Consider the following 115343-nt stretch of genomic DNA (forward strand, 5'->3'; position numbering starts at 1 on the left):
ATTACCGAGTGGGGATTTTTTCAGCAAAGCGAATTAAAAGACGCCGTTATGCCGGATTTTTCGCCGCTAATTGAGCGAAATCCTGAGCGAAACGGGAAACCTGCTGCCAGTCTGTGTATTCAATCTCTTTGGTACTATCTGTTTCCCCACCCGTTATACGCATAATGAGTTGAATCATTACCCGATCAAACCAGCTGTAGCGTGGGTAGCGTAGGGCGCCAGCAAACACGCAGCACAAATCTGGCTGCCAGGGAGAATTCAGCAGGAACTTACGCGTATAGGCATTGGTTTGTATTGTGCGCTTTTCTGGCTTACGCGCAGTGAGGTTCACGGAGAAGAATGCGCTGGGTCGCTGCTGTAGAGAAGTCAGATGCTTACGGATAAATTGATTTACCGCCGGATGAAAGCGCCCATATCGAATCGATGCACCAATCGCAACCCGATCGTATTGGCTCAGATCGATATCATTCGCATTGAGTACGTTAACAACATCACACTCCAGGGTTCCCTTCAGCGTATTTGCAATATAGGAGGCAATCGCTCTTGTTTGCCCATCCCGACTCGAAAACACGATCAAAGCTTTCATTGTTCTTTATCCTTATGGAGACTATTCCCGCCAGAAGGTTGGCGTAAACAGCACTAAAAGCGTGAAGACTTCCAAACGACCGAACAGCATTGTCAGTATCAGAATCCATTTCGCCGTATCATTCATCGAGGTAAAATTCTCAGCGACAACGCCCAGCCCCGGCCCCAGGTTATTCAATGTGGCCGCGACCGCCGCAAACGCGGAGAAATCATCGACGCCTGTCGCAATGACGGCCAGCATGCTGACAATAAAAACCAGCGCATATGCGGAAAAGAATCCCCACACGGCTTCAAGGATGCGTTCAGGCAACGCACGATGACCCAGCTTAATCGTATAAACCGCATTCGGATGCACTAAACGCTTAAGCTCACGCGATCCCTGCAGGAAAAGCAGCAGGATACGAATCACTTTCAAACCGCCCCCAGTTGAGCCCGCACACCCGCCAATGAATGCAGAGCACAGAAGCAAAACTGGCAGGAAAAGTGGCCACGATGCAATGCTATCCGTGGTAAACCCTGCCGTTGTCGCCATAGAGACAACCTGGAAGAACGCCTGATTGATCGTCTGCATCCCGCTGTCATAAACGTGGTGGAACCACAGGACAATCGTACACACGGCCACCAGCGACAGCTGAACAAAGATGAACATGCGGAATTCTGGGTCACGCCAGTATACCTTCAGGCTGCGACCGCTCAGCAGGGCAAAGTGCAAGCCAAAGTTACAGCCAGAAATCAGCAGGAATATCGCGATGATGGTGTTGATCGTTGGACTATTGAAGTAGCCGATACTGGCATCGTGGGTAGAGAACCCACCGACAGATACCGTAGAGAAGCTGTGGCCAATCGCATCGAATACTGGCATTCCAGCCAGCCAAAGCGCGACAGCACAGGCAATCGTAAGTAAGAGATAAATCAGCCACAGCGTTTTTGCCGTATCGGCAATACGCGGGCGCATTTTGTTTTCCTTCAACGGCCCCGGCATCTCCGCGCGATAAAGCTGCATCCCACCAACACCAAGAATCGGCAGGATGGCAACGGCGAGTACGATGATCCCCATCCCGCCAAACCATTGCAGCATTTGTCGATAAAACAGGATGGCTTTAGGCAGTGAATCCAGCCCGACCAGCGTAGTAGCACCCGTTGTCGTTAGGCCAGAGAACGATTCGAAAAAAGCATCCGTTACGCCCAGATTAGGATGTTCCGCAAACAGGAAAGGCAGCGCACCGACGCTTCCCAGCACCGTCCAGAAGAGAACAACGATCAGGAACCCTTCACGAGATTTCAGTTCATGCTTCTGTTTGCGGTTTGGTAACCACAGCATGATGCCAATCGCCAGCGCGACAATAAATGTCTGCGTAAACGCTCGGCCTGCGCCATCGCGGTAAATTAATGCCACCAGTCCGGGAATAACCATTGTCCCGGAAAACAGGATAACCAACTGGCCGACAATACGGGTTATGGCGCGCAAGTGCATCGCAGGGAATTCCTTAATGATTCATAAAAAGCGCTGGGATTATTATGGAATCGGCAATAAATGCAACGCGCCGCGGCTTAAATCACGCAATTTCATTGCCGCCTCCTCGGTTCCCCTAACGGGGATAGAGAAGCGCAATACGACTTCCACGCCATACTCACTATGCAGGACTTTTCCACCAAGCTGGAAAATCAGGGATTCCACCAGGGGCAACAGTGCATAGTCACATTGTAAGCCATACTCTTGTTGCAATACTTTCTCTTGCAGCGATAGCAGCTTCAACGCTTGCTGAACGCCACCGCCATACGCCTTCACTAACCCACCCGTGCCCAGCGGGATTCCGCCATAGTAGCGTACGACCACGGCCGTAATCTCACCGACACCGCTTCCCATCAGTTGCGACAGCATCGGCTTACCCGCCGTGCCGGAAGGCTCACCATCGTCAGAAAAACCAAGCTGCTGGGAATCGTCAGGCGCACCCGCAACAAACGCCCAACAGTGGTGACCCGCCGAAGCATGCTCTTCCCTGACATGCTGGATAAATGCTTTCGCCGCGTCGATTCCTGGCGTTGCCGCCAGGATCGTCGTAAAGCGACTTTTCTTGATTTCCTCGCTGAAGCTCACTGGCGCAGCAGGAATGAGATACGCTTGCATCAGGCCAGATTCAGGTCGCGCGTCATGTTCTCCACGCGCCCTTCATGAATGACAATATTATCCTCGATACGGATACCACCAAACGGTTTCAACGCATCGATTTTTTGCCAGTCAAAGTGCTGACTCAATTCTCCCTCACGCCACGGAGCAAGCAAGGATTCGATGAAATAGATGCCCGGTTCGATCGTCATGACCATGCCGGGTTCAAGCACGCGAGTACAACGCAGATAAGGATGCTGCGACGGTGCCGCCAGATGTGTGCCGCGATCGTCTTGCATAAATCCGGCGACATCATGCACCTGCAAGCCCAGCGGATGACCAAGACCGTGCGGCAGGAAAGGCGATGTCATCCCCTGCTCCACCATGGCCTCTTCGCTGATGTCCCGCACCAGCTGATGTGATTCCAGCAGCTTCGCAATCCGCTGATGCATCTGAAGATGGTAATCGGTATAACGCACTCCCGCCTGAACGGTATCAATCAATGAAAGCATTTCCTGATTGAGATCTTTAATCAGCGAGGCAAACGCGCCATCGCTCTGTGCGGAATAGGTACGGGTAAGATCGGCGGCATAGCCGTTATATTCCGCACCCGCATCAATCAGGAAGCTGCGAACATCGGAAGGCACCTGATGATCGAGCTGGGTATAGTGCAACACCGCGGCGTGCTCATTTAGCGCAATGATATTACCGTAAGGAACATCGATATCCCGATGACCGGTGGCCGTCAGATACGCCAGATTAATATCAAATTCGCTCATCCCGGACAGGAACGCTTCATGCGCCGCCCGATGACCAATAACGGCAGTCTTCTGCGCTTCACGCATGCAGGCCAGCTCGTAATCGGTTTTATAAGCCCGATGGTAATGCAGATAATCCAGCACGCCCTGAGGGTTAATATTGTCTGCCCGAATCCCCAAATCCTGCGCACGCTGCGGGGCATAGCCGATATAGGCAACACGCTCACGCTGCGAGGGAAGCAGTTGCCCAATATCATCGGCATTCCGTAGCACGGTAATATCGATGTCTTCAGTCCAAAAACTCTCGGGGACGGGCGCAACGTTATGCCAGTAATCCACCGGCGAGTAGAACCACAGCTTCGGCGGATTAACGCCGTCAACCCATAGCCAACAGTTCGGCACCTGCGTGACGGGCACCCAGGCTTTAAATTGCGGGTTAACTTTAAAAGGATAGTCGTGATCGTCCAGAAAAACGGTCAACAGCTCACCAGAGTGAATCAGTAATGCGTCAAGCTGATGGCGCGCTAAAACCGTCTGAGCACGCGCTTGCAGCGTAGCCAGATGGTGATGATATAAAGAAGCCAGCTTTTCCATGAGTATCCTTGTACGTCACGACATGATCTCTCCATTTTAACACAGGCATTCCCCAAGGGCAGCGTCCGGTGCTTTGTGATCGATTCGGCAAAAAATTAATCTCTCGTTTGCAAAACGTTAACATTAAAACCACAATTCGATTATCTGGTCATACCAGATCACTCACACAAACAGCGGAGATAAACATGCTTTATCAAGGTGAATCCCTCTACCTTAACTGGCTTGAGGACGGCATTGCCGAGCTGGTATTTTCTGCCCCTGGCTCCGTAAACAAGCTAGATACCCGCACGGTTGCCAGCCTGGGTAAAGCGCTAGACGTTCTGGCGGAACAGCCGAACCTGAAGGGCTTACTGCTACGCTCTGATAAACCGGCATTTATTGTCGGTGCCGATATCACAGAATTCCTTTCTCTTTTTGCCGCACCAGCCGAAAAGCTGCATGAATGGCTTGTCTTCGCCAACCGTATTTTCAGCCGCCTTGAGGATTTGCCCGTTCCCACGCTGTCCGCGATTAATAGCTATGCGTTAGGCGGCGGGTGTGAATGTGTGCTGGCAACAGACTTTCGTTTAGCGACGACGGATGCACGCATCGGGTTGCCTGAGACCAAGCTGGGGATCATGCCGGGCTTTGGCGGCACGGTCAGGCTGCCACGCCTGCTGGGTGCGGACAGCGCGCTGGAGATTATCGCCGCAGGCAAAGACATCAGCGCAGCCGATGCCTTAAAAGTGGGGCTGGTGCAGGCCGTTGTCACCAATGACAAGCTGGTTCCCGCCGCCATCAAGATGTTGAAACAGGCGATTAACGGCTCACTGGACTGGCAGGCTTATCGACGTCCGAAACTTGAACCGCTGAAGCTCAGTAAGATCGAAGCCATGATGAGCTTTACCACCGCTAAAGCGATGGTGCTACAAACTGCGGGCAAGCACTATCCGGCACCGATGCTAGCGGTAAAAACCATCGAAGCCGCCGCACCCATGACACGCGATGACGCATTGCAGCTTGAGACGCAGCACTTCGTTCAACTGGCGCGTTCAAATGAAGCTCGCGCACTCGTTGGCATTTTCCTTAACGACCAATATGTTAAAGGCAAAGCGAAGAAGCTGATTGGCGATACGTCCGTACCGAAGCAGGCCGCCGTACTGGGGGCAGGCATTATGGGCGGCGGCATTGCCTATCAATCTGCGTTCAAAGGCGTGCCGATTCGGATGAAAGATATCAACGAGAAGCCGCTCGCGCTGGGGATGAATGAAGCAGCCAAGCTCCTGAATAAGCAGATGGAGCGCGGCAAGCTGGACGGAATGAAAATGGCGACGATTCTAGCTAGCATCCAGCCAACGCTGGATTACGCCGGATTCGAGCGCACCGACATCGTTGTTGAGGCCGTGGTTGAGAACCCGAAAATCAAAGCCAGTGTGTTGGCAGAAACCGAATCGCACGTGAGTGAGAATACGATTCTGGCCTCGAATACCTCAACGATCCCGATTGCTTCACTGGCTGCATCGCTAAAACGACCGCAAAATTTCTGCGGGATGCACTTCTTCAACCCGGTACACCGCATGCCGCTAGTCGAAATTATTCGCGGCCCTCAAACCAGCGACAGCACCATCGCCAGCGTGGTGGCTTACGCCAGCAAGATGGGTAAAACACCAATTGTCGTGAACGACTGCCCCGGATTCTTCGTGAATCGGGTGCTGTTCCCCTACTTTGCTGCGTTCAGCCTATTGCTCAGAAACGGTGCCGATTTCCGCGATATCGATAACGTCATGGAGAAAAAATTCGGCTGGCCGATGGGTCCGGCCTATCTGCTGGACGTTGTCGGTATTGATACCGCTCACCATGCTCAGGCCGTCATGGCAGAGGGCTTCCCACAGCGCATGGCGAAAGACTATCGCGATGCGATTGATGTGCTGTTTGAACACCAGCGTTTCGGGCAGAAGAATGGTCACGGCTTCTACCGTTATCAAACCGATAGCAAGGGGAAGCTGCGTAAAGAACAGGATGAGGCTGTAGATGCGATCCTTCAGGACATCAGCCAGCCGAAAAAAACGTTCAGCGCAGAAGAGATTATCGCTCGCATGATGATCCCGATGATTAATGAAGTCGCGCGCTGTCTGGAAGAAGGTATCGTCGCCAGCCCGGCCGAAGCGGACATGGCGCTGGTATACGGGCTAGGTTTCCCTCCCTTCCACGGCGGCGCCTGCCGCTATCTGGATACCTTGGGTAGCGAACGTTATGTCGAGATGGCGCAACAGCTGGCACACCTCGGCGCCATCTATCAGGTGCCTGACGGCTTGCAGCAAAAAGCCAAAAGCAATGAAGGCTATTACCCATCGGTCGCGCCACACGCGGACGTTTCTTACGGTCAACCGGCATGAGGACAGGAAATATGGAAAAGGTAGTGATTGTTGATGCCGTACGTACGCCGATGGGACGCTCCAAAGGTGGTGCTTTCCGCCAAGTGAGAGCCGAAGACCTGTCCGCACACCTGATGCGTAGCCTATTGAGCCGTAACGCGGCGCTGGACGCTCGTGAGATCGACGATATCTATTGGGGATGTGTGCAACAGACGCTGGAGCAAGGCTTCAACGTCGCCCGCAATGCCGCGTTGCTGGCAGAAATCCCGATGAATGTCCCTGCGACCACGGTTAATCGGCTGTGCGGTTCCTCCATGCAGGCGCTCCACGATGCCGCCCGAGCCATTATGGTGGGCGACGCAAATGTCTGCTTAATTGGCGGCGTCGAGCATATGGGGCATGTGCCGATGAATCATGGCGTCGATTTTCATCCGGGACTGAGTCGCACCACGGCTAAAGCTGCGGGTATGATGGGACTGACGGCTGAGATGCTGGCGCGTATGCACAATATTGGTCGTGAGATGCAGGATCAGTTCGCCGCGCGCTCACACCAACGCGCCCACAGCGCCACCCAGTCAGGGGCATTCCGTAATGAAATCGTCCCCACGGCGGGACATGACGCAGACGGCGTACTGCAACGCTTCGATTATGACGAGGTCATTCGCCCGGACACCACCGTCGATAGCCTTGCCGCACTCAAACCGGCATTCGATCCGGTTAACGGTACGGTGACAGCCGCGTCATCCTCGGCGCTGTCCGATGGCGCCGCAGCCATGTTGATCATGAGCGAATCCCGCGCGGCATCATTAGGCTTACCCGCACGGGCTCGCATTCGGGCGATGGCCGTGGTTGGCTGCGATCCTTCGATTATGGGTTACGGCCCCGTCCCAGCGACCAAGCTAGCATTGAAGCGGGCAGGATTGAGCCTCACCGATATCGGCCTCTTTGAACTGAATGAAGCATTCGCCGCCCAGACGCTGCCCTGTATTAAAGATCTGGGGCTGCTGGAACAGTTGGATGAAAAGGTCAATCTCAATGGCGGTGCGATTGCGCTGGGTCACCCGCTCGGCTGCTCGGGCGCACGCATCTCTACCACGTTGATTAATCTGATGGAAAGCCGCGACGTTCAATTTGGCGTGGCGACGATGTGCATCGGGCTGGGACAAGGCATTGCGACGGTATTTGAGCGCGCCTAAACACAGGAAAGTTCTGACAGAGCACGACTAGAAACCAAAAATCCCACGGTCGTGGGATTTTTATTTTACTGCTTATGTCTTACTGCTATCGACGGCTTTAAATAAACGAAAACGCATCGCTGAACATATGCGCTGTCAGCGCGCCGCGCTCGTTACAAAAACGCTCACGTGCAATTTTCGCCATTTCAAAGCGACCAGCAATATAGATATCCTGTTCTGCCAGTGAGCCGTAATCCTGCAATACCGCGCTCAGAACGGTCCCCGTTCTGCCATCCCACCCTGCTTCCGGCTGCTCGACTACCGGCACTACGCGCAGATTCGGGTGCTTGGCCGCAAAGCCTTCAAGCTCGGTTAAGTCATACAGATGCTGGGATTCACGTCCACCCCAGTAAATAGCGATATCGCGCTCGGGTTGCTGCGCCAGCGCGGTCAGCAGAATAGAACGCACATACGAAAATCCGGTTCCGCCCGCAATCAATACCAAAGGGCGCGTACTCTCTTCTCGCAGCCAGGCTTCGCCGTGCGGGATATCGACCGTCAGGGATTTTTCCTTATGAATGCGTTCCATCACGGCCATCGCGTAAAGATTCAGTTCGGACGCCCCAATGTGCAACTCAATAAAGTTTTTATCCATCGGGGTCGATGCCAGTGAAAAAGGACGCTTATCGCGATCGCCCATCACCACCATCAAATATTGGCCAGCCCGAAAGGAAAACGGCGCTTCAGGTAACAAACGAACGCGATAAACCGTATCGGTTATGGCTTCGACCGAAGTCACTTTACAGCTCAATGTTGTCATGCATTCCCTCTATAGGGTCATAAAAGCAAAACTGAGAACAGAGCAGCAGCCCTTAACGCCGAGGCTCTCTGTCACTAAAAATGGCCAGTTCGTCCCATATTTCATCAATGCGGGCACAAACCTGTGGATCTTTTTTGATGGGGCGACCCCACTCACGCTGCGTCTCGCCAGGCCATTTATTGGTGGCGTCCAGACCCATTTTGGAGCCAAGGCCAGAAATCGGCGAGGCAAAATCAAGGTAATCTATCGGCGTATTTTCTACTAATACCGTATCGCGCGCCGGATCCATACGCGTCGTGATCGCCCATATGACGTCGTTCCAGTCACGCGCATTAACGTCATCATCGCAGACAATGACAAATTTCGTATACATGAACTGGCGTAAAAAAGACCAAACGCCCATCATGACGCGTTTAGCATGGCCCGGGTACTGTTTCTTCATGGTAACGACCGCCAGACGGTAAGAGCAACCCTCCGGTGGCAAATAAAAATCAACAATCTCAGGAAACTGCTTTTGCAGGATCGGCACGAAAACTTCGTTCAACGCCACGCCCAAAACAGCAGGTTCGTCCGGTGGACGGCCAGTATAAGTCGAGTGATAAATGGCATTCTGGCGCTGAGTAATATGCGTGACGGTAAAGACCGGGAAATGATCGACTTCATTGTAATAGCCGGTATGGTCACCATAAGGCCCTTCCGCTGCCATTTCTCCCGGTTCAATATAGCCTTCCAGAACAATTTCCGCACTGGCGGGGACTTCCAAATCGTTCGACAGACACTTCACCACCTCGGTCTTGTGCCCACGCAGCAAACCCGCAAAGGCATACTCCGATAGCGTATCAGGGACAGGCGTCACCGCACCGAGGATCGTCGCAGGGTCAGCGCCCAATGCGACAGACACGGGAAAGCGCTGCCCAGGATTTTCCTGACACCACTCCTGAAAATCCAGCGCGCCGCCGCGATGAGATAGCCAGCGCATGATCAGTTTGTTTTTACCCAGCACCTGCTGGCGATAGATCCCCAGATTCTGCCGTTCTTTATGCGGCCCGCGCGTTACGGTGAGCCCCCAGGTAATCAGCGGTGCGGCATCTTCCGGCCAGCACTGCATCACCGGAATCCGGCGCAGGTCAACGTCATCCCCCTGCCAAATCTGTTCCTGACACGGCGCAGAAGACAGGCGTTTCGTCGGCATATTCAGTACCTGACGGAACTTCGGCATTTTATCTACCAGATCGCGGAACCCTTTAGGCGGCTCTGGCTCTTTCAGAAACGCCAACAGCTTGCCCACCTCACGCAATGCGCTGACGTCTTCCTGCCCCATTCCCAACGCAACACGTTTCGGCGTGCCAAATAAATTGCACAGCACCGGCATGTCATAGCCTTTGGGGTTTTCAAACAGGAGCGCAGGGCCTTCCGCACGCAGCGTTCGGTCGGCAATTTCCGTCATTTCAAGGTAGGGATCGATGGGCTGGGTAATGCGTTTCAACTCCCCTCTCTCTTCCAGCAGTGAGAGGAATTCGCGTAAGTCACGGTATTTCATGCTATTCATCGGGGGCAGTCTATCGTTCTGGCTATTATAAAGTCTCTTCGCCAACCTGTCGCTTCCCGCAGCGCCTATTTATGGTAAGAATCTGCTCACTATCAAGAATCCGATCGCCAAAATGTGGTAACAAAAATATCTGCCGAAAATTTTTTATCCGTGCTCGCTTTTGTTATGCTTGCTCGTCGGAATCATAAGTCTGCGAAATTATGGAAGCCTGGTACTTACTGTATTGTAAACGTGGTCAACTGCTGCGAGCGAAAGAGCATCTGGAACGTCAGGATGTCACCTGCGTGAGCCCGATGATCACGCTGGATAAGATCGTTCGTGGTAAACGAACGGAAGTGTGTGAGCCGCTGTTCCCGAACTACCTGTTTGTGGAGTTCGACCCCGAACGCATCCACACCACCACCATCAGCGCGACGCGTGGGGTGAGCAACTTTGTGCGATTCGGTGCACTGCCCGCGACCATTCCGCAGCAGGTTATCGATGAATTGTCACTTCGCCCTATTCAGGGAATCATTGACCCACTGACGCCACAGCCCGGCGATAGCGTGGTCATTACCGATGGTATTTTCTCTGGTCTTCAGGCTATTTACACCGAACCTGACGGCGAAGCCCGCTCGATGCTGTTGCTGAATATGTTGAATAAACAGGTCAGACAGAGCATCGATAACCGCGAGTTTCGCAAAGCCTAGTCTTTTGAAAGAATAGTCCTTTGAAAACATAGCCCTTCGAAAAACGTAGTCCGACGTTCCTTGTCTGTTTGCCCTACCCGGCGCGTTTACACCGCGCCGGATGAGAACAGGCTTAGCGCTGCATATGCTGATCGTGCAGCCACTGTGCGACACGCTTAGCAAAATAGGTCAGCACCCCATCTGCACCCGCGCGTTTAAAGCACAGCAGAGACTCCATCACCACCGGTTGTTCTTGCAACCAGCCATTCTGAATCGCCGCCATGTGCATCGCATACTCGCCAGATACCTGATAAGCAAACGTCGGCACGCCGAAGGTGTCTTTGACGCGACGCACCACATCCAGATAAGGCATCCCCGGTTTGACCATCACCATATCCGCGCCTTCCTGCAAATCCTGCGCAATTTCTTGCAAGGCTTCATCGCTGTTAGCCGGATCCATCTGGTAGGTTTTCTTGTTGCCACCTTTCAGGTTGCCGGCTGAGCCCACGGCGTCACGGAAAGGCCCGTAATAGCACGACGCATACTTAGCCGAGTACGCCATGATCTGGGTATTGATCAGATTTTGCGCTTCAAGGGTGTCGCGAATAGCACCGATGCGACCGTCCATCATGTCGCTAGGCGCAATAATTTCTGCACCGGCTTCTGCGTGGGACAGCGCCTGACGCACCAAAATCTCCTTGGTGACGTCGTTAATCACATAGCCATCCGCATCAATAATCCCGTCCTGCCCGTGCGTGGTATAGGGATCGAGCGCCACATCCGTCAGCAAACCCAGCTCTGGGACCGCGTCTTTCAACGCGCGGATTGTGCGAGGAACCAGACCATCCGGGTTATAGGCTTCTTCGGCATATAACGATTTCTTATCCGCTTCAATCACGGGGAACAGCGACAGTACCGGAACGCCTAGCTTAGCGATCTCTTCGGCTTCTTTCAGAAGCACATCGATAGTCATCCGGTATACCCCCGGCATTGAGGGAACTTCCTGACGATGATTTGTCCCTTCCATCACGAAAACGGGATAAATCAAATCATTCACCGTCAGCTGATTTTCAGCAACCAGACGACGGCTGAAATCATGGCGGCGAATGCGACGCATACGTCGGCCGGGGAACGTGCCGGGAAAAGCAGTGCTCATGTCATTATTCTCCTGAATCAGGCCAGCCGGAAAACCCGGCGGGCATTTTCATCTGTTGTCTGTCCCAACCATGTGGCATCTTCTCCACGCCACTCCGCAATCTGGCGAATAATATGAGGCAGATAACAGGGTTCGTTACGACGGGAGGCCGGTTTAGGGCGCAAATCCCGGGGTAACAGATAAGGTGCGTCGGTTTCCACCAACAGCCGATCGGCAGGAATATGCGGCAGTAAGGCGCGCAGCTCAAGCCCGCGACGTTCATCGCAAACCCAGCCAGTAATGCCAACCATCAGCCCCGCAGCCAGACACTCATCCAACTCATGACGATTGCCGGTAAAACAGTGAACGACAGCGGCAGGTAACTGACTCAACCACGGCGTCAGCAGAGAGATAAAGCGAGAATGGGCATCACGACAGTGAAGGAAAACGGGCATGGACAGTTCGGCCGCTATCGCTAGCTGCGCACTGAATGCCCGTTCCTGCTCTTCTGGCGTCGAAAAGTTACGGTTGAAATCCAGCCCGCATTCGCCGATGGCAACCACGCAGTCGGCGCTTGCCATATGATGAATCTGTTCGGCAATAGCGTCATTCCATTGGCTGGCATCATGCGGATGAACGCCCGCCGTTGACCAACAGTAATTGGGATAGGCTTGCGCCAGTAACATGGCCTGATGGCTTTCCTGAGCGTTTGTTCCGGTGATCAAGATGCCACTGACACCCGCTTCCTTTGCCCGGATGACGACCTGCTCCCTGTCTTTTTCAAACTGAGAACTGGTTAGGTTGACACCGATATCAAACATGACTCTCACCTGCCCGTGACCGTTCGCCGATTTCACGCCGGCGAATAAAAAAATAAGACCTCTCAAAGAGAGGTCATTTTACCGTCCTACCGCAGGAAACCGTGCGTTACTGCGATGGCTCTTCGGTTTCAGCGCGTCGGCCTTTGCCAACATAAAACCGCGAGAAGAAGACGCCGATTTCAAACAGCAGATACATGGGAATCGCCAGCAGCGTCTGCGAGAAAACATCCGGTGGCGTTAGCAACATACCGACAACGAACGCGCCGACCAAAATATAAGGGCGCTTTCTTTTCAGCTCTTCCGGCGTCACCACGCCACTCCAGCAGAGCAGCACAATGGCAACTGGCACTTCAAACGATATCCCGAACGCCATGAATAGCGCCATAACAAAATCGAGGTAGTTATTGATGTCCGTAGCAATCAGCACGCCAACGGGGGCGGTTTTCGCAAAAAAGCCAAACGCCAGCGGGAACACCACGAAGTACGCGAACGCCATGCCCATATAAAACAGCAGACTGCTGGAGACCAGCAGCGGCATCATTAAGCGACGCTCGTGTTTATACAGGGCTGGAGCCACAAATGCCCACACCTGATACAGCACCAGCGGCGCAGCGACAAACACTGAGACAATCATCGTCAGTTTTATCGGCGCAAAAAAAGGTGAGGCGACATCGGTCGCGATCATGCTGGCTCCCACCGGTAATTGCTCAATGAGCGGTGCGGAAACCAGTTGATAAATGTCGTTGGCAAAGTACACCAGCGCAATAAATACCGCCAGCACACAGATAATGCTGTTCAGTAGCCGCTTACGTAGCTCAATCAGGTGGCTAATTAGCGGTTGAGTCTCTTCATCGGCCATAAACTAACGACTATCACTCGGTTGGCGGGCAGAAACAGCAGAAGACTGGGACTGCTCAGGTTTGACATTATCGCTGCTGACAGCGTCATCAATCGCGGCGTTGTGACCATCATGGTGATGTTCAGCCACAGTAGCGCTTTCAGGTTTAGGCTGACTGGCTGCCGGACGTACTGCGGTTTCCGCTTCAATCACCCCATCGTAGGCCGCTTCGGGATCGCTCAGCGGGGTGTTGTGCTGTGGTTCCACCGTCGCGCGATGCCCTTCGGACGTTTGATGGTCATCTGGCTTTTGCGGCGACACTGTCTCGGTATAGCCACGTTTCATCGCTTCTGCCGCTTCTTTGAGTTCATCCATTGAGGCTTTCAACTCAGGCGACAGATTCTGCAAACTGGCTTTTTCGACTTTCTTCAGGCTTTCCTGAAACTCCTGGAGTTTCAGCTCCTGCGACAGTTCATTCTGAACCGTAGACGCCAGCGAACGCAGCGTCCTGATCCAGCTTGCAACCGTTCTGACTGCCACAGGCAAACGCTCCGGCCCGAGGACAATCAGGCCAAGAACCATCACCAATAGCAATTCACCAAAACCGATATCGAACACAGATTACACCTGCTCTTTATGCTGGCTCTTCGTTTCGCCCGGCTTGACGTCCGATTGGTTGTCAGCGATAGACTTGGTAGAGAAATCGGCATCTGGCTGCGTTTTGTCTGCGCCAGTAGATGGCTGATCGTCACCCATCGCTTTCTTAAAGCCTTTGATGGATGCACCCAGATCCGAACCCAGCGTTCTCAGCTTGTTGGTTCCGAACAGTAAGATGACGATAACTGCGATAATCAACAGGTTCCAGAGACTAATACCACCCATAACATTTACCTCTTTTCAAAAAGGGGGACGACAGAATTCCCGTAATTATACCGGGTAATTCTGGCGTGCATCATGATCTGCTTCAACGAGTTCGACGCCAGCCGATAATCCAGGCAACAATTCCTGCTGCCATCAGCCCCGCGGGAACCATATCGGCTTCAACACGGCTGATCAGTAACAACGTACCACTGATTAGCAACGTTGCGCCAATACCCAAAAGATATCGTGACTGTCCTTGACGAGACTGCTGCGTCTTCAACTCATAAGCCAGCTGATCGACGCTTTGCTTTAACATCTTATGCTGACGTAACCCGTCATAAAATAATTCAGGGACTTCCGGCAATTTTTCAGCCCAGAACGGTGCCTTTTCTTTGAGCGCACGGAAAACCGCAGGCAAACCAACCTGCTGTTTCAGCCAGTTTTCCAGAAACGGCTTGGCGGTTTTCCACAGGTCGAGCTGCGGATAAAGCTGCCGACCCACGCCTTCGACATACAGCAGCGTTTTTTGCAGCAGCACCAACTGAGGCTGTACTTCCATATTGAAGCGGCGCGCCGTATTAAACAAATTCAATAACACATGGCCGAACGAAATTTCTGCCAACGGCTTCTCAAAGATCGGTTCACAGACCGTACGAATGGCAAACTCAAAATCTGCAACATTGGTGTCCGGAGGCACCCAGCCCGAATCCACATGCAGTTCGGCAACTTTGCGATAATCGCGATTGAAGAAGGCAATGAAATTCTCAGCCAGATAGCGCTTATCTTCTTTATTCAACGAACCAACGATACCGCAATCAATACCGATGTATTGCGGATCTTCCGGGTGCTCATAACTGATAAAGATATTGCCGGGATGCATATCCGCGTGGAAGAAACTGTCGCGGAACACCTGTGTGAAGAAAACCTGAACGCCGCGTTCTGCCAGTAGCTTCATATCCGTGCCATTGGCTGTCAGCGCGTCGACATCAGAAACAGGAATACCGTAGATTCGTTCCATCACCAACATGCCTTCGCTGCAGTAATCCGAATAAACTTCCGGCACATACAGCATCGGGCTGTTTTCAAAATTACGCCGCAGCTGGATAGCGTTTGCCGCTTCTCGCAGCAAGTTCAGCTCATCAAGCAGCGTTTTTTCATATTCCAGCACCACTTCGCGCGGACGCAGGCGACGACCATCCGGCAACAAATGGGGCAACCACCCCGCCAGACGTTTCATCAAGCGCATATCCGCCTTGATGACAGGCAAAATATCCGGGCGAATCACCTTGATAACGATCTCTTTGCCCGTGCTTTTCAGGCATGCGGTATGCACCTGTGCAATCGAGGCAGAGGCCAGCGGTTTGATGTCAAAATCATCAAACCACTCTTCAAGAGGGATTCCCCCCATCGACAGCTCAATTTGCTCACGCGCCAATTTGCCATCAAACGGCTCAACCTTATCCTGCAACATCGCCAGTTGATCGGCGATAGCTGGAGGGAACAGATCGCGGCGTGTAGACATCATCTGTCCGAACTTAATCCACACGGGACCCAGTTCCTGAAGCGCCAAACGCAGACGCTCGCCTAGAGGCTTATTGCGGTGACGATTGGGTAACCAGAACAGCAGACGACGACCCGCACGTAACGGTAGCGTCAAACGCATTTTAGGAATAAGTTCGTCCAGACCATAACTCAACAGCACACGCACAATGCCGTAAAGGCGGCGTAATTCACTGGGCGTCATCGTAAAGCCTCCAGCTTCGCCAGCCGTTCGGACAACGTATCGGCGGATTTATCCAGCGCAACAATTTCCTCATGGAACCAGGCGTTTTCCAGTTTTCCTGGGGCTAGTCGCCACTCTTCCGTTAGCGTCTCAGACAAGAAATGTTGCTGCTGATGTAATGAGCGTCTCAGGAAGCTCAGGGTTTTCTGTGCCGTTTGGGTAAGCCCCTGAGCAACAATATCGCCCAGATAGGGGGACAACCACTCCGCCGGGTCGAACTCCGCCAGATCAACCAGCACGATGAACTGTTGAACAACTTGAATATCGCCTTCTATCACCAGTTCGCCGCTGCGCATCAGCGACGATAGCTGCTGACGATCGCGTAATTTCATCAGAACCGGAACGCGTGTTTTCAGGCAGCAATCCGCTGGCTCGCCCCATTGGCTGATCACGTCCAGCCGCTGTTCGTTAAACACCAGCACCAAGGGCATATCCAGTTCAGCCAGCTCGATCTGAAGTGTTTTCCCCTGTAAGCGCTGGCGGGCAGACTTCATGCTGCGATCGCAAGAAACCGTATCGTGAAAAAGCAGCTGATTCAGCGCGGTTTCCAGCGTAGCAGTCAGAAAAGACGTTATCAGCATTGGCGTTTCCAATCAGAATTTAAACCCACGATGCAGCGCAACGATTCCACCAGTGAGGTTGAAATAGTTAACACTGTCAAAACCGGCATCGATCATCATCCCTTTCAGCGTTTCCTGATCGGGGTGCATGCGGATAGATTCCGCCAGATAGCGGTAGCTCCCAGCATCACTCGCCACGGCTTCGCCAATCCTTGGCAGGATATGAAATGAATACGCATCGTAAACGGTGCTCAGCTGTTTAATGATCGGCTTGGAAAACTCCAGTACCAGCAAGCGACCACCCGGCTTCAGCACGCGGTACATTGAGCGCAGCGCTTTATTTTTGTCCGTCACGTTGCGCAGACCAAAGGAGATAGTAATGCAGTCGAAGAAGTCATCAGGGAACGGCAGCGCTTCAGCATTGGCCTGCACGTAGTTGATGTTGTCGATAATGCCTTTGTTACGCAGTTTTTCGCGGCCCACTTTCAGCATTGATGCGTTGATGTCCGCCAGAATGACTTCACCGCCTTCGCCAACCATGCGGGAGAATTTGGCAGTTAAATCCCCTGTGCCTCCGGCAAGATCCAGAACTCGCTGGTTACGTCTTACTCCACTACATTCGATAGTGAAACGCTTCCAGACACGGTGGATACCAAAGGACATCAGGTCATTCATCAAGTCATACTTTGCTGCTACAGAATGAAAAACCTCAGCCACCATGACTTCTTTTTCATCCCTGGCGACAGTCCGAAAACCAAAGTCGGCCGTTTTCTCCTGCTCACTTGCCATCTTATCCGCCTACTATTTAAGTCAAATTTCGGGTCTACCCATTAATGGTGAGAGTGTACCAGACCCGTATAAAAACCCCACTGCACTAATTTCGCATAGCATGGAGGCCAAGCCCACGAAATTCATACCTATTTAGTACGAATCAGTACGGGTAGCGAAAGGGGTTTCCCCTTCTTCGCCCTCCGTTTTCACGGTGGGCGAAACAGCGTCGGGTGCTACGGAATCCGGTAATTCATCGCGTTCAGCGTGCTCATGGGCCGTTGCTTTTTCTGCTAATGACGGGCTAATCGTGCGTTTGATTTCTACACCCAGCGCACGGAACCCCTCAGCCTGGCCAATAAGGTTACCACGCCCAGAGGAAAGTTTATTCATCGCCTGACGATAAGTGCCCTGCGCTTTATCCAGACTCAGCCCCAGCGCTTCCATATCATCGACAAACAACCGCAGTTTATCGTACAGCCGCGACGCTTTTTCAGCGATCTGCTGTGCATTGCGGCTCTGTTGTTCATAGCGCCATAAATTGTTGATGGTGCGCAAGGCCACCAGCAGCGTGGTCGGGCTGACCAGCATAATATTGTGCTTTAGCGCCTCGTTGATCAATTCGGGCTGGCGATCGATAGCAACCAGAAAAGCAGGTTCGACCGGAATAAACATCAGCACGTAATCCAGCGAACGTAAGCCCGGAAGCTGCTGATAATCTTTGCTACTCAACTGCCGAATATGGCTGCGAACCGAGAGCAAATGCTCGTTCAACGCCACACTACGCTCTGCGTCATCGTCACTATTGAAATAGCGCTCGTAGGCCACCAGCGACATCTTGGCATCGATCACGACATCTTTGCCCTGCGGTAAGCGCACGATGACATCCGGCTGCAGGCGGCTATTTGCCCCCGTCTGCACGCTGACCTGCGTTTGGTACTCATATCCTTCACGCAGGCCGGAGGCTTCCAGTACGCGACTTAACACCACCTCGCCCCAGTTACCCTGCGTTTTGTTATCGCCTTTCAGCGCTTTCGTCAGGTTGATGGCCTCGTGTGCCATCTGCGCATTCAGCTGTTGCAGATTGCGGATTTCATGCGCCAGCGTATGACGCTCGCGCGCTTCCGCACCAAAGCTGTCCTGAACCTGACGGCGAAAGCCATCAAGCTGCTCACGCAGCGGCATCAGCAGCTTATCCAGACTCTGTTTATTTTGTTCATCCACCTTGCGGCCGCTGTGTTCAAAAATCCGGTTCGCCAGATTCTCAAACTGCGTCGTCAACCGCTGTTCGCTGTTTGCCAGCAGCCGCTGCTTTTCTTCCGCCGCCATACGGGTTTCTTCCAGCCGAATAGTGACTTCCCGCAGCTCCGCTTCCTGCGCGCTGTTGATTTCACGCAGCGTTCGCAGTTCCTGATTGAGCTGCACGCACTCCGCGCGAAGTTCATTAAGCTGTTGTAGCTTTTCATGGCTGGCAGAGAGCTGGGCGTGAACCGTGCGCAGCTCCAGCTCGTTTTGCCGTAGCCGCTGTTCGTCCTGCTGCTTTGCCTGCTGCTGTTCGCTGAGCGATTGCTGAGTCTGCTGCAATGTCTGCGCCAGCAACTGCTGTTCGGTGTCATGCCGCGACAGCTTCTGCTGATGAATCAGGCTGGCAATTAACCACCCGACCAACAGACCCACTGCACTGCCACCCAGACCATAAAATATGCTGATATCCACTTTGCCTCCGCAGGCCTTTCACGCTGTCGGTCAAGGTAAAATGATACTGTATGGATGTCCAGAAACAATTCCGGTGGGGGAAGACGCTGAGCAGAAAAATGCGAGCCGCATTCCATATGAAAATGGATGGATGATAATTTGCAGAAGAATCAGATCGGTAACGTTGGGGGAACGGAAGGTACAGCTTCAATCTATTCCAGTAGGCGTTATTGGTGCAGCCAGTTTGGACTCGGACAGCGCACAGAAACCGGAGCGTACACGTAGTACGTGAGGATTTCGAGCACTGCCCAGGTTCAAACTGGCAAATAAAATAGCCTAATGGATAGATTCTTAAGCTAAGCGCTGCTTCGCATCGCTAATCGCTTTAGCGACCTGCTGCGGTGACACGCCACCTTGTGCAGCACGCTTATCCAGGCAGGATTGCAACGCCAGAATCGGGTACACATCCTCGCCAATCACAGCGCTGAATTTTTGCAGATCGGCCAACGGCAACGCTTCCAATGCTTTGCCCTGACGAATGGCTTCAACCACCGCTTCACCCACGATATGGTGTGCTTCACGGAACGGAACGCCTTTCGCGACCAGATAATCCGCCAGCTCTGTTGAGTTCGCGTAGCCTTGCTCGGCCGCTTCCTTACAGCGCGGACGTTTAACCTGAATACCTTCCAGCACCAGACCCGCCATCATCAGGCAGTCGTGCCAGGTATCCAGCGCGTCAAACAGCCCTTCTTTGTCTTCCTGCATGTCTTTGTTATACGCCAACGGCAAGCCCTTAAGCGTCATCATCATGCCAGTCAACGCACCCTGTACGCGACCACATTTACCGCGAATCAGCTCCAGCGCATCCGGGTTTTTCTTCTGCGGCATCAGGGAAGAACCGGATGTCACACGGTCAGACAGCTCAACGAACGCCGCTTCACCGCTGTTGAAGAAGATCAGATCTTCGGCAAAACGCGACAGGTGGATCATGCCGATCGAGGCATCGGACAGCAGTTCCAGTACATGATCGCGATCGGAAACCGTGTCCAGACTGTTACGCGTGGCCGAGGCAAATCCCAGCCAGCCCGCCAGTTGCTCACGGTCGATCGGATAAGCTGTTCCCGCCAACGCACCACAGCCCAGCGGGCTGACATCCAGACGCTTCAGCGTATCTTCCAGACGGCTTTCATCACGCGCCAACATTTCGTGGTAAGCCAAGCACCAGTGTGCAAACGTCACCGGCTGTGCGCGCTGCAAGTGAGTGTAACCCGGCATCACCGCATCCTGATTGGCTTCCGCCGTCGTGACCAGCGCCTGACGCAGCTGGCGAACCGACAGCAGCAGCTCTGCAATCTGCGCTTTGCACCACAGTTTCAGGTCAGTCGCGACCTGATCGTTACGGCTACGACCGGTATGCAGCTTTTTACCTAAATCGCCGACTTTCTCAATCAGGCGCTGTTCAACCCAGCTGTGAATGTCTTCTGCATCGCTTTGCAGGATCATCTCAGGATCAGCTTGCACCTCAACCAGCAGCGCATTCAGCGCCTGTTCTAACTGCTGCTGCTCTTGCTCGCTAAGCACATTGACCGTCACCAGCGCTTTCGACCAGCCGATCGAGCCTACGATGTCCTGTTCCGCCAGACGGTAATCAAACCGCAGTGAGTCATTAAATTGTTTAAAACGCTGATCTGCTGCCTGACTAAACCGACCACCCCACAAAGCCATAACGATTACTCCCAGAATTTAATTCATGTTGGTATCGCATCATGCCATACCCAGAAACGACTTACGCCAGAATACGTGTACCAATCGACACGCCGTTGAACAGCGCAGGTAGCTGCTCAGCATGACGCCAGCTGGCGATATCAACCGGACGCCCCAGCGCACGCGCGGCATCCAGCGCAGCGTTAACCTTAACAATCATGCCGTCGGTGATGATGCCCTGAGCAATCAGCTGCTCGGCTTTCTCTGCCGTCATTTCGGCAATACGCTGGCCTTTACCGTCCAGAATGCCGCTAACGTCAGACAGCAGGATTAAATCCGCACCCAGCGTTTGCGCCAGTGCCGTCGCCGCTTGGTCGGCGTTGACGTTCATCAGGTCGCCCTGCGCCGTAATACCGATGGAGCTGACGACAGGCAGATAGCCCGCAGACAGCAGTGTGTTCAGCAGCGCAGGCGATCCCGCTTCCGCTTTACCCACAAAGCCCAAAGACTCATCGAGCTGCGTGACCGTCGTGCTGCCGCCATCGCCCAGGCACAGGCCGACTGCGTTGATATCATGCTTCTTCGCCCATGACAGCAGCGTCTTGTTGGCAGAACCCGCCAGCGCACCGGTAATGATGTCGATCTGATCGGCTGGCGTGACGCGCAGGCCGTTTTTCTTCACGACTGGCAGCGCCAGCTTTTTCATCAGATCATCAACCAGACAGCCGCCGCCGTGCACAATCACCAGCGGACGCTGATGTTCCTGACGGTAAGCCACCAGCGCGGTGAACAGACGCTCCAGCGCTTCTTCGCTATCCAGTAAAACGCCACCTAATTTGATAATTAACGGATTCATTATGCTTCACGCCTCGAAATGTCGGGACCAGTAGTCATTAAATTAACGATTGGGTTTCAGGGAAACCAAAACGAATGTTCATGCATTGCACAGCCTGTGCCGCCGCGCCTTTCAGCAGGTTATCTTCGGTTGCCACCACGATGAGGTGCTCACCGTCGACGGAGAAACCAATATCGCAGAACGGCAGGCCGACAACGGATTTCAGCGCTGGAACGCCCTTCTCATACAGACGAACCAACGGCTTATCGTGATAGGCGTTGTGATAGGCTTCGGCGACATCCTGCTGAGTGACGCCCGGTTGCAGGCGGCAGGTGATGGTTTCCAGAATACCGCGAGCGAAGTTGCCCAAATGCGGCGTGAAGATCACTGGCGTGCCGAGGTGCGTTGAAATTTCAGGTTCATGACGGTGGTTGAAAATGCCGTACGGTTGAAAACTGACTTCGCAGAAACTGTTGGTCATAGACGCTTTACGTCCCGCCCCGCTCACGCCGCTCACGGCATTAATCACTGGCCACTGCGCCGGGTTCAGCAGTTGAGCGTCCAGCAGCGGCTTCAGCGCCAGCTGTGCGGCCGTTGGATAACAGCCCGGCACTGCAATCAGTTGCGCCTGTTTTACGCTTTCAGCACGCCATTCGGCCAGTCCGTAAACCGCTTTTTCCAGCCAGTCAGGGTGCTGATGCTCAAAGCCATAGTAGCGACGATAAAATTCGGCATCCTGCACGCGGAACGCGCCGGACAAATCAAAAACGGTGCAGCCTGCCGCCAGAAAAACAGGGGCCAGATCGTGGCTGACTTTGTGGTCGGTCGCCAGAAACACGACATCCACGCCTTTCGCTGCTTCTTCAGCATCGGTCAGCGGTTTTACCGGAACATCGATGATGCCTTTGAGCTGCGGATGTAAATCAGAAATCAATTTTCCTGCATCGACACTTTGCGCAGAAACCATCAAAGCGGTTATGTTCATCTGTGGGTGACGGTTCAGGTAGAGCGCAAGCTCAGCGCCGGTATAACCACTTGCACCAACAATCAGCGTATTCAGCATGGGATCCGTATACCTTCTTACTTATCTATGGAACAGGTAACAGGGCTCACCAGCGTCGGTACGCTGTTCACCCGCGAAACTCAGTGAAAGTGACGAATCGCCATCGCCGTACCTTTGGGTTTCCTTTCGCCGAGCATTATTGTATTTTTATTCAAAATAAATGCATGAATATTGATACTATCCTAACCAGAGGCTGTCAACAGTGAAGATGAATTTACCCCCTTTTATTGAGCTATATCGGGCATTGATCGCCACACCGTCCATCAGTGCCACCGACAGCGCGCTCGATCAAAGTAATCATACGTTAATCAACCTGCTGGCAGGCTGGTTCGGCGATCTTGGCTTCCATGTAGAAGTCCAGCCGGTTCCCGGCACCCTCAATAAATTTAATATGCTGGCGCGGATTGGTGAAGGAAAAGGTGGCTTATTGTTGGCAGGCCACACCGACACCGTCCCGTTCGACGACGGCCGCTGGACGCGCGACCCGTTCACGCTGACCGAACACGACAACAAGCTGTACGGTCTTGGTACGGCGGATATGAAAGGCTTCTTTGCCTTTATTCTGGATGCCTTACGCGATATCGATCCAACCAAGCTAACGAAACCGCTCTATGTGCTGGCAACGGCAGATGAAGAGACGACAATGGCGGGTGCCAAGTATTTCTCCGAATCCACGCAGATTCGCCCGGACTGCGCCATCATCGGCGAGCCGACGTCGCTGCAACCGGTGCGCGCCCACAAGGGCCACATGTCCAACGCGATCCGCATTCAGGGGCAGTCCGGTCACTCCAGCGATCCTTCGCGCGGCGTGAACGCGATTGAGCTGATGCATGAAGCTATTTCTCACCTGCTGGTGCTGCGTAACACGCTACAGGAACGCTATCACAATCCGATTTTCCACATTCCTCACCCGACCATGAACCTCGGCCATATTCACGGCGGCGATGCCGCTAACCGCATCTGCGGCTGCTGTGAGCTGCATATGGATATCCGTCCGCTGCCGGGCATTACGCTTAACGATTTGGACGGGCTGCTGTCAGAAGCGCTTGAGCCCGTCAGCCAGCGCTGGCCGGGTCGGTTGACCATCAGCGAGCTGCATCCTCCTATTCCTGGCTATGAATGCCCGCCCGATCACCGTCTGGTGTCAGTCGTAGAGAAACTGCTGGGGACGAAAACGGAAATCGTGAACTACTGCACCGAAGCGCCGTTTATTCAGACACTGTGCCCGACGCTGGTTCTGGGGCCGGGGTCAATCGAGCAGGCGCACCAGCCGGATGAATATATTGATACCAAGTTTATCAAACCAACGCGAGATCTGATCTCGCAGGTGATTCATCACTTCTGCCACCACTGATCCGATGCAAGCGGCCTTGCCAGCCACGCTGGCAAGGCTATTTTGAGATAGCTCATGAAAAAGAAAGACTTCATCGCGCAGGATTTACTGAGCAAAATCTATCAGCACACCGATCCGCTGCCGGAAAAGCTGCCGCCGGAACGCCAACTGGCGGAAGAATACGGCGTGTCGCGCTTTACCATCCGTCAGGCGCTGGAAAAGCTCGCCAGCATCGGCGCGATCCATATGGTACAAGGCTCAGGGAACTTCATTAATCAGGGCGTACGCAGCAATCCGCTGGTGTATAACTCAATTACCGAAAAGAAATTTAATCAGATTTCATTCCGTCTGCTTAGCCTGCATAAGCGGCTGCCGACTCGGGAAGAGCAGCAGGTTTTTGCTATCAGCGAAAATACGTTCATCTGGGAATTCAGCCGATTACGCTACGTCGATAACCGTAAGGTGCAGATCGAGATATCGAAGATGCCCGCTGCGGATTTCCCCGACATGAGCCAGAAGATTATTGAAAGCTCGATTCAGCAGTATGTGCTCAGCAAGGGCTATGCGATTTCACACTACCTGACGCACTATCAGGCGGTTAACGTCACTAAAGCACAGGCTGAGCTGCTGGGCTGTAAGAAAGGCACGGCGGCGATGCATATTCTTAATCGCGGTATTTTACAGGGCGGTCGCGTGTACGAATCGAGCGATATCATCGACATTAACTACGCCTGCACCTACGTCATCCCCTTCAACCGCGATAACTTAACCTTCCGCCAGTCGCCGTAATAGTTCACTCAGGGCGTATGCATCGTACCATCCGGCAGGCGGCTTTGCGTCCACTCGTGCGGACGATAGACGACGGGAAACTCCCGCGCCGCGTCCAGATCGATCCCAACGCCGATACCGGGGCGCTCAATCGGATACAGATAGCCCTTCTCCGGCTCCACCGCCTGCGGGAAGACCTTGCGGGTATTTTCCGGGTAAGCGACAAATTCCTGAATGGCGGCATTGTGCAAATGGATATTCAGATGAATGTTGACCGCCGCGCCGATAGGCGTCATATCCGGTGGGCAGTGCCACGCCAGCCGCACACCAAAGTTCTGACAGAACGCGCCCAGCTTCAGCGCTGGTGTGATCCCGCCAATCTGTGAGACATGGCAGCGGATGAAATCAACCTGACGGTTAATCACCAGATTCTGCCACTCGGCGGGGTTATTAAACAGCTCCCCGGTCGCCAGCGGCACCGCGCTCTGGCTACGGATCTGCGCCAGCCACTCATTTTGCGCAGGTGGCAAAATGTCTTCGATAAAATAGGGGCGATAGGCTTCTACCGCTTTGGCGAATTGTACAGCCTGATTCGGGAACAGACGCTCATGGACATCATGCAGGATGTGGAAGCGATCGCCGTATTTCTCGCGCAGCGCACGGAACATGGCAAGCGTGTTGGCCATGTACTGATCCTGATCGTAATAGGCCCCCTCCGTTGGCTGCCGCGTGCTGTGCAGCGCATCGGGATTACCGCCATAGAATCCTAGCTGGCAGCGGATATGACGATAGCCCTGCGCATACAGCCGATCCACTTCCTGATACAGTCCGTCCAGCGTATCGCTGGCTGCATGGCTGTAAGCGGCAATGGCATCGCGAGATTTCCCACCAAACAGGTGATAGAGCGGCATATCCGCCAGCTTGCCCTTGATGTCCCACAGCGCCATATCGACGCCCGCCACCGCATTGTTAATCACCGGCCCGTTACGCCAATAGGCGTTGACCATCATCATGTGCCACAGATCTTCAATGTGGTTAGCATCTCGTCCTAGCAGCAGCGGTTTGAGGTACTCGTCCACCATCGCTTTGACGGCCAGCGGGCGCTGCTGGAAGGTCGCACATCCATAACCCGTCACGCCTTTATCCGTGTGAACCACCACCGTCACTAAATTATGGCGGTCGGGGCGGGTAACAAGACATTCAATGTCAGTAATGATTGTCGGCAACACAAAAATATCCTCCAGAGCATTTACCGGAATAACGCCACCCGGCAAAAACACAGTCTAAAATCAGTTTCTTTTTTTGTTTTCTACTTATTTTTTCTTTTATTGTAAACCTCTTATTTAAAAGATTTATTTTGGTTTGGAAAAGCCATCTAATTGATAAAAAAACCAGACCAATTATCGAATAATGGCAACAAACAGCCCCTTACAGACTAACCATGTGACGAACTTCATGTTTTATTGGTTTGTTTTTTCCTCTTTAAGTTTTTACTATCGGTGGAAATAATTCGGCCAAAAATAACATAAGGCTATGCGGGGAGTTTATTTCATGGGAAAAAATGACGTTATTCAGTCAATCATTAAACTGGTTGGCGGAAACGAAAACATTAATAAAGCCTGGCACTGCATGACGCGGCTTCGGTTTGATTTAATTGATGAAAGTAAGGTGCAAACCGAGGCGATCAAAAATCTGCCCGGTATATTAGGTGCACAACACCAGAGTGAACAGTTTCAGATTATTATCGGGCCGCAGGTCAATGAGTATTACGAACTGCTGAACGCCCAGCTTTCCTCCACAACGCTTTCGCCTACAGCGACATCGCAGCCAGACGTGCAGAAGCAGAAGAAGGGGCTGATTTCGCTGTTCATGGATACCGTTTCCGGCGTATTTGGTCCGATCGTCCCTGCCATCGCAGGTGCCGGGATGATCAAAGGGCTGCTGGCAGGGTTGATCGCCTTGAAAGTGGTCTCTGCCAAAACTGATACCGTGATCGTCCTCGATCTGATCGCCAGCGGTGTGTTCTATTTCTTACCTTTCTTCCTCGCCATCTCCGCAGCCAGGATATTTAAAACAAGCGAATATCTGGCAGCGGCTGTTGCAGCCTGCCTGATGTACCCGTCGTTGATAGAAGCGGCGAAGGCACTAGCCAGCAATAGCCCTAATGCGGTCAGCGCCTTTTACTTCATCGGTGTGCTACCCATTCCGGTGTTCAACTATGCCGCCAGCGTCATCCCAGTGATTTTCTCCGTGCTGGCACTGAGCTATATCCATCGTTGGGTCGACCGCATCATGCCTTCGGTGCTGAAAACCGTGTTTACCCCAACGCTGACGCTGTTTATCGCCGCATTGGTGTCGCTCACCGTTATCGGGCCATTCGGGATCTACCTCGGTAAACTGCTGGCACTGTTTATTCAGAGCCTGTTCGATGTGTCGTCTATTTTTGCTGGTTTCGTGGTCGGTGCGATTCGCCCTGTCGCGATTCTGACTGGCATGCATCACGCAATGACGCCCATTGCGCTGCAAAATTTCAGCAATCAGGGCTTTGATATGCTGATGCCAATGATGTGTATGGCTAACATGGCGATTGCGGGTTCCACGTTTGCCATCTACTTCCATGCCAAAACCCGTCAGGACAAATCTGTCGTGCTGTCTGCAGGGGTTTCCGCGCTGCTCGGCATTACCGAACCTGCACTCTTCGGCGTACTGACCAAGTATAAAAAAGCGTTTATCTCCGCAACTATTGCCAGCTCCATCGCGTCGGCCTTTATCGCGTACTTCGGTGTCCGGCTGTATGGCTACATCTTGTCGAGTATTTTCAGCCTACCAGCCTATATCGGTCCGTACTTTAGCTACGCGGTATCCGGCATGGCCATCGCCATCGTGCTTTCTTTTACGCTGACTTATATTCTGGTCGTCAGAGCGTCCAAACAGGCATAACCGCACTCGCGGGGCCGCTGCGCCCCGCCATCCCCCCTCCGCGATACTCTAAATAATTCGAGTTTCAGGAAGGCGGCAAGTGAAGGAATCCCGATGAACTTACTCAGGTAAGTGATTCGGGTGACTGAACGTCGCCAACGCACATGCAACTTGAAGTATGACGAGTATATTAGTTGCCCTAATATCCGCGCCCCTGTAATTAAATTTCACAAATTGCCAAGCCCGCCTCAATGCAAGTACAAAGAATAAGGAGAAGAAAGAATCGTCAATTGACGAACCCGCCTTATCGTGGCTAGATGGAGGCAGTGCGTCAAAATATGTCAAGTGAAATAAACTTACAAAAATGGTAGGGATGGTCAGGGTAACTATGAACGAACAATATTCCGCAATGCGCAGTAACGTCAGTATGCTCGGCAAGCTTCTCGGCGATACCATCAAGGAAGCGCTGGGTGAAAACATCCTTGATAAAGTCGAAACAATCCGCAAGCTGTCAAAGTCTTCCCGCGCAGGTAATGAAAAACATCGTCAGGAGCTGCTGACCACGCTGCAAAACCTGTCTAACGATGAACTGTTGCCCGTTGCCCGTGCATTCAGCCAGTTCCTTAACCTGACCAATACCGCTGAGCAATATCATACGATTTCACCGCACGGTGAAGCGGCGAGTAACCCGGCACAGCTTTCCCACGCATTTGAACGCCTGAAGGAAAGTAAAGACCTGACCGAACGCGATATCCGCGATGCCGTGGAGTCGTTGTCAATCGAACTGGTGCTGACCGCACACCCGACTGAAATTACCCGTCGGACGCTGATCCACAAACTGGTGGAAGTGAATACCTGCCTCAAGCAGCTCGACCACAACGATCTGGCGGATTATGAACGTAATCAGATCATGCGCCGTCTGCGCCAGCTGATCGCGCAGTCCTGGCATACCGATGAAATCCGTAAAATTCGTCCTACCCCGGTAGATGAAGCCAAATGGGGCTTTGCCGTGGTGGAAAACAGCCTGTGGGAAGGCGTGCCTGCGTTTTTACGCGAGCTGGATGAACAGCTGGAACAGGCTTTTGGCTACCGTCTGCCCGTTGATGCGGTTCCAGTGCGCTTTACGTCCTGGATGGGCGGCGACCGCGACGGCAACCCGAACGTCACGGCAGAAGTGACCCGCCACGTGCTGTTACTCAGCCGCTGGAAAGCGGCCGATCTGTTCCTGCGTGATATTCAGGTGCTGGTTTCCGAACTGTCGATGTCCGAGTGTACGCCGGAACTGCTGGAGCTGGCCGGCGGCAGCGAGGTACAGGAACCGTACCGCGCCATCATGAAGTCGCTGCGTTCGCAGTTGAGCAGTACGCTGAGCTATCTGGAAGCGCGCCTGACGGGCGAAGAACGTCTGCCGCCTAAAGATCTGCTGATTACCAACGAACAGCTTTGGGAACCGCTCCACGCCTGCTACCAGTCGCTGAAAACTTGCGGCATGGGCATCATCGCCGATGGTCGCCTGCTGGATACGCTGCGTCGCGTGCGCTGCTTCGGCGTGCCTTTGGTACGCATCGATGTTCGTCAGGAAAGCACCCGCCACACCGAAGCGCTGGCCGAAATTACCCGCTATCTGGGTCTGGGCGACTACGAAAGCTGGTCAGAGTCCGATAAGCAAGCCTTCCTGATCCGTGAACTGAGCTCCAAGCGCCCGCTCCTGCCGCGCTACTGGGAGCCGAGTGCGGATACCAAAGAAGTGCTGGATACCTGTCGTGTCATCGCCAAAGCGCCAATCGGTTCAGTCGCAGCCTATGTCATTTCAATGGCACGCACGCCTTCCGACGTGCTGGCTGTTCACCTGCTGCTCAAAGAAGCGGGCTGCCCGTTTGCCTTGCCGGTCGCCCCGCTGTTTGAAACGCTGGACGACCTGAACAACGCCGATGATGTCATGAAGCAATTGCTGAGCATCGACTGGTATCGCGGCTTTATTCAAGGCAAGCAGATGGTCATGATCGGCTATTCCGACTCCGCAAAAGACGCGGGCGTGATGGCCGCTTCCTGGGCGCAATACCGTGCACAGGACGCGCTGATCAAAACTTGTGAGAAAGCGGGTATCGCACTGACGCTGTTCCACGGACGCGGCGGTTCCATCGGTCGCGGTGGCGCACCGGCTCATGCTGCGCTGTTGTCACAACCGCCGGGTAGCCTGAAAGGTGGCCTGCGCGTGACGGAACAAGGCGAGATGATTCGCTTTAAATACGGTCTGCCGGAAGTCACCATCAGCAGCCTGGCGCTGTATACCGGTGCAATTCTGGAAGCAAACCTGCTGCCACCGCCGGAACCAAAACAGGAATGGCACGAGGTGATGGATGAGCTGTCCCGCGTGTCCTGCGATATGTATCGTGGCTACGTGCGTGAGAACCCGGATTTCGTCCCTTACTTCCGCGCTGCAACGCCGGAGCTGGAACTGGGTAAACTGCCGCTGGGATCCCGTCCGGCCAAGCGTCGTCCGAACGGCGGCGTGGAAAGCCTGCGCGCTATCCCGTGGATTTTCGCCTGGACGCAGAACCGCCTGATGCTGCCAGCGTGGCTGGGTGCGGGTGCCGCATTGCAGAAAGTGGTGGATGACGGTAAGCAGGAACAGCTGGAAGCCATGTGCCGCGACTGGCCGTTCTTCTCAACGCGTATCGGTATGCTGGAGATGGTGTTCGCCAAAGCCGACCTGTGGCTGGCGGAGTATTACGATCAGCGTCTGGTAGAAGAGAAGCTGTGGCCGTTAGGGAAACAGTTGCGCGATCAGCTGGCCGCCGATATTAACGTTGTACTAGCGATCTCCAACGACGATCACCTGATGGCAGATCTGCCGTGGATCGCCGAGTCGATCGCCCTGCGTAACGTCTATACCGATCCCCTGAACGTATTGCAGGCCGAGTTGCTGCATCGTTCACGTCAGCAGGAAAAACCGGATGCCGATCTGGAACTGGCGCTGATGGTGACGATCGCGGGTGTCGCCGCAGGTATGCGTAATACGGGTTAATTGCGCGAGTAGCAAAAACTACACAGCAAAAACAAAGGCCGGTCAACTGATCGGCCTCTTTTGCGGAAAAATCAGTCACACGGTGATAATGGATAGATCGCAAAGACGCTGTGAATACCTTACGCCAGATATTTATCCTGCAAATAGTTCCGTGCGCGATTATCCAGACCGTATTCCACCTCAAGCCAGCTATCGATTGAACCGTGTCGTTCGTAGATGGCCTGTAGCGCCGTCACGATGAACTCTTCCTGCACCGACAGCACATAAGAGAACTGTCCCAGCGCTTTCTCATTCAGCGTTGCCGACAGATGTGTCAGTAGCTGCTGGCGGAACGGCATCAGCGTCGTCTCGGTGAGCAGGTAATCTTCCATCACCGTCTGCTCATCTGCCCCCAGCGCAAACATCACCAGCGCCGAACCGATACCAGTACGATCTTTACCGACGGCGCAGTGCTGCACCAGCCCGCCCTCATCCGGCCGCAATAGCAGCGATACCAGCTGTTTATAGGCCGAGTTATTGAAAGGCAGACGGCGGTAGAGTTCCAACATAAACGCACGGGAATCAAACGCTGCCAGCACATCGGATCCCAATGAATCCAGATTAGCCGTCACTTCATGGCGCAATGGGTTGGCTGGGTAAGCGTGATAATTAGCCCCCGTCCACAAGACGTCGGGCTTCTGCGCAATTTCATCGGCATCCCGATAGTCCACCACGTGGGAAATAGGCACGCCAGCAAGGTGTTCGCAGTCAGCCTGACTCAGCAGATCCAGCGAGCCGGAGCGAAAAAGTTTACCGTGTCGGATAAGCCGCCCATCAGCAGCGCGGTTGCCGCCTAAATCGCGGAAGTTGATTCCGCCGTCCAGCGGTAATAAAGAGGGATGAAGCAACGTTGGTTCGGTCATACATCTCCTTGCGAGGTTGAAAGGCGAGCAAGGCAACCGTATTACACGCGCTAAGCACGGTGCAGGTTAACCCGATGAACCTGAAGAGGCTATCAGGATACGGGCTGGCATCGACGATGACCAGCCCAAAATACCATCAATTTTTGTGCTTATTCAGCGGCTAACAAACGACGAGTCGCGTCCAGCAACACCTTGATGACGGTGGTTTCGGCCAGCTTCATGGTCGCCGCATCTGGGATTTCCTGCTGGGTGCGGTTCACGATCACGCCCGCGATCATGCCCGCTTTCAGCCCCTGACTGGCGCACATCGTCAACAGCGTGGCGGATTCCATTTCATAGTTCAGCACGCCCATGCTCTGCCACTCTTCCATCGAACCGCGGAAGCGACGGACAACGCGTCCAGAGAAGGTGTCATAGCGTTCCTGACCGGGATAGAACGTATCGGAAGACGCGGTGATTCCCACATGCAACGCCGCGCCCGATGCCTTCGCCGCTTCCACCAGCGCGGTGGTACAGCCGAAATCAGCAACGGCTGGGAATTCCATCGGCGCGAAGTGCAGGCTCGCCCCATCAAGGCGAACGGCTGCCGTAGTCACCAACACATCCCCGACATTGATACCGGACTGAATCGCCCCCGTCGTACCGACGCGCAGGAAAGTACGGATGCCGAGCTGTGCCAATTCTTCTACCGCGATTGACGTTGACGGGCCGCCGATACCGGTCGAGCAAACAATCACGGCCTTGCCGTCCAGCTCCGCACGCCAGGACGTAAATTCACGGTGTGATGCCAGATGTACCGGGTTATCCATCAGGCGAGCAATTTTTTCAACACGCTCAGGATCGCCGGGGACGATAGCCAGCGTCGCGCCCTGTAAATCGTTCTTGACCAGACCAAGATGGAACACATCAGATGTAGACATAACTGCCTCCCGGGCAATCAATTGGGTATTCAGAGGAATCGTGCCGGACGCCTCATCTATGCTGCCTTTCGCAGCCAGTCAGCGTCCGTTCAATAAAAAGACTCTAGCGCATCATGACGTTTTTTTAAGTGACGAGAGTCACCGATGAAAAAGAAACAAATATCAACATACATAAAAAATGTGATCTAAATCACTATTTATTGGGTAAGGAATTCATTTTTGCCGATTAATTGTCTTCTAGTGTAGATTCTTTAATCATTGATAGTATTTATCATAGCGATTTCGAAACCCCTCTTTCACATGAAATCCGGCTAACCGGTAACAGGAGAGCGCGTAATGAAGACTGATGAACAGACGACCTTCAAACATCTTCCTCAGGGGCTATCCCCGGCAGTAGAACCGCAGACCGCCTCCATCATTACCACGGATTCTGTCGGTATCATTGCCAGCGAAACCACCATTTCTTCTCAGGGTGAGCAGCTACCCGCGTATATCGCCAGACCGGAAAACCATGAGAAGCCACTTCCTATCGTTCTGGTGGTCCAGGAGATTTTCGGCGTTCATCAACACATTCAGGACGTTTGCCGCAGGCTGGCCAAGCAGGGCTACATGGCCATTGCACCAGAGCTGTATTTTCGTCAGGGCGACCCCAGCCAATATAACGATATTCAGCGAATCCTGACCGAGCTGGTGTATAAGGTGCCCGATACACAAGTGCTGTCCGACCTCGATCACACAGCCAACTGGGCGATTAAACAGGGCGGCGACGCGAGTAAGCTGGCGATAACGGGTTTCTGTTGGGGCGGACGCATCACCTGGCTCTACGCCGCGCACAACCCACAGCTCAAGGCGGCCGTTGCCTGGTACGGCAAGTGTACGGGGGAGAAAACGCTGAATAGCCCTAAACATCCGGTCGATGTCGCAACGGAATTAGAAGCCCCGGTTCTGGGATTGTACGGCGCGAAAGACGAAGGGATTCCGTTGGGACAGGTCGATACCATGCGGCAGGCGCTGCGTGCGGCCAACGCGGCGGCAGACATCATCGTCTACCCCGATGCCGGGCATGCCTTCCATGCCGATTACCGCCCCAGCTATCATGAAGAATCCGCACGCGACGGCTGGCAGCGTATGCTCACATGGTTCCAGAAAAACGGCGTGGCGTAGCGCCGTCACTCGTTTTACATCTTATTCCACGATCTAAAACGCCACCGAATAACGGTGGCGTTGGTGTTTTACCTTTTGACGATTTTACAGAGACAGACAGCCTTAGAACGTCGTCCAGTCGCCGTCGTTGCCCTTATTTTTCGCCGCCGCAGGCGCTAAAGACAGCGTTGGCGTACGCGTTGGTGCCGATGCATAAGACGCGGTTTTGCCGTTGCCATATGACTGCAACTTAAACGCGCTTACCGCTTCCGCCAGCACAGAGGCCTGTGATTGCAGAGACAGCGCCGCAGAGGCCGACTCTTCAACCAGAGCCGCATTCTGCTGGGTCGTGGTATCAATCTGTCCCACTGCCAGATTCATCTGGTTAATCCCATCGCTCTGTTCACGGCTGGCCTGCGAGATTTCGCTGATGATCTCATTCACATCCCGCACATAGCCCGTTAATCCGCTCATCGTTTCTTCAGCGGTATCCACCAGCGACATGCCTTCCTGAATTTTGCTCACAGAGTCATCGATCAAATCCTTGATCTCACGCGCGGCGGTCGCACTGCGCTGTGCCAGAGAACGGACTTCCCCCGCCACCACAGCAAAACCACGCCCTTGCTCGCCCGCCCGCGCGGCTTCAACCGCGGCGTTCAGCGCCAGAATATTGGTCTGGAACGCAATGCCGTCAATCACGCCAATGATTTCCGCCATACGCTGGGATGAATCGCGAATGCCGCGCATTTTCTGCGTCACGGAAACCATAACGTCGCCGCTTTGCTTAGCCGCACCAGAGGCCTTATTCGCGATGTCGGTTGCCTGCTGGGTGTTTTCCGCCGTGTTCTTGATGGTAGACGTCAGCTGTTCCATCGACGCCGCCGTTTCTTCCAGCGAGCTGGCCTGCTCTTCGGTACGCGATGACAAATCCTGATTACCTGCGGCAATTTGCGAGGCCGCCGTCGAGATCGTTTCCGCCCCATCACGCACCTGCCCGACAATCGTGCTCAGGCTGGTGTTCATGTGATCCAACGATTGCAGCAGCAATCCGGTTTCATCTTTGCTGGTAACAGTGATACGTGAGGTCAGGTCGCCCTGTGCCACTCTGTCTGCCACTTGCAAAGCCTGCTGAATCGGTCGGGTTACGCTACGCGTAATTGACCAGGCAATCAGCGCACCAAGCACGGCACTCAGCGCTAGAATGAGCAGTAGAATAATGCGGGTGTCGCTGTACACCTCAGCCATGGCTTCAACAGAGGTATCCATCGCATCATCCTGATAGTTAACCAATTGTCTTACCGCATCACGGTACTGACGTTGGACAACATTCAGGTTGTTGTTGAACTCCTCAATCGCCGCTTCCCGATTGCCAGCGACCACTTCGCTGATAATTTTGTCACCGGATTTCAAAAATTCGGCACGGATCGCGCGGATAGCACGCAGCTGAGAGATTGAACGCTCTTCAACCGTCTGGCTGTCCAGCTTATCCAGCAAGCGGCCAATCTCCTGGCGGAATCCATTCACCCGATCGACGTTTTCCTTGATTTTATCCTCACCTGAAACCAGCATCAGCCGCTGATACGCCACCAGGATGCTGTTTACATTATCGATAAGGCTATTTGAATCAACCGTTTGTGGATAAACCTCTTTCACAATGCCTCTGGCGCCATCCTGGAAACCGGATAGCTTGGACAGGGAAAATATACTCACGACAAACAACATCAAAATCAGGACAGCAAACCCAGCCCCCAGTCGATAGCCGATACGCCAATTCGCTAAATTCATGTCTCACTCCTTTTAGATAATGCATAGCAATGTCAATTGCGCACATGTCGCAGATTGATGGAACCACAGGGCGGAGAATGGTTGGCGATCCGAAAGCGAACAGGCCTTCTGACGCGCCAGAGATACCTTGAGGTAGGCATTTTACGCACGCTCTCAGCATGAGAGGCGCTATCAAAAATCAAATAGTTTCCCTCGGGTGTTGAGGTGCAAAAGTGGAAATAAATCTAACAGTGCTACAAATACAACGGATAAGACCGCAGAGACGTTATTGAGGTGATAATAATGGTCTTCCCTCTCCGCACTCATGCAGACATGGCCGCTCCTGTGTTATCCATCTTATCGGCACACCACCCATGATCTTTACCATTTGATCGTTTAAATCATTCAAAAGTAAATAATAAATAGCCCATGACTATCAAATAGTAAATTTCGATCGGAAAAAGCACATATTAATCTACGAGCCATTAACAGAAATAACGCCCCAATTACATAAAAGGATAGTCAGATATAGTTGATATTAAAAATAAAGAGATGGGAATATTTCTTAGTAAAGGATAACAAGCTGAATAAGCAGGGGAAAAAATGTATTTACGCTACGTAGCATATGAAAAGAATCAGGGAGTCTGTCGCCCCCCTGTGGGAATAGGTGCTACGTTACAACGCCGTCAAATGATGGCAATCATTTACTCTTTGCTTGCCAGCGCCAAAGACAGCGTGGGTGTGCTCATCGACATCGGTGCATAAGACCCAGCGTTGCTACTGCCGTATGACTGTATTTTAAATGCACTCACCGCTTCCGCCAGAACGGAGGCCTGTGCTTGCAGAGACAGCGCCGCAGAGGCTGATTCTTCAACCAGAGCCGCATTCTGCTGGGTCGTGGTATCAATCTGTCCAATCGCCAGATTCATCTGGTTAATCCCGTCACTCTGTTCACGGCTGGCCTGAGAAATTTCGCTGATAATGCCGTGTACGTCCTTCACGTGGGCCGTTAATCCGCCCATCGTTTCTTCAGCGGTATCAACCAATTCCATGCCTTCACGAATTTTGCTCACAGAATCGTCGATCAAATCCTTAATCTCCCGCGCGGCGGTCGCACTGCGCTGTGCCAGAGAACGGACTTCCCCCGCCACCACCGCAAAACCACGTCCTTGCTCACCCGCACGCGCGGCTTCAACGGCAGCATTCAGCGCCAGAATATTGGTCTGGAAAGCGATACCATCAATCACACCGATGATTTCCGCCATACGCTGGGATGAATCACGAATGCCGCGCATTTTTTGCGTCACGGAAAGCATGACATCACCGCTTTGTTCCGCCGCACCGGTCGCCTTATTGGCAATCTCCGTTGCCTGCTGGGTATTTTCCGCGGTGTTTTTAATGGTGGATGCTAGTTGCTCCATTGAGGCAGCGGTTTCTTCCAGCGAACTGGCCTGCTCTTCAGTACGCGATGACAGATCCTGATTACCGGCCGTGATTTGTGACGCCGCTGTCGAGATCGTTTCCGCGCCATCACGCACCTGGCCGACAATCGTGCTCAGGCTGGTGTTCATGCGATCCAACGCTTGCAGCAGCAATCCGGTTTCATCCTTGCTGGTCACCGTGATGCGTGAAGTCAGATCGCCCTGCGCCACTCTGTCTGCCACTTGCAAAGCCTGCTCTATTGGACGGGTTACACTGCGCGTGATCGCCCAGGCAATCAGTGCCCCAAATACGGCACCCAGCGCCAAAATAAGCAGCAAAATCATGCGGGTGTTGCTGTATACCTCAGCCATGGTCTCGACAGAGTTATCCATCGCATTATTTTGGTAATTCACCAACTGCTTCACCGAGTCACGGTAATTGCGCTGAATGACGTTCAGGGTGTTATTGAATTCTGCGACGGCGACGTCGTTATTACCCGCCAGCGCATCACTGATAATTTTATCGCCAGACTTGATGAACTCGGCACGAAATCCGCGGACAACCCCCACTTGTTTACGGGCAAGCTCGCCTGACGCATTGTTTTCCAGATTGTCGAGAAGACGACTAATTTCCTTGCGGTACGCCATAATCCGATCGACATATCCCTGACGCTGTTCCTGACCGGATACCAGCATCATCTGCAAATAAGCGACAAAATGCCCATTCACGTTATCGATGAGGTCATTCGCATCTACCGTTTGCGGATAAACCTCTTTGACGATATCTCTGGCACCATCCTGAAAAGAGGACAGTTTAGACAAAGAAAAAATACTCACGGTAAATAACATCAGAATCAAGATGGCAAATCCGCCACCTAATCGATAGCCAATACGCCAATTCGCTAAACTCATGTCTCACTCCTTTTAGGTAATACATAATAATGACTACTGCGCACAGCTATCGTCTAATGACGCCGCAGAGTGGGGAATAATCGTTTTTTTCGGGAAATTAAATATGCTTTATGAGTATTTTAAATATACCCATAAGAGAGTAATTGCAGGTGCACTTTCAACATAAGTAAAACATTAAAAAATACAAACAACCTCGCTCTATTGATAAATTCAGAGCCGCTTCCATGCCGTTTACCTTATCGGCACAAGATTTATTAGCTTTATGACTGAGTCATTTAAATATTTCAAATATGAAATTTTAATCCGACGAAAAAACATTCATGCTCGATGAATAGCCTACTTACTGATGCAGATAAACAAGGGGGAGGGTTTATTAAAGGAAGGGTAAATAGACTTAAAATAATTCAATGCTCAGGACAATACATTAATGTGAAAACGCCTCCCGATGCATTTTTAGTTTCCCCTCTGCATCGGGAAAATTTGGTGGTCTAAGGTCATTTCAGTTCGATAATGCAGTTACCACCAGAGATCGCTTAGCGACACTTAACTCCGTAGACGCAAGATGTACACTCTTCACGATCTCATCAAAACAGCGCCCGCTGAATTGAAAGCTAATCACTTACTGAACTGCAAAATATAGTGGTTAGGACAAGAAGCCAAATCCATCTCGATCACCTTAAATCCAGCCGCCTCTATTTCCGTCACTACCTGCGGCGGCGATACCTGCGCCTGCTCATGTTTTAAATCGACAAACATAGCGCGCGTGCGCGCCTCAAACTGCTGGTACAACTGCGCTAAAAATGCCTGACGATCGCGAATAAAGCGATAAACATTTGCCAGAAAGACCACATCCAGCCCTGCCGGTAACTGCGGATTACCGTGTTGGCTAGGCTGAATCGCGATATTAGTGAACACTTCTTGCGCAAAACGGCGTTCCATATAGGCCAGCATATTGGGTTCAGTGTCGAGGGCATACACTTTCCCCTGCGGCACGCGTTCAGCAAACAGTTGTGAAAAATAGCCGGTTCCCGCACCAATGTCGGCAATCACCGTATCCGGCTGTAACGCGAGCTTATCCAGAATACGTGAGGTACGCTGCCATTCTTCGCGGTTTTCAGCGTCGAAAATCTGGCTCAAGCGTTCAGCCTCAGAAAAACTAATCGGTTCGGGTTTAATCATTTCTCAGTTTCCACAATTGCTCACGACCAACGCGCCTCTTGCGATTAAGGGGCGAGCTGGCCTGATAAAGCATGATGTATGTTGTTCGGTATGCTAGTAACGCAGCGAACTCAGTAAAGCTCCAGATGGAGGCGACCTTGCTGTGTCAGCGTCGACCACAACCTCTCGGCCGTTAACCCTTCGCGCGTACAGACCTCTGTAAGAGCTTCCTCAACTGCGCTTTCTAAATGTTGCCGGTTACCACAGAGATAGATGTGCGCCCCACGACGCAGCATATCGCCAATATACTCCGCCTGCTCAAGGATGGCATGTTGCACATAGTATTTACTGGCACTGTCGCGTGAAAACGCGGTGAACATTTTTCCCAACACGCCGCGTTCGCACAGTGACTCCAGTTCATCCTGGTACAGGAAATCCCCTTCACGATGTTTTTCGCCAAAGATCAGACAGGTTTCGCGTGAGGTTTCCAGTGTGGCCTGCTCACACAGCAGTGCGAGCAGCGGCGCGATTCCGGTACCAGTACCAATCATCAGTACTGGGGTGCTGATGTCCGGCGGTAACCAGAAACCAGGGTTCGCACGGCTGAAAATACGCATCTGCTGGTGCTCACCCAACAGCCAGCCAGTCGCAACCCCTTTGCGCCTACGGCCGCCACGTTCGTAGCATACTTCTCGTACACATAAATCCACCCGCTGCTCATCAGCGCACGAGACAATCGAGTAGGCGCGCGGCATGCAGGGTGAGAGGATCCCCGCCAACGCTTCCAGCGATACGACTTCTGGCGTGCAAAAATCCGTCAGTACATCCAACAAATCGGCACCGTACAAGTACGCTTCCAGCGCCTTGCGCTGGCTGATTTTCAGCATTCCTTTCAGCTCGTCGTTAGCAGACAGTCGCGCCAGTTCACGCAGCACAGTTTTGCTAATCTGGCGCAGTTCTTTGTCGCGTAGCGCCTCAGCCGCATCGGCACAGTCAAACCATGCGGCCAGCTGCGACAACAATGCAGGATCATTTTCCGGCTGCAAATAGAGCGTATCGCCGGCGCGATAGCGAATACCACTGTCGGCAATACTCAGCCGCACATGCCAGGCGTACGGTGCATCAATATTCAGGCGACGACGTTCCAACACGCGGGCGCTAAACGCATTGTCTTCGCCATAAGCGGTAACTTGCAGTAGCAGATCGCGCCCGGCCTGCTCATCACCGTGCAATACTTTCTCCACCACCGACAACCAGTTACTAAAGAAGCCTTGATAGTTGGCATCCGCATCAACACGATTAATAATGGCACGCGCACCACGTGCCGCCAGCGTCGAATCCAGCAGTTTACTGAAGCCGCAGAAGCGCGGATAAGCGGTATCGCCGAGGCCAAAAATAGCGTAACACAAGGTATCGACAGAGGAATAATGGTCGAGTTGTTCGAGGAAACGTTCAGCATTAGCGGGCGGTTCGCCATCGCCAAAGGAACTGGAAACAATCAGCAGAACATCACGTTCGCCCGGTTGTTCCTGCAGAACGTCATTCAGTTCCATCACCTGTGGGCGGAAGGGTTGCAAGGCTCCTTGCTCGCCCAGGCTTATGGCCAGCGCCCGGGCGTTGCCTGATTCCGAACCGTAACCAATCAAGATACGTTCGATGAGATCAGCCATAACTTTTACTTAGCGTAGTAATCGTCATACTGCTCTTTGGAAGCTTCCACAGATTCGAAGTCATCCATCAAATCATTGATCACACGCCGGATACTGATATAGGAATTGATGTTGCCCTGCGCGTCATATAACGGTTGCACCGTCGTGTCAACCACATACAGTACTCCGCCTTTACCGACGTTAGGAATGATGCCTGTCCAGATGTTACCGGCTTTGATGGTATCCCACATATCTTTGTAGATCGCTTTCGGTACAGAAGGATGACGCACGATGCTATGCGGCTGGCCCAGCAATTCCTCACGGCTGTAACCCGTCAGCTTACAGAATAAGTCGTTGACATAGGTAATGGTGCCTTGCAGGTCGGTGGTGGAGATGACCATTACGTTGTCAAGCGCCGCGAGAAGTTTGGTGGAATCGAGACTCTGGCTCATAGTGTATTTCCTTGTAGTAGGTCTAGTGATGAAACTTAGCGCAGGAGAAGCAAGCTAATCGTTACAAGAATAGTAATAAGACGCATTTCACGTAGAATTTATAATAAGTTTCACTTTAAATACAACTTAAATATCTATCGTGATTTTTCGTTGTGTACGAAAAGTCAGGTAAAGAAGAAAGTGGCTGAGACGAATCAACAGAAAAAAGGTTCATGATGGTCATGAACCTTTTTTATACCCATGACAGGAGCGGTCAACCGACCCTTAAACGATCGGCATTAGACCACAACCCCTAAGCCATCAGGAATGAAACATTACTGGGTTTCACGCAGACGTTGTGCTGCCTGAACCATATTCGCCAGAGCCTGACGCGTTTCAGGCCAGCCACGGGTTTTCAGACCGCAGTCCGGGTTCACCCACAGGCGTTCAGCGGGGATACGCTGCGCCGCTTTCTTCAGCAGGGCTTCCATCCATTCCACGCTCGGTACGTTCGGGGAGTGGATATCATAAACGCCTGGGCCGATTTCATTCGGGTACTCGAACTCTTCAAACGACTCCAGCAATTCCATATCGGAGCGCGAGGTTTCAATCGTAATCACGTCAGCATCAAGCGCGGCGATAGAGTCCATGATGTCGTTGAACTCGCAATAACACATGTGGGTATGGATTTGCGTATCATCTTTCGCCACCGCGGCGTTCAGGCGGAAAGCATCCACTGCCCAGGCCAAATAAGCATCCCAGTCAGAGCGGTGCAGCGGCAGACCTTCACGCAGCGCCGGTTCGTCAATCTGGATGATACCAATGCCTGCGGCTTCCAAATCTGCCACTTCATCACGCAGCGCCAGTGCAATCTGCTTAGCAATGGTTTCACGCGTAACGTCTTCACGCGGGAAAGACCAGCATAGGATCGTCACCGGACCTGTCAGCATGCCTTTCATTGGCTTGTCGGTCAGAGACTGTGCGTATTTCGCCCACTCAACGGTGATCGCTTCAGGACGACTCACATCACCAATGATGACTGGCGGTTTCACACAGCGAGAACCGTAGCTCTGCACCCAACCGTTCTGGGTAAAGACGAACCCATCCAGATGCTCACCGAAGTACTCCACCATGTCGTTACGCTCAGCTTCACCGTGCACCAGCACGTCCAGCCCCAGACGCTCTTGCTCAGCCACGGCCTGCTTGATGTGCTCGGAAATGCCGGTGCGATAGTTATTGCCATCCAGACGACCCTGTTTGAAGTCCAGACGCAGGCCACGGATTTCGGTGGTTTGCGGGAAAGAACCAATCGTAGTCGTCGGCCATGCTGGCAGATTAAAGCGCTCGCGCTGAGCATCAGCACGAACCGAATACACGTTCTGACGCTGGCTGTCCTGCGCGGTAATCGCCGCCAGACGCTGTGTCACAGCCGCGTTATTCACACGCGTCGAGGTACGGCGAGCGCGAATCGGCGCGCTGTAGGCTTCCAGTGCCTGCCCGTTGCCGCTGTTCAGTGCCTGAGACAGCAGTGACAACTCCGCGCATTTCTGGATGGCAAAGGCAAACCAGCTCTTCACTTCATCATCCAGACGCACTTCCACGCTTAGATCGATAGGGCTATGCAGCAGTGAACATGAGCTGCCCAACCACAGATCGCGCGTCCCCACCAGCGGTTGCAAGCGCTCGAACCAGCTGCTCAGGTCAGCACGCCATACGTTACGACCGTTAATCACACCCAGAGACAGGACCCAGTTAGCAGGCAGTTGGGCGCTCAACGTCGCGGCATCATCCTTACCGTGAACCAGATCGATATGCAGCCCCTGAACTGGCAGCGCTTTGATCGTTTCCAGATTCTGGCTAACGCTATCGAAATAGGTTGTCAGCAGCAGTTTCACCTGACCTTGCAGTGCATTGTAAGCGGGTTTAAATGCGGCCAGCCATTCTTGCGGCAGTTCCAGCGCCAAGGCAGGTTCATCAATCTGCACCCACTCAATACCGCGCTTCGCCAGCTCAGCCAACACCTGCTGGTAAACCGGCAGAATGTCCTGCAGCAGCGACAGACGGTCAAACTGCTCGCCTTTCACTTTGCCCAGCCACAGGTAGGTAACCGGACCTAACAGAACAGGCTTCACGTTATGGCCCAGTGCCAGTGCTTCATCAACTTCATCCAGCAGCTGTGTCCAGGTCAGCTTGAACTGCTGCCCTTTGGTGAATTCCGGCACCATATAGTGATAGTTAGTGTTAAACCACTTGGTCATTTCTGCCGCCGCGGCAGGTTTACCGGTTGGCGCACGTCCGCGGCCAATACGGAACAGCGTATCCAGATCGACCGAGCCGTCTTCATTTTGATGGCGTGCAGGTACGTTACCCAGCAGCAGACTCGTCGTCAGCACATGGTCGTACCAGGCAAAATCACCCACTGGCAGCAGATCAACGCCAGCATCCTTCTGTTGTTGCCAATGACGCGCACGTAGCTCGCGGCCAACGGTCAGCAACTCCTCCTGTGTCGCGTTACCTGCCCAGTAGCTTTCCTGCGCTTTTTTCAGTTCACGGCGTAATCCAACGCGCGGAAAACCCAGTGTGTGATTCACAATCGCCATCGTTAATTCCTCATTTAGCCGTCCAGATGTTTACACATCCATAATCCGCAGGTAGTGTAGTAAGCACAAGCGCAATTTATTCACTGTCACTGTGAAGGACTCTCATGATCGAATTCAAACACCTGCGAACGCTGCAAGCACTGCGCAATACCGGATCGTTAGCCGCCGCTGCCTCTGCACTTCACCAAACTCAATCGGCGTTATCCCACCAGTTCAGCGATCTGGAACAGCGCCTTGGGTTCAGGCTATTCGTGCGTAAAAGCCAGCCGTTGCGCTTTACGCCTCAGGGAGAAATTCTGTTGCAGCTGGCAGAGCAGGTGTTACCGCAAATCCAGCAGGCGTTGCAGTCGTGCCATGAACCGCACCAAACCACGCTGCGCCTGGCCATTGAGTGTCATAGCTGTATTCAGTGGCTGACGCCTGCGCTAGATGAGTTCCATCAGCACTGGCCGCAGGTTGCGATGGACTTTAAATCGGGCGTAACGTTCGATCCTCAGCCAGCACTGCAACAAGGCGAGCTGGATCTGGTCATGACCTCCGACATCATGCCGCGCAGTGGACTGCACTATTCGCCTCTGTTTGATTTTGAAGTCAGGCTAGTGCTGGCTCCTGAGCATCCGCTGGCAGGAAAAGAGAAGATCGAACCGGAGGATTTCACCGCCGAGACCCTGATGATTTATCCGGTACAGCGGCAACGGCTGGACGTCTGGCGTCACTTTTTGCAACCGGCGGGCGTCAGCCCTGCACTGAAAAGCGTGGACAATACGCTGTTGCTGATTCAGATGGTCGCCGCCCGCATGGGCATCGCCGCGCTACCGCACTGGGTGGTGGAAAGTTTCGAGCGTCAGGGGCTGATTGTGACTAAATCGCTGAGTGACGGGCTGTGGAGCCGGTTGTACGCCGCCGTCCGTGACGGAGAGCAGCGCCAACCGGTGATTGATGCGTTTATTCGTTCGGCACGTCAGCACGCTTGTGAGCACTTACCTTTTGTAAAGGACGCTTCACGACCCAACGCTGGTGTACCCACAGTGAGGACGTAATAATTATCGTCCCCACGATAAAGCTCAGCCAGTCTGGCGTTTTATGCCAGATAGCGAAGTTGACCAGTAGACCCGTCGGCACGTGGAAGTTGTTCATTATGCTAAGCGTTCCGGCATCGACCTGAGTTGCGCCGTAGTTCCACATAAAATAGCCCAGGCCAGAAGCGCCAATCCCCAACCAGACCAGCACGCCCCACTGCAAGGTTGTAGTGGGTAATTTATCCAGATTACCGAAGAGCAGCCACGCGGCTATCGTCACGATCGCCGCCCCCAGATAAAACCAGGAAAACGCACAGTGCTGCGGCACCGGATAGAGCTCCATCAGGCGCTTATAACCCACCTGACCCGCGGCAAAACACACGTTCGCCGCCTGCACCAGCAGGAATCCCCACCAGAAATGTTCACTCACGCCGTGATAGTGGATCACCGCCGCCCCGAATACTGCCAGCAGTGCGCTCATTACGTAACCCCAGCGCAGGCGCTGTCGGGCAAGCAGATCGTAGATCAGCGTCACGTACAGCGGCGTCATCACCGTGAAGAGTAAGAACTCAGGTACGGTCAGGTACAGGTAAGCCTGGAATACGAACAGGTACATGATACCCAGTTGGCAAGCACCCACTAACATATACAAGAAAATGACGCGCGGCGTGTAACCCCGAAGGCGTAAGAATGGCAAAAACACCACAGCTGCGGCCGTCAGACGGAACATCGCAGAAAACCAGCTATCAACCTGACCCGCCAGATATTCGCCAATCAGGCTGAATGAAAATGCCCACAAAATAGTGGTGATAGTAAGTAATGGCACAACAACATCCGCTTAGGAAAAAGTATCGCCATTGTAACGGAGATGACTGAATGAATTTCAGTCAATGTGGTTTACATGAGAGTGAATAATGGACAAATGAAAGCATCAGATACTCATACATTTATCTTCTGAGAGTAAACCGCTATTACCTTGATATTTATAAGGCATTGAACACTGATTTTAAAATGGTCATTAATTACAATGATATCGGCCATTTTGATGGAATCAGTCAATTAGCATAAAGCGAATTGACCAAAGAAAATCCACCCACCATACAGCGTGACACACAGTATCCCAGCCGTGTAGTAGACTGTTTTATAGCGATTTTTCATGTAAATATTGCGTGCCAAGGCAATTAATAAGGGCGTTAGTAAAAATAAAGCCGCCACACCCGCCTGTAAGGTACGGTTACTGAGAGACTGATGGGGAATGCTACAGATAGAGTCTCCCGACTCCATCATCCAGTCGTATTTGTTGATCGAGAGTAAGCCCATCGCAAAATAGGCGAATACGACATACCCCGCCATAGAGATAGCATCGACGATCTTTTCCTTGCTTATATTCATTCAGGTATTCAGTCCCAGCAGTTTTCTTACATGGTTTCTAATCTGTAGTAACCGAACGCCATAAGAAATGTAGTCGAATTCTATAGAACCACGTTCCGGCCTAGCGTCGATAAAATGAATAAACTCACTCAGCTTTCTTTGTATACCCCGGTTGTAACGAATTCCCGCCATCATGTACTGTTCATCAGTCAAGTAAAGTGCTGCTACACTCGGATAATCATAGAGAATCATATCTCTTAGGTGCTGTGCGACAAGCCAGAGGTTAAAATCATCCTCCATCAGGCAAGTTGCTAATTCAAGCTGATCTCTCGTTGTCAAAATATCAGGGTCTAATCCCAACGTTCTAGCGGCAACCTGAATTTGCATAGCAACAGAGCCAAAAGAGGTTTTATTTTCGGGAGACGACTTTAGTCCCAGAAACCTTTTTATCTCAAACACCTGAAACTTATATTCTTCTGGCATTCCGCCTGACTCAATCCAGGCAACACCACCGAGCAACTAAGGAAGAATGCCAGCCTGATTAGCATACTTTATTATTCTTTCTTTGTTGTACTGAATATAGGCATCTTTATATGCGTTTAAGTAATACCCTCCACTCTTCCTTTCAGGATTACTTTTGCCAAACTTCCAGAAAATAACGTCAATCTCATCCCATTTTCTAAATCTAATCTTAGAAATATCACAAAATTTATTTCGTACGATATTATCATCTGCCATAACCGTACCCTTTATATTAGTACACTTGCTCTTCCCATAAACTGTAACCACCCGTTCCTGCGATATGGTGTTGCCAATCGATGCTTTGATACGCAACAGATATCATTTCTTCTGGCTGGTTCTCTGCATGGGTCAAAGCATGTGGATAGGAAACAGCGATGTTCCTTATCACTGCCCCAATGAGTTTGACAGAATAATATTTCTCCTGTGTGCCAGTCTGCGCCGTACGGTAAAAGTCGAACAAAAGTTCGAGTTTTTCGTTGTTTGAGATGGCATTTCCCAAAAGCGGAGAGGACTTATCGATAGGCTTACAAAACGTTATAGGTTGATGATTAATATTTTGGTTTCGGCTGATAGCGTGATCAAATTGCAACACAAAAATTTGGTCTTTATGTCCTATCTGATACTTATTCCCAATCGAGTCAACAGTGCCACACTCAGCAGAGATTTTCCCCTGCTGATTACCCGTTAACGTTAAGTAAATATTATTCGCCATATAAAATCCTTTTATCTAACTTAGTCCATGAGATCATAAAAATAAATATCATTATAAGTAACATAACTACGTTATCCGTCCACGTAGGAAAATCGTATTAACGTGAATAAAACCAACTCATAGCATGATATTTATCATTATAAAATACAAAAATTAATTTTTGATTATAGTTTCATTGATATAATCAATACAATGGTTGAGTCTTATAATGCAAATAATAATAGTATTATTAGATATAAATAGTTAGGGAAGCATTGAGGGGATAATTTGGCTCTTCGTGTTAATATATATCATCAATATGCAGACCATCAACGCAGCAACAACGATCCCAAAGTATGGGATCGTTGATAACGTAATTAGGACTTTCGTCTATCCACCAAAATACTTAGAGATGGAAAAATAATTAAATCTGCCATCTAAACCAGGCAAAGAACACATTACCGTTATTGTATGTTCCGGGAATGTAAGTCGCCTGGAAAGAGAGCTTGCTGTAACTTATTGATGCCATAGGCAACAAGACTGGAATCGGAATGTAATTCCAGTTATCACGCATCGTTACGCCAGCCGTAAAACCCAGACCCAATTGAAAATCCTGATCGCTGGTTGGTCGCCAGCGCTTTTCATAGCCGTAGCCACCGATAGGCTCCCATTTGTTATAGGAGTCTTTGAACGCCATGATATAGAGCCCGTGCCAATCCCCATCTTTATCCAGACGGGAAACGCCATAGCCCGCACCCCATGGCCTTTCATTATATCTGTCGGTCTTTTCTTTATCGTACGTCCAGCGGTTATGCCAGGTGATCGTCGGGATATAAATATCGTGGCTCTGCGGCGAATTCCAGGTCGTAGACAGATTATTTTTACTTCTCTGCCACCAGCTTTCATCCTGCTTATCCGACGCCGACTCACTGGAATCAACCGCGGCAGGTGCGAGATTTGCCGTGCTACTCGTATTATTTATCCCTACATTATTTATGCTTTCTGCTGCGTAGCTTAAAAAAGGAACAATGGGTAGTGTAATCAAACTTAACGTGATTAAAATTCGCTTAAAATACATATAAGGTTCTCTGTAACAGCGTCACGATTCCATTCAAACAAAGGTGATCCAAACAAAACTGTTTTGGTTGTTACCAAAATATATAGTTCAGTTTACGTAATCTGCCCATATAGATGGGAAACTAAAGCAGCCTATTATGAAGGGATAAAGAGCAACTGTACTTAAATAGATAGTGGGTTCAGAGGTGCTTTCAGATGTTTCTTAGCCGAAATAACAAAAAACCACCTTATTTATCGGTGGCTTATATTCTGATTGGGACACGTTCCAGATAGATAAACAGAACGGTGAATCGTCTACGCAGTGGGATTAGATACCATCGCCATATTCGAAGCCGCGATTGATCCCGTTGAAATACTGGTCCATATCCATAGCAGGTTTATCACTTTCCGGGCGGCCGACGATACGAGCAGGAACACCAGCTGCCGTCGTATGTGGAGGCACCGATTGCAACACGACAGAACCAGCGCCAATTTTCGCGCCACAGCCAACCTCAATATTTCCCAGAATTTTCGCGCCAGCGCCAATCATCACGCCTTCGCGAATTTTAGGGTGACGATCGCCGCTCGTTTTACCCGTACCGCCCAGCGTCACGGATTGCAGAATGGAAACGTCGTTTTCAACGACAGCCGTTTCGCCGATCACAATGCCCGTCGCGTGATCGAGCATGATCCCGCAGCCGATTCTCGCCGCTGGGTGAATATCGACACCGAAAGAAACCGAGATCTGATTCTGGAAATAGACCGCCAGCGCTTTACGATCCTGCGACCAAAGCCAGTGGCCAATGCGGTAAGCCTGTAATGCATGAAACCCTTTCAGGTAGAGCAGCGGCGTAGAATATTTATCCACCGCCGGGTCGCGCAGGCAGACGGCCTGAATATCACGCGCGGCAGAAACGATCATCTGCGGATCGGCGCGGTAGGCTTCTTCCACGACTTCACGAATGGCGATCGCGGGCATGATCGCATTCGCCAGCTTGTTCGCCAGCATGTAGCTCAATGCGCTGCCCAGATTCTCGTGCTTCAGCAATGTGGCATGAAAAAAGCTGGCCAGCATCGGTTCACAGTCCGCGAGACTGCGCGCTTCTGCCTTGATATTGGTCCAGACCAGTTCCAGTTCTTCTGTCGACATTGCCTTACTCTCCGAACACCACAACGTATATCTGTTCTCAAACAGTGGGCTTATTAGCACCACCGCTCGTATACAAGAAAATGAAGATACTATGAGCCTCCCAGATTAGGAAGCTCAGCATATACTCGTCATACTTCAAGTTTCATGTACGTTGGCTGCGTTCACTCACCCGAATCACTTACCTGAGTAAGCTCATCGGGATTCCTTCCCTTGCCGCCTGCCTGAAACTCGAATTATTTAGAATATGGAACGACGTGTTTTATAACTTGGCGGTTTCGTCTTTACGCGTGCGCCCCAATAGGCTCAGCGCCGCCTCTCGGGCGTCTTTCCCACAATACAGCACCTGCCAGAGTTGCTCAGTAATCGGCATTTCAACGCCGTAGCGCTGCGCTAATGCCAGCACCTCTTTCGTATTGCGATACCCTTCAACAACCTGACCAATGCTATCCTGCGCGCTCTGTACATCCATTCCCTGCCCCAGCATCATGCCGAAGCGCCGGTTACGGGACTGATTATCAGTACAGGTCAACACCAGATCGCCAAGCCCTGCCATCCCCATGAAGGTGGTAGGATCGGCACCCAGCGCTGCGCCAAGTCGAGTCATTTCCGCCAGACCGCGGGTGATCAATGCGGTACGCGCATTAGCGCCAAACCCAATGCCGTCAGACATCCCGGCACCAATAGCAATGACGTTTTTCACCGCGCCGCCCAACTGCACGCCGATAAAATCGGGGTTGCTGTAAACGCGGAAGCTCTTCCCACAATGCAGCAGCCGTTGCAGGTCGTCAGCGAATTCACTGTCCGTTGATGCCAGCGCAATCGCCGTCGGCATACCCGCCGCTAATTCTTTGGCGAATGTCGGGCCGGACACCACCGCAAGCGGAATAGTTTCGCCCAACGCTTCGCGTGCGACATCTTGCAACAAGCGTCCCGTTTCCGCTTCCAGCCCTTTGGTCGCCCACACGATACGCGCATCGGCACGCAAGTGAGGTTTCAATTGACGCAGGACATCACCGAACACATGGCTCGGCACAACGACCAGCACGTTTCTGCTGGCAGCAAGCGCCTGCGCGAGGTTGGTTTCCAGCTGTAGCGAATCGGGGAAAGGCACATCCGGCAGGAATGCCTGATTACAGCGAGCGGCCTGTAACGCCTGAATGTGCACAGGGTTGTGACCCCATAGCACGACTCGATGGCCATTACGCGCCAGCGTAATGGCCAACGCGGTGCCGTACGAACCGGCACCGATGACGGTCATTGAAGCGTCAGACGCGTTCATCAGGCATCCTGATGCTGCGCAGCGCCTTCACCTTCGGTCTGCTGCTGCAGGTAATTCATGAACAGCGCATCAAAGTTAACCGGTGCCAGGTTCAGTTGCGGGAAGGTACCGCGAGAAACCAGGCTGGTGATGCACTCACGCGCGTAAGGGAACAGAATGTTCGGGCAGTACGCGCCCAGGCAGTGCGCCAGTTGAGTTCCTTCGATACCGCCAACGGTAAAGATACCACCTTGCTGAACTTCACACAGAAATGCAGTTTCTTCACCCAGAGAAGCCGTTACGGTCACACGCAGTACGACTTCATAGATATCATCAGCCAGTTGGCTAGAGGCCGTATCCAGATCCAGTTTTACTTCCGGCTGCCATTCCTGCTGGAACACCTGAGGCGCATTCGGCGCTTCAAAAGAGATATCTTTGGTGTAGATACGCTGGATTTGGAAAGCCATTTCTGTGTTGTTTTGTTCAGACATGTTAAGTAATACCCTTTTGTTAGATTCTCTTGACGTCTTCCGTCGTCATAAGTGGGCGGACGTCAGCACATTTCTGTCATTGTCATACTGCAATCACTGTAGTTGCAATAACGGTAGTACTGCAATCAGCCTGTCGGTTATCCTGCAAAATCGCCGCCATTTTCGCTGTGTATGATTGATACACCTGGCACGATGCGGATAGTTTTACCACAAACTGTTTTATTTGCCGCGGACTAAAGGCAGATTCTCACCGCTCCAGCCAGCCAGACCGTCTTTCAGTACCTGCACACGCTCAAAACCGGCTTTGTGCAAATTCTCGGCTGCTTCGCGTGAAGAGAGACCGTTGGCGCATACCACAATAATCGGCTGCGACTTATGTTTTTCAAGTTCACCTACGCTGCCGTTCTTGATGTCGTTCGGCAACAGGTTAAATGCGCTGGCAATATGGCCACGGCGATAGTCGTCACGGTTACGGATATCAACGACGACAGCTTCTTCTTTATTAATCAGTCGGATCGCTTCACCGCGAACCACTTCTTTCACGTTCGACAGTTTACTCTTCACAGTAAGCACAATGACCGCAACCAACAGTGCAACCCAGGAAATGCTCAAAATAGGGTGCTTGCTAATGAATGGCATAATCTCTTGCATGGGGTGTAACGACTCCCGGATCAGTTAAGCAACAAAAATATAAGGTTCCTGAGTATACCTGCGCGATACGGCAATTACAGCCAGTAAGCCAATATAGCGTATCGAATCTGCGGCGAGCTTTCCATTTATCTATATATTGATGCGCGCAGACGCCCACCTTTGTGCCATGCTTGTCACGTCTGGAAATAGAAATCAGACAAGAGACAACTGGTAAGCCGCTGTTCATCGTGGAATAATTCACCGCTATGAGTAAAAACGCGTTATTTGTACAGAGTCGAGTGGCATGTAGCGCCGATCGCCATTTATCCGCATTACAAAGGCTACTCACCCGCTGCGTCAGCGCACTCTGCGTTGGCGTTTTGCTGTTGCCCGCGCTCAGCCAGGCTGAAGATAATCAGGCACAGCTTAAGACCCTGCAACAAGATATCGCCGCGAAAGAAAAAAGCGTTCAAGAACAACAAAAGCAGCGTAGTGCCTTAGTCCAGCAGTTGAAAAAGCAGGAGCAGTCCATCTCTCAGGCCAGTCGTCAACTGCATGAAACGCGCAATACGCTGTCCACGCTCAATAAAGAATTAACCAGCCTCAGCGCCTCTATCGCAAAACTGCAATCTCAGCAGGATAAGCAACAAACGCTACTTTCCCGTCAGCTTGACGCTGCCTTCCGGCAAGGTCAGCACAGCGCACTGCAATTAATGCTGAGCGGAGAAGAAAGTCAGCGCAGCGAGCGCATCCTCGCCTACTTCGGCTACCTGAATGAAGCGCGGCAGAAATCTATCCACGAATTGCAGCAAACGCGCGTGGAGCTGGCTGACCAAAAGCGTCAGTTGGAACAAAAACAGGCACAGCAAAAAACGCTGCTGGGCGACCAACAGCAACAACAGCAGACGCTGGAGCAGGCACAGTCCGATCGGAAGAAAACGCTGTCGACGCTGGAAAGTTCGCTGGAAAAAGATCGGCAGCAGTTGACGGAACTGCGCCAGAACGAAACCCGGTTGCGCGATCAGATCGCCCGCGCTGAGCGAGAAGCGAAAGCCCGTGCCGAACGGGAAGCACGCGAGGCCGCTAAAGTTCGCGCTAAAGAAGAGCAGGCCAAACGCAGCGGCAGCAGCTACAAACCGACGGAAGGTGAACGCTCACTCATGGCCCGAACCGGCGGTTTAGGGCGACCTTCAGGTCAAGCCATCTGGCCGGTTAATGGACGTATTGAGCATCGTTTCGGTGAACCGTTGCAGGGCGAGCTACGCTGGAAGGGCATGGTGATTACCGCGCCGGAAGGTACGGAAGTGAAAGCGATCGCCGATGGAACCGTACTGATGGCCGACTGGCTACAGGGCTACGGTTTGGTCGTGGTTGTGCAGCATGGTAAAGGTGATATGAGCCTGTACGGTTATAACCAGAGCGCATTGGTTTCGGTTGGCGCTCAAGTCAAGGCAGGCCAACCCATTGCGCTGGTCGGCACCAGCGGTGGGCAGAGTCAGCCTGGACTGTATTTTGAAATCCGTCGCCAGGGTCAGGCGGTCAATCCACAACCTTGGCTGGGAAGGTAGTCTTGTCTTATTTAACCAAAACACCGCTGTTGGCGTTGAGTCTACTCGCACTGTCTCCTTTGGCACTGGCCGGGAAACTGTCCATCGTCATCGATGATTTCGGCTATCGCCCGCATAATGAGAACCAGATTCTGGCGATGCCGACGGCGATTTCCATCGCGGTATTACCCAACGCGCCGTACGCCCGTGAAATGGCGACCAAAGCCCACCAGCAAGGGCGAGAAGTACTGATTCATCTGCCGATGGCACCGATGAGCAAGCAGCCGCTGGAGCGCGATACGTTACGCCCAGACATGAGCAGCGAAGAAATTCAGCGCATTGTCCGCCAATCGGTCAATAACGTGCCTTACGCTGTGGGGTTGAATAACCATATGGGCAGCGCGATGACCGCCAGCCTGCCCGGCATGCAAAAAGTCATGCAGGCACTGAGCGCCTACCAGCTTTATTTCCTCGATAGCATGACCATTGGCAGCAGCCAATCGAGCCAGGCCGCGGCAGGAACAAACGTCAAAGTCATCAAACGCAAAGTCTTTCTGGATGATTCGCAAAACGAAGCCGAGATTCGTAAACAGTTTACCCGCGCGGTGCAAATCGCCCGCCGCAGCGGTTCCGCCATCGCTATCGGGCATCCGCATCCTTCAACTATCCGCGTCTTGCAGCAGATGCTGCCCACGCTGGACGCCGATATTGTCTTAGTCCGCCCTAGCCAGTTGCTGAATGAGCCGACGCGGCAGTATGAACCTCAGCCGCAGCAGCCAACCAAACCGCGTAATCCGTTCCGCGGTATACAACAGTGTCAGGTTAAACAGCCGCCGGAACCGGTGAAGAACGATGTGTTCTTCAAGCTGGTGAGCAGCAGCATTCGGGAAAGCGCACCGGTGATGTTTATCAAGCACCGCTGGCAGACCTGGGTTGCGCCAGCCGAGACCGAAACACACAAACAGCCGTAACACCAAGCGCGCGTTTCCCTTTTGCTATCGCACGAACTCGTCACGACAGGGTTATCTTTCATCCCAATTGAGAATAACCTTGCCCGACTGACCCGAGCGCATGGCATCAAAGCCTTTTTGAAACTCATCAATGCAAAAGCGGTGGGTGATAATCGGTGACAAATCCAGCCCAGACTGAATCAGCGCTGACATCTTGTACCAGGTTTCGAACATTTCCCGTCCGTAGATACCCTTGATAAACAGCCCTTTAAAAATCACCTCTCCCCAGTCAATCGACATCGGTTCGTGCGGAATACCCAGCATGGCGATGCGCCCACCGTGATTCATCGCTTTCAGCATGGCGCGAAAGGCCGATGGCGCACCCGACATCTCCAGACCGATATCAAACCCCTCAGTCATGCCCAGTTCGATCATCACGTCCGCCAGATTTTCCTGCGCCACATTGACGGCACGCGTTGCCCCCATTTTACTGGCAAGATCCAGACGGTACGCATTCACATCGGTAATCACGACATTCCTTGCGCCAACGTGGCGACATACCGCCGCTGCCATCATGCCTATCGGCCCTGCGCCGGCAATCAACACATCTTCACCCACAAGATCAAAGGACAGTGCGGTATGCACCGCGTTGCCGAAGGGATCAAAAATCGCGGCCAGCTCGTCAGAAATATTGTCAGGAATGCGAAACGCGTTGTAGGCGGGAATTACCAGATATTCCGCGAACGAACCAGGACGATTTACCCCGACACCGATAGCATTGCGGCATAAATGACGTCGCCCGGCACGGCAGTTGCGACAGTAGCCACAGGTAATATGCCCTTCGCCAGAGACACGATCGCCAATATGAAAACCGTTAACTTCCTGACCGATAGCAACAATTTCACCAACGTACTCATGCCCGACGACCATCGGAACGGGAATGGTCTTTTGCGACCATTCATCCCAGTTGTAGATATGCACATCCGTTCCGCAGATCGCGCTTTTACGGATTTTAATCATGATGTCGTTATGCCCGAGCTCCGGCGTGGGCGAGTCCACCATCCAGATGCCTTCTTCCGGCCGCAGTTTTGCCAATGCTTTCATGATGGTTTCCTCAGATGATCACACCCAGGCGTTTGCCCACGCGGATAAAAGCCTCGACGGCGAATTCGATTTGCTGCGGCGTATGGGCGGCCGACATTTGGGTGCGAATGCGCGCCTGACCGAGGGGAACAACGGGATAGAAAAAACCGGCGACGTAGACGCCTTCCCGCTGTAGCGCCTGCGCAAAATCCTGTGCCAGCTGCGCCTCGCCCAGCATCACAGGGATAATGGCGTGATCGGCTCCCGCCAGCGTGAACCCTGCGGCTGTCATCTTTTCACGGAACAGACGGGCATTTGCCCACAGACGCTCACGCCGTTCTCCGCCCTGTTCCAGCAGATCCAGCACCCTGAGTGACGCAGTGACAATGGCAGGGGCGAGCGAGTTGGAAAAAAGATAGGGTCGAGAGCGCTGGCGCAGCCAGTCGATCACCTCATGCTTGCCCACCGTATAACCGCCCGATGCGCCACCCAACGCCTTGCCTAGCGTCCCGGTAATGATGTCGACGCGATCCATCACCCCGCCGTATTCATGTGTTCCGCGCCCTTGTTCGCCCACAAATCCTACCGCATGCGAGTCATCCACCATCACTAACGCATCATAGCGATCCGCCAGATCGCAAATTCCCTGCAAATCCGCAATGACGCCATCCATCGAGAAAACGCCGTCGGTAGCGATCATGACGTGTCTTGCCCCTTCCGCTCTGGCCAGTTGCAGTTGCGCTTCCAACTGGCTCATATCGTTATTGGCATAGCGGTAGCGCCGCGCCTTCGATAGCCGAATACCGTCGATGATTGAGGCATGATTGAGTGCATCGGAAATAATCGCATCCTCCGGCCCCATCAGCGTTTCAAACAGCCCACCGTTAGCATCAAAACAGGAGGAATAGAGAATCGCGTCGTCCATTCCCAGAAAATCCGCCAGCTTACGCTCCAGCTCTTTATGGATATCCTGCGTTCCACAGATGAAGCGCACCGACGCCATACCAAAACCGTGGCTATCCAATCCGGCTTTTGCAGCGGCAATCAGCTCGGGGCTGTCCGCCAGACCAAGATAATTATTGGCACAGAAATTGAGCAGACGGTCACTGTCCATCACCTCGATTTCAGCCTGCTGCGCAGAGGTAATGATGCGCTCCTCCTTGAACACCCCTTCGGTGCGTGCAGCCATAATTTGTGTAGTAAGTTGTTGATAAAACACGGCAGGCATAGCGTCACTCTCCCATAAAAAGATTGCGTTATGGTTTTTAAGCTAGCGGATGTCAGCAGAAATGCGGGGGAAACAGTCTGAAAATGCTGGCTTCGTCACGGCCTGAATCATCTTAAAAACGTGGGAGCAACACGGGATAAATTAAGCTCTGGCTGCTTGCGGTAAAATGAAATGCTATTATAGCGGTCATAAACAGTGTGGGGCGCGGTGCCTCACCGGCAAGATTAATAAAGGTCGCGCCCATGATTATCGTTACTGGCGGTGCCGGTTTTATCGGCAGCAATATCGTAAAATCTCTGAATGACATCGGCTATCGGGACATTCTGGTTGTCGATAACCTGAAAGACGGCACCAAGTTCGCCAATCTGGTCGATCTGGACATCGCAGATTACGTGGATAAAGAAGATTTCATCGCCAGCATCGTTGCAGGTGACGATCTGGGCGATATCGACGCCGTATTCCATGAAGGCGCTTGCTCTTCCACCACCGAGTGGGATGGCAAATACATGATGGATAACAACTATCAGTATTCTAAAGATGTGCTGCACTACTGCCTCGACCGCAACATTCCGTTCCTGTACGCCTCTTCTGCCGCAACCTACGGCGGTCGCAACGATAACTTTATCGAAGAGCGTCAATACGAGCAGCCGCTGAACGTCTATGGCTACTCCAAATTCCTGTTCGACCAGTACGTGCGTGAAATTCTTCCAGAAGCTGAATCACAGATCTGCGGTTTCCGCTATTTCAACGTCTACGGACCGCGCGAAGGCCATAAAGGCAGCATGGCGAGCGTCGCATTCCACCTGAATAACCAGATTAATCAGGGTGAAAATCCGAAGCTGTTCTCCGGTAGCGAGAACTTCCAACGTGACTTTATCTACGTTGGTGATGTCGCCGCCGTCAACCTGTGGTTCTGGCAAAACGGTGTTTCCGGCATCTTCAACTGTGGTACCGGTCGTGCCGAATCCTTCCAGGCTGTCGCCGACGCCACCCTCGCCTTCCATCAAAAAGGCAGCGTGGAATACATCGAGTTCCCCGAGAAGCTGAAAGGCCGCTATCAGGCTTATACACAAGCCGACCTCACCAATTTGCGTGCCGCAGGCTATGACAAGCCGTTCAAAACCGTCGCCGAAGGCGTGGCGGAATATATGGCCTGGCTGAACCGTACCGTTTAATCGGATAAGGATTCATAAGCGGTATGAAAATTTTGGTCATCGGCCCTTCCTGGGTCGGCGATATGATGATGTCGCACAGCCTTTATCGCACGTTGAAGGCTGAACACCCGGAAGCGGTCATTGACGTGATGGCGCCAGCCTGGTGCCGTCCGCTGCTGGCACGGATGCCGGAAGTCAATCAGGCGTTAGCCATGCCGCTAGGTCACGGCGCCCTGGAGCTGGGCGAACGTCGCCGTCTTGGCGTATCGCTGCGCGATGCGGGCTATGACCGCGCTTACGTGCTGCCTAACTCCTTTAAATCTGCGCTGGTCCCCTTCTTTGCTAACATTCCGCAGCGTACAGGCTGGCGTGGCGAAATGCGTTACGGGCTGCTGAACGACGTACGCGTGCTGGATAAAGCCGCATTTCCGCTGATGGTTCAGCGCTATACCGCGTTAGCCTATGATCGTAGCCGTATTCGTCGGGCCGAGGACTTACCGCAGCCGTTACTGTGGCCACAGTTACAGGTCAATCAGGCCGAAATTGCGGACATGACGCAGGCGTTTGACCTCAGTGATGCACGCCCCATCATCGGCTTTTGCCCCGGTGCCGAGTTTGGCCCCGCCAAACGCTGGCCACATTATCACTATGCGGCGCTGGCACAGTCACTGATTGAGCGCGGCTACCAGATCGCGCTGTTCGGTTCGGCGAATGACCGTTCGGCCTGCGACGATATCCTTCAGGGATTAACGGAAGACGCGCGGCAGCATTGCGCTAATTTGGCGGGGAAAACCTCGCTGGAACAGGCGGTGGTGCTCATTGCCGCCTGCCACGCCGTCGTCAGCAACGATTCTGGGCTTATGCACGTTGCGGCAGCACTCCATCGTCCGCTGGTCGCACTTTACGGTCCGAGTAGCCCTGACTTTACCCCGCCGCTGTCCCATCAGGCCGAGGTGATTCGCCTGATTACCGGCTATCACCGGGTGCGCAAAGGGGATGCCGAACAGGGTTATCACCAGAGTTTGATCGACATTCAGCCCGAACGCGTGCTCAGCGTGCTGGATAATTATCTAATCTCAAAAGAAAGTCTCGTTCCAGGAGAAAGCCGGGTGCCGGGAGCGGATGCATGAGAGTGCTGATCGTGAAAACGTCGTCAATGGGCGATGTGCTGCACACCTTGCCAGCCTTGACCGACGCAATGCAGGCTATTCCCGGAATCCAGTTTGACTGGGTGGTTGAAGAAGGTTTCGCGCAAGTTCCCAGTTGGCACCCGGCGGTTTCTCGCGTGATTCCAGTCGCAATACGCCGCTGGCGCAAAAGCTGGTTCAGCGCCCCGATACGTCAGGAGCGTGCAGAGTTCACACGCCAGCTACGCCAGTATCGCTACGATGCGGTTATTGATGCACAAGGGCTGATTAAAAGCGCGCTGCTGGTTACGCGACTCGCCAACGGAAAGAAACACGGATTGGATTGCAAAAGTGCGCGTGAACCGCTGGCAAGCTGGTTTTATAACTACCGCCACCCAATAAGCCGTCGGCAGCATGCCGTCGAGCGCATACGTGAGCTGTTTGCCGCCAGCCTGAACTATCGGAAACCCGCCGAGCGCGGCGACTATGCGATTGCCTCGCGTTTTCTCTCCCAGTCACCCGCAGACGCCAATCGCTATCTGGTGTTTCTCCACGCCACGACGCGTGATGAAAAACACTGGCCGGAAGCGCACTGGCGTGAACTGATTGCTCTATTAGCACCGAGTGGATTACACATCAGACTTCCCTGGGGAGCGGAGCATGAGCACCAGCGTGCATTACGACTGGCCGAAGGCTTTCCACACGTTGAAGTCTTACCACGCCTCACGCTGCAACAGGTTGCCGAGGTATTAGCTGGGGCCAAAGGCGTCGTTTCCGTCGATACCGGACTTAGCCACCTGACGGCAGCACTGGATCGTCCAAATATCACGCTATACGGACCAACCGACCCAGGATTGATTGGCGGCTACGGGATGAATCAGGTGGTGGAAATGTCTGAAAGCCAGAAAATGGAGACTATTCCCGCTAGCCTCGTCCATCAGAAATTAGAGAAGCTGATAGAATTACCTGCATCAGGCGAGTGATATCGCTCCCGACTGTGAACAAATACATGCTCAATGAATTAAGGTACGAGCTGGGAAAAACGCCCAGCATAAGTTCGGCTGTCGCGCTTAAAGCGGTTTTCCCCGGCTGTTTACTCACATTAGCCATCATGCCATTTAGTAGCATTATTGCCGGGTGGCTTTTTTATCTCACGGGCTCGCTATCTGTTTTTTATGTGGCGACACACTTAAGAACAGTAATAGCGGCTAAGCGGCTGTTACTGATTCCACTTTGCCTGCTGGCTATCGGCTTAACCAATCTCATTTGGTATCACCACTATTATCAACCCGATAGCCTGTTACCTTATGTATATAACGCCTACAGGACATCCGCGCATGCCAGTATTCTGGGGGCATTCATCCTGCTGACAGTCCTGCATATCTCGCAAAAAAATCGGCAACAGCCACGCTTCTACATCATCGCAATCTGTGTTCTCACGCTAGGCTACGCGTTCTATCAGTCATTATTCAGCGGCATGCACCGTATTGGATTAGTATTTGGTACCGCAACGAGCGCGGCCTATTTTCTTACCTTCATCGGTGCCTTAAGCGCACAGGCGCTGCTTAAGCTCGATTCAACCTATAAGTATTATCTCTATCTGGGGCATTTCCTGTTAGTGACTGTCGCTATTCTACTGACGGAAACCCGGGCGGCCATCTTCGTCTATCCTATTGTTGGCGCAACCATTTTATTGTCAGAAGTCAGGCACAGTAAGCCGCTATTTATAAAAGCATTAGTCGGCTCATCGGCCACGCTTCTCCTGTGTTTATTCCTTTTCCAGGAAACGATTCATCAGCGTGTTAACGATCTGATTAATGACGTCCACAGCTATAGCATGAATAACAGCAGAACCTCGGTTGGTGCGCGAATCGCGATGTATCAATCGGGTATCGAAGCAGGGGAAGAAGCATTATTGGGGCAGTCTGCCGAACAGCGCGCAGAGCGAATCGTTGCACAAGCAGAAAAAAAGCCGAACTTAGCGGGTGCGGTGGAATATCTGGATGTCCATCTGCATAACGAAGTGGTTGATGCCTTTTCCCTTAAGGGATTGCCGGGCGCAATATTGCTTGTGTTGCTCTATGCCGCTTTATTTTATTTTTCATTTTTTGTTCTACGCAGCCACCTCTCAGCTGCATTGCTTTTTGCCCTGCTGATGTATGGACTTAGCGATGTCATTCTCTATTCACGAGATATGCTTATTGCGTGGCTCATGGCGTTTTGCCTCGGCACAACGCTGACCGGAAAATGGCTAAAGAATTAGCCCTGTTATAATTAGCATGTAGCAGTAGCATTTACCTCTGTGAGAGGGGGATGGGTTTTAGTACCATAACGCAAAATTAGCTATTCATGCTGTCGCGCCACATGGATAGGATCAGTCTTTTGGTAGCTGTTGAGCCAAGGCGGTAGCGTATCTGTAAAAATCATAACTTTTGATTACATGAAGGAAAACGAGTGAGTCAACGCATCATCTCTTATCGCCGGATTCTCGTGGTGAAGCTCAGATATCATGGCGATATGCTGCTGACCACTCCGCTCATCAGCACGCTGAAAGCCAATTACCCTGACGCCAAAATTGACGTATTGCTGTATCAGGATACGATGCCAATTCTCTCCGCCAATCCAGAGATACATCAGCTTTATGGGCTCAAAAGAAAAACGGGCACGCTTTTGGAAAAGATCCGTAATTTCCAAGACGTCAGGCAAGAGCTTAAACAAAACAATTACGATCTGATCGTCAATTTAGCTGACCAGTGGCCGATTGCCCTATTGGTGAAATCATTGGGATGTCACAGTATTGCTCTCGATCGGGGCAATAGTCTGAAAGGAAAGATTTGGCGTTCATTTTTCAGCACCTGCGCTCCGCCAATGGGTGCGCACATTGTTGAGCAAAATCTTCATCTCCTCACCCCGCTCAACCTGCCAGCGTCAAATACACGTTCTACATTATCACTGTATTATCGTCAGGAAGACGCCCAAAGTATCGCCGATCAACACCCTACACTTTTAACGCAACGCTACGTCGTCATCCAACCCACGACTCGCCAATATTACAAATACTGGGACAACGACAAATTCGCTCAGGTCATTGACTACCTTAAAACAAAAAATCTGGAAGTCGTTTTAACCTGTGGTCCTTCAGAAGACGATTTAAACGTGGTGCGCGACATTCACTCACAATGCACGCATAAACCCGATATGACCTTTGCGGGTAAAACGAGTTTTCTTGAGCTGGCGGCGTTAATTGACAACGCGGTGTTGTATATCGGTGTGGATTCCGCCCCCATGCATATGGCTGCCGCATTGAATACGCCGCTAGTGTGCCTGTTTGGCCCAACAGACTACAAATTATGGCGCCCGTGGTGCGATCGCTATAAGCAGATTTGGGCAGGTGAATATCAGCAGATGCCAGCCCAGCAGAATTACGATCAGACGGTTAAATACTTGTCCTGCATTCCTGCGCAAGCGGTTATTCAGGCATCAGAACACATGCTACAAGAGGCGCAGGAAGAGAACACCAAATGAAAATCGCATTCTGCGTCTATAAATTCTTTCCTTTCGGCGGGCTACAGCGGGATTTTCTGAGCATTGCACTAACGTGCCAAAAACAAGGCCACGACATTCGTGTTTACACGAGTGAATGGCAAGGCGACAAACCTGAAGGGTTCGACATCGTTCTCGTGCCTATCTCTGGGCTGGGTAATCATACGCGCCATCGCCATTTTTCCGACTGGATACAACGCCATTTACAACAGCATCCTGTCGATCGCGTTGTCGGATTTAGCAAAATGCCAGGACTGGACTTCTACTATGCCGCAGAAGGATGTACGGCAGAAAAAGCGGTTCAGGAAAAAGGCTTCTTTTATCGACTAACACCCCGCTACCGCGGCTACGCAGCACTTGAACGAGACGTGTTCGATAAAAACAGCCATACGCGTATGCTGATGCTGACGCCACGGCAAATCGCCCATTTTCAGAAGCATTACGGCACACAAGATGAACGCTTTTTTATGCTGCCGCCGGGTATTTCGCGGGACAGAAAATACAGCACGCGATCTCCAGATACGCGCTCCCGATTTCGTCAACAGCACCATCTGGATGAAAACGGATTTGTTCTGTTACAAGTCGGTTCTGACTTCAAACGCAAAGGCGTTGGCCGCAGTCTGACCGCTATTGCCAACCTGCCACAGGAACTGCGTCAACGTGTAACGCTGCTGGTTGTCGGCCAGGACGATCCAAAACCGTTTCAACAACAGGCAGAGCAGCTCGGCATCGGTAAACAAATACACTTCTTCTCTGGCCGAGATGACATTCCTGACTTCATGGCAGCCGCAGATTTGTTGCTTCACCCGGCGCATCAGGAAGCCGCAGGCATCGTTTTACTTGAGGCTATCGCGGCTGGGCTGCCCATACTCGTTACTGATGCGTGCGGTTATGCTTTTTACATTGAGCGTTCGCAGGCCGGGCAGGTCATCCCAGAGCCTTTTAGCCAGACAGCACTGAATCACGCGTTATTACACGCGCTTAGCCAGCCAGAAACGCTTAAACAGTGGGCAGAAAATGCCCGCCATTTTGCCGATACAGAAGATATTTATAGTCTGCCAGAAAAAGCGGCACAGTTGATTACCAGCGCAAACGATCGTTAAACTAACGCAGTATATTGCTGCCAAAATAACGCGTTGATCCCTATTTATTTTTAAGAGCCATAACCGAGTTCACTATGTATTTTTCATCGCAAGGTGTTATAAAAAGAAAAGTTTCATTTATTCACCCCTTAGCGGAAAATTCAGAATCCGATACGCTAAATATCGCTTACGGTATTGATAAAAATTTTATGTTTGGCTGCGCCATTTCAGCAGCATCAATCTTGCTCCACAACCCTGACATAAAATTTTCCTTTCATATATTCACTGACTCATTAAGTGATGATGAAGAGAAAAAATTTAAAAACCTCAGCACTCAATATAATGCAGATATTAGTCTTTATATTGTAAATTGCGATGAACTGAAATCGCTTCCCAGCACCAAAAACTGGTCTTACGCCACCTATTTTCGCTTTGTGATTGCCGATTTACTTTATCCAGAAATTGAAACGCTTCTTTATATCGATGCTGACATTATTTGCAAAGGCTCATTACACGAGCTGTTAGGCATCGAATTCAACAAAAATATTGCGGCAGTAGTCGCAGAAGAAGACAAGGTTTGGTGGGAAAAACGAGCCAAAGCGCTTGATGAACCGGGAATCAATGCCGGATATTTTAATGCTGGATTCTTATACATCAATCTCGCACAATGGCAAAAAAACGATATTAGTTCACAGGCTATGTCGCTTCTTGCCGATGAGAAAGTAAAGTCAAAAATATCTTATCTTGATCAAGACATATTGAATATCTTGCTTATAGATAAAACAATATGGCTTGATAAAAAGTACAACACTCAATATAGCATTAATTATGAACTTAGTAAGCCTAAGCCAGTCAACCCTATAAAGGATGACACGATTATGATTCATTATATCGGGCCGACAAAGCCTTGGCATAAGTGGGCTGAACATTACGCTTGCACAGAGTATTTTCTAGATGCTAAAAGCGCATCACCGTGGAATCAGTCTCCCTTACTGCAAGCAACAACCACAAGTAATATGAGATATTGTGCTAAACATCAATTCCATAGCAATTATATTTTATTAGGTATAATTAGCTATCTTAAATATTTCTATAGGAAAGTATCTAAAAACTAGCTGTATTCTTTCCATAAACAGTTTAATAAAAATGAGAATAGAAATGTATTTTGATAAAAAAACAGTTATAGAAAAACACATTAGCATTAATGAAAAAAACATTAAACCAGAAAAATCATTTCATATTGCTTATGGTGTAGATAAGAATTTTTTATTTGGTGCCGCCATATCAATGACATCAGTAATTATAAACAACAAGGAAAAAGATCTTAATTTTCACATATTCACTGATTATATTGATGACGAATACACTACTAGAGCTACGGAGTTAAGTAAAAAATTTGGGGTTATTATCGATATTTATTTAACAAACCCCAATTGCATTTCAAACTTACCGACAGAAACATGGCCACTATCAACCTATTTTAGATTTATAATATTTGATTTTTTAAGCGAGAAAATAAATAAGCTACTTTATCTTGACGCAGATATTATATGTAAAGGCTCTATTTCTCATATTACAGCACTTGATCTCGATGAGCATTTTGCAGCAGTAGTCCCAGATATAGAAGCAATGCAAGCTGTTGCCGCGAAAAGATTAGACATCTCAGAAATTCAAGGTCGTTACTTCAATGCAGGGTTTCTATTGATGAACCTGGATGAATGGAAAAAAAATGATCTCACAAGAAAATCAATCTCATTATTAAGCGATCCAGAAAAAAGTAATATCTTGAAATATCAAGACCAAGATGCTCTAAATATATTATTATTTGGGAAATTAATATATTTGCCTAGAGAATTTAACTGTATCTTTACTCTAAAGAGCGAACTACACGACAGAACACATAATTTATATCGGGAAACAATTAAAAATGAAACGGTATTCATACACTACGTTGGCATAACAAAACCATGGCATGAATGGAGTTCATACCCTTCAGCACAATTTTTCCAAGTAGCTCATGCTGAATCCACATGGGAAGATAAGAAACTATTGCCGCCGATGAACGCCGCTCAATGGAAGAAAAAATCAAAACATGAATTTAAACAAAATAAATTTATAAAGGGTATATTGAGCAGATTAAAATTCAACCAAATTCGATAGCGAAAACCAACTATGACTGTGTTCTTTATAGAATGGAATGCTGAGTATGAAATACTCATGTTACAATCGCTTCATGATAAATATCATGTAATACATAAAAGAAATGTCATGAAGCATTTTACAAAAAAAAACATACTCCTAAAAAAATATAATTTTAATAATTCTTTTTTTGTAAAAATCCATTTATTTTTTAAATTAAGAGAAGTAAAAGAAGACGACATCCTAGTTTGTAATGGATACAGCATACTAGGGTGTCTGGATATAATAAAAAAAGTTAATGCTAAGAAAATATTAGTCGTCAGAGATACCATATTCCATCTTGAAAACGAAATGAAAATAAAGAAAAGATGGCTCAAGGAAGATGATGATTTTGTAACAGCAGTAGCTCCTTATTTTGATAAGATTTATAGTTTCGACAGAAATGATTGCGAGAAGTATAATTTTGAATTCTTAGATCAATTTATACCATTTACCTCTGATGAGGTAATAAACTTAAGAAAAAATGATGACCAAGAAAGAAAAGAAAAAAAATCATGTTTTTTCGTTGGTGAGTATAGAAAAGAGCGGGAGGAAATATTAATAGATATTAACCAACACATAAAAAAATGTGAATATACTATGAATGCTTATCTTTATGATGAGAAGAACATAAGCGATTCATACCCAGAATTTTGTAAAAACACGTCTATAAGTTATCATGAAAATATTTCTATGGTGAGAAATTGCGACGTTATCATAGAAATAAACCATCACTCGCAACGCGGTTTGACACTACGAGCTATAGAAGCCTTAGCATTTAACAAAAAATTAATAACCAGTAATAAAGATATATTAAAATATGATTTTTATTCTTCAGATATGATATTTATTATTGGTTATGACGATTACGAAAGAATGCCTTTGTTTTTATCTAATAACAATAACCATTTTGAAAGTAAGTTCATTTTTAAATACACTTCAGATTTTATGTTAGAAAAAATAACAGCTTAAAAACACCTCAAAAATCATATAAGTTAATTACATGAAAATTATAATTGTATCCCCCGAATACACAGACAGCAGTGGCGGTGTTATTCTATTACATAAACTATGTCATATCTTGAATGAAATAGGCGTAAGTGCTTTTATGTATCCAATGCTTGAGAAAGCATCAAGCAGTAGAATAGATAGTATAAAGTTTCATATAAAAAGATTGAAGTTTTTATATAAAAAGTATAAAACCAACAAAAACTTTAATAGCCCGTTGATTAGATTTATTTCTAAGCGACATCTCGAAAAATGTATTGTTATTTATCCTGAGGTCGTGTCTGGCAATCCACTTAAAGCAAGGAATGTTGTTAGATGGTTTTTACATCACCCTGGGTTCCATACGAAAGAAATAAACTATTCATCCGATGAATTATACTTCAAAATCCATTCTGGCATTAGTGATTTTCATTACCCAGGTTCTTATTTATCGAAAAATGAAATGAAAGTAATCCATTATCCACTAGATATTTATAATTTAAATAATCTTCCGAAAGAACGGGATATTCCATCTTGCCATATGATAAGGAAAGGAATCCCCCAAAAGCCTGTGCACAGTAAAGATTCTATTCTTTTAGATGGATTAACGCATCAAGAAACAGCCGATATATTTAAAAGATCGAAGAAATTTATATGTTATGATGATTATACTGCATACTCTATTTTTGCAATTTTGTGTGGGTGTGAATCTATTGTTATTCCCGAAGATAATAAGTCTATTGATGAGTGGTTCCCTAATATAGAGGAGCGCTATGGCATTAGTTACGGGCTAACAAAAGAACAGAAGAAATGGGCATCAGAAACAAAAGAAAAAGTTCTTGAGCGTATCGAGGCAGAACATAAAAACTCAGAAAATAATGTAAAAATCTGTGTGCGTGAAATGCTAGATTTCTTCAAAAAAAGAGAATTTGATTGATTTAATACATATATACCCGTGATCATTGACGATGCTTTATCTCATCCCACATGTAGATCATGCTCCCTGCTATAAAGATATTTATCGCCGACGAACAGAAAGCTGAACTTGAATACATTCATGACAGCAGTCGTGATAGCGTGTTGGTGATCGCATTAAAGCTGTCCTTACTGCCTCAGAGGATTGGATCTCTGCGATGATTGCGCAAAGAAAGTGATGAACGAGCATGCGCGGAATAGTCACTATTTTGAATAACATTCGAGATTTTCGGGATGTTATATTCAATTTTTTCTCAACCACACTGCCAGCAATATTGGAATCACTCATACCCAGAATTAACGATCACTTTCGAGTGCTCAGGCATACATCTTGAAATTTATTGGGTATATCATCTATATGATATATTACTCTCATGATCTATTGGCTGCTTTTTATTTAAAAAAAAGCCTTATCTTCATCAGCAATGAGAAAATCTTGGAAACATCATGACTAATAAAAACATATTCGTAACTCAACCCTATTTACCCAAGTTAAGTGAATTCACACCATATTTAGAAGAGATATGGAATAACAAAATACTCACTAACGGTGGTCCAATGCATGTGAAATTAGAAGAGTCATTATGCGAGTATTTAGGTGTTAAATATATTTCATTATTTAATAATGCGACTATTGCATTATTAACTGCATTGCAGTCTTTGAGGGTATCAGGTGAAGTTATCACCACACCTTATTCTTTTGTTGCTACCGCACACTCTTTACTTTGGAATGGTTTAAAGCCCGTTTTTGTTGATATTGACCCTATTACACTCAATCTAGATTCGAGTAAAATTGAAGCAGCCATTACTCCACAAACAACAGCCATCATGCCTGTTCACTGTTATGGGAATACCTGTGACACCACAGGGATACAATCTATTGCGGATAATTATAACCTTCGAGTTATTTACGACGCAGCACATGCATTTGGAGTGGAAGATGAAGGTGGAAGTATTTTAAGATATGGTGACCTGAGTGTGCTAAGTTTTCATGCAACAAAAGTGTTTAACACTTTTGAAGGTGGCGCAATTATTTCTCCAGATGCTAAGACAAAACTACGTATAGATCGTCTTAAAAACTTTGGTTTTATTGATGAAACAACCGTTGTTGCACCTGGTATAAACGGTAAAATGAGTGAAATCAATGCTGCTTTCGGTCTGTTGCAATTAAAACATATTGACGATGTCATAATAAAACGCCAAGAGATCGATGAATTTTACCGGAATCAACTGAAGGAAATAAAAGGAATAAACATTATATCCCCCGTACCTAAGTCTACCTCTAACTATTCATATTTCCCTATATTGATAGAGAAAGATTATCCGTTAAGCAGGGATGAACTTTATGAGAAAATGAAAGATCACAATATCTTTTCAAGACGGTATTTCTATCCATTGATTAGCGAGTTCCCTATGTATAGAGGAATGCCATCGGCTAGCGAAAGTAATCTTCCAATAGCAAACTCCATAGCTAAAAAAGTCATCTGCCTTCCTATTTATCCAGCGCTAAACAAAGATGATTTACATAGAATAACTAGTTTAATTAAGAAATTTTCACATACTAAATAATTTCGTATATTATCGCTCCACTTTATCCCAGCCGATGTTTATGATCAGGGAACGGTGGGGCCGCAGTCATAAATTGATTTATCGGTTCCAGTCACTGCCGCATGTACCGGTGCTGATGATTCCGCGCTATAGTTTCATATAGTGCTTCCCTCAGTGTCAGCATCGTTGTCATCCCATTAAAAAATGAATGGCAGGACGAGCAACTCATTGTGCAACAGGAATCTACCCTCTATAACTGGCGTACTTGGACTCAACATCGTACTTGGACTAAACACAAAGTGTAACCCGTACCCGTGGTAACGAAAAAAACTACAGACTACTAGTCAACCAGGGCACTACTGGCCGTAATTATTGACACCACCACACCCAGCGAAAGCGAACTCGCACCATAACGCTGCGGAATTATGATGATTGGGAGTTTGAGGTAATAATCATCATAGTGCGTGCATTGAAAAATCATCCAAGTATGTGTATTTCTCAGATGCCGACGTTGTTATAGTCATATAAATTAAGATACCTAATTTATTCAATCCAAGTAGTGGGTAGACCATAATAAATCCCCCCTACTTACAAAATGTAGATCTATTATATCGATAGAGAGTTCCCCTTGAGAAAAAATCTATCCATACTTATAATCACCAAAAACGAATCCGAAGTAATAGAAGAGTGCCTACAATCCGCTAATTGGGCCGATGAAATCATTGTCGTCGATTCTGGCAGCACCGATTCTACGGTAGAAATAGCTCATCGATATGGTGCAAAAGTCTACCAACACGATGACTGGCCGGGATATGGCAAACAAAGGCAGCGTGCGCAGAGTTATGCTAGCGGAGACTATATATTCTTTATTGATGCCGATGAAAGAATAACGCCTGAACTACGTCAATCAATTGAAAGCATGTTACGCCAATCCCATCTAGACGATAAAGTCGTCTACTCCTGTGCGAGGCGAAATCTCTTTCTTGGTCGCTTTATGAAACATAGTGGTTGGTATCCCGATAAGGTACTCCGGCTCTATGCAAATAAACACTACCAGTATAATAACAACAACGTGCATGAATCATTGGATTGCGGCGATGCTCCTGTTCAACATTTATCTGGAGATCTTCAGCATTTAACCTGCCGCGATTTCTCAGCATTTCAAGGAAAGCAGTTACGTTATGCTTCTGCATGGGCAAAAGAACGCCATGAAAATGGAAGATCTTGCCACTATGCTGAGATATTTACTCATACCCTCTTCTCATTCTTAAAAACCTGGCTCTTTAGGGCTGGCTTTTTAGATGGGAAACAAGGATTACTTCTCGCATTTATTAATGCTCAATATACATTTAACAAGTATACAGAATTATGGTCTCTTAATAAGAAAAAGTAGTCCTATTTTAAATTTATTCACTCCTGAGAATAACTGATAATCAAATAAAGTTGAAAATGAAAAATAATTACTCTATCGCTCAACGTCATCATCTTGATAAACAACACATCAAACTCAGTTACATCACGCATTTTTATTGTAACCAGAATGATCCCCAATCCGTTTTTACTTTATTGAAGGAGTATGAAAAACTTCCATCAGACATTCGTGAGGTAGTTGAGTTTGTTATCGTTGATGATGGCTCACCTGTTGAGTATGAAACCGGTGAATACCAGCTAAACATCACTTGGTTACGCATAAAAGAAGATATTCGCTGGAATCAAGCGGGTGCTCGTAATCTCGGTGTTACCTATGCAAAATCAGATAAAATAATTGTTCTCGATCTCGATCAAGAGTTACCAGAAAACACTTTTCGTTATCTTATAAATCACAAAAACCCAAATAGAAATTTTTATAAGATCTATCATGAATGCCGCGAAAATGGTTTCGTTGATAGAGGAAAAACATATAATATTGGCGATCGCTATCATGGTCATTCCAATACCTTCTTCATGTCCCGTGCCAGATTTATGCGTTTTTGGGGTTATGATGAAGAGTTTGCTGGTAACTATGGTGCCGAAGATTTCCGGTTTGTAAAATTCCATAAATATCACGGTTCTAAACAACGCTATCTGCCGAAGAATATTCGCTGTTTTGAAAGGAATGTGGATCGCAAAAAAAGTTATCATTCATTAAATCGCGATCTGACCGCGAATACGCCTATTGACCTGCGTAAAAAACAAGAATGTTCGCTATTTGGTTCAGAATATGGACATAGTCGTATATTTCTTAATTTTACCTGGGAGATGAAATACCAGAATAACCTTGTTCCCAAAAACCTCCCTCCAGAGAAGAAATGGTGGAGACCGCTGTGGTGGTTCCGTTATCTTTTTAGCCCCCTTGCCAGATAAGCACATACGAATCAGTAAATGCCACGTTGGTATCCGTTTAAGGCAGCGAATATCAGCGTGGCAACGAACTATGACGTGCTGCCATGTAATACAGGCGAATCTGAGATACTCCACTGCATTATGAACATAGCCTTATCCTCACGAACCCGATAAAATCACCCTAGCGATAACCGATAACAGTAAACCTTATGCTACAAACTCTCTACACCATTATCCTGTACCTCATCCAACCGTTGATTTGGCTTCGCCTGTGGCTTCGCGGTCGCAAAGCGCCTGCCTATCGTCGGCGCTGGGGTGAACGCTACGGTTTTTGTGCAGAGAAGGTCAAGCCAGACGGTATCATGCTGCATTCGGTGTCGGTGGGTGAAACGCTGGCCGCCATTCCCTTAGTGAGAGCGCTGCGCCATCGTTACCCCAATCTGCCGATCACAGTAACAACCATGACACCAACCGGTTCCGAGCGTGTGCGTTCAGCGTTTGGCGACACGGTCTATCACGTTTACCTGCCTTATGATTTGCCCTGTGCCCTGAAACGTTTTTTTGACCAAGTTCGCCCGAAAATCGTCATCATTATGGAAACCGAACTGTGGCCAAATATGATTGCAGAGCTACACAAGCGCGACATTCCGCTGGTCATTGCGAATGCCCGGCTGTCAGAACGTTCTGCTGCGGGTTATAAAAAGATCGGGAAACTCATGCGCCATATCTTGCGGCGCATTACCCTCGTTGCCGCCCAGAATCAGGAAGACGGGAATCGATTTATCGATCTTGGCCTGAAGCGCTCCAGCCTGAAAGTGACTGGCAGCCTCAAATTTGATATTTCCGTGACGCCAGAACTGGCGGCACGAGCCATTACATTACGTCGACAGTGGGCGCCACACCGTCCGGTATGGATAGCCACCAGTACGCACGAAGGTGAAGAAGCGATCGTTCTGGCCGCTCACCGACAGCTGCTTGCCACCTACCCTGACTTACTACTCATTCTTGTGCCTCGCCACCCGGAACGTTTCGCCACCACGCAGGCGCTGACAGAGAATCTGGGATTCACCTACACGCTGCGCAGCAGTGGTGAACAGCCTCCTGCAAACACGCAGGTCGTCATTGGGGACACCATGGGCGAGCTGATGCTGTTATACGGCATCGCCGATCTGGCTTTTGTCGGTGGAAGCTTGGTTGAACGAGGCGGGCATAACCCGCTAGAAGCGGCAGCTCATGCTATCCCGGTATTGATGGGGCCACACACGTTCAATTTCAAAGATATCTGCAACAAACTCGATCAGGCCGACGGGCTGATTACCGTGACCGATGCAGACTCACTTGGAAAAGAAGTCGGGAAACTGCTCGCTGACGAAGATTATCGTCTTTACTATGGTCGACATGCCGTGGAAGTGTTACACCAAAACCAAGGTGCACTACAGATGCTGCTTACGCTACTGGAACCTTATTTACCCCAGCGGACACAGTAAAGCAGCGCTACCAAGACAGTGAATGAAGGGCTAACGTGATGATAAAAAAAGCTATTTATCCTGGAACGTTCGATCCATTAACCAATGGTCATTTGGATCTGCTGACGCGTGCATCACGACTGTTCGACCATGTGGTGCTGGCCATCGCTGCAAGCCCGAGCAAGCATACGCTTTTCACTCTGGATGAACGCGTGGCGCTGGCAAAAGGTGCGACGCAACATTTATCGAACGTCGAAGTGGTCGGTTTCAGCGATCTTATGGTGCACTTCGCACAACAGCAAAAAGCCAACATTCTTGTGCGTGGTTTGCGAGCCGTTGCCGATTTCGAATATGAACTCCAGCTCGCAAAAATGAATCACCACCTGATGCCTACCCTCGAAAGCGTTTTCCTGATGCCATCGGAAGAGTGGTCATTTATTTCATCTTCTCTGGTCAAAGAAGTGGCTCGTCACGGCGGTGATGTATCGCATTTCTTACCCGACGCCATCGTTAGTGCCTTAATGGAAAAGCTCCGCTGATAGTTCATTTACGGGATAAGAGAAATGACGGCCTCTTTGACATCAGCCACACTAATGCTGTCGATGCATTTGCCTGAATGCAGCAAGACGTGATTGACACCAATCGGATACCAACGCAAGTATTTCTCTGGTCTTGCTTCGAATAGACCGACAACTGGTATCTGCAACGCCGCACCAAGATGAACAGGTGCACTATCAGCCGAAACCACCAAATCTAATTGGCTCATCGCTGCGATGAGGTCAGGCACTGTTTCTGTATTGGCACACTGGACGGTAATACCATTAAGCGCATCTTTCCCCAGCTTCTCATTATCTGGATGAAAGAAAATAATAATATTGAAGTCATCACCAAGTGACTTAGCTAGTAAATACCAATTCGCCCATGGCCAGCTACGCTCATGGGCTTTATTTGATATAAAAAATCCGATATTCGCTTTACCGTTATTTTTTAATTTTTCTGACCATTGTTTTTTTAATTCTGGTTTAGGATAAACATACAGCCGTAAATCATCAGTGCTCGTCACACCAAGCTCAGGCACTAAATCGTACCCCGCTAATACTTCATGCTTTATTGGCCGGTTAGCAATATGTTTGATATTGCGATCGTCAAACTCGGTCTCAGCCGTGTGCCACCGCTTATCAGGAATATTCATCCATCTAGCGAACTGGATCGCATTCTTACTCATCCCACCATTAGGGATAATCAGCAAATCGAAATTTAAACACTTTAAGCGAGTAATCAGTAGAAACTTATCGATTAATGAGCTGATTAAACCACTGCGGTTATTTCTCTCTCGGCTTTTACTGTAAACATAATGATGCACTTCTTTTATGTCTGGGTTATCTTCAAGCGCGCATGAATTATATTTGTTCGCTAGTACATGAATTTCAGCAGCCGGCCATTTTCTTTTCAGAGAGTGAATCAATGCTGTAGTGCATACCATGTCACCTAGGAAATCGATTCTTATCAACAAAATGCGCTGCATACTTCTTTTCCCTTCATAAGCATTATCGGCATTGTTACTTATCTGAATTTTTATCCACAATACCGATTACTTCTGGCAGCGGCGACAGAAAAATGTGCTGCGCTGCCCATGCTTCGCGATTTCTATCGGCGTTCCGCATGTCCGACAAGGTTCACCGTTGCGGCCATAGACTCGCAGCTCCTGCGCGAAGTAACCAGGTTTGCCATCTGATTGCAAAAAGTCACGCAGCGTCGTGCCACCCTGCTCAATCGAAAGCTGTAGCACCTGTTTAATCACGCCCACCAATATGGCAGCGTCGTTTTCATTTAGCGATCCTGCAGTTCTGTCAGGATGGATACCCGCCGCAAACAGCGATTCGCTCGCGTAAATATTGCCTACGCCGACGACGACTTTGTTATCCATAATCCACTGTTTGATTGCCGTCTTTTTACCACGTGAGGCCTGATAAAGATAATCGGCAGAGAATTCCGCCTCTAAGGGTTCTGGCCCGAGATGCGCCAATACCGAGCAGGTTTCCAGATTATCCGTCCACAGCCAGGCACCAAAACGCCGGGGATCGGTATAACGCAGCACCTTACCGCTATCCATCACCAAATCGACATGATCGTGCTTCTCCGGTTCGCTATATTCCGGCAATACCCGCAGGCTGCCAGACATGCCGAGATGCACAATAATCCAACCGCGAGTCAGCTCAATCAGTAGATATTTTGCCCGCCGACGCACGCTGAGCACCGGCTCATCGCTCAGCGAGAGAATCTCAGCCGATACTGACCAGCGCAGGCGTGAGTTCCTCACTTCAGCATAAAGGATGGTGTGATCGACAAGATACGGTGAAATTCCCCGACGACTGGTTTCAACCTCAGGTAATTCAGGCATGTGCGTCTCCTGATAAAGGTGGCTACGTTAGCATAAACAACGTTTTCATAAACAACAGGATACCCTCTGTGACAACCCGCAAGACAGGGATACGATGAGAAATAGGGTCACTGCTGGCGTATTTTATCCACTGTATTTAACACAAAACCGTTAAATCAAATCGACATGCTGGCTGGCATGTGGCGAAAAAAAACCCGACCAAGGCCGGGTTTTTATCAAGAAGCAGAAATTACTTAATTTTAGCTTCTTTGTAGAGAACGTGCTGACGGACAACTGGATCGAATTTCTTCAGTTCCAATTTTTCCGGCTTAGTACGCTTGTTCTTCGTAGTGGTATAGAAGTGACCAGTACCAGCAGAAGAAACCAGCTTGATCTTCTCGCGAACACCCTTAGCCATGATTCAGTTCCTTAATACTTTTCACCACGGGCACGCAGATCGGCCAGAACCGTCTCAATACCCTTCTTATCAATAACACGCATACCTTTAGCAGATACACGCAGTGTTACAAAGCGCTTCTCGCCTTCAACCCAAAAACGGTGTGAATGCAGGTTCGGCAGAAAACGGCGTTTGGTCGCATTCAGTGCGTGGGAACGGTTGTTCCCGGCCACCGGACGCTTGCCAGTAACTTGGCAGACTCGGGACATGTCTATTCTCCAAAAATCAAATCAGCTCGAGCTTCGTATAGGGTTTGGCCGCCTCGTCAGGCTTTAGAGCCCATCTCAGCAACTTCACTGAAAAGACTCTGTCATCAGGATAAACCTGCTGAGATAGGCTCTTAACGCCACACCCAAGATTCTCAAAGGTGGCGTAGTATACGCTCTGAAGCGTAAGTGCTCAAGTCCCGAACAGCTAAAGATCCCATTGGATCGCGGAAATATCTGTTAAATCCAGCCACGCTCGGCAAAAGAAACGTATTCGCCATGCCCAATAACCAAATGATCGAGCACGCGGATCTCCATTAACAGACAGGCTTTAACAATCTGTTCGGTTATCGCACGGTCAGCCTGACTCGGCTCCGCTTTTCCCGACGGATGATTATGCGCCAGTATTAGCGCAGCAGCATTTGCTTTTAGCGCTTCACGCACAATTTCACGCGGGTGGACTTCCACGCTGTTAATCGTACCAACAAACATCTCCTGATGGCGAATAACGTGGTGTTGATTGTCCAAAAATAGAACTAAAAAAACTTCACGCTCACGCCGAGACAACAGCAGCTGCAAATATTGGCCGGTCGCTTCCGGGTTCAGCATGGCGTCCTCTTTCGCCAGGCGAGAGAAAAATAGCCGCCGCGACAGCTCTGCGATCGCCTTGAGCTGCGTAAATTTTGATATCCCCACGCCTCTGGCATGATGAAACGCCGACTGGTCGGCCGCCATCAGTTGATAGAGCGAGCCAAAATGCGCCAGTAAATCCTCGGCCAGCTGCATCACATGCACGCCCGGTAGCCCCGTGCGCAAAAAAATCGCCAGCAATTCAACATCCGTCAGTGATTCAGCCCCTAAACGCACCAGTTTTTCACGCGGTGCCAATCCCTTTTCCCAGCCCATCACCTTCTCCCTATACCGCTCGACGGCATCATGTCACGCCCGTAAAAGCAGGACGACACCGGCGATAAAAGGCTGCGAAGCGCTTCGCAATCTTCTTAGGGAAACCACGGTAACCACCTTAAGATTCCTATCTGGCTGCAAGGTTATGGTAAAATGACGCATCTTCTGACTTTCAATCGGACCATGATGATGACGGAATTTTCCAGCCTGAATGCACTCTCCGGCAAACGAATCGTGCTGGGTATCAGCGGCGGCATCGCCGCGTATAAGTGCCCGGAACTGGTGCGGCGCCTGCGCGATGGCGGAGCCGACGTACGAGTTGTCATGACCTCTGCCGCTAAAGCCTTCATCACGCCACTGACGCTGCAAGCAGTCTCCGGCTACCCGGTCTCAGACGACCTGCTTGACCCCGCTGCAGAAGCCTCAATGGGCCACATCGAGTTGGGAAAATGGGCTGATTTAGTCATTCTCGCCCCGGCGACTGCCGATCTGATCGCACGAGTCGCCGCCGGCATGGCGAATGACCTGCTAACCACGATCTGTCTGGCGACATCCGCCCCTATCGCCGTTGTCCCTGCGATGAATCAGCAGATGTATCGCGCAGAACCCACGCAGGACAACCTGCGCACGCTGGCCGTGCGCGGTTTACCGATCTGGGGGCCGGATAGCGGCAGTCAGGCGTGTGGCGATGTTGGACCGGGCCGCATGATCGACCCAATGGAGATTGTCGGGCTGGCGCAGCGTCATTTTTCTGCCATCAACGATCTGCAACATCTGAACATTCTGGTCACCGCCGGGCCGACGAGGGAAGCGCTGGATCCGGTTCGCTTTGTCACCAATCACAGCTCCGGCAAAATGGGCTTTGCTATCGCACAGGCCGCTGCCGCCCGTGGCGCGAATGTCACACTGGTAAGCGGCCCCGTTTCGCTTGCTACACCGCAGGGCGTCACGCGCATTGATGTCGGCAGCGCGTTGGAGATGGAGCACGCGGTAATGGAACTCGCAGCCCAGCAGCACATTGTTATTGGCTGTGCGGCGGTTGCCGACTATCGCGCCAAACACATCGCCGATGAGAAGATTAAAAAACAGAACCAGCAGGGCGATGAAATGACTCTCACTCTGGTCAAAAATCCAGATATTATCGCCGGTGTCGCAGCCATGACGAAAAATCGTCCTTATGTTGTCGGGTTTGCTGCCGAAACCCAGAATGTGGAAGAATACGCCCGGCAAAAACTGGCGCGTAAAAAGCTGGATCTGATTTGCGCGAACAACGTCTCTCTTTCCGGGCATGGTTTTAACAGTGAAACCAATGCGTTACACCTTTTTTGGCAAGGTGGAGACACGCCGTTGCCGCAGTGCGACAAGCGTCTTCTTGGCCAAAAATTAATCGACGAGATTATCAGCCGTTATGATGAAAAAAATCGACGTTAAGATTGTTGACCCGCGTGTTGGGCAACAATTTCCGTTACCAACCTATGCCACACCGGGTTCTGCTGGGCTCGATCTGCGTGCCTGTCTGGATCAGGCGATTGAACTCAAAGCAGGGGAAACCACGCTGATTCCAACCGGGCTGGCGATTCACATTGCCGATACCGGGCTGGCGGCGGTTATCCTGCCCCGCTCCGGGCTGGGCCACAAACATGGTGTGGTGCTGGGGAATCTGGTGGGACTGATTGATTCGGACTACCAGGGACAACTGATGGTTTCCGTCTGGAACCGTGGTCAACAAACGTTCACGGTTGAACCGGGCGAGCGCATCGCACAGATGGTTTTTGTGCCCGTCGTTCAGGCCGAATTTAATCTGGTCGAAGATTTTGTCGGCAGCGAACGTGGAGAAGGCGGCTTCGGCCACTCCGGCCGTAGCTAACGCGATCCAGCCACCCATAGTGTAAAAATTCCTATAAGCCACAGCGTGTTATCACGACTGTGGCGCTAACGGGTGCTTGTCAGTCAAATATTTAGCAAGGGTCTTTTCAGACATGGCAGAAAAAGAAAATACGAAAAGGAATCGCCGCGAGGAGATTTTGCAGGCGCTTGCGCAGATGCTGGAATCCAGCGACGGTAGCCAACGCATCACCACGGCAAAACTGGCTGCGAATGTCGGCGTGTCCGAAGCAGCGCTCTACCGGCACTTCCCCAGTAAAACGCGGATGTTTGATAGCCTGATTGAATTTATTGAGGATAGCCTGACCACCCGCATTAACCTGATTCTGCAAGACGAAAAAGAAACGTTTAATCGTCTTCGTCTGATTTTGCTGCTTATTTTAGGGTTTGCGGAACGAAATCCAGGGCTGACTCGCATCATGACCGGTCACGCGCTGATGTTTGAACAGGATCGCTTGCAGGGTCGCATCAACCAGCTGTTTGAGCGTATTGAATCGCAACTGCGTCAGGTGTTGCGCGAGCATAAGCTACGCGATGGTAAAGGTTTCCAGCATGATGAAACGCTGTTGGCTAGCCAGCTGTTAGCGTTTTGCGAAGGGATGCTGTCGCGCTTCATTCGCTCTGAATTCCGCTATCGTCCGACACAGGAATTCGACACCCGCTGGCCGCTGCTGGCCGCACAGCTGAACTAAGCACCGCTCTTAGATCTTAAAACCCGCCAGATGTTTTTGGCGGGTTCCTGACTCACAACCTTAAATCCCGTACTGCTCACGATAGGCTTTCACCGCATCCAGATGCGCTGCCATTTCTGGTTTTTCCGCCAGATAGGCAATCAGCTCCTTCAGCGTAATAATCGAAATCACCTTGCACTGATAGTCGCGTTCAACTTCCTGAATCGCGGATAAATCAGCACGACCGCGTTCCTGACGATCCAGCGCAATCATCACACCCGCCAGTGTCGCCCCGTGCGCACCGATGATTTCCATCGATTCGCGAATCGCCGTACCTGCCGTAATCACGTCATCTACCAGCATCACACGGCCCTGTAACGGACTGCCAACCAAGCTGCCGCCCTCACCGTGGTCTTTAGCTTCTTTGCGGTTGAAGCAGTACGGCAGGTCACGATCGTGATGTTCTGCCAGCGCGACAGCAGCGGTAGTCGCAATCGGAATACCTTTGTAAGCCGGTCCGAACAGCAAATCGAACTCCACGCCAGAATCCACCAGCGCTGCCGCATAAAAACGCCCCAGTAAGGCCAGGTCACGCCCGGTATTAAACAGCCCGGCGTTGAAGAAATAGGGACTGATACGCCCGGATTTCAGGGTGAACTCGCCGAACTTCAATACCTGCTTGCTGAGTGCAAACTCAATAAACTGGCGCTGGTAGGCTTTCATTACTGCATCTCCTCGTCTTACGAATTAATCACGTTGTTGAGTAATTTATATATACCCTAAATAATTCGAGTTGCAGGAAGGCGGCGACGCAGTGAGTCCCCAGGAGCTTACACAAGTAAGTGACTGGGGTGAGCGAGGAAGGCCAACGCACATGCAGCTTGAAGTATGACGGGTATAAAAAAGCGACCAATTGGTCGCTTATAAAATCAATCGATTAAGGCGGCTTTCTGCGCCTGAACGATGGTATCAATTCCCCCTCGGGCTAGCGCCAGCAGGGTGAGCAATTCTTCGTGGCTGAACGGCTCGCCTTCGGCCGTCCCTTGCACTTCAATCATGCGACCGTCTTCGGTCATGACCACATTCATGTCGGTTTCCGCAGCGGAATCTTCCACGTATTCCAGATCGCACAGCGCTTCGCCGTTCACGATGCCGACGGAAACGGCGGCGATCATGCCCTTCATCGGGTTCTTTTTCAGCTTACCCTTGGCAACCATCTGGTTCAGCGCATCGGCCAGCGCCACGCAGGCACCGGTGATGGACGCCGTACGCGTGCCGCCGTCCGCCTGCAAGACATCGCAGTCGAGCGTAATGGTGTATTCGCCGAGCACTTTCAGGTCGATTGCCGCACGCAGGGAACGTGCAATCAAGCGCTGAATCTCTAGCGTCCGTCCGCCCTGCTTACCTTTGGCGGCTTCACGCGAGTTACGGCTGTGCGTCGCACGCGGCAGCATGCCATATTCGGCGGTGACCCACCCTTGTCCCTGGCCTTTCAGAAAGCGCGGAACACCCTCTTCTACCGTGGCATTGCATAACACTTTGGTATCGCCAAATTCGACTAAAACGGAACCTTCAGCGTGTTTCGTGTAATGACGGGTGAATGTAAGGGGGCGTACTTGCTGTGCACTTCGGCCTGTTGGGCGCATGGCTCATCTCCGGTGGGTCAATGAAAACTGCCGCGTATTATACACGAAATCACTCACGTTGCGGGAAAGCGGCATCAGAAAGCCATACCTTGAACTTATGGTATAACCTGAGGTTATACCCTACTGATGAACAAGTATTCGTCAGTGATGATGCATCATGAAATAGTCCATTCATCCCCTGAGCGTTGATGAGAAAAAATCATGATGCGGCATATGCAAATTGAAACGGTCAATCTGCCACTAGCCCGTCCTATGGCGGCTGAAAACGGGACGCGTCGTGCGGTCACCGTTATCCGCGTCGCGTTGGAAGAAAAAGGATTTATTGGACAAGGCGAATGTACGCCAGTCGCCCATTATGGCGAGTCCGCCGACAGCGTATGTCGCCAGCTCTCTGCGGTCCGTGAGGCAATAGAACACGGCCTGACCATCGAACAGCTCCAGAAAGACTTATCGCCGGGTGCGGCCAGAAATGCACTGGACTGCGCCCTGTGGCGGCTCAACACAGCATTGGAAAAACAGACGCTGTGGCAGCGCATCGGCATTCATCCCCCTACGTCCGTGGTCTGTGCGCAAACGTTGGCGCTCGACAGCGTGGAGAGAATGGCCGCTGCCGCCTCCAATGCCGTTTCCCACGGCGCTCTGCTGCTGAAAATAAAACTGGATCGCGAACTGATCCTGGAGAAAGTCGCCGCCATTCGTGCTGCCGCGCCGAACGCCAGATTGATTATCGACGCGAGAGCGAGCTGGAGCGGACTGGATTTACATAGCTTGTCCACCGCTCTGCTGCCTTATCAGGTCGCCATGATTGAGCAACCGCTTCCTGTCGGTAAGGACGAGGATTTACAGCGGTTTTCTCACCCGATTCCGATCTGCGCGGACGAAAGCTGCCGCCACAGCGGAGACATCGTCGGGCTGCGCCGTCGTTACGACATGATCAACATCAAGCTGGACAAGTGTGGCGGACTGACTGAAGCGCTGGCGATGGTGCGCGAAGCCCACTTTCACGGCCTGCGCATTATGGTCGGCTGCACGCTGGGCTCGTCAATGGCGATGGAAGCCGCCCTGCCCGTCGCCGCCGATGCCGAACACGTCGATCTCGACGGCCCTATTTGGTTGGCCGCCGACAGTTCGCCTTATCTGACCTATAACCTTGGCCGAATTTGGCTATGACGCCATCAACCGCCGTAACCATCAAACCCTCAACCGGAGTGACCATGACGGATATCATGCACGCGGGTGCCGCCACAGCACCCGGTAACGCCCCCAGGCCTGTACTGGAAATCGACGATCTGAGCGTCAGCTTTAGCGGCCGTTCCGGCACGCATCAGGCGCTAAAAGGCATTTCCTTTACCGTAAATAAAGGGGAAGTGGTCGCCGTGGTCGGCGAAAGTGGTTCAGGCAAGTCCGTGACGTCACTCGCCGTGATGGGGCTGCTGGCAGATTCTGCCAACATCGAACGCGGTGCGCTCCGGTTCACCGCACGCGACGGCAAGCAGCATGACCTGCTGAGCATGAAAGCGGAAGCGCGTCGTAAGCTGCGCGGTCGCGATCTCGCCATGATTTTCCAGGAACCGATGACATCGCTTAATCCGGTACTGAAAGTCGGCGATCAGCTCACCGAAGCGTTGCTTGATCACAAAATCTGCGATGCCGCCAGCGCGGACAAAAAAGCCCGTGAGCTACTGCACAAGGTGCGCATCGCAGATGTTGATCGCGTGATGAAAAGCTACCCGCACTCACTATCCGGCGGAATGCGTCAGCGTGTGATGATTGCACAGGCGCTGGCCTGCGATCCGCAGCTGTTGATTGCCGATGAACCGACCACCGCGCTGGACGTCACCGTGCAGGCACGCATTCTGCAAATCCTGCGCGACCTGCAACAGCAGAGCGACATGTCGGTGCTGTTTATCACCCACGACATGGGTGTGGTGGCGGAAATCGCCGACCGCGTGGTGGTGATGTACCGCGGCGAGATCGTGGAGCAAGGCACCGTCGAACAGATTTTTGCCGCACCACAACATCCTTATACCCAATCGCTGCTGGCCGCCGTACCGAAGCTGGGCGACATGCGCGATAGCCTCTGGCCAAAGCGCTTTCCTTTACTGGGACAGGCTGCCGATCCGGAAAATAGTGAGCAGGTTACCGCCCGCTATGATGCCGAACCGCTGTTGGATATTCGCGGGTTACGGGTGTATTACCCGATGCGCAGCGGGATTTTATCCACCATCACTCACCACGTTCATGCGGTAGAGCAGATTGATTTCAACGTCTGGCCGGGCGAAACGCTGGCTATCGTGGGGGAAAGCGGCTGTGGCAAATCCACCACCGGACGCGCGCTACTGCGTCTGGTACAGAGCCAAGCTGAAAGCATTCATTTTCAGGGTAACGAAATTTCTCAGATGAAAGAGCGGGATTTCCAACCGCTGCGCCGGGAAATGCAGATGGTGTTTCAAGACCCGTACGCCTCGCTCAACCCGCGCCTGACGGTCGGCTTCACCATCGCCGAACCGCTGCTGCTGCACGGGCTGGTGAAATCGCTGGAAGAAGCGACACCGCAGGTGCAGGCACTGTTAAAAAGCGTCGGTCTACTGCCAGAGCACGCACGCCGTTACCCACACGAGTTTTCCGGCGGGCAGCGTCAGCGTATCGCGATTGCCCGTGCCATGGCGCTACAGCCACAGGTCATCATTGCTGACGAAGCCGTTTCGGCGCTCGATGTGTCAATTCAGGCGCAGGTCGTCAACCTAATGATGGATCTCCAGAAGAAAACCGGCGTGTCGTGGATTTTCATCTCGCACGATATGGCCGTCGTCGAGCGTATCGCCAACCGCGTCGCGGTGATGTACCTCGGCCAGATTGTGGAGATCGGCCCGCGCCAGTCGGTGTTTAACGACCCGCAGCATCCGTATACCCGCCGCCTGTTGGCCTCGGTTCCGATTGCCGACCCAACGCGTCGCGGCACACGCCAGTTTGACGACAGCGAAATCCCCTCACCCTTGCGTAAAGCAGGCGAGGCCGTCGCCAAAACGCGCTACCGAGAGGTTGCGCCGCAGCACTGGGTCGCCGACAACGAATCGGCAGCCTGAAACACGACGTCATGACAAGAAAATAGCCACAAAAAATAGCCATAAAACACAACATATTTATAAAACACAACACACGTTCAATGCTGACCAGGAGAGAAACCATGAAGCCATTCGTTCGCCGCTCTGCCGTTGCCCTCGGGCTCTCACTGTGTCTGGCGGCTGTAGCCCAGGCGCAAGACCTTCGCATTTCCATCTATGCCGATATCACCGGGCTCGACCCGCACGATACCTCGGATACGCTGAGCTACTCCATTCAGAGCGGCATCTTCGAGCGCCTGTTCCAGTTCGATAATAAAATGAAGCTGGTGCCGCGTCTGGCAACGGGCTACACCAGTAATGACACCGCCACCGAGTTCGTCATTACGCTGCGCGAAGGTATCACCTTCCAGGACGGCGCGCCGTTCAACGCCGACGCCGTTAAAGCTAACCTTGACCGTCTGGCCGATCAGAGCAAAGGCTTAAAGCGCAACAGCCTGTTTAACATGGTGCAAAGCGTCACCGTGCTGTCGCCGACACAGGTCAAAATCGAGCTGAACAAATCTTTCGGTGCCTTTGTGAACACGCTGGCGCACCCGTCTGCCGTTATGCACAGCCCGGAAGCGCTGAAGAAATACCCAGACGAAGCACAGCTGCGCGTGAATCCGGTCGGTACTGGCCCGTTCAAATTCACCGAATGGCAGCAGGGCAAAGACGTGAAGCTGGTGAAATTCGACAACTACTGGCAGAAAGGCTGGCCAAAAGTCGACAGCGTGACCTTCTACCCAACGCCGGAAGACTCCACCCGCGTGGCGTCCCTGAAATCCGGTCAGGTGGATGCCGTTTATCCACTGCCTTCCGATCTGATCGGCACCGTACAAAACGACAGCAAGCTGGCGATTCAGCGCGACCCGAGTATTTATCAATTCTGGCTGGCGATGAACAACCTGCGTCCACCGCTGAACGATATCCGCGTGCGTCAGGCGCTTAACTACGCCATCAACCGCGACATCTGGCTGAAAGTCGGCTTTGCCGGCATGGGCGTTCCTGCCTCTTCTGCGATGGCACCGGACGTGCAGTTCTTCGCACGCCAAACCTCGCCGAACTACACCTATAACCCAGAAAAAGCCAAGGCGCTGCTGAAAGAAGCGGGCTACTCCAACGGCCTGAGCCTGAAGCTGTGGACAACGAACCGCACCGACTACATCCGTAGCGCGCAGTTCTTCAAACAGCAGTTAGAGCAGGTCGGCATCAAAGTCACCGTCACCCCGATGGATTCCGGGATGCGTAACGCCAAGCTGTTTGGCGTAAAAGATCCGAAAGACGCCGAATTTGACCTGTTCTACAACGGCTGGTCTCCGTCTACCGGTGATGCCGACTGGGCGCTGCGTCCGCTGTTCGCGACAGAGTCCTGGGTTCCGGTTGCGTATAACGTCTCCTACTACAGCAATTCGGTAACGGATAAAGCGATTACCGCTGGGTTGGCGACGGCCGATGCCGACAAACGTGCCGCGGCTTACGCTGATGCACAGCGTCAGATTTGGCAGGATGCACCTGTGGTCTTCCTGGGCTCGCCGGATAACGTTGTCGGCAAAACCAAGAACCTCGACGGCGTGTACATGCTGGCTGATGGCTCACTGATCTTCGATCAGGCTGAATTTAAGTAATCGGTCAGGGAGAACGCCATGTTTGCTTATATCGTCCGACGTTTGCTGGAAATGATCCCGGTTCTACTGGTGGTCTCCCTGTTAGTGTTCGGTTTTATAAAACTGTTGCCGGGTGACCCGGCACGTATTTACGCCGGTGCTGACGCGACGATTGAAGCGGTGGAAGCCGCTCGTCAGCAGCTAGGATTGAACGACCCGCTGCCGCAGCAGTATGTCCACTGGCTCGGCGGCCTGTTCAGTGGCGATCTGGGTGTGACGTACCGCACCCAGCAGCCGGTTATCGACGTCATCAGCAAGAGCTTTATGCCCACCATGTGGCTGGCACTTGCTGGCTTTGTCTGGTCGGTGCTGCTCGGTCTGCTGATTGGTGTGGTTTCCGCACTCAAGCGGGGCAAATGGCAGGACTGGACGCTGATGAGCTTTGCGGTCGGCGGGATTTCCATGCCGCCGTTCTGGCTCGGTCTGCTGCTGATTCAGTTTGTCGCCATGCCGTTCGGCGTCTTTTCCGTCAGCGGCTTCAATCAGCCCAGCGACATCATTCTGCCTGCGCTGACACTCGGGGCATCGGTAGCTGCCGTTATGGCACGCTTTACCCGCTCCGCGTTTCTGGAAGTCGCACAGGAAGACTACGTCCGTACCGCTCGCTCCAAGGGGCTGCGCAATCGGCTGGTCACCTGGAAGCACGTGATGCGTAACGCGCTGATTCCGGTCATCACCATGCTGGGGCTGCAATTCGGCTTCCTGCTCGGTGGCTCCATCGTGGTCGAAAGCGTGTTTAGCTGGCCGGGTCTCGGCTGGCTGCTGATTGAATCAATCAAGACGCAGGATCAGCCGGTCATTCAGGCGCTGGTGATGCTGTTCGTGTTTGAATTTATTGTCATTAACCTGTTGGTCGACCTGCTGTACGCGGTGGTCAATCCGGCGATTCGCCTACGTTAGGAGACACGATGAACCTTCCTCCCGAACCCGTCGTGGCCGTTGCCACGCTTGATGAAGAGACGATACGTTCGCCGTGGCGCGACTTCGTTCAGGTCTTTATCCGTAACCCGATGGCGCTAATTTCCAGCGGCTTCGTCCTGCTGCTGGTAGTGGTCGCCATTTTCGCCCCCTGGCTGGCACCGTGGAACCCAATGGAGCCCGACTGGATGGCGCTGGCTTCACCGCCTTCAGCGGCGCACTGGATGGGCACTGACGATCTCGGACGCGATGTGATGAGCCGTATCATCTACGGCGCACGCATCTCGTTATATATCGGCATCTTTTCCGTCACGCTAGGCATGCTGGTCGGCATCGTGCTCGGCCTGCTGGCAGGCTACTACGGCCGCTGGGTAGATACGCTGATCATGCGCGGTTCCGACGTGCTGTTCGCTTTCCCCGGCATGCTGCTGGCGATTGCGGTCGTCGCGATCCTCGGCCCCGGCCTGAATAACGTGATTATCGCCGTCGCAGTCTTCAGCGTACCGGTCTTCGCCCGCATCGTGCGTGCTTCTACGCTGTCGCTGAAACAGGCAGCTTATGTGGAAGCGGTACGCTGCGCCGGTGCGCCGGATCGCATCGTGCTGATGCGCCACATTCTGCCCGGCACGCTGCCTAACGTGATCGTCTATTTCACCATGCGTATCGGTACCAGCATCCTGACCGCGGCAGGCCTGAGCTTCATCGGCCTTGGCCCAGAGCCGGACGTACCGGAATGGGGCAACATTCTGGCGATGAGCCGCAGCCTGATGATGGCAGGCGCCTGGCACGTTAGCGTATTCCCAGGTCTGGCGATTTTCTTCACCGTGCTGGCGTTTAACCTGCTCGGGGATGCGCTGCGTGATACGCTTGATCCCAAACTGAAAAGCTGAGGAAGGCGATGCACGGCGATCACCAGATGAACGACTATCACCAGCAGCAGCAGGCGCTATTGCTAAAACGCTGGAAAACGACGCGGCAATTGGGTACGCCGCGCTCGGCCAGCGGACCGCATAACAGTATCAGTGATGTGGCAGGCGTGCGTGTCGGCCACTGCACGCTGGCGGCAGGCGAAGTGCAAACCGGCGTCACGGCGATTGTGCCGCCCGGCGAGAACCTGTTCACCCAGCCACTGCCCTGCGGAGCAGCGGTACTGAACGGCTTCGCCAAACCCGTAGGACTGGTACAGATCGAAGAATTGGGATTACTGCAAACGCCCATCCTGCTCAGCAACACGCTGGCGACCGGTACGCTGTTTACCGCGCTGGTGCGCGATGCGATTGCCCGCAATCCTGAACTGGGTCGCACGCTGCCGACAGTGAACCCGTTGGCGCTAGAGTGCAACGACGGCTGGCTGAACGACATTCAGGCGCTGGCGGTGACGGAACACATGGCACGACAGGCGCTGGACAGTGCCGCAGACAGCTTCGCACGCGGCAGCGTCGGCGCTGGACGCGGCATGAGCTGCTTTAGTCTGAAAGGCGGCATCGGCACCGCATCGCGCCTGATTCCCGAATTGAATGCCACGCTCGGCGTGCTGGTGCTGGCAAACTTCGGCACGCTTTCTGCGCTAACGCTAGACGGCGTGCAGATGGGCGACGCTATCGCGCCTATCCTGCCCGAGCTCGCGCCGCAGCAGGACGCCGGATCGATCATCATTATCATGGCGACGGATGCCCCACTCGATGCCCGCCAGCTCAAGCGCATCGCCAAACGTGCGGGTGCAGGATTAGGCCGGCTCGGCAGCTATTGGGGACACGGTTCCGGTGATATCGCCGTCGCGTTCTCCACCTGCCCACAGCCGCAACCGCCGGAGGATGCACAGCTTGAATCGCTGTTAAGCGCCGCCGCCGATGCGACTGAACACGCAGTGCTCGACGCCATGCTTCAGGCAGACGCCGTGACCGGTTTTCGCGGCCATCACCGCCCGACGCTGCCACAGGCGTTGGATCGGCTGGCTGCGACTCTTTATCCATAAGCAAATTCTCCCGTAGGAAACTGATGATGAAAGTGTTTATCTCTGCTGATATCGAAGGGATCGCTGGCGTGATGCGCCCAGAACAGTGCAGCCCCGGCACCGCGGAATATCAACTGGCACGTGGCCTGATGGAGCAGGAAGTGAACGCCGCCATTGACGGCGCGTTCGCGGGTGGCGCAACAGAGGTGGTGGTCGCCGACAGCCATGCGGCAATGGTCAATCTGCGTGCGGAAAACATCGACGCCCGCGCCCGACTGGTACAGGGCAAACCGCGCGGCTATTCGATGGTCGAAGGACTGGAGCAACAGCAGTTCGATGGCCTGATGTTCATCGGCTACCACAGCGCCGCAGGCGAGTTCGGCGTGCTGTCGCATACCATCAACGGTCGTGCGTTCTACCGCGTGCGTATCAACGGCGAAATCATGGGCGAGAGCGACATCTACGCTGCCGCTGGTGTGGAACAGAAGACGCCGCTCTGGCTGGTCAGCGGTGACGACACGCTCCAGAGCTGGATCGCCCGCTGCTACCCTGCAACAGACTATGCCTGCGTCAAACGTGCTATTTCGCAGCACGCGGCCGAATCTCTCAGCACTGAACAGGCGCGTCAGGTAATTCGTGACGCGGCAAAAGCGGCGGTGGAAAAAGCACACCGGACGCTGAACTCGCGGATTCAGGCACCCTACCGCCTCGAACTGATGGTGGCAAAACCGGTACTGGCCGATCTATTCTGTCTGCTGCCGAACGTTGAACGTTTGGATGCCATAACCGTAGGTTATACGGCGCAGAGCATGCGGGAAATCACCAGCCTGTTGGGTGCCTTTTCCTATCTGGCGACAACGCAAAACTGATTCCAGTTTATCCGCCCCTTATTCCGGGGCGTAAACCGATTGAAAAGAGAATTTATCGCATGACAAAGCCCGTGATTGTGATCCACGGTGGCGCAGGTGCGCTGACCCGCTCAGCTATGAGTGCTGAAAAAGAGCAACGCTACCTGGCCGCATTGTCCGAGATTGTCGCCAGCGGACAACGCATTCTGGCTGAAAACGGCAGCGCATTGGATGCCGTAACGGAAGCCGTTCGCCTGTTGGAAGAATGTCCGTTATTCAATGCCGGACACGGCTCGGTCTTTACCCACGCGGAAACCCACGAACTGGACGCCAGCATCATGGACGGACGCTCGTTGGATGCCGGCGCGGTCAGTTGCGTCAGCCATATCCGTAACCCGATTTTGGCCGCGCGTACCGTACTCGAAGCCAGTCAGCATGTGATGTTTACCGCCGACGGCGCGGAAGCCTTTGCACAGCAGCACGGCCTGGAAATGGTCGATCCGGCGTTTTTCTCCACCGACGAACGCCGCCAGCAGCTGCATAACGCGCAGGCAGGCTCAGGCCGCGTCATCCTCGACCATGACGGTCAGAACGACCCTATCGATCCCGACCGTAAGTTCGGCACCGTCGGCGCGGTAGCACTCGACAGTGCGGGGAATCTTGCAGCAGCAACCTCAACGGGCGGCATGACCAACAAACAGGCCGGACGCGTGGGCGACAGTCCCATCATCGGCGCAGGCTGCTACGCCAATAACCAGACGGTAGCCGTTTCCTGCACTGGCACCGGTGAAGTCTTTATGCGTGCCGTCGCCGCCTATGATGTCTCGGCGCTGATGGAATATGCCGGACTCACGCTACAGCAGGCCAGCGATCGCGTAGTGATGGAGAAACTGGTGCAGATGGACGGCAGCGGCGGACTGATTGCCGTCGATAAAGCGGGCAACATTGCCCTGCCGTTTAACAGCGAAGGGATGTACCGCGGCTATGGCTATGTGGGAGAAGCCCCCGTCGCCGATATTTATCGCTAAATCTGTCGCCCTACATAGACAGGTCGAATTGCACCACTTTCGACCATAACGCACAATTATGGAGCATTGCGCACTATAATTGTGCAAGGCTATTATTAAGAAACGCCGCTGGCCGGGCAGGAACGAAATTAGAAACTGGCGTAATAATTGCAGGCATTTTGATTATTACTCATACGACGCTCACCAGAAAGCGTCAGCCGGAGCCTGCACTCATGCGACTACGCCATATTGAAATCTTCCAGGCCATTGTTCAGGCAGGCACCATCAGCGGCGCTGCCCGCTTGCTCAACGTGTCGCAGCCGAACGTCAGCCGGGTATTGAATCACGCAGAACAGCAGCTCGGTTTTTCCCTGTTTGAACGTCGCACACAGGGAATGATCGCCACCGAAGAAGGGCTGCGCCTGATACCGAAAGTGCAGGAGCTTTTCAGCCATCTGCAAAGCATCAGTTCACTTACCGAACAAATCAAAACCAGCAAGGCCCACTCCGTACGGCTGGGTGCAGCACACGCATTCGGGCAGATGATCGTGGCCCCAACGCTGGTGGAATTTCATAAGCAGGCGGCCTTGGTTAACGTTGAACTCGTCACCGAGCACTTCAGCACGCTGTGCCAGAACATCCTGCAAAACCAGCTCGATTTCGCGCTGATCTTTGGTCAGCAGGTGCCGTCCGAGCTGCTGGCAGAGCCGCTGTTCCAGTCCACGATGGTCGCTCTGTTGCCGAAAGACAGCCCGATAAACGGCCCAGTCTCGCTGGAATGGCTGTGCAACAACAATCTGCTGATGATGCAGCATAAGGATCCGCTCGGTCAGGTGCTACACCGTGCGCTGCGCGACAGAGCGCTACAGCCAGCGGCTTCGCTCTACATCAAAACCTACTCGGTGATTGCTGACATGGTGCTGGCGGGCGGCGGTACGGGCATCGTCGATCTCTTTACCGCCTGTCGCTATGCCGATCAGCTCAAGATCGTCCCTATCGACCAGCCGCTGCCTTTTGAAGTCACGCTGATCAGCCGCCGTGATAACCCACAATCACAGGCGACGCTACAGCTGAAACAGATGATGAAAAACCGCTGTCGCGACATCGCCAGACAAAACGAGACGCTGCTTTACGCCGCCTGATTCTCGACGGTGGAACCGGGCAGGCGGTTTTTTCTATCCCCTGCGCGGGACTCAACGCTATAATCCTTCTCATCATTTGCTTTACAGGTATGCACCAATGATTCGCAGCATGACCGCTTACGCCCGCCGAGAAATCAAGGGCAACTGGGGAAGCGCAGCCTGGGAACTGCGTTCCGTTAACCAGCGCTATCTGGAAACCTATCTTCGTTTACCGGAACAATTCCGCAGCCTCGAACCTGTCGCGCGTGAGCGCATCCGCGCCCGTTTAACCCGTGGCAAAATCGAATGCAACCTGCGTTTTGAACTCGACCCAAGTGCACAAAGTGCGCTGATCCTGAACGAAAAGCTGGCTAAACAGCTGGTTAATGCCGCCAACTGGGTCAAAATGCAGAGCGACGAAGGGGAAATCAACCCGGTTGATATCCTGCGCTGGCCCGGCGTGATGTCGGCAGAAGAGCAGGATCTGGACGCCATCAGCGCCGAACTGCTGAGCGCGCTGGAAGGCGCGTTGGATGATTTCATCGCCGCCCGTGAAAGCGAAGGCAATGCGCTGAAAGGACTGATCGAACAGCGTCTGGCTGGCGTCAGCGCCGAAGTTGTCAAAGTGCGCGCCCAGATGCCAAACATCCTGCTATGGCAGCGCGAACGCCTGCAAAGCAAGCTGGAAGATGCACAGGTGCAGCTGGAAAATAACCGTCTGGAACAGGAACTGGTGCTGATGGCACAGCGCGTTGACGTCGCCGAAGAACTCGACCGTCTCGACGCTCATGTCAAAGAAACCTACAAAATCCTGAAAAAAGAAGAAGCCGTCGGCCGCCGCCTCGACTTCATGATGCAGGAATTCAACCGCGAATCGAACACGCTGGCCTCGAAATCCATCAACGCCGACGTCACCGCCTCCGCCATTGAATTGAAAGTGCTGATCGAGCAAATGCGGGAACAGATTCAGAATATTGAGTAACGTTTCACGCGATCTCGCGTTGTCTCACTAAGTCTTACCTGGATAAAAAGGCCATTGTAAATCATGGCCTTTTTTGTTTTATGATGGAGGAAGAAAACATGGGGCTAACCCATATCAAATGGATTTTTTGGTGCTCCGTCATTCAGTAACTCAGACGCGATGGCATGCACCTCGCCCTGAACATAAGCCCAATATTCAGGATTATCGAGAGTTCTCTCTTTAATTGGCTTAGGGATAAAGCGGCTCATTTCCATATTGAAGTCGTCACGGACTTCATCTTCCAACATCAGCTTGGCTAACTGAATAGACAGCGCCTGTCGAAAGTCTTCTGTTTGCTTCTGTCTGGCGGTGAGCTTCTTTTCAACCAGTGTCTTGGATAAATCAATACCGCGCTGCTTAATCCAAACGATATCCCAGATATCACGAGGTTTAATACGCCTTGCCCGATACGCTAACGCGATCAACTTATCGGCCAATGTTTCTTGTAACGACTGTACCGGAACCAAAATTCCTTCAGTCGGTACAACGATGTCGTAATGATTGATTAGCGGGCGCTTTTCAATATCAAATGACGGAATAGCACAGACGTCAATATGCATTTTTTGCCGTGGCAAATCAGGACGATTAGCTTCTTTTACGATACTAATTTTCCAAGAAACGGTATCCCCTTGCTGCTCGCCAGAAGGTTTGTTTACCCAAACTTCGGTTTCATACTTGTTCTGAATATAGGTTTGGATTTCGGACTCCAGCCCCTCAAACGCTGAGGGCTTGAAATCATGACCACCATTGAAATCAAGATCTTCTGATAGCCTGCTGCTGTTGTAACACATTCGTAATGAGGTGCCGCCAATGAACGTTAACCGCTGCATGACGCCCTGTTTGATCAGCACATCCATAATGTCATGATGCAAGATCTCTTTTTCTATGACGGGTGTCACTGCGGCATAGTCAGGGTTTGACTGGACAATTTGGCGAATTTGTTGCTTCAGCATACGTTATCTCCCATACACTCCCCCATGCTTAGCTCTCCAACATATGTAGATTGCGCTGGCAGTGTTTTAGATCTGCAATCGCTTGTTCCTTGTATGCGCGATACATTTTGATGTCGGGGTCATAATACAAATTAGGTGCAATTTGCTCGACTGGCTTTTTAGTATGGGTAAACTCGATCACGCCATAAGGCGTATCAAAACAACCACTTCGACCTTTAGTCACCACAGTGACTCTACCCATCACAACTTGTGAAATATCACCGGTATGACTGAGCTGACTTTCTAAGCTGATGTAGCTCAATACGCCGCTGCGCAACTTTTTGATGATTTTATAAATGGCAGTCTCAGGCTCAGGTGGTGTAATAACACTTTCATAGAAGCCTTTCACCACTCGTCTTAGCAACCCCTTCTTTACGCAATCTGCCAGGAACTTTCTAAAGGCCGAGTCACAAGGCACACCCTGCATAAAAGCCAGCTCTGTTACACTGTGAATGCCACCACCAGCGTTTACTGCTTTAGCCAACGCGTTTAATAGCTCATCAGATTTAGCCATAGGTCTACACTACATTACCAAATAAGTAATGTAGTGTAGACCTAATACTAGACCTGTGCAAGAAAAGGTCTACAGATTGTTACGTAATAAGTTGTCAGCATACGGGCATATTCTACCGGTCAGCGCGTCGACATCTCGGAAGAACTCGACCGTCTCGACGCTCACGTCAAAGAAACCTACAAGATCCTGAAAAAAGAAGAAGCCGTCGGCCGCCGCCTCGACTTCATGATGCAGGAATTCAACCGCGAATCGAACACGCTGGCCTCGAAATCCATCAACGCCGACGTCACCGCATCAGCGATTGAACTGAAAGTGCTGATCGAGCAAATGCGGGAACAGATTCAGAATATTGAGTAACGTTTCAAGTGCTATACAATTGCCCAACCACGCAAAAGCCATTGTAAATAATGGCTTTTTTATAGCTTATACGCCATAAGATTTCTACTCAGAACTTTCGGCTGGTTTTTCTGAAAAATTATCTGTACTTAGGAAAAGGAATTTGTTGTCTTTTATTGTATTTTTATTGTATATATAAACTATTTTATACCAAATGGGATGTTCCAACTCTTATGGATTTTATAAAATAATAAACCCAAAAAACCAAGAATTAAGTATTTACTTGGATATTTAATAAAACAATCCTTTATGCAAAAAAATCACTCTCGCTTAAAACCATATAAACAATTAGAGATAAGAAATGAAAAACATCATTCACATATCAGATTTACATTTATCAGAAAATCCCAAGTACGGATTTCATTATGAAGAAAGTATAAAAATAATTAACTATTTAATAGATGATATAAAGCTAATAGAAAAAAAAGAAAATATTAAATTTGACACTGTATTTTTCACAGGAGATCTTGTTTTTTCTGGAACCACCCAAGAATTTGATCTTTTCGATATTCATGTAAGAAAAAAAATCATAGATGAACTATCTATATCACCCAGTGAATTTCATATCTTACCTGGGAATCATGATATTAGCAGAAAAGACATTAATTTATTTGAGAAAAGTAATCGGAGCACTGATAGTGACTTTCTAGAAAAACTTTTTGATGCTGTTAATAATGGAAGTGAGAATTGGAACAGATTAAATAATTACAAAAAATATGAAGCCTCTCTGAATGAAAATAATTATCTTACTTCAGAGATCCTATTAAAAACAAAAAAAATATCTAATGACCTATATCTTCTATTTATTAACAGTGCATGGTTATGTATGGATGACAAAGATAAAGAGATGCTATTTATTACTAAAAAGCAGATTGATCGAGCTACAGCCAAAATACCCAACTCAGCAAAAATAATATTATTAACACACCACCCTTTAGATTGGTTAAATCAAAATGACAGAGTTCAATTTAGTTCATTTATAGAAAAAAGGGTTGGACTGATGTTTTTTGGTCATATGCATGAGTTCAAACAAATAAGAGAATCAAATTTCAATGAGGACATAACAATATTTCTTCAAGCAGGGACTTTAGATTATAGAGAAGATGTATCTGGTTATTCATGTGTTATTTTAAACAACAAAAATGATATATCAGATGGTAAAGTAATTTATAGAAAATTTAACAAATCCAATTTCACTTATGATTACTGGTCTGACTATGGTCAGAATGGTGTTTTTGATTTTTCAACTGAAAACTCACTGACTTTTGATTCAGATAAGTTTTCAGAAATCTCATCTAATATCCTAACTAAGGTAGATAAAGATCATCTTATAAATATTGGATACTCTGATGATAAAAAGAAAAGTTTAATGAAATTTTATTCCGAGCCTAACTTCCATCCAGTAGATGTGATGCCTCATTTAGAAGCGAAAATAACTAATACTGAACAAATAAATGAGAGCGATGAAAGTATCATTATAGTTGGGGGGGCTTATTCCGGTAAAACATCCGTTCTTAAATATTTATTTACCAAAAGTTTAGAGAAACAAGTAAATCGAGATTTTTCAAGATTCTCTTTCTATTATGACTGCAAGGGTAAAAAACCAAAGTCAAAAAATAAAGTATTACAAGAAATTATATCTCAATATTTTGCCACAGAATTAAACACATCTTTTGAAGAAAAAATAAAAAGAATGCTATGTAATGGATATGCCATTATATATTTTGATAACATTGACCATTCTAGCTTTGAAGATAATGAACATGTATTTAATTTCATTAAAGAATATAGCAAATGTAAGTATGTATTTAGTATAGACCAAATAAATATCCATGGAATTAATGATAGATTAACAAACATCAATCTTCCAAATTATTCTTTCACCTCTCTTGGACAGCTAAAAAGAAAAAATGTTAGAGACATAGTCTCCAAATGGGATGAAAGCTATTTAAATCCGCACAAGAATTTATTATTTAGAGAAATAAACAAATTAGTTGAAAACTCTCAATTACCACACAACTATTTTATCTACTCAATGTTATTAACTATTTATGAATTAAAAAGTGAAATCCAAGGGATTTTGACTGAAGCTGATATTATTGAAAACTTTATTGAAATACTTCTTAAGAAGCACTGCATAAACAAAGAAAAATCACAACCTCAATACAAAGAATTAATGCATTTTTTAGGTTTTCTTGCAAAAAATTACTACGAAGAAGAAACATCATCTTTGTCAAAAAATCAAATCACAAAAATAGCTTTAAATTTCAATGACCAAACACTATATTCTTTCGATGTGAATGGATATATTGACCCCCTTATATCCAGCGGTCTTTTAAAAAAAGATGGAGAAAATTATTACTTCTCACAACCTTGCTTTATATATTATTCATTAGCGTATTTTATGGATCACGATAATACCCTAAAAGAAGGGATTATAAATACTGGTAATTTAATAAAATGCGACAAAATAATTGAGTATTACTCGGCACGCAACGCATCTAAATTTGATACAATCGAGATAATAGATAGACATCTAGAAAGTAAAAAACAAGAAATATCAAATTTAATGTTTGATTTACATAAAGTTGATGTAAACAAAATGACTGATTTTGATATAACCGATACACCAATACTCAATAGCGTCTCTAAAAAAGCAGAAATATTCTTAGCTGAAATAGAGGAAGTCAGGGCTGATAGAGATGTAATAGATGATAAAATGGACGCAATTTCTCCATTAGAAAACCGCTCGGAATCTCATAAACAAATATTTATTTCAAAGAAAGAACAAGACACAGATGATAAATTAAAAGAATTCATGCAAATACTATCTCTTTTTTCAAGAGTATTTAGAAACATAGAATTATCAATGGATAAAGAAAAACTTATGTCTGTGTTTTCTAGAATTATTGGAAACTATATATTTATAATGAAATCAGTCATATTAACCACTGATGTAAATATAGTTATCCCGATGCTAGAAAAAAAACTAAAAGATATTTCATCGCAAGGAGAAAAACTTACGGATGATGACATCAATGATTTCATACTAGCAATAAAAAACATTCTTCCATTGGTAAGGTCGGCGATGCCTAATTATATACAGACTTTAATTAGTCAAGATTTAATGTCTAAAAAACCGAGAATGGCAACAATTTTAAAATTATCAATCAAGGATGAAAACGAGCCATTATCGAGAGCTATCTTATACTATGCACTTATGGATAATAACGATTTAAATATAAGAAACTGTGTGGGGGAACTAATGAAAATAAAAAGCAACCTGATAGCTGACTCTCTATTTATCAAACTTAACCAGATGATAAATACATATTATCAACTAGGAAGTGATGATCATAGGTTCCTTAAGAATTCAATCCAAACACTTATATCAAAAGGAAGAGTTAAATTGACTAAATCTGTGATTGAAAGCCTCGCAAAGATAAATTAAAAATAGTAAAAAGCTGCCTTCGTAGAAGGCAGTTTTATCTTACCCCTATAGTTACCACCTAAAAAATAAATCTACGAGCATTCTTTTTATTTATACAAATAATCAGGCGAAATAAATTAAAGACCAAAAATATAGGATAGAAATATAAATAAAATTTAGAGGGGGATGAATTAAACCCTTAATGAAACAATTATTCAACCCGTTTTATAAAAATACAAAACATTATAAAATTATTTATAAATTATGCATTTAGTCAATCCCATAAAAGTAAAATAACCTATTTAATATCCAGAAAATATATTATTTCTAAATGCAGTTAGATTACTTTCTTTTCGATTGAGATAACTCACTACGAAACTCGTAGTATCTGAACCCGTAAAAAGCATCAACAATTGGCGGTACTGACTTTCAAGGAGGATCGCCAATGACCACCATAAATGCCGCCGCTACCGATAGTTCCATTACCGTTTTCCGAGATTTGATCACTTCGCTATCCATTGAACACCTGAGTCGTACTCAACGTGACGACTTCGGCGCAATCGCTGCGGAGTCGGTTGAAGGGTTGTGCCACGGTTTACAGTATGTAAGCGAATCGCTGGTCGCAGAAACCACCACGGAGCAGTTGCAACACCTCAGCGCCTATTTCAGCACCTGTGCACATTTGATTCCGGCATTGCTGGTAATCAGTGAACAAGCCACATCAGCTCACACGGCAAACCTAACCTAAATTGTCCCTATCAGAGCTTAATAAGGACAACTTTCCTACAAACTGTCCTTATTGGCTGGCGTTTTGTCCTTATTTCGCCTAAATATAGAGACATTTACAGCTATTCTGTCCTTATCAACACACGCCAATAAAACCGACAGCCCTAGTATTGGTTTTATGAGAGCTCAGGTTTCAGCCCCAGATAATTTTAATGATTTGAATAAAGACGAAACTATCGACATGTTAAATGGAAAATTATGATGGTTATCAACTATGTCGATGCCAAAAGCCGCCACTAAACACCATCTCAGGAACATCATCACCCGCAACAAAACAGGGAAACACAACCGACATGCGTTATCTCGTCCTCCCCTTCATTCTTCTTGCCTTAACCGGCTGTCAGGCGATAACCACCTTCGATAAATACGCCACGCTGCGTCTTTACGAAGTGTATGAAGCCGAGAATCTTTCCGCCTGTGACTACAAGCCTAAATTCCGCGACTGTACTGTGGGTAAGCGATATTTTGACGTCAAGATATCCGATGATAAGAGCAAAATTGCGTTAGTGGTCAGAAAGCGTTACGCCTATTTTGGCTTCACGCGAGATGATTTTGCCCGGCAGACACAGCCGCTGCGTGATTTCCTGATTTGGGCGCAAGATCCGGCCGCGAAGGATAAACAGATCGCTCAGTTACGCAAAGCCGGAAACGTTGGCGGAAGTCTGTATGACAACAGAGAAGTGCAATATCAGTTCGATTATCTGCATACGCGTGCTGATGTTCAGCTACTTGTCGTTAAACCCCATGAAAACGCCGACTCGTACGGCCTGACCGTGGATGAAGTGAAAAACCTGCTATCGGTCATGGATGCCTGGTATGCCGGTACGTTTACCGGGAAACAGCTGACGTAAACTCAGTTGAGGCGGCCAGACAGATCACGTCTGGCCGAGAGCGGCATTAGAATTTCTGCATTCTGGAAGAAAATTGGCCGCAGTTTTTCAGCATCAAATCTTTGACGGGTCGGCGGTCATAGTAGCCTTTTTCGGTTTTGAACACTTCGTAGACTTCGATACGTCGTGGTGAATACGGCCCGACATACTCGCCGGTGACATAATAGTAATTCCCGACCACGGGTTTAAACGTCACGGTACTAAATCCGCCATTGCCAGCAATCATTCTGACCGCAATATTGTGTTGCGCGCTGACCCAAAACTCACGGATCATCGTTGGTGTTTCTGGAATTTCAGGGAAGCCGAGTTCTTTATTATTAAGTTTAGTTTGGAACCCAAATGCATTATTGGTATAGCCATTTTCTGGTGCATCAATATTAATACATCTGTCGGTCGTCGGATAAACGCGAACATAGTCGAGATTGCGGTTATCGAACGTCATACCCACGCGGTCAGCACCCTGATAATCCTCCAGTTTATGACTATAGGTCGCAACCGAACATCCGCTGACTAATACCGCACTGATTCCTATCAGAAATATTTTCCCAAACATAACCATCCCTTACCTTTATAAAATCAGAACATCCTGATTATTTTACGCCGCTTTTTATTCGAAAATTTGTGTTGTATTACCTTAAAGCATTACCTCACCTTAAACACTAATGATAAACGAGGCAACGTGGCAATTTCTCTCTATTACACCGCACGACGTAAAAAATCCCTGAGCCCACAAGAGATATCTGCCGTGAAGGAGATAGTCCAACGCCATTCCGTTAATGAACACATTGAGAAATATCTGACGACCGGCGACGGCATAAACTGGGAGTCATTTAATTTCACCCTCAACGCGAAAATCGGTAACGTTTTCAGAAAAGGAATCGTGTTCTCCGGCTCGACTAAACTCCCCGATAGCGATGAAGATGCCGTCTGGATTGGCGTACAGCACTGGTGCCAGTGTTTATCCGAAATCCGCACCGCCCTGACACACTGTGAATGGCACGTCGCGGTTGACGACCACAGCATACCGTGGGACGACGAAGCAAAGGCGTATGACCCAACGCGCTGAGCCAGCGAGAATGCTGAAGAGAGAAACGAATATGGACGACAACGACATTTACGATGCCGTCGCCACCAGCGCATACGGGCTGTCGATGGGCGCGATATGGCAACATATTGCGGTGGAGTGTCGGGGCAACTCCAGAACCTACGCCCAGCGTCAGGCGCTGTTTTTTACGCTGCTGGAGCGGCTCATCGCAGAGGGTAGAATCAGGCTTGCCAGTCAGGGAGACTATCTGCAAGGCGACCCAAAACATCAGGTCGATCGGCTCCGCCATTCCTTTCCGCCTGAAATGTCCGATGATGAATTTGATGATGTCGACGAATATGGCCTGTGGTTCTTAGCCAAAGCGCCCGCAGGCGTCGTGTGGATCACGCCCGAAGGGCAAGAGAGTTGGACGTAAGAGGAATCAGCCAAACCTGAGCCAATTCCTCTTACTCACGACCAGATATCATGACTAGCAGCGGACTTACTCCGTGGTCTTACGTTCAGCCTCCTGACCTTCCGCTGCCTGGCCTTTCACTACCTGACCCTCTAGCTCCTCATCCTGTTCCGACTTCGCCACACTCGGATGCTGGCGACCTTCCTCGATAAAATCTTCGTCGATGCCTTCAATATTCTCCTGATTATCGCGACCGGAGAGGATGTTCCAGCAGGCGATGAACAACGCAGCAATCAGCGGGCCAATCACAAAACCGTTGATACCGTAGATTTCCATGCCGCCCAGCGTGGCGATCAGAATCAGGTAATCCGGCATTTTGGTGTCTTTCCCCACCAGCAGCGGGCGTAAAATGTTGTCCACCAGCCCAATCACCAGCACGAAGAACGCGACAATGAAGATGGCTTGCCACAGCATATCCGTCGCGAACAGGAAGATAGCGGCAGGCACCCAGATAATTGCCGATCCCACAGCGGGAATAAGCGACAGGAACGCCATCAGCGAGCCCCACAGCAGGCTACCTTCTATTCCTGCGATGGAGAACGCAATCCCGCCCAGTGTCCCCTGCACAATCGCCACAACCACGGTGCCTTTCACGGTCGCCCGAGATACGGCGGCAAACTTCACCAGCAGGTGATGCTTAACATGCGTGGAAAGCGGCAACGATTCCAGAATCAGGTTGACCAGATAGGCACCGTCTTTCAGGAGGAAGAAAAGCAGGTAGAGCATCACCCCGAAACCAATGAAGAAGGTGAATGTCCCTTTGCCGATCAGCAGCACGCTTCCCGCCAGATATTGCCCACCTTTCAGCACAACCTGAGAAAGCTCTTGCTGTATTTTGGCGGCGTTATCCAGATTGTGTTCCGCGAGGAAATGTCGCGCCCACCTCGGCAGATGCTGAATCAGCTCCGCCAGCACCACCGGGAATTGCGTATTACTGTCCTGCAATCGGGTGTAAACCCCGTTAATTTCAACCACCAGCGAGGAAACAATGATCCCCAACGGAATGAAGACGAGCAGGAAGATGATCAGGACGGTCAGCAATGAAGCAACGCCATTGCGATCGTTCAATTTTTGCCGAATTTTGCTTTTCAGCGGATGGAAGATAATGGCCAGCACCGCCGCCCATAAGATGGCGGAATAATACGGTGCCAGGATGTCAAAAAACGCCAGCGTGACGATAAATAAGATAAGGATGAAGAATCCCTTCGTAAGCCCTTTAATATTCACAACGATTTCCCCTTCGTTCAATCTGCTCTCGAAATATAGAACGAAGTGGGGCGTTTGCAATATAGGAAAAGCCGTCGTCCGGTGAAAAGCCATCAGAAAGCGCGGCGAAAAGGCGGTAATGTAATGCCTCTCGCCGCATCATCCGTGCTTACAGGCCATCCAATCGCCGCTGGGTCGCCTGCACGAGTGAGTCCGTGGTGATATCAGCAATGGATTTGGCACCCGTGAGCGTCATCGCCACACGCATCTCTTTTTCGATCAGGTTCAGCAGGTTAACCACACCCGCTTCGCCCGCCGCCGCTAGCGCGTAGACAAATGCGCGCCCGAGCATCACGCCGTCCGCACCCAGCGCGATCATCCGCACCACGTCCAGCCCGGTACGAATCCCAGAATCCGCCAGAATGGTGATATCGCCTTTCACCGCATCGGCGATGGCAGGCAGCGCATGTGCCGTCGATAGCACGCCGTCCAGTTGACGACCGCCGTGGTTGGAAACCACGATACCGTCTGCGCCGAATTTCACGGCCTCTTTGGCATCTTCCGGGTCGAGGATGCCTTTGATGATCATCGGCCCTTTCCACATCTCGCGGATCCACGCCAAATCCTGCCACGAAATAGAGGAATCGAAATTCTCGGCCAGCCAGCCGATATAGTTTTCCAGCGTCGTCGGCGTGCCGCGATAGGCGGAAACATTCCCCAAATCGTGCGGTTTACCGTTCAGGCCAACGTCCCATGCCCACTGTGGATGTACCATCGCCTGCAACACACGGCGTATCGCTGCATTCGGGCCGCTCATGCCGGAATGGGCATCGCGATAGCGCGCACCCGGCGTCGGCATATCCACGGTAAACACCAGCGTCTTGATCCCTGCCGCCTGCGCACGTTCCAGCACATTGCGCATAAAGCCGCGGTCTTTTAACACGTAGAGCTGGAACCACAGCGGCCGATCGATAGTGGGTGCGACCTCCTCAATCGGGCAGACGGAGACGGTAGACAGCGTAAAGGGAATACCCTTCTGCGCCGCCGCACGGGCAGCCTGCACCTCGCCGCGTCGGGCGTACATACCGGTCAGGCCAACGGGTGCCAGCACCACCGGCATCGCCAGTTTTTCGCCAAATAGCTGCGTTTCCAGACTCAGGTCGGAGACATTTTTCAGGATACGCTGGCGCAGTGCGATATCCGCCAGATCGGCGGTATTACGCCTGAGCGTGTGCTCGCCATACGCACCGCCATCGGCGTAGTGGAAAAGAAACGGCGGCAGCTTACGCTGCGCCGCCGCTCGGTAGTCCGTTGAAGCAGAGATGATCATCGTCCTTTCCCATCCTTCTTCTTGTTTGTGCCACTGTTACGGTAAGTGGAATGACCGTGGGTGGAACTGCTTTGAGTGAAATTGCCCTTTAGTGAAACTGCTTCTAGTGAAATTGAAGGTACGCGACATGCGTTTGCAGATATTCCTGCAAGCCGTGCTTGCCGTCCGCCCCGCCCACACCAGATTTACGCCAACCCGCATGGAAGCCCTGCATCGCCTCAAAGTTCTCGCGGTTGATGTAGGTTTCGCCGAATTTCAGCCCTTTCAGCGCCTTCATTGCGGTGTTGATGTTTTGAGTATAGATCGACGACGTCAGACCATATTCGCTGTCGTTCGCCATCGCAATCGCCTCTTCCAGCGTGTCGAAAGTCGCGACGGGCAGCACCGGACCAAACACCTCTTCGTGCATGATCGGCATGTCCTGTTTGACGTCCACCAGCAGCGTAGGCGGATAGAAATAGCCCGTACCGCTTGCGCGCTGGCCGCCGAGCAGCACTTTCGCGCCCTGCGATACCGCTTTCGCCACTTTGTCTTCGACACGCTGTCGCGCCGCCGCACTGATCAGCGGCCCCATATCCAACGCTTTTTTCTCCGCCGTATTGCCGAAGGTCACCTGCTCCATCGCGGCTTTAATACGCGCGATAAACTCGTCGTAAATGCCTTTCTGCACGTAAACGCGCTCGGCGCAGTTACACACCTGCCCGCTGTTGATGACGCGGGAACTTACAATCGCTTTCACCGCCAGATCGAGATCGGCATCGTCCATTACGATAGCTGGGGCTTTGCCGCCCAGTTCCAGAGACACCTTCGTCACGTTCTGCGCCGCTGCCGTCATGGTCGCAATGCCCGCCGCCACGCTGCCGGTCAGGCTGACCATGCCGACTTTCGGGTTCGCAGCCAGCTCTTGCCCGACCGTCGGTCCGTAGCCGGTAACAAAATTGATGACGCCTTTCGGCAGACCGATTTTGTGAATGATTTCGGCGAAAATCACCGCATTGTTCGGTGTGATCTCGCTCGGTTTGATAACGATGGTGTTACCAGTGATCAGCGCAGGAGCCGCTTTACGCGCAATCAGGAAGAACGGGAAGTTCCACGGCAAAATACCGGTCGTGACGCCAATCGCTTTGCGGAAGACGAAGATGTTTTCATTCGGACGGTCGCTCTGAATAATCTCACCTTCGTAACGACGCGCCCACTCTGCCATGTAGTCGAGATAGTCAGCGGTAAACAGCACTTCCGTCTGCGCCAGACCGTACGTCTTACCACCTTCCGCGATGATGGTGTCGGTCAGTTCGGCTTCGCGCTCGCGGATACCGTCGGCAATCTTATGCAGCCAGACGCCACGTTCAACCGCAGGCAGCGCTTCCCAGCCCGGCTGTGCGGCTTCTGCCGCTTCTATCGCTCTCTTCGCATCGTCAGCGGAGCCTTCTGGGATCTGTGAAATAACCTGCTCTGTGGCCGGGTTCACCACATCAATCCACTTCCCGCTTCTGTTTTCAACAAACTCACCGTTGATGTACATACGTTTTTGGGTGGTGCTCATGTCAGGCGTCTCCAAAGTAGGGTAAGGGAATACCACGCATAAACGAGTTGTTAACAAAACACGTTTTTTTTGTGAAGTTTTGCCATGCTGCGCGTTCTGCGCGGCATTTACCTTTTCATCGCTGCCACCTCAGTCTGGCAAGTGGCAAAAAAGTCATGCTGAGAACGTCTGACGTAACACTTTTGCAAAGTATCGGAATTCAGATGGCGAGTTAGCCGGCTGATACATGGGCAGGTTTAGGGAGCGGAAATATTGAGGGGCTTAAAATAAGGTGATTAGGGGGAAATAACTTGTGCGGCAGGATACCTGCCGCATGCATCTTTATCCCTTTTTCATACTTTCAATATAGCGATTCCGAGATTGATTTCGATTGTTATACTCAGTAACCAACCTATTGAAGCTATTGATCATGCTGTTATAATTTTTTTCAAGACCTGCGTTTTTCGATTTATCCAGATCGCGACGTAGCGCCTTCACGTTCGCCAACAGCGCTGATGCGTTCGGCTCCAGATTGAACCAGAATGGATCGGCTGCCGTCTTATTTGCCATCGAGGCTCGATTCGCTTCACCATAGGTTTTCGCTGCATCTAACGCCTGCTGGTATGTCGTTTCAAGTGGCTGTAGATTTTCCACCGTCAAACGGTCCTGCACATTTAGCGCGTCGATGGCGTCAATGACGGTGCGGGCTTCCAGCATCACATTTTCTGTGTGCCACCAGATATCCTTACCATTACGCTGCTCCATAGCAACCAGCGCTTGTTTTTCTATTGCCAGGTTGCGTGAGGCGACAATGCTATGGATGCGATCGGATTTTGCAAAGAACGTCTTGAACAACGGTTCGATTTGAGACTGAAGGGCCTTGCCTTTAGCCATTCCATCGTCTTTGTAATCGCCCTGAGAATAGTAGGTATCAACTTCCTGAACCAGAGGAATCAATTGTTGGAGGGCTTGAGCATAATCTGCACCAATCGGGTCAAGCTCTGGGTCGGCTTGCCCACTCTTCGCCCCTGCTTCCAGACCCTCGACACAGTTTTTGGCAATAGCGTACTGATCGCCATGCTGAGTAAGTGTAAAGCGAGTCTGTAAATTCCAAAAAGCGCGGCCATTAGCGAGCTGGCTTTCGTAAGCAGTATGATAACGAGCATAAGCACCGCGCCAAATACCATCTACGCCGTTAATACACCCGACGAACGGGGCAAGTTTAGCTACTGTTGCCTCGTTTTCTTTCGATAATAGTGTTTCAGCACTCCCTTCCGCCTTACCTCCCATTAGTTCGTTCAACACATCCGTTTTATAGATGACCGCCCCGCCAATCACAGCCACTGTGACTAAAGCACTGACTACCTTCTTCACTAAAACTCTCCTGTTAATAATAAAGAAATCCCCAACCTTGAGCTCCTATGCTCGCGGCTGAAGGCCAGGCAATAGTACCACATGTAACAATTGGTAACGATTTTCCGTACCGTCGGACTCACCGAGCATGGATCTAACGTTTGTCAGTTCAGAACACACTCGGCGACGTCTCTTTTAACGGCCTGCTAGCTAAGCAGAAGACGCTTACGGTTCGTCGATTTTCACGATCTCTTCCTTCACCTTCCACTTGCCGCCTACCAGCTCGCGGGTGGTGGCGACCATCGCCTGTTTCTCTTCGGAGTAGGCTTCCGTGGTTTCGGCAATCAGGACAGGCTGATTATTGGCGATCTGATAGGCAGACCATTGATGCCAGCAGCAGCCGCTTTTGGTAAACGTCGTAATGACCTTACTTTTCTCATCGATATCGAACAAGCCGAGGTTGGTGCTGGCTAACTCGGTCAGCGACGCATTCAGGGTGAACTGCTGCTTTTCCACATCAAACAGGTACACATCGTAAGACGGCCCGCCGTAAGCGCCGCTATTGCCATTACGCACTATGATATCCGCGTGGTGATCGAAGTTAGCGTCATCAATCACCAGTCCGCTGTTGTTCTCGCCATAGACTTCAACCAGATTCGCTGTCACTTCGCCCTTAGTGTTCAGCTCGATGAACATATTTTCCATCGTGATACGCTGGAACAGATCACCACGCCCTTTCTTAAAGATATCCAGCGTGCCGGGGCCTTCGCAGGTTGAGTAAGAAGAGTCGAGATCGCACGTCGCCACGCTGAGCACAAAGTCCCACTGGTCTGATGCCTGAGTAATCAGAGAGATATTTTCACTACCGGAAAGCACCTGAATACGGGAAACCATCTCATTCCCCAGACAAACGTCATCCTTACAGCGATCGCGCTCGACCAACCAATCACGCTGCTCCTGACGCGCCTGCGCTTTATCTGCCTTTTTCATGTAACCCTGATAGGCCTTGTTCAATACCGTATCAAGCTGCTGTAACTGGCTGCTGGCACAAATCATTTTCTCAGTGTCTGTGCTGGCCTTGCTGCAATCCATCGCCCAGGCGGAGGAGGTGAAACAGAACAGCAGGGATGAAACGGCCAGAGATAAATAACGCATGAAGTATCGCTCCTTGAAAAACAGATGAAACCTAACTGATTGATAAAATGGATAACGGGTTATTGCTTGCTGCCATTTCCCATCTTTTTAAGAAAACGCTGCTGCTCAACCAAAATCGCTTTCAACGTAATACATTGATAATCAATGCCGTAACGCGGGGCGACGTCTGCAATAATTTTCGATAACGCAGGGTAGTGCCGATGATTCCAGTTGGGAAAAATATGGTGAGTCAGGTGCATATTGAGCTGCCCCAGCCAGTAGCCAAGCCAGGCGGGACGAGTCGTCCAGTCCACCGTGGTGGAAAAGACGTGCTGATAACGACCATGCCTGAATAGGCCATCGTCCGGTGCCTGATAGAACGTGCCTTTCGCCCAGTGCGACCCCAGAATCAGGACAACAAAAATCAGCGACGACAGCATTTGGCTCAGCAGATAAACCAGCAATAGCGCACCGAGGCTGACAGGTGTCGGCGACAACAGCCAATAGGGGATCGCCAGCGCCAGCAGGGCATGCAGCGCTTTTGATAACAGAAAAATACCCCAGCCCTTACCGCCCTGAAGCGTCATATTGCGCGTCACCTGCGTTTTCCCTGCGCGATCGAGCCAGTCAAAAAACCAGATGATGCAGGGGAATGTCAGCGATGCCACCATCGGCCAGTAGTAGCGCTGGGCGCGCATAAAAAAGCGAAACCGCTGATAGGGCGATTGCCGCAAAACGCCATTCTCTTCGATATCCAAATCGTAGTGCTGCACGTTGACATGCGCATGATGGAAAATCACATGCCGCACTCGCCAGCAGTCGGAATCCATGCCGAGCGGAATACTCACCACGATATTGAGCAGACGATTCGCCCACGGCCGCCGGAAAAAGACGTTATGCGAGGCATCATGCACCACGTTCACCGCCAGAAACATGGCGGTAAAAATAAAGCCAAAATAGCAGCCCACAAAACCCCACAGCGTCGTCTGCCGGAGGCTTAAACCATAAAACGTCAGACACAGCGCCACCAGAAACAGCATCTTGCCGATAAACCCAGCGTTGGCAAAACGGTGGTCGCCCGTTTCCGCCAGATAATCATTCGCGGCCTTCATCAACGCCCGATGCAACGCCAGATCGCGACCTTGTTCATAGCGGAGCGGCTTTAGCGGTGCGAGCGTCATTCTTCCTCCGCTCCCGCTTTCACGACGCGTCGCGAAGTACGCCGATCGTTACCTTCGCCCATCAATTTTAAAAACCGGCGCTGACTGGCCAGTAGCTCACGATAGGTAATACAGCGGTAGTTCATGCCATGCTCGGCAGCCACGCGCCGTAAGATGTCGGCTAACGCAGGATAATGGCGATGATGCCATCCCGGAAAAAGATGATGCGTCAGATGTAAGTGCAACCCTCCCGTCCAGCGCTCAAGCCAGCGCGGCGTCGGCAGCCAGTCACAGGCTGTCGCAAAATTGTGCTGATACCAACCCTGAGGCATGGCCTCTGTATCAGTAACGGTATAGAACTCAGCCTCCGCCCAGTGCGTGCCCAGCAGCAAAAATACCACCAGCAACGAGGCCAGCATCTGCCCCAACAAATAGCTTAACAGCACGATGCCTGGGCTAATGCCGTGTGCCGCTCCTACCATGATGGGAATCACCAGTAACAGCAGGACATGGCCGATTTTACTGCCGACAAAAATCATCCATCCGCGGTAGCCTAACTGTGCTGAACGAGCATTGACGGGAGTTTTCCCCAAGCGATCGGCCCAATCAAAAATCCAGGCGATATAAGGGAGCGAGAACGCAGCCACCAGCGGCCAGTAAAGATGCTGATAACGCATGTAGGAACGGTGGCGCTGAAAAGGCGTTTGGCGGAAAACCCCATTCTCTTCCGTATCCAGATCGTAATGTTCCACATTCGGATAGATGTGGTGGAAGTCCACATGACGCAAACGCCAGTAATCAGGATCGATACCTAACGGCAACGTGACGATGCGCCCGACCGTGCGATTCATTGTTCGGTTGCGGAAAAAAGTATTATGGGAGGCGTCATGATTAACGATGATATTCAATAACATCGACAGCATGATGAAAGAGAAATAGCTCAGGAAGAATGCCCACGCCGCCTGCTGCATTAAGCAAACGGCATAACAGGCGATGCAGCATAAAAAGAGTAATCCGGCCTTAACGAACTGGCCGCTATCGGCAAAACGATGATCGTGATTCGCGCGGAGATAGGCCGATGTTTCCCGCTGTAATGCCCGATGGAAAGCCTGCTCGTCCTTCGCTGGATACGGTTTGGCGGGAAGCACATTAACCATTTTCAGGTTCCTCGGTCAGAGGCCGCTGGCCCCAGCCAACTGCCATCGCCAGCCCGTGCAGCGCCAGCATCAGCATCGCAATCCTCCAGTAGAGTGCTTCCCAGCCCAGGTAGACAAGAAACACGGCTGGGAATAGCAGCACCACCACGAGCCAAACGTAAATACCCCAGCGCCGTCCTTCCGAAATCCCACCTAGCGCCACCGCACCCGCCACCAGCAGCAGGAAGAGCGCCACCTGCGACAGATCGGCGGAATCATAGCCGTAGCCATACAGGTAGACATAGCCCACCACCAGCGCAAACAGCAGCATTGCTCCGGCAATCAACGCCACTGGCGTACAGTGAAACGTTGCCTGACGTGTACGGCGCACCGACAGTTTCAGGTACTGCATAAAGGGCAGGTTACTGGCCCAAAACGGATTTTTTGATGGCGTTGCTTTGCCTGCACCGTAGCGGAAAGGCGTGTCAGGCAGTTGCGGGCAAAAGCTGCCGAACAGTTTGTCCCAAAAAATGAAGGTGCCGCCGAAGTTCTTATCGGCATAAGCGCGATCGTTCACGTGGTGCACACGATGGTGTGCGGGCGTCACCAACACCTTTTCCAGCCAGCCCAGTTTGGGCGTCATCGCATTATGGTTAAAGAGCTGAACGCTGTAATGCAGGATGGACACGGTAACGAACACGTACAGCGGTACGCCGAGCAGCGCCAGAATCAGGAAGAACGGAATCGAGGTCAGCGAGGAATACCAAGAGTTACGCACGCCCAGTGACAGATTGAAATGTTCGCCCTGATGATGCACCACATGCACGGCCCACAACACACCGAAAGTATGGTGCAGGCGATGTAGCCAATAGAAACCGAAATCCCAGGCGAGTATCGCGAACAGCCACATCAGCACCGGCGGCCAGGTCTCTATCCAGCCCAAACTGAAATGCGCCGCGACATAGCCATAGCAAAAAATCTCCACGCTGCGAAAAAGCCACAGCATGATATGCCCTGAGTTCAGGTTGAAAACCACGTCATGCCAGTTCACCTTCTCACGCTGCATCCACTGTAGAACCAGCGCTTCGCCAATTACCACAACCAGCATAAAGACAATGGGTAATGCCAAATCGATCATGATGTCATTCCTGATGGCGCTTATCGTTAGGCAGCGGAGCCGCTGGGGAAATGGCCTTCACCGCCTCCCGGCTACGCAGAAAAATCCACCCGGTAATTCCCGCCAGCATCGCGCCGGTCACCAGATCGATGAACAGATGTCGGCGCAGTTGCAGGATAGACAGGGCAATCGCCGCTCCCCACAGAAGGTACAAACCGGTTTTCACCTTCTGCCGGCTATCGCTCATTGCCCACACCGCCAGCACCGTTAGCGCAATATGCAGTGACGGCAGGCAATTCTGCGGCGAGTCGATACGCAGTAAAAGCTGTAGCACACGGGTGGAGAGATCGTCCCCAACGACCTGTGGATACACCATCGTAGTCGGAAAAATCAGGTACACCGCGCCCGCAATCAAGGCAGTCAGCTGCGTTGCTCGACGTAACCCCGCCAGACGCGTAATCGGGCAAGATAAGTAAGACAGCGGCACGATGATAAAAAACGAGAGATACAGCCAGATCGCCGACGCGCTAAAAGGAATCAACTCATCAACAAACGACGTCGGCAGTACCGTTCCCTGACCCTGAAACTGTGCGCTCAGTTGATACACCAGCCCGACCGTTCCCCAACCGAAGAGCAACGCTTTCAGTCGCAATAGCCGCGTTTTTTGCGGAAATAGCCTCATACACTCTCCTTCAGGCGGGTAATCCGTCTGCGCTTTTGCGTAAACTCCGGCGCAATCTCACCGGCGGTTAACCGCCACCGGAGGCGAGACGCATCAATCCCTTGCAACGCAAACTGCTGTGACAGACTATCCCGACAGGCTTCCAGCTCCGGCAGACTGCACGCGGCGGATAAATGCAGCGTCGCATCGCCCTGCTGCGCCAGTCGATAGTCGGCATGCAGCGGCAGCGCATTGGCGATCACTCGACTACAGAGATCGGCAAACACGGTTTGAGGTTCGCCGTTACTGTTTGGCAATCGCAGGCTGTCATCGCTACGCCCTTCAATGCGGGCAATCGCCATCGTCACTCGACCACACGCGCAGGGCGTTTTTTGCTTCACCAACACATCGTCCAGCCGATAACGCACAATCGGCTGGGTGCTGCGGGTGAAATCGGTGATGATGGGCGTAAAGCGTTCGTCATCCAGCCACTGCGGCTCGATGTGAATAAATTCTTCGTTGAGATGCAGCGTGCCGTGCTCGCAGGTCGATGCCAGAAAGCCTTCCGTCGCCTGATACACTTCCCCAACCTGTCCGAAGATCTGCTGGAGCAATTGCTTGTCCTGCGGTTCCAGCACCTCGGCGACAGAAATCACCTTTTTGACCGATAGGCGCAGCTCACCACGCTGTACCGCTAGCGCCAGCTCGCGCAGCACCTGTGCGGGAGCGACAATAATCGACGGCGACCACGCTTCCAGCCGCGAAAAATGCTCAGAAAATGGCGCAAAGAGATCGTAAAACGACAGGCTGAGCCAGCGGTTATCCACGCTGTGATACAGGTTGTTATCCGCCCGCAGGAACAGCGCCACCCGCTCACCAGCACGTAAGCCGTCCGGCAGCATTTTCGCCAGCATGCCTCCCGCCCACACCTGTTGTTCACGCGGGCTGACGACAAACAGGCCACGCTGCCCAGAGGTGCCGGACGATAGCCCGACGCTAAACCCGCCCACATTCGGCGTGAAGTCGCGCTCTTCCTCACTGCGGCGCGCGCAAGCGAGCAGTTCATCCCGCTTAAGCCCAGCGGTGTTCATCCGATCGAACTCGGCCATCATCACGGCTTTATCCATCATCGGCCAGGATGTCATGGGTAGCTGGCAGTAAGGCCGAAAATAGGGGCTACGCACCAGCACGCGCCGAGCAAAATGAGAAAGCTGGCGCTGCTGATGGCGTTCAAGCGCCTGACGAGTGGAAAAGGTCAGGCGTCTGGCGCGGAAATAGTGCCAGATCGTCATCAGCGGAATCATAGGTCACCCTCGTGACACAGCCGAATCTCGACTTGCCCGTTCAGGTGCAACTGGTGCAGTTGGTCCAGCGTGTGGTAATAGGCTTTCGGATCGTCCATCACCAGATTCGCCAAGCGCGATGGCCCACGCCCTTCGCGATAGCTGTGCGGCGACCAGGCGGCATCGCTTGCCAGCAGCACCCAGCCGTTTTCCGTCAGCACAAACGCGCCGAGGTGTCCGGCGGCATGGCCGGGCAGCGGCACCAGCACGATCTCTTTATCGCTACCCGGCAACGCATAGCCTTGCGTAAACGGCGCAAGCTCGGCTGGCAGATCGGTAAGCGGGAAGTTCTCAACAAACTGGAGCGCCTGCTCGAAATGTTCAGGGATCAGCGCGGGCACAAACGCCCGCTTCAAGGCCGCGAAACCGCGCAGATTCCGCGTCTGCTGCCATCCCAGCGCCGAACAGATAAACGGCACGTTAGGGAAATCCCGCAGCCCCGCGATATGGTCGCCGTGAAAATGGGAAATAATCAGGCCGTCGATGTCCGCAGGTTGAATCCCCTGCCCGTGTAGCTGGTGAATCAGCGCGTCTTTCGTCTCGAAATGCACTGGCGTCATTCTGCGGTACAGCTGAAACAGGCCAGATTGCGTGGCATCGGTAAAATGCTGGGCATAGCCGGTGTCCCACAGCCAGCGCTTACCCTGACTTTCCAACATCCAGACGCGTGCCGGAAAACGGCACACTTTCCATCCCGCACCACGCAGCGCCATGCAGCCGGGATGCAAACAGTACCCGACCTCAAACGTTGAAATATTAGCCATGTCCGTCAGTCCTCCGCTGTGCAAGGTGCGCGTTGAACCAGTCTCCGGTCAGCTCGATGCCCTGCTGAAGGGAGAAACACGGCTGATACCCCAGCTCCTGCTTGGCTTTCTCCGCACTGAGCGTCATATCGAAATTCACCGCTCCCGCACTGTAGCGCGTCAACAGCGGCTCTTTCCGGCTAAACCACGAGAACAGCTCCATGCTACCCGCCACCGCGTGCAACAGCGGATACGGCACTGCCCTGACGCGATAGTTCATCCCTAGTTGCCCGATCAGCAGTTGCTCAAGCATGTCTGCAAGGCGTGCGGGTTCATGATTGGTGATGTTATACGCCGAGCCAGACACTAACCCCGTGCGCTGGCTGGCAAGCGCCATCGCTTCCACCACGTTGCCGACAAACGTCAGATCCAGCAGCGCTTCGCCACCGCGCGGGAGCCGCAGCACGCCGCCGCCCACTGCAATCTGTTCCAGAACTCGCGGCAGAATCACGCGGTCATGCGGGCCAAACAGGCCACGCGGGCGCAGAATCACGTAGGTAGTTTGCGGGTAGCGCGACGTCAGCGCCTGAAGCCGTTCTTCCGCCAGAAATTTAGTCTGCGCATAGTGATTGGCAAAACGTGCCGCGCGGTAGCCTTCATCGATATTCAGGTGGTGCTGATAGTCGAAGTAAATCGCGGGCGTGGAGATGTGTACAAAGCGCGGGATACCCAACTGACCGGCAGCGTCGGCCAGTCGTGCCGTCACCTCGGTATTATTCTTATAAAAATCATTATATTGGCCCCACGGCGATGATTTCGCAGCGCAGTGCCAGACCACGTCACAGCCCGCCATCAGCGTTCGAAACTGGTCTACCGAGGTGTCCACCAAATCGATACCAATAAACTGCGCGCCCAGCGTTTCAAGCTGCTGCCCTACAGTGCGATCGCGCCCGCAGGCCAGCACCTGATGCCCGGCCTGAAGCAGCCATTCCACTGCGTTACGCCCCAGTCCGCTGGTCGCGCCCGTGACGAAGACTCTCATGGGATCAATACCATGCCGCCCAGCGTCAACCCGGCGGCCGTACCGACCAGCATCGCGGGTTCACCCTCAGGCAGACGCTGCGTCACGATGGCATGATGCAGCGCCGTCGGAATCGAGGCCGCCACCTGATTACCGTGATAGCGATAAATATCAATCAGCCTTTCCGTCGGGATCGCCAGCCGCTTACGCATATGTTCCAGCGACAGGTGGCTGGCCTGATGCGGAACCACCGCCGCCATCTGATCCAGCGAATAACCGCTGGCCTCCAGTAACCGTTGCAGATAGCCCTCGATCAGCGCAGAA

At 50.9% G+C, this 115343-nt stretch carries 104 protein-coding genes and 4 pseudogenes (1 of these 108 running past the window's edge); 47 read left to right on the forward strand and 61 right to left on the reverse strand.

Features of this window, described 5'->3' with window-relative positions:
• Positions 1 to 46: 46 nt before the first annotated feature.
• From hemG to pepQ, 4 genes are read right to left on the reverse strand one after another with little or no spacing between them, the layout of a single operon-like run.
• A complete protein-coding gene (gene hemG / locus NXT09_RS16355; protein ID WP_268580475.1) occupies positions 47 to 586 on the reverse strand; it encodes a menaquinone-dependent protoporphyrinogen IX dehydrogenase in 540 nt (179 codons plus the stop codon).
• Between the two features lie 21 nt (positions 587 to 607).
• Complete coding sequence (gene trkH, locus NXT09_RS16360; protein WP_010298674.1) at positions 608 to 2059, reverse strand: Trk system potassium transporter TrkH; 1452 nt, start codon at positions 2057 to 2059, stop codon at positions 608 to 610.
• A gap of 42 nt (positions 2060 to 2101) precedes the next feature.
• The gene (locus NXT09_RS16365) at positions 2102 to 2713 is read right to left on the reverse strand and encodes an IMPACT family protein (protein WP_268580492.1); all 612 of its coding nucleotides are present in this window, start codon (positions 2711 to 2713) and stop codon (positions 2102 to 2104) included.
• Complete coding sequence (pepQ, locus tag NXT09_RS16370) at positions 2713 to 4044, reverse strand: Xaa-Pro dipeptidase (RefSeq protein ID WP_268580494.1); 1332 nt, start codon at positions 4042 to 4044, stop codon at positions 2713 to 2715. The genes NXT09_RS16365 and pepQ overlap by 1 nt, the downstream gene beginning before the upstream one ends.
• Positions 4045 to 4229: 185 nt before the next feature.
• Between pepQ and fadB the strand changes: the two genes are divergently transcribed.
• Together fadB and fadA are read left to right on the forward strand one after the other, a co-directional pair.
• On the forward strand, positions 4230 to 6419 hold the full coding sequence (fadB, locus tag NXT09_RS16375; protein WP_268580497.1) for a fatty acid oxidation complex subunit alpha FadB: 2190 nt from the start codon (positions 4230 to 4232) through the stop codon (positions 6417 to 6419).
• An 11-nt stretch (positions 6420 to 6430) separates the two neighbouring features.
• Positions 6431 to 7594, forward strand: a complete 1164-nt coding sequence (gene fadA / locus NXT09_RS16380) for an acetyl-CoA C-acyltransferase FadA (protein ID WP_268580499.1) — start codon at positions 6431 to 6433, stop codon at positions 7592 to 7594.
• A gap of 97 nt (positions 7595 to 7691) precedes the next feature.
• Here fadA and fre read toward each other — a convergent pair whose 3' ends face one another.
• On the reverse strand, positions 7692 to 8393 hold the full coding sequence (gene fre, locus NXT09_RS16385) for an NAD(P)H-flavin reductase (RefSeq protein ID WP_010283824.1): 702 nt from the start codon (positions 8391 to 8393) through the stop codon (positions 7692 to 7694).
• Between the two features lie 52 nt (positions 8394 to 8445).
• Complete coding sequence (gene ubiD / locus NXT09_RS16390) at positions 8446 to 9942, reverse strand: 4-hydroxy-3-polyprenylbenzoate decarboxylase (protein ID WP_095993129.1); 1497 nt, start codon at positions 9940 to 9942, stop codon at positions 8446 to 8448.
• Positions 9943 to 10142: 200 nt separating this feature from the next.
• Here ubiD and rfaH point away from each other — a divergent pair, with 200 nt between their 5' ends.
• The gene (gene rfaH / locus NXT09_RS16395) at positions 10143 to 10631 is read left to right on the forward strand and encodes a transcription/translation regulatory transformer protein RfaH (RefSeq protein ID WP_039364226.1); all 489 of its coding nucleotides are present in this window, start codon (positions 10143 to 10145) and stop codon (positions 10629 to 10631) included.
• A gap of 112 nt (positions 10632 to 10743) precedes the next feature.
• Here the strand turns inward: rfaH and hemB are convergent, their stop codons facing one another.
• The 12 genes from hemB to argC all read right to left on the reverse strand — a co-directional run bounded on the left by hemB (position 10744) and on the right by argC (position 22673).
• Positions 10744 to 11766: a porphobilinogen synthase gene (gene hemB / locus NXT09_RS16400; protein ID WP_010283816.1), complete on the reverse strand. Its 1023-nt coding sequence runs from the start codon at positions 11764 to 11766 to the stop codon at positions 10744 to 10746.
• Positions 11767 to 11783: 17 nt separating this feature from the next.
• The gene (gene tatD / locus NXT09_RS16405) at positions 11784 to 12566 is read right to left on the reverse strand and encodes a 3'-5' ssDNA/RNA exonuclease TatD (protein WP_268580508.1); all 783 of its coding nucleotides are present in this window, start codon (positions 12564 to 12566) and stop codon (positions 11784 to 11786) included.
• 106 nt (positions 12567 to 12672) lie between these two features.
• Positions 12673 to 13425, reverse strand: a complete 753-nt coding sequence (gene tatC / locus NXT09_RS16410) for a Sec-independent protein translocase subunit TatC (protein WP_205552113.1) — start codon at positions 13423 to 13425, stop codon at positions 12673 to 12675.
• Between the two features lie 3 nt (positions 13426 to 13428).
• Positions 13429 to 14022 (reverse strand): Sec-independent protein translocase protein TatB, encoded by a 594-nt coding sequence (gene tatB, locus NXT09_RS16415; protein WP_268580509.1) that lies wholly within the window; start codon positions 14020 to 14022, stop codon positions 13429 to 13431.
• 3 nt (positions 14023 to 14025) lie between these two features.
• On the reverse strand, positions 14026 to 14286 hold the full coding sequence (tatA, locus tag NXT09_RS16420; protein WP_039285211.1) for a Sec-independent protein translocase subunit TatA: 261 nt from the start codon (positions 14284 to 14286) through the stop codon (positions 14026 to 14028).
• Positions 14287 to 14368: 82 nt separating this feature from the next.
• Entirely contained in the window at positions 14369 to 16009 is a 1641-nt protein-coding gene (ubiB, locus tag NXT09_RS16425; RefSeq protein ID WP_268580514.1) for a ubiquinone biosynthesis regulatory protein kinase UbiB, read from the reverse strand.
• Positions 16006 to 16629, reverse strand: a complete 624-nt coding sequence (ubiJ, locus tag NXT09_RS16430; RefSeq protein ID WP_039508477.1) for a ubiquinone biosynthesis protein UbiJ — start codon at positions 16627 to 16629, stop codon at positions 16006 to 16008. The genes ubiB and ubiJ overlap by 4 nt, the downstream gene beginning before the upstream one ends.
• 12 nt (positions 16630 to 16641) lie before the next feature.
• Positions 16642 to 17397 carry a bifunctional demethylmenaquinone methyltransferase/2-methoxy-6-polyprenyl-1,4-benzoquinol methylase UbiE gene (gene ubiE / locus NXT09_RS16435; RefSeq protein WP_010283801.1) on the reverse strand — a complete coding sequence of 252 codons (756 nt, stop codon included), beginning with the start codon at positions 17395 to 17397 and terminating at the stop codon, positions 16642 to 16644.
• 132 nt (positions 17398 to 17529) lie between these two features.
• The gene (rmuC, locus tag NXT09_RS16440) at positions 17530 to 19092 is read right to left on the reverse strand and encodes a DNA recombination protein RmuC (RefSeq protein WP_268580518.1); all 1563 of its coding nucleotides are present in this window, start codon (positions 19090 to 19092) and stop codon (positions 17530 to 17532) included.
• A gap of 330 nt (positions 19093 to 19422) precedes the next feature.
• Entirely contained in the window at positions 19423 to 20796 is a 1374-nt protein-coding gene (argH, locus tag NXT09_RS16445) for an argininosuccinate lyase (RefSeq protein ID WP_039278778.1), read from the reverse strand.
• A gap of 61 nt (positions 20797 to 20857) precedes the next feature.
• Complete coding sequence (gene argB, locus NXT09_RS16450; protein WP_127156635.1) at positions 20858 to 21631, reverse strand: acetylglutamate kinase; 774 nt, start codon at positions 21629 to 21631, stop codon at positions 20858 to 20860.
• Between the two features lie 37 nt (positions 21632 to 21668).
• A complete protein-coding gene (gene argC, locus NXT09_RS16455; protein ID WP_268580521.1) occupies positions 21669 to 22673 on the reverse strand; it encodes an N-acetyl-gamma-glutamyl-phosphate reductase in 1005 nt (334 codons plus the stop codon).
• 202 nt (positions 22674 to 22875) lie between these two features.
• Between argC and argE the strand changes: the two genes are divergently transcribed.
• Together argE and NXT09_RS16465 are read left to right on the forward strand one after the other, a co-directional pair.
• Positions 22876 to 24027 (forward strand): acetylornithine deacetylase, encoded by a 1152-nt coding sequence (gene argE, locus NXT09_RS16460; RefSeq protein ID WP_131526237.1) that lies wholly within the window; start codon positions 22876 to 22878, stop codon positions 24025 to 24027.
• Between the two features lie 54 nt (positions 24028 to 24081).
• Positions 24082 to 24795 (forward strand): GntR family transcriptional regulator, encoded by a 714-nt coding sequence (locus NXT09_RS16465; protein WP_010283786.1) that lies wholly within the window; start codon positions 24082 to 24084, stop codon positions 24793 to 24795.
• 8 nt (positions 24796 to 24803) lie between these two features.
• Here the strand turns inward: NXT09_RS16465 and NXT09_RS16470 are convergent, their stop codons facing one another.
• Positions 24804 to 26003 (reverse strand): starvation-sensing protein RspA, encoded by a 1200-nt coding sequence (locus NXT09_RS16470; RefSeq protein ID WP_268580524.1) that lies wholly within the window; start codon positions 26001 to 26003, stop codon positions 24804 to 24806.
• A gap of 322 nt (positions 26004 to 26325) precedes the next feature.
• Here NXT09_RS16470 and NXT09_RS16475 point away from each other — a divergent pair, with 322 nt between their 5' ends.
• Positions 26326 to 27714 (forward strand): PTS transporter subunit EIIC, encoded by a 1389-nt coding sequence (locus tag NXT09_RS16475; RefSeq protein ID WP_268580526.1) that lies wholly within the window; start codon positions 26326 to 26328, stop codon positions 27712 to 27714.
• Between the two features lie 367 nt (positions 27715 to 28081).
• Complete coding sequence (gene ppc, locus NXT09_RS16480) at positions 28082 to 30721, forward strand: phosphoenolpyruvate carboxylase (RefSeq protein WP_010283781.1); 2640 nt, start codon at positions 28082 to 28084, stop codon at positions 30719 to 30721.
• Between the two features lie 119 nt (positions 30722 to 30840).
• Here ppc and NXT09_RS16485 read toward each other — a convergent pair whose 3' ends face one another.
• Both NXT09_RS16485 and udp read right to left on the reverse strand, forming a co-directional pair.
• Entirely contained in the window at positions 30841 to 31623 is a 783-nt protein-coding gene (locus NXT09_RS16485; RefSeq protein WP_268580528.1) for a tyrosine-protein phosphatase, read from the reverse strand.
• Positions 31624 to 31772: 149 nt separating this feature from the next.
• Complete coding sequence (gene udp / locus NXT09_RS16490; protein ID WP_010283777.1) at positions 31773 to 32543, reverse strand: uridine phosphorylase; 771 nt, start codon at positions 32541 to 32543, stop codon at positions 31773 to 31775.
• 336 nt (positions 32544 to 32879) lie between these two features.
• Between udp and NXT09_RS16495 the strand changes: the two genes are divergently transcribed.
• Positions 32880 to 33707, forward strand: coding sequence for a dienelactone hydrolase family protein (locus tag NXT09_RS16495; RefSeq protein WP_268580532.1), 828 nt, complete (start codon positions 32880 to 32882; stop codon positions 33705 to 33707).
• A gap of 102 nt (positions 33708 to 33809) precedes the next feature.
• On the opposite strand, the gene NXT09_RS16500 is transcribed toward NXT09_RS16495, so the two are convergent.
• From NXT09_RS16500 to metE, 6 genes are all read right to left on the reverse strand, one after another.
• On the reverse strand, positions 33810 to 35471 hold the full coding sequence (locus NXT09_RS16500) for a methyl-accepting chemotaxis protein (RefSeq protein ID WP_268580534.1): 1662 nt from the start codon (positions 35469 to 35471) through the stop codon (positions 33810 to 33812).
• A 683-nt stretch (positions 35472 to 36154) separates the two neighbouring features.
• Positions 36155 to 37783, reverse strand: coding sequence for a methyl-accepting chemotaxis protein (locus NXT09_RS16505; RefSeq protein ID WP_268580536.1), 1629 nt, complete (start codon positions 37781 to 37783; stop codon positions 36155 to 36157).
• 615 nt (positions 37784 to 38398) lie between these two features.
• Positions 38399 to 38962 (reverse strand): class I SAM-dependent methyltransferase, encoded by a 564-nt coding sequence (locus tag NXT09_RS16510; RefSeq protein ID WP_268580538.1) that lies wholly within the window; start codon positions 38960 to 38962, stop codon positions 38399 to 38401.
• Positions 38963 to 39072: 110 nt separating this feature from the next.
• Positions 39073 to 40611: a diflavin oxidoreductase gene (locus tag NXT09_RS16515; RefSeq protein WP_268580540.1), complete on the reverse strand. Its 1539-nt coding sequence runs from the start codon at positions 40609 to 40611 to the stop codon at positions 39073 to 39075.
• A 5-nt stretch (positions 40612 to 40616) separates the two neighbouring features.
• A complete protein-coding gene (locus tag NXT09_RS16520) occupies positions 40617 to 41042 on the reverse strand; it encodes a PAS domain-containing protein (RefSeq protein WP_205552086.1) in 426 nt (141 codons plus the stop codon).
• Between the two features lie 314 nt (positions 41043 to 41356).
• Positions 41357 to 43621, reverse strand: coding sequence for a 5-methyltetrahydropteroyltriglutamate--homocysteine S-methyltransferase (gene metE, locus NXT09_RS16525; RefSeq protein WP_268580542.1), 2265 nt, complete (start codon positions 43619 to 43621; stop codon positions 41357 to 41359).
• A 104-nt stretch (positions 43622 to 43725) separates the two neighbouring features.
• Here metE and metR point away from each other — a divergent pair, with 104 nt between their 5' ends.
• Entirely contained in the window at positions 43726 to 44661 is a 936-nt protein-coding gene (gene metR / locus NXT09_RS16530; RefSeq protein ID WP_268580544.1) for an HTH-type transcriptional regulator MetR, read from the forward strand.
• Here the strand turns inward: metR and NXT09_RS16535 are convergent.
• The 9 genes and pseudogenes from NXT09_RS16535 to NXT09_RS16575 form a co-directional block, all read right to left on the reverse strand.
• Positions 44567 to 45466, reverse strand: coding sequence for a carboxylate/amino acid/amine transporter (locus NXT09_RS16535; protein WP_240584039.1), 900 nt, complete (start codon positions 45464 to 45466; stop codon positions 44567 to 44569). The genes metR and NXT09_RS16535 overlap by 95 nt on opposite strands.
• 233 nt (positions 45467 to 45699) lie before the next feature.
• Complete coding sequence (locus NXT09_RS16540; protein ID WP_268580546.1) at positions 45700 to 46032, reverse strand: YjeO family protein; 333 nt, start codon at positions 46030 to 46032, stop codon at positions 45700 to 45702.
• A pseudogene (locus NXT09_RS16545) lies at positions 46033 to 46749 on the reverse strand (hypothetical protein).
• Between the two features lie 16 nt (positions 46750 to 46765).
• Positions 46766 to 47245, reverse strand: a complete 480-nt coding sequence (locus NXT09_RS16550) for an Hcp family type VI secretion system effector (RefSeq protein ID WP_010300799.1) — start codon at positions 47243 to 47245, stop codon at positions 46766 to 46768.
• A 403-nt stretch (positions 47246 to 47648) separates the two neighbouring features.
• Positions 47649 to 48302: a lipid IV(A) palmitoyltransferase PagP gene (gene pagP / locus NXT09_RS16555; RefSeq protein ID WP_240584042.1), complete on the reverse strand. Its 654-nt coding sequence runs from the start codon at positions 48300 to 48302 to the stop codon at positions 47649 to 47651.
• A gap of 306 nt (positions 48303 to 48608) precedes the next feature.
• Positions 48609 to 49430, reverse strand: coding sequence for a serine O-acetyltransferase (cysE, locus tag NXT09_RS16560; RefSeq protein ID WP_010283739.1), 822 nt, complete (start codon positions 49428 to 49430; stop codon positions 48609 to 48611).
• 259 nt (positions 49431 to 49689) lie between these two features.
• Entirely contained in the window at positions 49690 to 50709 is a 1020-nt protein-coding gene (gpsA, locus tag NXT09_RS16565) for an NAD(P)H-dependent glycerol-3-phosphate dehydrogenase (RefSeq protein WP_039495074.1), read from the reverse strand.
• Entirely contained in the window at positions 50709 to 51179 is a 471-nt protein-coding gene (secB, locus tag NXT09_RS16570; protein ID WP_014913761.1) for a protein-export chaperone SecB, read from the reverse strand. Before secB ends, gpsA begins: the two co-directional genes overlap by 1 nt.
• A gap of 219 nt (positions 51180 to 51398) precedes the next feature.
• Positions 51399 to 51830: a rhodanese-like domain-containing protein gene (locus tag NXT09_RS16575; RefSeq protein ID WP_010283734.1), complete on the reverse strand. Its 432-nt coding sequence runs from the start codon at positions 51828 to 51830 to the stop codon at positions 51399 to 51401.
• A 245-nt stretch (positions 51831 to 52075) separates the two neighbouring features.
• On the opposite strand from NXT09_RS16575, the gene envC reads away from it, so the two are divergent.
• Together envC and NXT09_RS16585 are read left to right on the forward strand one after the other, a co-directional pair.
• Positions 52076 to 53377 carry a murein hydrolase activator EnvC gene (gene envC / locus NXT09_RS16580; protein ID WP_268580568.1) on the forward strand — a complete coding sequence of 434 codons (1302 nt, stop codon included), beginning with the start codon at positions 52076 to 52078 and terminating at the stop codon, positions 53375 to 53377.
• Positions 53378 to 53379: 2 nt separating this feature from the next.
• Positions 53380 to 54327 (forward strand): divergent polysaccharide deacetylase family protein, encoded by a 948-nt coding sequence (locus NXT09_RS16585; protein ID WP_205552070.1) that lies wholly within the window; start codon positions 53380 to 53382, stop codon positions 54325 to 54327.
• A 51-nt stretch (positions 54328 to 54378) separates the two neighbouring features.
• Here the strand turns inward: NXT09_RS16585 and tdh are convergent, their stop codons facing one another.
• Positions 54379 to 55410 (reverse strand): L-threonine 3-dehydrogenase, encoded by a 1032-nt coding sequence (tdh, locus tag NXT09_RS16590; RefSeq protein WP_268580570.1) that lies wholly within the window; start codon positions 55408 to 55410, stop codon positions 54379 to 54381.
• 10 nt (positions 55411 to 55420) lie between these two features.
• Positions 55421 to 56617, reverse strand: a complete 1197-nt coding sequence (locus NXT09_RS16595) for a glycine C-acetyltransferase (protein WP_268580572.1) — start codon at positions 56615 to 56617, stop codon at positions 55421 to 55423.
• 242 nt (positions 56618 to 56859) lie between these two features.
• Between NXT09_RS16595 and rfaD the strand changes: the two genes are divergently transcribed.
• The 17 genes and pseudogenes from rfaD to coaD all read left to right on the forward strand — a co-directional run bounded on the left by rfaD (position 56860) and on the right by coaD (position 73538).
• The gene (rfaD, locus tag NXT09_RS16600) at positions 56860 to 57792 is read left to right on the forward strand and encodes an ADP-glyceromanno-heptose 6-epimerase (RefSeq protein WP_039474610.1); all 933 of its coding nucleotides are present in this window, start codon (positions 56860 to 56862) and stop codon (positions 57790 to 57792) included.
• A 23-nt stretch (positions 57793 to 57815) separates the two neighbouring features.
• Positions 57816 to 58901, forward strand: a complete 1086-nt coding sequence (rfaF, locus tag NXT09_RS16605; protein ID WP_268580578.1) for an ADP-heptose--LPS heptosyltransferase RfaF — start codon at positions 57816 to 57818, stop codon at positions 58899 to 58901.
• Positions 58898 to 59881 carry a lipopolysaccharide heptosyltransferase RfaC gene (rfaC, locus tag NXT09_RS16610; RefSeq protein ID WP_268580580.1) on the forward strand — a complete coding sequence of 328 codons (984 nt, stop codon included), beginning with the start codon at positions 58898 to 58900 and terminating at the stop codon, positions 59879 to 59881. Before rfaF ends, rfaC begins: the two co-directional genes overlap by 4 nt.
• Positions 59882 to 59907: 26 nt before the next feature.
• On the forward strand, positions 59908 to 61161 hold the full coding sequence (locus NXT09_RS16615) for an O-antigen ligase family protein (protein ID WP_268580582.1): 1254 nt from the start codon (positions 59908 to 59910) through the stop codon (positions 61159 to 61161).
• Between the two features lie 191 nt (positions 61162 to 61352).
• On the forward strand, positions 61353 to 62423 hold the full coding sequence (rfaQ, locus tag NXT09_RS16620; RefSeq protein ID WP_268580583.1) for a lipopolysaccharide core heptosyltransferase RfaQ: 1071 nt from the start codon (positions 61353 to 61355) through the stop codon (positions 62421 to 62423).
• Positions 62420 to 63544, forward strand: coding sequence for a glycosyltransferase family 4 protein (locus tag NXT09_RS16625; RefSeq protein ID WP_268580585.1), 1125 nt, complete (start codon positions 62420 to 62422; stop codon positions 63542 to 63544). Before rfaQ ends, NXT09_RS16625 begins: the two co-directional genes overlap by 4 nt.
• A gap of 74 nt (positions 63545 to 63618) precedes the next feature.
• Positions 63619 to 64638, forward strand: coding sequence for a lipopolysaccharide 3-alpha-galactosyltransferase (waaO, locus tag NXT09_RS16630; RefSeq protein WP_268580587.1), 1020 nt, complete (start codon positions 63619 to 63621; stop codon positions 64636 to 64638).
• A 43-nt stretch (positions 64639 to 64681) separates the two neighbouring features.
• Positions 64682 to 65683 (forward strand): glycosyltransferase, encoded by a 1002-nt coding sequence (locus NXT09_RS16635; RefSeq protein WP_268580589.1) that lies wholly within the window; start codon positions 64682 to 64684, stop codon positions 65681 to 65683.
• Between the two features lie 57 nt (positions 65684 to 65740).
• Positions 65741 to 66673, forward strand: a complete 933-nt coding sequence (locus NXT09_RS16640; RefSeq protein WP_502929065.1) for a WaaS/CpsH family glycosyltransferase — start codon at positions 65741 to 65743, stop codon at positions 66671 to 66673.
• 31 nt (positions 66674 to 66704) lie between these two features.
• Complete coding sequence (locus tag NXT09_RS16645) at positions 66705 to 67625, forward strand: WavQ (protein WP_268580593.1); 921 nt, start codon at positions 66705 to 66707, stop codon at positions 67623 to 67625.
• A gap of 59 nt (positions 67626 to 67684) precedes the next feature.
• Positions 67685 to 67833, forward strand: a pseudogene (locus NXT09_RS16650) (IS630 family transposase); the annotation flags it as partial.
• Between the two features lie 2 nt (positions 67834 to 67835).
• Positions 67836 to 67998, forward strand: a pseudogene (locus tag NXT09_RS16655) (IS630 family transposase); the annotation flags it as partial.
• A gap of 112 nt (positions 67999 to 68110) precedes the next feature.
• Positions 68111 to 69232 carry a DegT/DnrJ/EryC1/StrS family aminotransferase gene (locus NXT09_RS16660; RefSeq protein WP_268580595.1) on the forward strand — a complete coding sequence of 374 codons (1122 nt, stop codon included), beginning with the start codon at positions 68111 to 68113 and terminating at the stop codon, positions 69230 to 69232.
• Positions 69233 to 69839: 607 nt separating this feature from the next.
• Positions 69840 to 70604, forward strand: coding sequence for a glycosyltransferase family 2 protein (locus tag NXT09_RS16665; protein WP_268580597.1), 765 nt, complete (start codon positions 69840 to 69842; stop codon positions 70602 to 70604).
• Positions 70605 to 70660: 56 nt separating this feature from the next.
• Positions 70661 to 71554 (forward strand): glycosyltransferase, encoded by an 894-nt coding sequence (locus NXT09_RS16670; protein ID WP_268580599.1) that lies wholly within the window; start codon positions 70661 to 70663, stop codon positions 71552 to 71554.
• A 188-nt stretch (positions 71555 to 71742) separates the two neighbouring features.
• Positions 71743 to 73020: a lipid IV(A) 3-deoxy-D-manno-octulosonic acid transferase gene (waaA, locus tag NXT09_RS16675; RefSeq protein ID WP_119880669.1), complete on the forward strand. Its 1278-nt coding sequence runs from the start codon at positions 71743 to 71745 to the stop codon at positions 73018 to 73020.
• Between the two features lie 38 nt (positions 73021 to 73058).
• A complete protein-coding gene (gene coaD / locus NXT09_RS16680; protein WP_268580602.1) occupies positions 73059 to 73538 on the forward strand; it encodes a pantetheine-phosphate adenylyltransferase in 480 nt (159 codons plus the stop codon).
• An 8-nt stretch (positions 73539 to 73546) separates the two neighbouring features.
• On the opposite strand, the gene NXT09_RS16685 is transcribed toward coaD, so the two are convergent.
• The 5 genes from NXT09_RS16685 to radC all read right to left on the reverse strand — a co-directional run bounded on the left by NXT09_RS16685 (position 73547) and on the right by radC (position 76948).
• On the reverse strand, positions 73547 to 74524 hold the full coding sequence (locus tag NXT09_RS16685) for a glycosyltransferase family 9 protein (RefSeq protein WP_268580604.1): 978 nt from the start codon (positions 74522 to 74524) through the stop codon (positions 73547 to 73549).
• A 66-nt stretch (positions 74525 to 74590) separates the two neighbouring features.
• Positions 74591 to 75400, reverse strand: a complete 810-nt coding sequence (gene mutM, locus NXT09_RS16690; RefSeq protein ID WP_268580606.1) for a bifunctional DNA-formamidopyrimidine glycosylase/DNA-(apurinic or apyrimidinic site) lyase — start codon at positions 75398 to 75400, stop codon at positions 74591 to 74593.
• 229 nt (positions 75401 to 75629) lie between these two features.
• Positions 75630 to 75797, reverse strand: a complete 168-nt coding sequence (rpmG, locus tag NXT09_RS16695; RefSeq protein ID WP_002208990.1) for a 50S ribosomal protein L33 — start codon at positions 75795 to 75797, stop codon at positions 75630 to 75632.
• An 11-nt stretch (positions 75798 to 75808) separates the two neighbouring features.
• A complete protein-coding gene (rpmB, locus tag NXT09_RS16700) occupies positions 75809 to 76045 on the reverse strand; it encodes a 50S ribosomal protein L28 (RefSeq protein WP_005967968.1) in 237 nt (78 codons plus the stop codon).
• 237 nt (positions 76046 to 76282) lie between these two features.
• Entirely contained in the window at positions 76283 to 76948 is a 666-nt protein-coding gene (radC, locus tag NXT09_RS16705) for a RadC family protein (RefSeq protein WP_268580618.1), read from the reverse strand.
• 153 nt (positions 76949 to 77101) lie between these two features.
• On the opposite strand from radC, the gene coaBC reads away from it, so the two are divergent.
• The 3 genes from coaBC to slmA all read left to right on the forward strand — a co-directional run bounded on the left by coaBC (position 77102) and on the right by slmA (position 79524).
• The gene (gene coaBC / locus NXT09_RS16710; RefSeq protein WP_370690962.1) at positions 77102 to 78379 is read left to right on the forward strand and encodes a bifunctional phosphopantothenoylcysteine decarboxylase/phosphopantothenate--cysteine ligase CoaBC; all 1278 of its coding nucleotides are present in this window, start codon (positions 77102 to 77104) and stop codon (positions 78377 to 78379) included.
• Complete coding sequence (gene dut / locus NXT09_RS16715) at positions 78357 to 78815, forward strand: dUTP diphosphatase (protein ID WP_010285710.1); 459 nt, start codon at positions 78357 to 78359, stop codon at positions 78813 to 78815. Before coaBC ends, dut begins: the two co-directional genes overlap by 23 nt.
• A 112-nt stretch (positions 78816 to 78927) precedes the next feature.
• Positions 78928 to 79524, forward strand: coding sequence for a nucleoid occlusion factor SlmA (gene slmA / locus NXT09_RS16720; protein WP_005967978.1), 597 nt, complete (start codon positions 78928 to 78930; stop codon positions 79522 to 79524).
• A gap of 60 nt (positions 79525 to 79584) precedes the next feature.
• Here slmA and pyrE read toward each other — a convergent pair whose 3' ends face one another.
• Positions 79585 to 80226 carry an orotate phosphoribosyltransferase gene (pyrE, locus tag NXT09_RS16725; protein WP_129709149.1) on the reverse strand — a complete coding sequence of 214 codons (642 nt, stop codon included), beginning with the start codon at positions 80224 to 80226 and terminating at the stop codon, positions 79585 to 79587.
• Between the two features lie 206 nt (positions 80227 to 80432).
• Positions 80433 to 81149: a ribonuclease PH gene (gene rph, locus NXT09_RS16730; protein WP_014913743.1), complete on the reverse strand. Its 717-nt coding sequence runs from the start codon at positions 81147 to 81149 to the stop codon at positions 80433 to 80435.
• Positions 81150 to 81353: 204 nt separating this feature from the next.
• Here rph and ycjG point away from each other — a divergent pair, with 204 nt between their 5' ends.
• From ycjG to NXT09_RS16780, 10 genes are all read left to right on the forward strand, one after another.
• The gene (gene ycjG, locus NXT09_RS16735; protein WP_174867029.1) at positions 81354 to 82319 is read left to right on the forward strand and encodes an L-Ala-D/L-Glu epimerase; all 966 of its coding nucleotides are present in this window, start codon (positions 81354 to 81356) and stop codon (positions 82317 to 82319) included.
• A 44-nt stretch (positions 82320 to 82363) separates the two neighbouring features.
• Positions 82364 to 84235 (forward strand): ABC transporter ATP-binding protein, encoded by a 1872-nt coding sequence (locus NXT09_RS16740; RefSeq protein ID WP_268580696.1) that lies wholly within the window; start codon positions 82364 to 82366, stop codon positions 84233 to 84235.
• A 101-nt stretch (positions 84236 to 84336) separates the two neighbouring features.
• Positions 84337 to 85878, forward strand: coding sequence for a glutathione ABC transporter substrate-binding protein (locus tag NXT09_RS16745; protein ID WP_268580619.1), 1542 nt, complete (start codon positions 84337 to 84339; stop codon positions 85876 to 85878).
• A gap of 18 nt (positions 85879 to 85896) precedes the next feature.
• Positions 85897 to 86817 (forward strand): ABC transporter permease, encoded by a 921-nt coding sequence (locus NXT09_RS16750; protein ID WP_014913740.1) that lies wholly within the window; start codon positions 85897 to 85899, stop codon positions 86815 to 86817.
• Positions 86818 to 86825: 8 nt separating this feature from the next.
• Positions 86826 to 87725, forward strand: a complete 900-nt coding sequence (locus NXT09_RS16755) for an ABC transporter permease subunit (RefSeq protein WP_014913739.1) — start codon at positions 86826 to 86828, stop codon at positions 87723 to 87725.
• A gap of 8 nt (positions 87726 to 87733) precedes the next feature.
• Positions 87734 to 88810, forward strand: coding sequence for a DmpA family aminopeptidase (locus NXT09_RS16760; protein ID WP_370690963.1), 1077 nt, complete (start codon positions 87734 to 87736; stop codon positions 88808 to 88810).
• A 26-nt stretch (positions 88811 to 88836) separates the two neighbouring features.
• Positions 88837 to 89658, forward strand: a complete 822-nt coding sequence (locus NXT09_RS16765; RefSeq protein ID WP_268580698.1) for a M55 family metallopeptidase — start codon at positions 88837 to 88839, stop codon at positions 89656 to 89658.
• Positions 89659 to 89717: 59 nt separating this feature from the next.
• A complete protein-coding gene (locus tag NXT09_RS16770) occupies positions 89718 to 90665 on the forward strand; it encodes an isoaspartyl peptidase/L-asparaginase family protein (RefSeq protein ID WP_268580620.1) in 948 nt (315 codons plus the stop codon).
• Between the two features lie 212 nt (positions 90666 to 90877).
• Positions 90878 to 91786, forward strand: coding sequence for a LysR family transcriptional regulator (locus NXT09_RS16775; RefSeq protein WP_039474568.1), 909 nt, complete (start codon positions 90878 to 90880; stop codon positions 91784 to 91786).
• Positions 91787 to 91883: 97 nt separating this feature from the next.
• A complete protein-coding gene (locus NXT09_RS16780; protein ID WP_268580621.1) occupies positions 91884 to 92747 on the forward strand; it encodes a YicC/YloC family endoribonuclease in 864 nt (287 codons plus the stop codon).
• Between the two features lie 104 nt (positions 92748 to 92851).
• On the opposite strand, the gene NXT09_RS16785 is transcribed toward NXT09_RS16780, so the two are convergent.
• Both NXT09_RS16785 and abiEi read right to left on the reverse strand, forming a co-directional pair.
• A complete protein-coding gene (locus tag NXT09_RS16785; RefSeq protein WP_268580622.1) occupies positions 92852 to 93739 on the reverse strand; it encodes a nucleotidyl transferase AbiEii/AbiGii toxin family protein in 888 nt (295 codons plus the stop codon).
• A gap of 28 nt (positions 93740 to 93767) precedes the next feature.
• Positions 93768 to 94292, reverse strand: coding sequence for a type IV toxin-antitoxin system AbiEi family antitoxin (gene abiEi, locus NXT09_RS16790; protein ID WP_095993166.1), 525 nt, complete (start codon positions 94290 to 94292; stop codon positions 93768 to 93770).
• A 120-nt stretch (positions 94293 to 94412) separates the two neighbouring features.
• Between abiEi and NXT09_RS16795 the strand changes: the two are divergent.
• From NXT09_RS16795 to NXT09_RS16810, 4 genes and pseudogenes are all read left to right on the forward strand, one after another.
• Positions 94413 to 94649: pseudogene (locus NXT09_RS16795) on the forward strand (endoribonuclease YicC domain-containing protein); the annotation flags it as partial.
• 340 nt (positions 94650 to 94989) lie between these two features.
• On the forward strand, positions 94990 to 98139 hold the full coding sequence (locus NXT09_RS16800) for a metallophosphoesterase (protein ID WP_268580623.1): 3150 nt from the start codon (positions 94990 to 94992) through the stop codon (positions 98137 to 98139).
• A gap of 424 nt (positions 98140 to 98563) precedes the next feature.
• Positions 98564 to 98866, forward strand: coding sequence for a hypothetical protein (locus NXT09_RS16805; protein WP_268580624.1), 303 nt, complete (start codon positions 98564 to 98566; stop codon positions 98864 to 98866).
• A 331-nt stretch (positions 98867 to 99197) separates the two neighbouring features.
• A complete protein-coding gene (locus NXT09_RS16810; protein WP_268580625.1) occupies positions 99198 to 99755 on the forward strand; it encodes a hypothetical protein in 558 nt (185 codons plus the stop codon).
• Positions 99756 to 99801: 46 nt separating this feature from the next.
• Here NXT09_RS16810 and NXT09_RS16815 read toward each other — a convergent pair whose 3' ends face one another.
• Complete coding sequence (locus NXT09_RS16815) at positions 99802 to 100347, reverse strand: hypothetical protein (RefSeq protein WP_268580626.1); 546 nt, start codon at positions 100345 to 100347, stop codon at positions 99802 to 99804.
• A 126-nt stretch (positions 100348 to 100473) separates the two neighbouring features.
• Here NXT09_RS16815 and NXT09_RS16820 point away from each other — a divergent pair, with 126 nt between their 5' ends.
• Together NXT09_RS16820 and NXT09_RS16825 are read left to right on the forward strand one after the other, a co-directional pair.
• Positions 100474 to 100860 carry a hypothetical protein gene (locus tag NXT09_RS16820; RefSeq protein ID WP_268580627.1) on the forward strand — a complete coding sequence of 129 codons (387 nt, stop codon included), beginning with the start codon at positions 100474 to 100476 and terminating at the stop codon, positions 100858 to 100860.
• Between the two features lie 10 nt (positions 100861 to 100870).
• Entirely contained in the window at positions 100871 to 101254 is a 384-nt protein-coding gene (locus tag NXT09_RS16825) for a DUF596 domain-containing protein (RefSeq protein WP_268580628.1), read from the forward strand.
• A 66-nt stretch (positions 101255 to 101320) separates the two neighbouring features.
• Here NXT09_RS16825 and NXT09_RS16830 read toward each other — a convergent pair whose 3' ends face one another.
• The 13 genes from NXT09_RS16830 to NXT09_RS16890 form a co-directional block, all read right to left on the reverse strand.
• Positions 101321 to 102520, reverse strand: coding sequence for an AI-2E family transporter (locus NXT09_RS16830; RefSeq protein ID WP_268580629.1), 1200 nt, complete (start codon positions 102518 to 102520; stop codon positions 101321 to 101323).
• 148 nt (positions 102521 to 102668) lie between these two features.
• Positions 102669 to 103829 (reverse strand): FMN-dependent L-lactate dehydrogenase LldD, encoded by a 1161-nt coding sequence (gene lldD / locus NXT09_RS16835; protein ID WP_039285051.1) that lies wholly within the window; start codon positions 103827 to 103829, stop codon positions 102669 to 102671.
• Positions 103830 to 103932: 103 nt separating this feature from the next.
• Positions 103933 to 105372, reverse strand: a complete 1440-nt coding sequence (gene aldA / locus NXT09_RS16840; protein ID WP_268580630.1) for an aldehyde dehydrogenase — start codon at positions 105370 to 105372, stop codon at positions 103933 to 103935.
• 321 nt (positions 105373 to 105693) lie between these two features.
• Entirely contained in the window at positions 105694 to 106725 is a 1032-nt protein-coding gene (locus tag NXT09_RS16845; RefSeq protein WP_268580631.1) for a DUF3829 domain-containing protein, read from the reverse strand.
• Between the two features lie 204 nt (positions 106726 to 106929).
• Positions 106930 to 107859 (reverse strand): lysozyme inhibitor LprI family protein, encoded by a 930-nt coding sequence (locus NXT09_RS16850; protein WP_268580632.1) that lies wholly within the window; start codon positions 107857 to 107859, stop codon positions 106930 to 106932.
• Positions 107860 to 107918: 59 nt separating this feature from the next.
• Complete coding sequence (locus tag NXT09_RS16855) at positions 107919 to 109019, reverse strand: acyl-CoA desaturase (RefSeq protein WP_268580633.1); 1101 nt, start codon at positions 109017 to 109019, stop codon at positions 107919 to 107921.
• Complete coding sequence (locus tag NXT09_RS16860) at positions 109016 to 110155, reverse strand: fatty acid desaturase family protein (protein WP_268580634.1); 1140 nt, start codon at positions 110153 to 110155, stop codon at positions 109016 to 109018. The genes NXT09_RS16855 and NXT09_RS16860 overlap by 4 nt, the downstream gene beginning before the upstream one ends.
• Positions 110148 to 111272, reverse strand: a complete 1125-nt coding sequence (locus NXT09_RS16865; RefSeq protein ID WP_268580635.1) for a sterol desaturase family protein — start codon at positions 111270 to 111272, stop codon at positions 110148 to 110150. The genes NXT09_RS16860 and NXT09_RS16865 overlap by 8 nt, the downstream gene beginning before the upstream one ends.
• A 4-nt stretch (positions 111273 to 111276) precedes the next feature.
• Positions 111277 to 111933, reverse strand: a complete 657-nt coding sequence (locus NXT09_RS16870) for a phosphatase PAP2 family protein (protein ID WP_268580636.1) — start codon at positions 111931 to 111933, stop codon at positions 111277 to 111279.
• Positions 111930 to 113216, reverse strand: a complete 1287-nt coding sequence (locus NXT09_RS16875; protein ID WP_268580637.1) for a F390 synthetase-related protein — start codon at positions 113214 to 113216, stop codon at positions 111930 to 111932. The genes NXT09_RS16870 and NXT09_RS16875 overlap by 4 nt, the downstream gene beginning before the upstream one ends.
• Positions 113213 to 114019 carry an MBL fold metallo-hydrolase gene (locus NXT09_RS16880; protein WP_095993183.1) on the reverse strand — a complete coding sequence of 269 codons (807 nt, stop codon included), beginning with the start codon at positions 114017 to 114019 and terminating at the stop codon, positions 113213 to 113215. Before NXT09_RS16880 ends, NXT09_RS16875 begins: the two co-directional genes overlap by 4 nt.
• Positions 114012 to 115040: an NAD-dependent epimerase/dehydratase family protein gene (locus tag NXT09_RS16885; RefSeq protein WP_268580638.1), complete on the reverse strand. Its 1029-nt coding sequence runs from the start codon at positions 115038 to 115040 to the stop codon at positions 114012 to 114014. The genes NXT09_RS16880 and NXT09_RS16885 overlap by 8 nt, the downstream gene beginning before the upstream one ends.
• On the reverse strand, positions 115037 to 115343 hold the 3' end of the coding sequence (locus NXT09_RS16890) for a 3-oxoacyl-[acyl-carrier-protein] synthase III C-terminal domain-containing protein (RefSeq protein WP_205551981.1). 707 nt of this gene lie beyond the right edge of the window; the window shows 307 of its 1014 coding nt (coding positions 708-1014); its start codon lies beyond the right edge, outside the window; the stop codon is at positions 115037 to 115039. Before NXT09_RS16890 ends, NXT09_RS16885 begins: the two co-directional genes overlap by 4 nt.

Source organism: Pectobacterium jejuense (genome assembly GCF_026800125.1).
Taxonomy (GTDB): Bacteria; Pseudomonadota; Gammaproteobacteria; order Enterobacterales; family Enterobacteriaceae; genus Pectobacterium; species Pectobacterium jejuense.

What these genes read in the sequence shown, in the direction of transcription:
- hemG (WP_268580475.1), bottom strand. Translation starts at nt 586, where the DNA reads ATGAAAGCTTTGATCGTGTTTTCGAGTCGGGATGGGCAAACAAGAGCG.
- trkH (WP_010298674.1), bottom strand. Translation starts at nt 2,059, where the DNA reads ATGCACTTGCGCGCCATAACCCGTATTGTCGGCCAGTTGGTTATCCTG.
- NXT09_RS16365 (WP_268580492.1), bottom strand. Translation starts at nt 2,713, where the DNA reads ATGCAAGCGTATCTCATTCCTGCTGCGCCAGTGAGCTTCAGCGAGGAA.
- pepQ (WP_268580494.1), bottom strand. Translation starts at nt 4,044, where the DNA reads ATGGAAAAGCTGGCTTCTTTATATCATCACCATCTGGCTACGCTGCAA.
- fadB (WP_268580497.1), top strand. Translation starts at nt 4,230, where the DNA reads ATGCTTTATCAAGGTGAATCCCTCTACCTTAACTGGCTTGAGGACGGC.
- fadA (WP_268580499.1), top strand. Translation starts at nt 6,431, where the DNA reads ATGGAAAAGGTAGTGATTGTTGATGCCGTACGTACGCCGATGGGACGC.
- fre (WP_010283824.1), bottom strand. Translation starts at nt 8,393, where the DNA reads ATGACAACATTGAGCTGTAAAGTGACTTCGGTCGAAGCCATAACCGAT.
- ubiD (WP_095993129.1), bottom strand. Translation starts at nt 9,942, where the DNA reads ATGAATAGCATGAAATACCGTGACTTACGCGAATTCCTCTCACTGCTG.
- rfaH (WP_039364226.1), top strand. Translation starts at nt 10,143, where the DNA reads ATGGAAGCCTGGTACTTACTGTATTGTAAACGTGGTCAACTGCTGCGA.
- hemB (WP_010283816.1), bottom strand. Translation starts at nt 11,766, where the DNA reads ATGAGCACTGCTTTTCCCGGCACGTTCCCCGGCCGACGTATGCGTCGC.
- tatD (WP_268580508.1), bottom strand. Translation starts at nt 12,566, where the DNA reads ATGTTTGATATCGGTGTCAACCTAACCAGTTCTCAGTTTGAAAAAGAC.
- tatC (WP_205552113.1), bottom strand. Translation starts at nt 13,425, where the DNA reads ATGGCCGATGAAGAGACTCAACCGCTAATTAGCCACCTGATTGAGCTA.
- tatA (WP_039285211.1), bottom strand. Translation starts at nt 14,286, where the DNA reads ATGGGTGGTATTAGTCTCTGGAACCTGTTGATTATCGCAGTTATCGTC.
- ubiB (WP_268580514.1), bottom strand. Translation starts at nt 16,009, where the DNA reads ATGACGCCCAGTGAATTACGCCGCCTTTACGGCATTGTGCGTGTGCTG.
- ubiJ (WP_039508477.1), bottom strand. Translation starts at nt 16,629, where the DNA reads ATGCTGATAACGTCTTTTCTGACTGCTACGCTGGAAACCGCGCTGAAT.
- ubiE (WP_010283801.1), bottom strand. Translation starts at nt 17,397, where the DNA reads ATGGCAAGTGAGCAGGAGAAAACGGCCGACTTTGGTTTTCGGACTGTC.
- argH (WP_039278778.1), bottom strand. Translation starts at nt 20,796, where the DNA reads ATGGCTTTGTGGGGTGGTCGGTTTAGTCAGGCAGCAGATCAGCGTTTT.
- argB (WP_127156635.1), bottom strand. Translation starts at nt 21,631, where the DNA reads ATGAATCCGTTAATTATCAAATTAGGTGGCGTTTTACTGGATAGCGAA.
- argC (WP_268580521.1), bottom strand. Translation starts at nt 22,673, where the DNA reads ATGCTGAATACGCTGATTGTTGGTGCAAGTGGTTATACCGGCGCTGAG.
- NXT09_RS16465 (WP_010283786.1), top strand. Translation starts at nt 24,082, where the DNA reads ATGAAAAAGAAAGACTTCATCGCGCAGGATTTACTGAGCAAAATCTAT.
- NXT09_RS16475 (WP_268580526.1), top strand. Translation starts at nt 26,326, where the DNA reads ATGGGAAAAAATGACGTTATTCAGTCAATCATTAAACTGGTTGGCGGA.
- ppc (WP_010283781.1), top strand. Translation starts at nt 28,082, where the DNA reads ATGAACGAACAATATTCCGCAATGCGCAGTAACGTCAGTATGCTCGGC.
- NXT09_RS16485 (WP_268580528.1), bottom strand. Translation starts at nt 31,623, where the DNA reads ATGACCGAACCAACGTTGCTTCATCCCTCTTTATTACCGCTGGACGGC.
- udp (WP_010283777.1), bottom strand. Translation starts at nt 32,543, where the DNA reads ATGTCTACATCTGATGTGTTCCATCTTGGTCTGGTCAAGAACGATTTA.
- NXT09_RS16495 (WP_268580532.1), top strand. Translation starts at nt 32,880, where the DNA reads ATGAAGACTGATGAACAGACGACCTTCAAACATCTTCCTCAGGGGCTA.
- NXT09_RS16500 (WP_268580534.1), bottom strand. Translation starts at nt 35,471, where the DNA reads ATGAATTTAGCGAATTGGCGTATCGGCTATCGACTGGGGGCTGGGTTT.
- NXT09_RS16505 (WP_268580536.1), bottom strand. Translation starts at nt 37,783, where the DNA reads ATGAGTTTAGCGAATTGGCGTATTGGCTATCGATTAGGTGGCGGATTT.
- NXT09_RS16510 (WP_268580538.1), bottom strand. Translation starts at nt 38,962, where the DNA reads ATGATTAAACCCGAACCGATTAGTTTTTCTGAGGCTGAACGCTTGAGC.
- NXT09_RS16515 (WP_268580540.1), bottom strand. Translation starts at nt 40,611, where the DNA reads ATGGCTGATCTCATCGAACGTATCTTGATTGGTTACGGTTCGGAATCA.
- NXT09_RS16520 (WP_205552086.1), bottom strand. Translation starts at nt 41,042, where the DNA reads ATGAGCCAGAGTCTCGATTCCACCAAACTTCTCGCGGCGCTTGACAAC.
- metE (WP_268580542.1), bottom strand. Translation starts at nt 43,621, where the DNA reads ATGGCGATTGTGAATCACACACTGGGTTTTCCGCGCGTTGGATTACGC.
- metR (WP_268580544.1), top strand. Translation starts at nt 43,726, where the DNA reads ATGATCGAATTCAAACACCTGCGAACGCTGCAAGCACTGCGCAATACC.
- NXT09_RS16540 (WP_268580546.1), bottom strand. Translation starts at nt 46,032, where the DNA reads ATGAATATAAGCAAGGAAAAGATCGTCGATGCTATCTCTATGGCGGGG.
- NXT09_RS16550 (WP_010300799.1), bottom strand. Translation starts at nt 47,245, where the DNA reads ATGGCGAATAATATTTACTTAACGTTAACGGGTAATCAGCAGGGGAAA.
- pagP (WP_240584042.1), bottom strand. Translation starts at nt 48,302, where the DNA reads ATGTATTTTAAGCGAATTTTAATCACGTTAAGTTTGATTACACTACCC.
- cysE (WP_010283739.1), bottom strand. Translation starts at nt 49,430, where the DNA reads ATGTCGACAGAAGAACTGGAACTGGTCTGGACCAATATCAAGGCAGAA.
- gpsA (WP_039495074.1), bottom strand. Translation starts at nt 50,709, where the DNA reads ATGAACGCGTCTGACGCTTCAATGACCGTCATCGGTGCCGGTTCGTAC.
- secB (WP_014913761.1), bottom strand. Translation starts at nt 51,179, where the DNA reads ATGTCTGAACAAAACAACACAGAAATGGCTTTCCAAATCCAGCGTATC.
- NXT09_RS16575 (WP_010283734.1), bottom strand. Translation starts at nt 51,830, where the DNA reads ATGCAAGAGATTATGCCATTCATTAGCAAGCACCCTATTTTGAGCATT.
- envC (WP_268580568.1), top strand. Translation starts at nt 52,076, where the DNA reads ATGAGTAAAAACGCGTTATTTGTACAGAGTCGAGTGGCATGTAGCGCC.
- tdh (WP_268580570.1), bottom strand. Translation starts at nt 55,410, where the DNA reads ATGAAAGCATTGGCAAAACTGCGGCCGGAAGAAGGCATCTGGATGGTG.
- NXT09_RS16595 (WP_268580572.1), bottom strand. Translation starts at nt 56,617, where the DNA reads ATGCCTGCCGTGTTTTATCAACAACTTACTACACAAATTATGGCTGCA.
- rfaD (WP_039474610.1), top strand. Translation starts at nt 56,860, where the DNA reads ATGATTATCGTTACTGGCGGTGCCGGTTTTATCGGCAGCAATATCGTA.
- rfaF (WP_268580578.1), top strand. Translation starts at nt 57,816, where the DNA reads ATGAAAATTTTGGTCATCGGCCCTTCCTGGGTCGGCGATATGATGATG.
- rfaC (WP_268580580.1), top strand. Translation starts at nt 58,898, where the DNA reads ATGAGAGTGCTGATCGTGAAAACGTCGTCAATGGGCGATGTGCTGCAC.
- NXT09_RS16615 (WP_268580582.1), top strand. Translation starts at nt 59,908, where the DNA reads ATGCTCAATGAATTAAGGTACGAGCTGGGAAAAACGCCCAGCATAAGT.
- NXT09_RS16625 (WP_268580585.1), top strand. Translation starts at nt 62,420, where the DNA reads ATGAAAATCGCATTCTGCGTCTATAAATTCTTTCCTTTCGGCGGGCTA.
- waaO (WP_268580587.1), top strand. Translation starts at nt 63,619, where the DNA reads ATGTATTTTTCATCGCAAGGTGTTATAAAAAGAAAAGTTTCATTTATT.
- NXT09_RS16635 (WP_268580589.1), top strand. Translation starts at nt 64,682, where the DNA reads ATGTATTTTGATAAAAAAACAGTTATAGAAAAACACATTAGCATTAAT.
- NXT09_RS16640 (WP_502929065.1), top strand. Translation starts at nt 65,741, where the DNA reads ATGTTACAATCGCTTCATGATAAATATCATGTAATACATAAAAGAAAT.
- NXT09_RS16645 (WP_268580593.1), top strand. Translation starts at nt 66,705, where the DNA reads ATGAAAATTATAATTGTATCCCCCGAATACACAGACAGCAGTGGCGGT.
- NXT09_RS16660 (WP_268580595.1), top strand. Translation starts at nt 68,111, where the DNA reads ATGACTAATAAAAACATATTCGTAACTCAACCCTATTTACCCAAGTTA.
- NXT09_RS16670 (WP_268580599.1), top strand. Translation starts at nt 70,661, where the DNA reads ATGAAAAATAATTACTCTATCGCTCAACGTCATCATCTTGATAAACAA.
- waaA (WP_119880669.1), top strand. Translation starts at nt 71,743, where the DNA reads ATGCTACAAACTCTCTACACCATTATCCTGTACCTCATCCAACCGTTG.
- coaD (WP_268580602.1), top strand. Translation starts at nt 73,059, where the DNA reads ATGATAAAAAAAGCTATTTATCCTGGAACGTTCGATCCATTAACCAAT.
- NXT09_RS16685 (WP_268580604.1), bottom strand. Translation starts at nt 74,524, where the DNA reads ATGCAGCGCATTTTGTTGATAAGAATCGATTTCCTAGGTGACATGGTA.
- mutM (WP_268580606.1), bottom strand. Translation starts at nt 75,400, where the DNA reads ATGCCTGAATTACCTGAGGTTGAAACCAGTCGTCGGGGAATTTCACCG.
- rpmG (WP_002208990.1), bottom strand. Translation starts at nt 75,797, where the DNA reads ATGGCTAAGGGTGTTCGCGAGAAGATCAAGCTGGTTTCTTCTGCTGGT.
- rpmB (WP_005967968.1), bottom strand. Translation starts at nt 76,045, where the DNA reads ATGTCCCGAGTCTGCCAAGTTACTGGCAAGCGTCCGGTGGCCGGGAAC.
- radC (WP_268580618.1), bottom strand. Translation starts at nt 76,948, where the DNA reads ATGGGCTGGGAAAAGGGATTGGCACCGCGTGAAAAACTGGTGCGTTTA.
- coaBC (WP_370690962.1), top strand. Translation starts at nt 77,102, where the DNA reads ATGACGCATCTTCTGACTTTCAATCGGACCATGATGATGACGGAATTT.
- dut (WP_010285710.1), top strand. Translation starts at nt 78,357, where the DNA reads ATGATGAAAAAAATCGACGTTAAGATTGTTGACCCGCGTGTTGGGCAA.
- slmA (WP_005967978.1), top strand. Translation starts at nt 78,928, where the DNA reads ATGGCAGAAAAAGAAAATACGAAAAGGAATCGCCGCGAGGAGATTTTG.
- pyrE (WP_129709149.1), bottom strand. Translation starts at nt 80,226, where the DNA reads ATGAAAGCCTACCAGCGCCAGTTTATTGAGTTTGCACTCAGCAAGCAG.
- rph (WP_014913743.1), bottom strand. Translation starts at nt 81,149, where the DNA reads ATGCGCCCAACAGGCCGAAGTGCACAGCAAGTACGCCCCCTTACATTC.
- ycjG (WP_174867029.1), top strand. Translation starts at nt 81,354, where the DNA reads ATGCGGCATATGCAAATTGAAACGGTCAATCTGCCACTAGCCCGTCCT.
- NXT09_RS16740 (WP_268580696.1), top strand. Translation starts at nt 82,364, where the DNA reads ATGACGGATATCATGCACGCGGGTGCCGCCACAGCACCCGGTAACGCC.
- NXT09_RS16745 (WP_268580619.1), top strand. Translation starts at nt 84,337, where the DNA reads ATGAAGCCATTCGTTCGCCGCTCTGCCGTTGCCCTCGGGCTCTCACTG.
- NXT09_RS16750 (WP_014913740.1), top strand. Translation starts at nt 85,897, where the DNA reads ATGTTTGCTTATATCGTCCGACGTTTGCTGGAAATGATCCCGGTTCTA.
- NXT09_RS16755 (WP_014913739.1), top strand. Translation starts at nt 86,826, where the DNA reads ATGAACCTTCCTCCCGAACCCGTCGTGGCCGTTGCCACGCTTGATGAA.
- NXT09_RS16760 (WP_370690963.1), top strand. Translation starts at nt 87,734, where the DNA reads ATGCACGGCGATCACCAGATGAACGACTATCACCAGCAGCAGCAGGCG.
- NXT09_RS16765 (WP_268580698.1), top strand. Translation starts at nt 88,837, where the DNA reads ATGAAAGTGTTTATCTCTGCTGATATCGAAGGGATCGCTGGCGTGATG.
- NXT09_RS16770 (WP_268580620.1), top strand. Translation starts at nt 89,718, where the DNA reads ATGACAAAGCCCGTGATTGTGATCCACGGTGGCGCAGGTGCGCTGACC.
- NXT09_RS16775 (WP_039474568.1), top strand. Translation starts at nt 90,878, where the DNA reads ATGCGACTACGCCATATTGAAATCTTCCAGGCCATTGTTCAGGCAGGC.
- NXT09_RS16780 (WP_268580621.1), top strand. Translation starts at nt 91,884, where the DNA reads ATGATTCGCAGCATGACCGCTTACGCCCGCCGAGAAATCAAGGGCAAC.
- NXT09_RS16785 (WP_268580622.1), bottom strand. Translation starts at nt 93,739, where the DNA reads ATGCTGAAGCAACAAATTCGCCAAATTGTCCAGTCAAACCCTGACTAT.
- abiEi (WP_095993166.1), bottom strand. Translation starts at nt 94,292, where the DNA reads ATGGCTAAATCTGATGAGCTATTAAACGCGTTGGCTAAAGCAGTAAAC.
- NXT09_RS16800 (WP_268580623.1), top strand. Translation starts at nt 94,990, where the DNA reads ATGAAAAACATCATTCACATATCAGATTTACATTTATCAGAAAATCCC.
- NXT09_RS16805 (WP_268580624.1), top strand. Translation starts at nt 98,564, where the DNA reads ATGACCACCATAAATGCCGCCGCTACCGATAGTTCCATTACCGTTTTC.
- NXT09_RS16810 (WP_268580625.1), top strand. Translation starts at nt 99,198, where the DNA reads ATGCGTTATCTCGTCCTCCCCTTCATTCTTCTTGCCTTAACCGGCTGT.
- NXT09_RS16815 (WP_268580626.1), bottom strand. Translation starts at nt 100,347, where the DNA reads ATGTTTGGGAAAATATTTCTGATAGGAATCAGTGCGGTATTAGTCAGC.
- NXT09_RS16825 (WP_268580628.1), top strand. Translation starts at nt 100,871, where the DNA reads ATGCTGAAGAGAGAAACGAATATGGACGACAACGACATTTACGATGCC.
- lldD (WP_039285051.1), bottom strand. Translation starts at nt 103,829, where the DNA reads ATGATCATCTCTGCTTCAACGGACTACCGAGCGGCGGCGCAGCGTAAG.
- aldA (WP_268580630.1), bottom strand. Translation starts at nt 105,372, where the DNA reads ATGAGCACCACCCAAAAACGTATGTACATCAACGGTGAGTTTGTTGAA.
- NXT09_RS16850 (WP_268580632.1), bottom strand. Translation starts at nt 107,859, where the DNA reads ATGCGTTATTTATCTCTGGCCGTTTCATCCCTGCTGTTCTGTTTCACC.
- NXT09_RS16855 (WP_268580633.1), bottom strand. Translation starts at nt 109,019, where the DNA reads ATGACGCTCGCACCGCTAAAGCCGCTCCGCTATGAACAAGGTCGCGAT.
- NXT09_RS16860 (WP_268580634.1), bottom strand. Translation starts at nt 110,155, where the DNA reads ATGGTTAATGTGCTTCCCGCCAAACCGTATCCAGCGAAGGACGAGCAG.
- NXT09_RS16865 (WP_268580635.1), bottom strand. Translation starts at nt 111,272, where the DNA reads ATGATCGATTTGGCATTACCCATTGTCTTTATGCTGGTTGTGGTAATT.
- NXT09_RS16870 (WP_268580636.1), bottom strand. Translation starts at nt 111,933, where the DNA reads ATGAGGCTATTTCCGCAAAAAACGCGGCTATTGCGACTGAAAGCGTTG.
- NXT09_RS16875 (WP_268580637.1), bottom strand. Translation starts at nt 113,216, where the DNA reads ATGATTCCGCTGATGACGATCTGGCACTATTTCCGCGCCAGACGCCTG.
- NXT09_RS16880 (WP_095993183.1), bottom strand. Translation starts at nt 114,019, where the DNA reads ATGGCTAATATTTCAACGTTTGAGGTCGGGTACTGTTTGCATCCCGGC.
- NXT09_RS16885 (WP_268580638.1), bottom strand. Translation starts at nt 115,040, where the DNA reads ATGAGAGTCTTCGTCACGGGCGCGACCAGCGGACTGGGGCGTAACGCA.